Raw genomic sequence first — 115,343 nt, 5'->3', positions numbered from 1 at the left:
CTCTCTTTTCATATTAAACGGGAGGATAGCGTGGCACTCATCGGTCCTAACGGTATCGGGAAATCAACTCTTTTAAAAACCTTAACGGATACGTTAAAACCAGTAAAAGGCGATATCAGCTTTGGTTCTCATGTGACGATTGGCTACTATGATCAGGAACAAGCCAAGCTGACATCCTCCAAGAAAGTGTTAAATGAACTTTGGGATGATTATCCCCATATGACTGAAAAAGACATTCGGACTTGTTTAGGAAACTTCCTTTTTTCAGGTGATGACGTCTTAAAGCCTGTACATGCTTTAAGTGGTGGAGAAAAAGCACGACTTGCACTGGCAAAGCTGATGCTCCAAAAAGCCAATTTCCTCATTCTCGATGAGCCGACGAACCATCTTGATTTGGACAGTAAGGAAATATTAGAGAATGCACTAATAGATTATCCAGGCACCATCTTGTTTGTTTCACATGACCGTTACTTTATCAATCGCCTGGCAACAAAAGTTCTCGAGTTGTCACCAAATGAAACAAAAGAATACCTCGGTGACTACGACTATTATCTTGAAAAGAAAAACGAACAATTAGAGCTTGAAGCACTCCAAACTCAGGAGTCGCATAAAAAACAAGCAGAAAAACCAGTAGAAACAGCAAAACTTTCCTATGCAGAAGAGAAAGAACTTAAAAAGAAAGAAAGACAAAAGCAGCGCCGAATTGAAGAAATTGAAGAGCGTATCGCTGTCATAGAAGACAAGCTCGGTGAAAACGAAGAGCTTCTATGTGATCCTGCTATTTTCCAAGATCACGAGAAAGTACAAGCCATTCAAACAGAAAATGATGCGCTCAATCAAGAGATGGAATCACTTTTTGCGGAATGGGAAGATCTATCAGATGCATAAAGAGTGCCCTAACGGGTGCTCTTTTTTTAAGGTGTGAATCTTTATCCACAATGATACCCACAATAACATCTTGATTATTCTTAAATATTTTAAAGTTATCCACTTTATCCACAGTATTTTAATCACATATCCACATAAAAGATCACATTTATACACATTCTCTTCATTTTAAAACGAATTTTCTAACAATTGTGGATATATAACGTTTACATGTGAATAAATCGCTTTCATTTCAATAGAAAAAACCCCTGTGTGTCCACAGGAGTTCCAAATTGTTGACAAAGGGATAAAATGAATTTTATTTTAGCCCTTTGTCTTCTTTTCAGCTCAGCGTGATAGAAAACCTTTACAGTCTAGGAAGGACGAGTACTGGCGCGGAGCGAATTTGATATTCGTGAGCACCAGCACGCAGGACTGACACCGAATGCGAGGGTTTGTCTACACGCTGAAACTCCTGTATATCCACAGGAGTTCTTATTCATAGGAAACAAGCGGCAGTCCAGGTTGACCGTTCATTGCCATGTCGCCTCTTATTCCCTTTTCAAATGCAATGGTTCCCGCAGCAGCAATCATGGCTGCATTGTCTGTACAAAGAGACAATGGCGGAATCATGACATTCACTTCAGGTAGCTTCGCAAATGCTGAAGTAAGAGCTTCTCTAAGACCTTTATTGGCAGCAACCCCGCCAGCTAGAACGACTTGTTTCACACCATACGCTTCAGCCGATTTTAATGTCTTTCCGACTAGCACCTCAATCACGCTTTCTTGGAAACTTGCAGCCAAATCCTCAGGCGCAATGGTTTCGCCCTTTTGAGACGCATTGTGTAATGTGTTGATGACCGCTGATTTTAAACCGCTGAAGCTAAATTGATAGGATCCTTCTTCAAGCCATGCTCGAGGAAGCTTAATCGTTGGCTCCCCTTCATGTGCCAATCGATCAATGTGAGGTCCCCCTGGATATGGCAGACCCATTGTCCGAGCTACTTTGTCATACGCTTCTCCAGCCGCATCATCCAACGTTTCGCCAATGACCTCAAAAGACCCATGCTCTTTCATCAAAACAAGCTCAGTATGCCCACCAGAGACGACTAGAGCTAAACAAGGAAACACCAGTTCACCAACGAGCTGGTTCGCATAAATGTGTCCAGCAATATGATGAACACCTACAAGCGGAATTTGATGTGCGAAACTCAGTGCTTTGGCTGCATTGACACCTATCAAAAGTGCACCAACTAAGCCTGGACCTTCTGTCACAGCAATGGCATCTAAATCCTGAAAGGTCATATTGGCCTGCGTCATAACTTCTTCTAATACGATCGTCATTTGTTCCACATGATGCCTTGAAGCGATTTCTGGTACCACGCCGCCAAATCGTTTATGGCTTTCTATTTGTGAGGCGACAACATTCGCTACGATCTCTTTCCCATTTTTCACAATGGACGCAGCTGTTTCGTCACAGCTTGTTTCTATACCTAATATGAATCGATCTTTTTTTTCACTCATTTATCTTCACCCACATGACTAATGCATCTTCCCCGTTATCCGTATAATAATTCTTTCGAATAGAAGCTGGTTTAAAACCTAGCTTTTCATAAAGGGATTGTGCTGGCGTATTTGATACCCGCACTTCTAGTGAAAGATGATCTGTCTTTTTTTCTTTGCAAAATTCCATGACATACCGAAGCAGCGCTTCCCCGTATCCTTTTCCCCGGTGCTCAGGGAGAATCGCAATATTCGTAATTTGTGCATCATCCATGACAATCCAAACGCCGCAATATCCAACAGGCTGACCATCTTCTTCAATGAGGAAATAATGGCTGTATTGGTTATGGAGAATTTCATAGACAAACGACTCTTTTTTCCAAGGCGCTGTAAATGAATGCACTTCAATCGTATATACCTCTGGGATGTCCTCTACTGTCATTCTTCGCATCTCTACTGTGTTGAGATTATTTTTGTCCTTCAAGCCATTTCACTTCCGCTTCTGCCAAACGAATATAATTAGGAACAAGCTGATGGACATCTTCAGCAGGGCGGTCTGCCCCCAAAAATGCGAGCACTGAAGGTCTTGGGTTGTGAAATGCCTCGTCTGCTAAAACGGCGGTTTCTCCAAGTATGGAGAGTATATTCTCTTGATGAAGATGCACATCATGTCCAAGAAATAAAACAGGGTTCCCTTCCTTTTTCAGCTCTTGAAGCCAATCAGTGAGCAGGATATTTTGATCTGGTTTCACTTCTTTTATCTTTCCACCTTCAAATGTATATAACCCTGTATAAACTTGTCCTCTTCTTGCATCAAATATAGGAGAAATCATTCCATCAAAATATCGAGCATTTGCCGCCAGCGTTTCTAAACTTGAAACAGCAGCTATCGGAATAGACAGCGTCCAAGCAAGTGTTTTTGCAATGGTCACACCGATTCTAACGCCAGTGTAAGAACCGGGCCCTTTGGCTACAACAATTTTGCTTAATTCGCTCGGTCCTACGCCGCATTCTTTCATCAGTGCTTCAACTGTCGGCATTGCACGTACTGAATGATTCTTCTTTAAGTACGTAATACTTTCCCCAACCACAGTGTCATCACGAACAAGAGCTATTCCGAGTGTATGGTTTGACGTATCAATTGCCAGTATGGTCAATGTCTTTCATCTCCTTACAAAGGGCCTCATAACGCTCCCCTTTTGCATAAAACGTGAGATGACGTTCTTCTTCACGTTCTGTTCTCAGCATTTCAATTTTTAAATACGATGAAGGCAATTGAGGTTCAATGAGATGTGCCCATTCAACCAAACACACACCTTCCCCCTCAAAATATTCGCCCAGTCCAATATCTTCTTCCGCATCTTCCATACGATACACATCCATATGATAAAGTGGCAGTCTGCCATCCGTATATTCTTTAATAATTGTAAAAGTAGGGCTGTTGACGATACGGGTAATACCTAAGCCTTCTGCAAAACCTTTTGAAAAAGTCGTTTTACCTGCACCTAAGTCTCCTTCTAATGTTAAGACATCGCCAGGCATCACAAGTGTAGCCAAGGCAGCAGCAATTCGTTTCGTCTCATCCGCACCTTTTGTTGTCCACGTTAACTTCATGGTGGAGTCACCTCATTTCTTAAAATGATTATATCCTTTTTTCATTAAAATTGTTTGTTGATCATGGTCTTTTAAAATAACGCTGGACGCTCGATCATCTTTGACTTGTCCAATACGCGTGACCTGAATGTGTTCTTTTTTACATTGCGTCTCAAATCGCTTCCAATCCGTTTCAGGGATCGTACCAGTTAAGACAAAATCCTCTCCACCGAACAAGACCCATTCAAGCCACTCTTTATGTAACAACGGTAGATGTGGATGTTTTGGGAGCTGATCAGCTTCAATTTCAATCGTCACACGACTGGCTTCCGCTATTTCGTTTAACTCACTCGCTAATCCGTCACTCACATCATTCAAGGTCACCCGGGGGAAGCTTGAACAAATAAGGCCAGCAGCAATATGCGGCTGCGGCATTTTGTGTCGCTCTAGAAAAAAAGCAGTGTCAATCGAATGTGCAGCATTTACTTCATTCATTAAAAGGGATAGCCCAGCAGCTGATGAACCTAGTTCACCTGTGACAAAGACAACGTCTCCTGTCTGAGCACTATGACGGTAACAGGCTGTTCCCTTTGGAATCTCACCAATGACCGTTACTGTGATGACAAAGTCACTGCGGGTGGCTACTGTATCTCCACCGATTAAATCCATATGATATGTGTCAGCCAATGCTTTCATTCCCTCGTAAAATGATGCGACAATTGCTTCATCCCCATGAGGCGGGATCGCGATTGATACAAGATAATACTTAGGGGTTCCTCCCATGGCTGCGATATCACTGATATTCACTGCCAGCGCTTTAAATCCAACCTCAAAGGGTGTGGAAAAATCAAATCGAAAATGAACATGCTCTACCATTGTATCAACACAAACGACCTCTTCACAATGTGAATGAGGTTGATAAACACTAGCATCATCACCGATGCCCATGACCAAAGAACGCTGATGCGTTTCTTTTGGTGTAATTCGGCGAATAAGATCAAATTCATCCATAAAAGACAGCCCCTTCATACAATCAACTGATTTAGCAAACATGATGTCAGACACAGTTAGTATTAGTGTAGCGAATATGAGCCTCGGTTCCAACTAAAAACGATATAAAGAAAGCCTGGTATAAAAAAACCAGGCGTTGTTTGTTGAAGTCATGATCTTTTCTTATCACATTTAGTGTAGCCAAACACAAGGAGTTTCATTGCATCTAGGATACTTATTGAAAGAAAAAGACATAAAAAAAAACGAAACTATACGTTTTCGTTTACAAGTCATAAAAATGGCGGTCCGGACGGGACTCGAACCCGCGACCTCCTGCGTGACAGGCAGGCATTCTAACCAACTGAACTACCGGACCATTTTGGCTGTACTCAATGAGCACTCCCTATTTAATAGGTAAAATAATTTGGTTGCGGGGGCAGGATTTGAACCTGCGACCTTCGGGTTATGAGCCCGACGAGCTACCGAACTGCTCCACCCCGCGACGATATAAAATGACAAGCTTGGCGGCGTCCTACTCTCACAGGGGGAAACCCCCAACTACCATCGGCGCTGAAGAGCTTAACTTCCGTGTTCGGTATGGGAACGGGTGTGACCTCTTCGCTATCGCCACCAAACCTGATGGAGAGAATGTTCTCTCAAAACTAGATAACAATGTTCATTTTTCACATTAGAATATAGGTTAAGTCCTCGATCTATTAGTATCTGTCAGCTCCACGTGTCACCACGCTTCCACCTCAGACCTATCAACCTGATCATCTTTCAGGGATCTTACTTCCTTGCGGAATGGGAAATCTCATCTTGAGGGGGGCTTCATGCTTAGATGCTTTCAGCACTTATCCCGTCCGCACATAGCTACCCAGCGATGCCCTTGGCAGAACAACTGGTACACCAGCGGTGCGTCCATCCCGGTCCTCTCGTACTAAGGACAGCTCCTCTCAAATTTCCTGCGCCCGCGACGGATAGGGACCGAACTGTCTCACGACGTTCTGAACCCAGCTCGCGTACCGCTTTAATGGGCGAACAGCCCAACCCTTGGGACCGACTACAGCCCCAGGATGCGATGAGCCGACATCGAGGTGCCAAACCTCCCCGTCGATGTGGACTCTTGGGGGAGATAAGCCTGTTATCCCCGGGGTAGCTTTTATCCGTTGAGCGATGGCCCTTCCATGCGGAACCACCGGATCACTAAGCCCGACTTTCGTCCCTGCTCGACTTGTAGGTCTCGCAGTCAAGCTCCCTTGTGCCTTTACACTCTGCGAATGATTTCCAACCATTCTGAGGGAACCTTTGGGCGCCTCCGTTACATTTTAGGAGGCGACCGCCCCAGTCAAACTGCCCACCTGACACTGTCTCCCTGCCCGATAAGGGCAGCGGGTTAGAAGGTCAATACAGCCAGGGTAGTATCCCACCGATGCCTCCACCGAAGCTAGCGCTCCGGTTTCCAAGGCTCCTACCTATCCTGTACAAGCTGTACCAACATTCAATATCAGGCTGCAGTAAAGCTCCACGGGGTCTTTCCGTCCTGTCGCGGGTAACCTGCATCTTCACAGGTACTATAATTTCACCGAGTCTCTCGTTGAGACAGTGCCCAGATCGTTGCGCCTTTCGTGCGGGTCGGAACTTACCCGACAAGGAATTTCGCTACCTTAGGACCGTTATAGTTACGGCCGCCGTTTACTGGGGCTTCAATTCGCACCTTCGCTTACGCTAAGCGCTCCTCTTAACCTTCCAGCACCGGGCAGGCGTCAGCCCCTATACTTCGCCTTACGGCTTCGCAGAGACCTGTGTTTTTGCTAAACAGTCGCCTGGGCCTATTCACTGCGGCTTCTCGGGGCTTTAACACCCTAAGAAGCACCCCTTCTCCCGAAGTTACGGGGTCATTTTGCCGAGTTCCTTAACGAGAGTTCTCTCGATCACCTTAGGATTCTCTCCTCGCCTACCTGTGTCGGTTTGCGGTACGGGCACCTCTCACCTCGCTAGAGGCTTTTCTTGGCAGTGTGGAATCAGGAACTTCGCTACTAAATTTCGCTCGCCATCACAGCTCAGCCTTCACGGGAAACGGATTTGCCTATTTCCCAGCCTAACTGCTTGGACGCGGATATCCAATACCGCGCTTACCCTATCCTCCTGCGTCCCCCCATTGCTCAAATGGTGAGGAGGTGGTACAGGAATATCAACCTGTTGTCCATCGCCTACGCCTTTCGGCCTCGGCTTAGGTCCCGACTAACCCTGAGCGGACGAGCCTTCCTCAGGAAACCTTAGGCATTCGGTGGACGGGATTCTCACCCGTCTTTCGCTACTCATACCGGCATTCTCACTTCTAAGCGCTCCACCAGTCCTTCCGGTCTGACTTCACTGCACTTAGAACGCTCTCCTACCACTGTTCGTAAGAACAGTCCGCAGCTTCGGTGATACGTTTAGCCCCGGTACATTTTCGGCGCAGAGTCACTCGACCAGTGAGCTATTACGCACTCTTTAAATGGTGGCTGCTTCTAAGCCAACATCCTGGTTGTCTAAGCAACTCCACATCCTTTTCCACTTAACGTATACTTTGGGACCTTAGCTGGCGGTCTGGGCTGTTTCCCTTTCGACTACGGATCTTATCACTCGCAGTCTGACTCCCAAGGATAAGTCATCGGCATTCGGAGTTTGACTGAATTCGGTAACCCGGTAGGGGCCCCTAGTCCAATCAGTGCTCTACCTCCGAGACTCTTACCTTGAGGCTAGCCCTAAAGCTATTTCGGAGAGAACCAGCTATCTCCAGGTTCGATTGGCATTTCACCCCTACCCACACCTCATCCCCGCACTTTTCAACGTGCGTGGGTTCGGGCCTCCATTCAGTGTTACCTGAACTTCACCCTGGACATGGGTAGATCACCTGGTTTCGGGTCTACGACCACGTACTCATGCGCCCTATTCAGACTCGCTTTCGCTGCGGCTCCGCATCTTCTGCTTAACCTTGCACGGGATCGTAACTCGCCGGTTCATTCTACAAAAGGCACGCCATCACCCGTTAACGGGCTCTGACTACTTGTAGGCACACGGTTTCAGGATCTATTTCACTCCCCTTCCGGGGTGCTTTTCACCTTTCCCTCACGGTACTGGTTCACTATCGGTCACTAGGGAGTATTTAGCCTTGGGAGATGGTCCTCCCGGATTCCGACGGAATTTCACGTGTTCCGCCGTACTCAGGATCCACTCTGGAGAGAACAACATTTCAGTTACAGGGCTGTTACCTTCTTTGGCGGGCCTTTCCAGACCTCTTCGCTTATATCGTTCCTTTGTAACTCCGTATAGAGTGTCCTACAACCCCAAGAGGCAAGCCTCTTGGTTTGGGCTGTTCCCGTTTCGCTCGCCGCTACTCAGGGAATCGCATTTGCTTTCTCTTCCTCCGGGTACTTAGATGTTTCAGTTCCCCGGGTATGCCTTCTCATACTCTATGTATTCAAGTATGGATACTACTCCATTACGAGCAGTGGGTTTCCCCATTCGGAAATCTCCGGATCAAAGCTTGCTTACAGCTCCCCGAAGCATATCGGTGTTCGTCCCGTCCTTCATCGGCTCCTAGTGCCAAGGCATCCACCGTGCGCCCTTTCTAACTTAACCATTTCTTACTTTAGAAAGAATCACTATGTGTGATGAACTTTGCATTGCATTCAATGTGAATGTATTACTTATTGTTATCTAGTTTTCAAAGAACAATCCTGTCTCGCTAGAGACATGTTTGAAGGAATGATCCTTCAAAACTAAACAAGACGAAAACGCACGCTGCTCCATATATCCTTAGAAAGGAGGTGATCCAGCCGCACCTTCCGATACGGCTACCTTGTTACGACTTCACCCCAATCATCTGCCCCACCTTCGGCGGCTGGCTCCATAAAGGTTACCTCACCGACTTCGGGTGTTGCAAACTCTCGTGGTGTGACGGGCGGTGTGTACAAGGCCCGGGAACGTATTCACCGCGGCATGCTGATCCGCGATTACTAGCGATTCCAGCTTCACGCAGTCGAGTTGCAGACTGCGATCCGAACTGAGAACAGATTTGTGGGATTGGCTAAACCTTGCGGTCTCGCAGCCCTTTGTTCTGTCCATTGTAGCACGTGTGTAGCCCAGGTCATAAGGGGCATGATGATTTGACGTCATCCCCACCTTCCTCCGGTTTGTCACCGGCAGTCACCTTAGAGTGCCCAACTGAATGCTGGCAACTAAGATCAAGGGTTGCGCTCGTTGCGGGACTTAACCCAACATCTCACGACACGAGCTGACGACAACCATGCACCACCTGTCACTCTGTCCCCGAAGGGAAAGCCCTATCTCTAGGGTTGTCAGAGGATGTCAAGACCTGGTAAGGTTCTTCGCGTTGCTTCGAATTAAACCACATGCTCCACCGCTTGTGCGGGCCCCCGTCAATTCCTTTGAGTTTCAGTCTTGCGACCGTACTCCCCAGGCGGAGTGCTTAATGCGTTAGCTGCAGCACTAAGGGGCGGAAACCCCCTAACACTTAGCACTCATCGTTTACGGCGTGGACTACCAGGGTATCTAATCCTGTTCGCTCCCCACGCTTTCGCTCCTCAGCGTCAGTTACAGACCAGAGAGTCGCCTTCGCCACTGGTGTTCCTCCACATCTCTACGCATTTCACCGCTACACGTGGAATTCCACTCTCCTCTTCTGCACTCAAGTTTCCCAGTTTCCAATGACCCTCCCCGGTTGAGCCGGGGGCTTTCACATCAGACTTAAGAAACCGCCTGCGAGCCCTTTACGCCCAATAATTCCGGACAACGCTTGCCACCTACGTATTACCGCGGCTGCTGGCACGTAGTTAGCCGTGGCTTTCTGGTTAGGTACCGTCAAGGTGCAAGCAGTTACTCTTGCACTTGTTCTTCCCTAACAACAGAGCTTTACGATCCGAAAACCTTCATCACTCACGCGGCGTTGCTCCGTCAGACTTTCGTCCATTGCGGAAGATTCCCTACTGCTGCCTCCCGTAGGAGTCTGGGCCGTGTCTCAGTCCCAGTGTGGCCGATCACCCTCTCAGGTCGGCTACGCATCGTCGCCTTGGTGAGCCGTTACCTCACCAACTAGCTAATGCGCCGCGGGTCCATCTGTAAGTGACAGCCGAAACCGTCTTTCATCCTTGAACCATGCGGTTCAAGGAACTATCCGGTATTAGCTCCGGTTTCCCGGAGTTATCCCAGTCTTACAGGCAGGTTACCCACGTGTTACTCACCCGTCCGCCGCTAACATCCGGGAGCAAGCTCCCTTCTGTCCGCTCGACTTGCATGTATTAGGCACGCCGCCAGCGTTCGTCCTGAGCCAGGATCAAACTCTCCGAAAAAGTACAAAACCGAAGTTTTGTTTTTCGTCAGCGTTTGACTGACTACCTATGAAGTATCATAGGATTTTTTTATAAAAACTCGAATTAACAGGTACGTTTTGTCTTGTTTAGTTTTCAAAGATCATTTTTTTCAAAATGGAGCGGGTGATGAGAATCGAACTCACGACATCAGCTTGGAAGGCTGAGGTTTTACCACTAAACTACACCCGCGTGGTTAAATGTTATTGGCGCGCCCGAGAGGAGTCGAACCCCTAACCTTTTGATCCGTAGTCAAACGCTCTATCCAATTGAGCTACGGGCGCTTAATCAGGCGACTTAATTATCTTAACATATCGTTTTTATTAAGTCAACATCTTTTTGAAGTTTGTTTGTCGTATCTGTCTGAGCATCAGCGTTTCAGATGCGTCATCAGCGACGAATAAAAATATACCATGGATCATACAAAAGGGTCAATACATTTTTCTAAAAAAGTTTCATGTTTTTTAAGAAGTGCTCTTTTGTTAGATAAATAGAGTTTCAATCGCCCTAATTTCATTTCTTTCTTCATAATTCTAATGATTCTTAAATAAAATCTTTCTAAATCCAAAGGAGGACAAAACATGGTCACCTAGAATTTTTATTTATTGGAAAATTCTTAATTTTTTCCATGCATTTAAAGGAGGTAGGAGATGATGAAAAAGTTTGTCGCTTTTCAAATCATGATCGCTTTGGTGATAGGAGCTCTTATCGGCCACTTCTTCCCTGATTTCGGAATGGCACTGCGGCCCATTGGGGATGGCTTTATCCGATTGATTAAAATGATTGTAGTCCCTATTGTTTTCTCTACGATTGTCATCGGCGCAGCTGGCAGCGGTGGAATGAAGAAAATGGGCAGTCTCGGATTAAAGACAATCATTTGGTTTGAGGTCATTACGACCATCGTTCTTGGAATCGGACTTTTATTGGCCAACGTGTTAAAGCCAGGCGTTGGACTCGATTTCTCTCAATTAGCTAAGAAAGATATTGGGGAACTCGATGGTTATACTCAAAAGGTCGTCGATTTTAAACAGATGGTTTTAGACATCATTCCAACCAATATCATCGATGTCATGGCTCAGAATGATTTACTAGCAGTGATTTTCTTCGCTATTTTATTCGGTGTAGCCGCAAGCGGCATTGGGAAGGCTTCCGCTCCTGTCCTTACCTTCTTTGAATCAGTAGCACAAATTATGTTTAAGCTCACACAAATGGTCATGGTGACAGCTCCTATTGGAGTTTTAGCATTAATGGCAGCTTCTGTCGGACAATACGGCATTGTTTTACTAATCCCTATGATGAAACTTGTTGGCACTGTCTTCTTAGGATTGTTTATTATTCTATTTGTTTTGTTCCCTCTTGTCGCACTGATCTTCCGTTTTAACTACTTCGAAGTGTTGAAAATGATTTGGGATTTGTTTTTGGTTGCCTTTTCTACTACAAGTACAGAAACTGTTCTTCCACAGCTCATGTCACGGATGGAGAAATACGGCTGTCCAAAAAGAATCGTTTCCTTCGTCATCCCGTCAGGTCTTTCTCTTAATTGCGATGGTTCAAGTTTATATTTATCGGTTTCCTGTGTGTTTCTTGCACAAGCGTTTGGTGTCGATATGAGTTTATCACAGCAGCTCCTCATGATGCTTGTCCTTGTTTTAACAAGCAAAGGCATTGCAGCTGTCCCGTCTGGGTCACTTGTCGTTCTTTTGGCAACAGCTCATGCAGTAGGTCTGCCAGCAGAAGGTGTCGCTATTATCGCCGGGGTTGACCGGATTATGGATATGGCTCGAACAGGCGTGAATGTTCCTGGACATGCGGTTGCCTGTATTGTCGTTTCTAAATGGGAAAAAGTATTCCGAGAGTCTGCATGGGAAGTTCCAAAAGCAGGTGAAGAAACAAAAGGAATGTAATGTTATTTATGAAGGAAAGGGGTCGCTCTTTCCTTTTTTCATGGCAAAAATGTCTGCTTCAGCACGGCTTTACCTTCTTGTTGCAACTGCACCTCCGCATATGCTCCGTTAATGAGGGTCATTTGAGGCGGTACGTGTCCACAATCAATATCGTAAACAATCGGTATTTGTAATTCCTTATGCAATTCTTCATATAGATCCGTATATTCATATCCTTCCACAGGAGTGTCCACTGCACTCCTGCCAAACATGATGCCAGAGCACTGATCAAACCAGCCTGCTAGTTTTAATTGAACAAGAGACCTCTTCATGCTCGCAGCATTTAATTCACAGTTTTCAAAATACCATAGAATGGGTTCACCTTTCAGGTATGTTTCTTGAAAAGCTTTGACATCTCCAAAAGGCGTGCCAGCTAAGTGCCGGATCACATCAATACAGCCACCCATCAGTCTTCCCTTCATCGTCGTCTCTAAGTGATCAACAGTACGCCATGCGGTTGGTTCGGTTAAATGAAAGACATGTATACTTGGATGGTCATACTGCCATTCCTTTTGATACATATCAGAAGAAAATTGAGTAACGTCCTTTTTCTCTGGAGTGGAAAGTATTTGTTCCCACATAGCCGTCACCTGATCAAGCTCTTCCCCCTGAAGATCCACAAGGTTCGGTCCATGCGCTGTCGCAATGCCTGTGTTTAATGTCAAAGCTAATAGAAGGAGACTTGTATCTGAGTAACCAAGAATCCACTTTTTTTGCATCACTGAGAAATCAAGATGCTCTAACACTTCAATAAGCAGCTGTCCGCCCCATGGCGGGATGATGTGGTCAATCTCATGACAAGTCATCATCCACTGTAACTCATTTGCTCGCTTGATTGCAGGGGCTGATTTCGCTTTTTCCTGCTGCCATACTGTCTCTCCACATATGACTTCATAGCCTCTTTTTTTCATCCGATCGCAAGACAGTTGAAACATCTCATGCAAAGAGGGTTGTACACCTGAGGACGGTGCTGTCACCCCAATCGTTTGTCCTTTTTGCAAAAATGGATACTGGATCATCCTGCTCACCTCCACCTTCTATGAATCTCTCATCTATTCATTGTAAAGAAAATTCCCCTTCTTCAAGGGGAATCTCATCTTACTCTCTCTGACGCAGGACAGTATATACACCTGCGAAAATACACAAAATCCCAACAAACGAACGTAAGCCCATCTCTTCACCTAGAAGCAGCCATCCAAGGACCGTACCAACGATTGGTTGAAAGAAGAAAAACAGACCACCGCTTGAAGCGTCCATCAGTTGAAGCCCTCTATTCCACAAAAAGAAAGCAAGGGCCGTTGAGATGATACCTAGATACAGAATGCCGCCCCATATTTCCGGTCTTGCCATTTGCTGCACATCAAGATGAGGCAAACGAAACAAGACAGGTGGTGTTAATACGATAAAGGCCACAATGATCGCATATGTTGTCGTCACTACTTGAGGATACTTTCCTGGTACTCGTTTCAAAAGAACAGACATCAGCGCCCATGTTAATGCAGCGATCATCAGCGAAAGACCGCCAACAAACTCATCCGTTTGAACAGCGACAGGCCCAATCATCGTCAGTACACCTACTGTAGCAAGCAGAATGGAGACACACTTTCTCACTGTGAATGATTCTTTTAATAGAAAGAAAGCGAAAAGCACCATAAAAGCAGGTGTGGCCGATGTGATGACGGCACCCATTTGTGCAGACGTATACATTGTGCCAATTTCTTGGGTCACGATCGATAGAAAGTTGCCAATCAATCCAATCGACACAATCAGCGGGATATCCTTTTTGTCTAACCGAAAAGAGTAGCCCAAACGCCAAATCGTGAACACAAGAACGACTCCAGCTACTGCATATCTCATCCAGACGAGCTCAAGTGGCGGGACAACCGTAACTGTTACTTTGACCACTACATACATACCGCCCCAAATACTAGCAGCTAACGCTAAGTAGAGGGCTCCTATATATTTTCCATTCATTTTTTCCCCTCCGTTACTGGATATATTCACTGCGATATCCACAAACGGAGATCACTCTCCGTTATGGACGGAGGTGATTTGGTACATCATGTTCAAATAAAGGCTTCCATTGCATATCAGTCACCCCAATTGTGTTTATTTTCTGATTACTTTATAACAAAATCTGGTTCACTTCAATCCTTTTTATCGCCATGTTTCTTCATATAATAGAAGTTCAATAGGATTGACATGATGAATTCGTTTTCTTATAGTAAGTAAAACAATTGATGTTTACACAGAAAAGGAGTAGAGGTATTTGGATGTTGAAGCTAGGAAACACATTCCCACTGCCGGAAACGAACCGTTTCTTGAGGGAATAAAAGATTGTGTGCCAACCTTGCTTGGTTATATGAGCATTGGGTTTGCCTTTGGAATTGTTGGCATTAGTTCGCAGTTAAGTATATGGGAGATCGCGCTGTTATCTATCTTTATTTATGCTGGCGCTTCACAGTTTATCATCTGTGCATTACTTGTGACAGGAAGCCCTCTTTCCGCTATTATTTTCACCACGTTCATTGTCAATTTACGGCATTTGTTACTCAGCCTTACGCTTGCCCCCCATTTTACACGCTACTCTGTAAAGCAGAACATCGGATTTGGTCTTCTGCTTACTGATGAATCCTTTGGCGTAGCGATGAATAAATTAGCACAGCAAGGAAAATTGAATAACAGATGGATGCATGGACTGAACATTACAGCTTATTTATGCTGGATTGCTGCGTGTACACTTGGCGGAATATTCGGACACTGGATTTCAAATCCAGAGGCGCTTGGTCTTGATTTTGCCCTATCCGCGATGTTTGCTGCGCTGCTCATTCTTTCTTTACAGACGGTGCCAAAAAATAAGCTCACCCATCGCTTATCACTTGTTTTATATATGTTTGTTGCGATGTTTGTGCTGCTTCATTTTGTTCCTTCACACGTGGCTGTTTTGTTGGCAACTGTGCTTGTTGCCACTATTGGGGTGGTGACAGATAAATGATTAGCAGTTTTATGTTATGGCTCATTCTTGGCTGTATGATTGTGACCATCATCCCAAGAGTCGTTCCATTTTTATTTGTAAGGAGTATACAGATGCCAGAAGTGGTGCTCAAATGGTTATCGTTTATCCCCATTTGTATATTTACTGCTTTGATTGCAGAGCATCTATTCATACATACTACAGCAGGCGTCACCATTCACTGGATGTACCTTGCTGTCTTGGTTCCAACTGTGTTAATCGCTGTTTGGACAAAAAGCTTGTCCCTCACCGTTCTAGTAGGCGTCATGCTGATGGGCACAGCTAGATGGTTTTTCTAATAGAAAAAGCTTAACCGGATGCGGTTAAGCTTTTTTCATTTTACGATACCGTATACAAAGCCGTCATAGCCTTTTTCGCCAACAGTTTGAATAGCGGTTGCCTCAATTCTCGACTCTTGTTTGAGTAAATCGAAGAATTCACGAGTTCCCTTCACTCGCTCATCTTGATCAGAGGCATGAAGAACTGCTCCATTTCTGACCACATTGTCTGCAATAATGACTGTTCCCTTTTTTGAGAAGTGTAACGCCCACTTCAGATATTGCGGGTTGTTTGGTTTGTCTGCATCAATGAAAATCAAATCGAACGGGAGCGTATCCTGCTCTTTTAACTGAGATAAAGTATCTAACGCTTTTCCTTGTAAAATGGTGACACGTTCTGCTAGGCCTGCTCTGTCTATGTTTTGCTGTGCTGTTTCTGCATGATGACTGACAGCCTCTAATGTCATGAGTTCTCCATCCGCTTCAAGTGCACGGGCAAGCCAAATGGTACTATAACCGCCAAGTGTACCGATTTCTAAAATGCGCTTTGCACCCTTGGTTTTTGCTAACAAATAAAGCAGTTTTCCTTGGGCCGGCGACACATCTATTTCTGGTAATCCGGCTTGCTTATTCTTGATAAGAGTTTGCTCCAATACGTCATCTTTAGCCATCAATTTGTCTTTGATATACTCGTCAACTTTCCCCCATACTTGCTCCAAGTCATCCATCTCCCTTGTTCATGTCTTCTATTTAAAGTCTACATGACGGAAGCGAGAATTTATAATCAATTCTTTTCACACACCTATTCATTTTATTGATGAAAGGAATGGGATGATGGATACATGGGGCAAGTACCTGTAAGTATGTGCAAACTAGTGATTCAGCTTATTTTTCACGTCACCTTTTTTATCTTGAAGCTTTCCTTTTACTTGATCTTTCTTTCCTTCTGCTTTCAGGTTTTCATGATCTGTCGCTTCGCCAAGTTTTTCTTTCATTTGACCTTTGACTTGATTTGTTTTTCCTTTCGCTTTATCCATATGTCCATTTTGTTCACTCATTTGTTCCACCTCCACGTTTGATACTGTTTATTTAGCCTTTTTGCACATGACAAAACATCTGAGTGTGCTGTGTGGACGTTTCAGTGATTAGACGAAAGGGTGGTCGTCAGATCGATGTATTCGTGAATACATGTTTACTGTTCGTATTTGAACTACCACGAATATTAATAAGTTGCTATGGAAATCTTATTAATAGAAATATAAGAAAGGATGAAAAGAATAATGACTGATACAAATGACAATGAGCAGAATATCATTTGGAAAGAATATGAAAATGAAAACGGAGGAATATATCGAGTTGGCTATGTGGAAGATGAGCCTTTAGATGATGAAACGCAAAATCGGGTTTCAAATAAGAAACCTTTTAGTATTTCTGTAAATTGGCCTGTAAAAAACTCAGCGGTTCAAAAAACTAGTAATGAAGTAAAGCAAACAGCAGCCATTACAGAATATGCTTTATATGATCGAAATCCATATCATAGCCCTCGTAAAATATTCAAATACCGCCTGATCATCACTAATACTGAGCATTATGATTACTATTTTAAAGACGAATCGGGCGATAACTATGAATTGAACACTTTTTGGAATTGCACACATTACCTCGATTACAATTCAGAGGCACCAAATATAATCCGGATTGAAGGTACATGAGATTTGATTTCGGACAACAATCTAAAAGGATTGTTTATCTAGAAATCTAAAAATGTGAAACTTTTTATTATTTACATTGAGATTGTAGAGAAACTCATGTTTTTCTACAATCTTTTTTATTATTAAATCATCTGAGAAGGGTAAGATCTACGCCATGACACCAAAAAGAACCAAACATCTGAGTGTGCTGTGTGCGCGTTTCAGGTATGATAGACATAATGGAATGAAAGGTTGGTGGTCTGTTCAATGATCATTTCTGAAAGTATGTTCACTGTACGTGGTGTGACTTATCGTATTCGATCTGCTGCATTAGCAGATGCCAAACAGTTATCAGCTCTCAGACTGAAAATCGATGGTGAAACCGAATATTTAGATCGCGAACCGGGTGAAGCTTTTATTGATGAGAAAGGGTTCGAGGCGTTGATTCAAGAGGATTCCAAGGAATGCCGTCATCTCTTTTTAGTTGCAGATATTGAAGGAGACATTGTCGGTTTTTCAAGATGCGAAGGGCATTCTCTTAAGCGCTCTGCTCACAAAGTAACGTTTGGCGTCGCCGTACAGAAGGCCGCTTGGGGCTATCACATCGGGAAAGAACTTTTAGCTGCATCGATTGACTGGGCAGATCAGCAAGGCATTCAAAAGATGTCACTTCAAGTAATGGAAACCAATCAAAAAGCCATTCGTTTATATGAACACTATGGCTTTGAGATTGAAGGCTTGTTAAAAAAAGATAAACGGCTGGCGGACGGCATGTATTATGATACGGTTGTGCTGGGCAGGCAGCGGCCAGTCTCCTGACCGCTTACATGACATAACTCCAGATCATCGAAATCGCACTATACATAAGCAGCAGCCCCATGACGAACTGGAACGGCCGCTGATAAAGAGTCAAAAAACGCTTGAATACAGAGCCAAATAAACTCCAGCTAAATGTGCCTAAAAAACCAATGATGGCGAGAATCAACGTCAACAACATGTATTGCATATTGGACTGTCCATACGGCAGAACAAAAGTGGAAATGACGGTTAACCCATACAAGATGGCTTTCGGATTAATAAATTGCAGCAGCATCCCCGGGATAAAATGATTATAGCGGTCTAGTGTTTCGTCATCTCCGCCTTTACTTCTCATGATTTTGACAGCTAAATAGATCATGTAACCGGCTCCAATGAAAGCCATGACCCAGCCGATTTTCGGCATGACTTGATAAAGAATCATATTGAAAAAACCGCTCAAACATAAAATGACCAAAAATCCGATCCCAACCCCTAAACAAAATCGAAATGTTTGCTTGACCCCATATTTATTCGTAAAGACCATCGCCATGATATTATTCGGCCCAGGGGTGAAGCTGGTAACAAAAGCATAAATCAACATGGAAACAATCAAATCGTTACCTCCTTTTCATACGTTATTTAGACTTAAAAGTCTTTATTGCGTATATATTACGTTTTATTGTACTATTCAGTCGTTATAAAGTAAATGAAGAAAGGAGTTTTTTTGATGGAGGATGTACAATCGATTATTGCTAGAAATGTCAAACTGCTAAGAGAGCAAAAGAAATTAAGCCTAGAAAAGATGGCTGAGGTAACAAGTGTGAGTAAAACGATGATTGGGCAAATCGAAAGAGGAGAATCCACACCGACCATCACCACTCTGTGGAAAATCGCCAATGGGTTGAAGGTGTCTTTTAGTGAACTCATATACGCACCGCAGCCTGAGATTAAGTTTGTGCGAAAAGAAGACGGACAAGTTTTAACCGAGGACGAGGGAAGGTATCGGGTATATACGACGTTCCCATTTGATGACCTGAGAAAATTTGAAGTCTATCAGGTAGAAATTGATCCTCATGGGTCGTTAAGTGCGGAAGAACATATCGGCGGTACAGAGGAATTGATTACCGTGTTTGAGGGAGCACTTGATTTATCGATCGGTGATGAGCAATACACATTACAAGCTGGCGACTCGATTCGGTTTAAAGCTGACCGTGCCCATGAGTATAAACAATCAGGAGAACAGATGGTCCGGCTGCAAATGATTCTTTATTATCCCCATTAAAAAAAGCTGACAGGCTTGTCCACCTGTCAGCTTTACATTTTATTTAATTAAATCCTGGATCGCGTACAACCGTTCCAGTAAAGGTAACTCTATATTTTCCTAAACCTAACTCTTCAATTGACGATTGATAGAGAATACCGACCCATCCATCCTTTGCATATGTAATACTTGATGGGATGTTTGACGTCGTATATGTTCTCGTTTCCGAGACGGTTCGACTTGCTTGTACCGTAACTTCACTGTTTACTTTCCCCTTCGCTTCTACCGGGACAGCGGTGACACCCGCACCCGTTAAAACAATTGCTCCAACCAAAACAGAAGTTATGACCTTTTTCATACAAAAATCCCTCCCTTTTTTTGTTGAACATATTAACCATACCATAATTTAGAACTTTCGTAAGTTATTTTTTCATTTTTTTGAAAATTATGATATGATTGTCTTATACTGGATAGAGGGTGTTACATACTTCTATGCTTTTATCCTCATCTCGTTTCTAGTGAAACAATTGATAACGGAGGTGATTTCATGAAAAAATGGCTTATCTGTTTTCAACTTGTTTTCCTCTTCACCTTGACGGCCACACCATTTGCTTCTGCTGCTTCATGCCCTACAGTGAAACCATGTGTTATTGATCCTTAAGCATAAGAAAAAGTCGATCAAGCCTATTCCCTTGATCGACTTTTTTGTTATGCTTGTTCGGCTTCCCAGCGGGCAACCTCTTCTCTTACTTTAGGAGCCACTTCTTTTCCAAATAACTCAATAGCTTTCAGCACTTGATCATGCGGCATCGAACCGACCGGTACGTGCAGCATGAAGCGCGTAATGCCTACATTTTTTCGCAGATGAATCACTTTCTCTGCCACGGCATCTGGATCTCCTACATACAATGCACCTTCTAATGTTCTTGCTGCATCGAATGTAGAACGGGTATAAGGTCCCCAGCCTCGTTCTCTTGCTAATGTATTCATGACATGCTGTGTAGAAGGGAAGAATTGATCTGCTGCCAATTCTGTTTCCTCCGCAACAAATCCATGTGAATGGGATGCCACCGTTAATTTCTCAGGATCATGTCCAGCGTGAATCGCAGCTTGCTTGTAGAGCTGCACTAGCGGTGCGAACTGTCTAGGGCTGCCGCCAATAATGGCAAGGACAAGTGGTAATCCTAATAATCCAGCACGTACGACAGATTCTCTGTTTCCTCCACTGCCAATCCAGATGGGAAGCGGATCTTGAACAGGTCTTGGGTATACGCCGACATCCTGAATGGCTGGACGGTGCTTACCGCTCCACGTCACACGCTCTGACTGCTGTAATTTCAACAGTAAATCTAGTTTTTCTTCAAATAATTCTTCATAATCATCTAAGTCATAGCCAAAAAGCGGGAACGATTCAATAAATGATCCGCGGCCAGCCATGATCTCTGCACGCCCATTAGAAAGGCCATCTAATGTCGCAAAATCTTGAAACACACGAACAGGATCTGCCGATGAAAGAACAGTTACGGCACTTGTCAGACGAATATTCTTTGTTTGCGTTGCCGCAGCTGCTAATACGACTGCTGGATTTGATGCGGCGAAATCTTCACGATGATGCTCTCCTACACCAAAAACGTCGAGACCCACTTGATCTGCTAAAATAATTTCTTCTACTACTTCACGAATACGCTGTGCGTGGCTGACTGTTTTTCCTGTTTGAAAATCAGGTGTTGTTTCTACAAATGTACTAATTCCTAGTTCCATGAATGGAACCCCCTATCTTATAAATATGTCACAAATTCAGAGACCGGCTTGCGGTAGCCTCTCGCTTGTCTGCTCTCTACTTTTTCTTTTCCGAGTGTAATCATTAATACAGGAACCAAATCTGATTCGATATTTAACACCTTTTTCATTGCTTCGGGGTCAAAGCCGATCATCGGGCAAGTATCCCATCCCTTGTTTTTGGCGGCAAGCATAAATAGCATGGCAGATAATGAAGCATTGCGAATCGCCTCTTCTTTCTGAAAGTCTGATCCTCTCTGCTCATAAAAACTCATCGTCTCTCTGACCATTTCCTCATATTGTTGCGCATTTAAGATGCCGAGCATTTTTAGGCCTTCATAAATGTTTCCTGCTTGCTCATAAGCTTTCGGATCGCCGAGCACAATGATCGCTGCTGAAGCGGAATGCACCTTATATTGTCCAAATGCAGCATCTCTTACTTGCTCTTTAAGCGCTTCTGATTGAACGACGACATATTGCGTATGCTGTAAATTAAAGGCTGAAGGTGCCAGCTTCACTTCTTCAAAGATACTATTAAGCTCTTCTCTCGAAATCGAGATATTTGGCAAAAAATTTGATGCTGATCGTCTTTCACGTACCAATGTATCAAAGCTGTGTGTCATCTTGTTTCCCCTTTTCGTGAAGTTGTTTTGCACCTAAACCGATTTTTTTCAACCATTCAATGAGCTGCTCTTTTTCCTCTGTTTCGATAAAGGACAGATTTTGTGAAATGACATCTGTATGTTTTGGAAAAATATCGTCAAATAGCTGCTTCCCTTTATCTGTCAGTAATACATGGAATACACGTTTATCAGAAGGTGCACATTGTCTTTTGACTAATTCTTGTTTTTCTAATTTGTTGACCACATAGGTGATGCTCCCACTTGGAATGGATAGAATCTCACTAATTTTTTGAACGGGATGCGGTCCCTTACTATACAGTAATTCAAGAATTTGAAAGTTTTCAAATCCGATATCATAACGTTCTATGTCTTTTTGGATATTTGCAAAAAGGGCATGATAGGCTTTCATCCACACTCGGAAAAGCCTTAAGTCTAATTCCTGATCTTGCTGCACCATGGCAACTACTCCTTTTTCAATAAATCCTAACACTAGGATAAATTTATCCTAACACTAGGATATTTTCTTGTCAACGTGTTTGTTTGATTAAAAAAAGACCCCTTTGATTTAGTGGTCTTCTTTTAACACAAAATGCATTTCAGCAATTTGTTTGTATTGATTCACTTGTTGTAATGAAAATCTAGATTCCTGTTCAGTTGGAGGAAAAAGAGGGATTCCTTTTCCAATCATGACAGGTGCGATTTGGAGATACAGCTCATCGACTAATCTTTCTTTTAATAATGCTTGAAGCAGTTCCCCGCCTCCTAAAATCCAAATATGCTGGCCTTTTTCATTTTTTAAATTTTTGATAAAAGAGAGAACATCTTCACGAACGATGTGGGTTCCTGTATGACTGTCTTGTAAAGTGCGAGAAACGATATAACATGTCTTGTCTTCATAAGGAAACCCATCAGGTGAGAGCTTTAGAACCTGTTCGTATGTGTTCCGTCCCATGATCAGCGTATCGACTGAAACATAAAATTCCTCATATCTCGTATCCTCTTCGCCCTCTGTTCCTATGAGCCAATCTAAACGGTGATCATCCCTTGCTAAATATCCATCAATGCTCATTGCCCCATAAAATAGTAATTTCCTTTTCAATCTCACCACTCCCCGCCTCAAATAAGAACGTACATTCCCATTTTAACAGAAAGAATAGAAAAAGGATATATGATCAATTCATTTCTTACGATTCCTGTTCTACCTTCATAAGAAGCTTGTACAAGACGTGTGCAAGCTGCCCTGCTTCGACTGTCATCCCTTCATGAATCCATTCCTCCAGTACACCAACAACACCAGACACAACAAATGAAGCCTCAATCTGTTCACGTTCCGTAATCTGACGCTGATCAAGTTGCCACTCTTTCATGATTTTTTCTTTAAAAAACGCTTTAAATTGATTCGTCGTTGGGCTATTCGGTTTGACAAATAACGTCATCATGAATTGTTTTTCTTTTAAATACTCAGTTGTTTTGTTTAAAAAGGACAGCATATCAAGCGGGTCCTGGCTTGGAAACGATTCATCGTACAGTCCGCCAAGCTGATTAAATAGTTCCTTCTCAAGCTGTTCATGCAAATCAAATACATCTTGGTAGTGCAAATAAAAGGTCCCTCTTCCTAAATCCGCTCTTCTAGATAGCTCTGATACTGTAATTTGCTGAACATCTTTTTCCTTTAAAAGCTCAAGAAAGCTTTCCCGTATCGCCTTTTTGGTTTTGATTGTTCGTCTATCCTTCATCAAACACCCTCCATTTTTGAACAATCTGGCTATACCTGTCTATTTATGAACAAGAGATCATTCATTGCCGATGTTCGGTTTATTTTCCTCTTATTATAATAAACACATGTTCAATAATCTATATCTGTTCAAAAAAAGGAGGACCATCATATGCTTCAATTCAGACTTGCTAGAGAGGATGAACTGCCTCAAGTGGCAGCGTTGTTAGATGATTCATTTCAGAACTATTCATTTTTTGATTTATTATGCGAAAAGGTGACCAAGCGTTCTGCTTTCGCCCGTCAGTTGCATTTGATCAATACAAAGGTATATTTTCAGCATCAAATCTGTTTGGTCGGGGTTCAGAACGAGAAAATTGTGTCTGCCGCCCTGTTAAAACATCCCCGTCTTCCTGAACCAGGACTCATGGATTATGTGTTATCTGGTGGGTTAAAGCTACTCTTTACTGGCGGCATATCGGCGATTCAGCATGTGTTCCGTATGTTAAAGGAGGCAAAAAAAGCGTGTTCCTCCTTAAAGAAACCTTACTGGTATTTAGAAGCTCTTGTCGTTGCAAAAGACCAACAAGGAAAAAAACTTGGAAGCCGTATGCTAAAGCAATGTCTTTTCCCCTTTATCGCCCGGCAAGGCGGCGGACTGTTCACACTGATTACACACAACGAGGCCAATCGTCATTTCTATCGAAAAAATGGGTGGACGGAGTTTGATGAGAGAGTACTGCACGGAGAAAACATGTCCCTAGAAAGCTGGAGTTATAAAACCGTGATCAAATAAGGTATCTTCTTCAAGGGATGATATAATAGAAACAGTTCAAACAATGATCATACTTGGAGGAGAGACTGATGATACGACGACTTGATCATATCGTGTTGACTGTACAACATATGGAGGAAACCATTCGCTTTTATACAAACGTATTAGGAATGAAGGAAGAAACTTTTGGAGAAGGCCGTAAAGCCCTTCGTTTTGGCTTACAAAAGATCAACCTTCATGAAGCGGGTCATGAATTTGAACCAAAAGCTGCTCATCCCCAGCCTGGATCTGCTGACCTGTGTTTTATCACCGATTTAGATATAGACAGTTTATTGCTTCATCTTCGAAAGCAGGTTGTTCCAATTGAAGAAGGTCCGGTCAGACGTTCTGGTGCATTAGGTCCGATTGAATCCATTTATATCCGTGATCCTGATATGAACTTAATTGAAATCTCCCGATATATAGAGGAGGCTGATCCATCATGACTCGATTATTCTTGAGACCGATTGAAGAAAAAGATTATCCTGGTATTCATAGAGGATGCCAGCATGCAGAAACACTTTATATGACTGGCACACGCAAAACGTTCACACTAGAAGAAATTCGTTCAGCCTATACCCGTTTTCTGCAGGATGACAGTAGACGAGACTTTGCTATTTGTCTGCTAGACACGAAAGAAATGATCGGGGATGCGGCGATTGTGGATATTGATCCGATAAACCATACGGCAAGTTTCCGCATTGCGCTACATGGTCCAGAGCATTTTCACAAAGGGTATGGCACTGAGGCTGTTCGGATGGTTCAAACATTTGCCTTTGAGACGTTAGAACTCAATCGGCTTGAGCTTGAAGTTTTTTCCCATAACCCACGAGCCTTTCGAAGCTATGAGAAAGCCGGATTTCAATATGAAGGAAAAAGACGTCAAGCGCTCTATTTCAACGGTGCTTATTCGGATGTCATCATGATGGGCATCCTTCGTGAGGAATACGCTAGAATCAAATCATAAAGATGTCCCAGCCTACAAAGGGTCATCTTTTTTTAACAAATGAAGCCCTGTAACGATGATCAAACAAATGATAGAAGAGAGAACGATAGAGACGCTTGATATGCTGAGCGCCATCCCTTCCCATCTGCCAATGAAGAAACTGCCGATCAATAACAGCAATCCAAACAAAGTGATACATACCGGAACAATCAGCCCGGCATGGCGATGCCTGCGTCTTTTTCCTGCCCACCACGAGAGACAGAGCACAATGACAGTAAAAATAGCGGTTTGTAGCCAGAACATATCGCATCAACTCCTTTTCTTTTTTATCTTATGACAACGGAGGTTTTTCCAATGAATATTAGACCGATTCAAAAGCAGGACAATCCTTTTATCGCGGCCATTATCCGCCAGTCATTAGAATCAGCGAATCTTGCGATTGAAGGTACAGCCTACACAGACCCACACCTTGATCAGCTTTTCGAATACTATCAATCATTGACTCATGCAGCCTATTGGATTGCCGAAGAACATGTTGAAATTGTTGGTGGCGTTGGCATTGCCCCTTTCACAGATGGCATTTGTGAGCTGCAAAAGCTTTATTTAAGTCCAAAAGCACAAGGCAAAGGTGCGGGCAAGAAACTGATGGATATGGCCCTCCAATATGCCGCTACATACTACGATGCTTGTTATTTAGAAACCCGCAGTGAATTAACAGCCGCTACTGGTCTTTATCAACGGTATGACTTTTCTCTTCTTCCTGCACCGATTGAAGGCTCAGAGCATTCTGCCATGGATGCTTGGTATCTCAAAACCTTTTCAGCGTGAGGCATAAAATAAGCGATACGTCTTTGTCCACTGAAAACCTAGCTTCTCTGCCAATTTGGCCGAGGTTGCGTGATGGACATCGCAATCCCAATGCGGTGTCCTCCCTTTTTCAACACAGATGCTGATCATTTGCTGAGCTGCTAACAAAGCCAACCCTCTTCCACGGCAGGCTTCATCTGTCCAAATATCGATTTCCACACGTTTTTCACTTGAAAAAATAGAGATACATTCACTGACCACGTCTTCACCATTTAAGATGGCAACTCCGACGCCATTAGATAAAAAGTGATCTACTCCTCCCCAATATGCTTCATAATAGCTGGATGGGAATACTTTGCTAGCGGCAATGACTTGTTCATTCGTGCGTTTGATCATTTCGTCTTGATCAGGCACAATCAGATCAGGAGAGGTCAAGTCATAAGAATACGCATGTCTTTGCATTTCATTCAGTTGGGAACCGAAGCATTTTTTCATTATCTCATCTGATGCTGGATTTGCTGAAAACAAAGTGAACCGTCTGTTATCTCTTTTCTGCTTTTTATAAACATCTACAATGAACGTTGAACATAATGAGAGTGCTGCTTCTGTCCTGCCTGCGACATAATAAATGCCGGTTGTCGTCCCTGCAAAATAGACACACGGGTGCTCTCGGTGATCCACATATAAATCTCCTTGTATCACGCCATCGAGTATCGCATCTACGAACACTGGATAGGCAGGATCAATCCGCAGAATTTCCTCTTTCACCGCTCCTGTCCTTTGTTGATCTACCAGATACAACATCATTCCTCCATTCACGAACGAGTATCTTTTCATTATAAAGGAAAGCCGTAGACACGCGGTGAATCTTTGCAACAAAAAGAATTCTTCTGCATCAAAGCAACATTCAATCGCATTCGCTTTCATCTATTGCTATGCTCATTGTGAGAGGAGGTTTATGGATGAAATTTCGTTTGATCTGGAATCAAGAAAAGGATGTGACGGAAGTAGACGTCATCAGCCATCCACATAATCAAGAACGTTTACAAAAGATTGCATCAATGCTGGAGACAAGTACATCTCTAACGGTCAAAGATCCAAAAAATGATCGGCAGTCTCTTTTACCATTAGAACAAATTGAAGCGATCTCTGCGCTTGGACATCTGTCAAAGGTGATCACGACTCAGGGTACGACGTATTTTCTCAGTAAACGGCTGAAGGATCTGAAGTCGTTAGAGCGTGAACATTTCTATCGTATCAACAATGCAGTCATTCTCAATTTAGCGCAAGTCGACAGCTTTGTCGCTGGTACGTACGCTCGCTTAGAGGTCGAAACCATCTCGAAAAACAGCTACACCGTCAGTCGTCATTACGCCAAATATATAAAGGAGCGATTCAAATGATCAAGGAACTAAAACATCAATTTATGCAAACAGCTTTTGTCTCTATCGTATGGCTGACACTCATCCTGTCAATCACTCAATGGTCATCCTCTATCCCTTTTCATTACGTGTGGCACATCATTGCCATCGGTACTCTGGCAGGCATCGTCTTTGGGGTCATGTATCCTTTACTATGGAACTACTTTACCTTTCCAGCACCCATCAACATTCTGATCTCCACTGTCGTCAATTTAGGATTTCAAGTAGGAGCCGTCGCTTTATATTCGACTGCACTGCTCGAATGGATCATGCCTTATTTTATCGGTATTGCCTTTCTCACATTAGTAGGCCATATCATCGCCTTTCTATTTTACAAAAAGCAACAAAATCAAAAACTGGCGCAGGCACTGAATCACCTGAAGCCACAGCCTTAAAAAAAGAGACCTTATTTGAAAGGTCTCTTTTCTATTATTCTGCTGATGCCTCTTCTGTCGCCTTCCCCTTCCAAATAAGGGTTAAGCCTAACCCAAGAAATAAGACAACACCTGCAAACAGGAATGGGAAATGAATATTTTGATCGAATAATATGCCGCCAAGTGCCGGGCCAAAAATCGTACCAAGGCTTGTGTAGGTAGAGTTCATCCCTGCGACAAATCCTTGCTGATTGCCAGCGATTTTTGATAAGAAGGTCGTGAGCGCAGGGCGCAATAAATCGAACGCAAGGAAAATCACACACGTCACGATCAGCACAACCATAAAGCCTGACACGACTGTGGAAACAAAAGCGAGAACTGCTCCAACAATCAAGCATAGTTGAATAACTCGTTTCTCCCCAAGCGCATTCACCATTTTACCAAACACGAGGACTTGGATGATGACGGCTACAATTGAACTGACGGTAATGATAATCGCAATATCCTTTGGACCAAATCCAAACTTGTGATTTGTAAACAAGCTAAAGACCGTTTCATATGCAGATAGTCCAAACGCCAGCACAAACACAATGATGAAGGCAATGAGATAGCTTGGATGGATTGATTTTTTTAAGTCTTTAAAGAAGGTCGAATCCTTCACTTGATCCATTTGTTTCTCTCGCTCTTCTTTTGTTAATGGTTCCTTCAGCATAAACATAGACGAAATCACGGCAATAAATGCAATCCCTGCTGCAAAGAAAAACGGCAGGCGAACGCCATATTCTGCAATAAATCCGCCAATTCCCGGGCCGATGATAAATCCGGTACTAATAGCAGCGGATACATACCCCATTGCCTTTGATCTTTCTTGAACGGTTGTGATATCAGCGACATAGGCAGTGACAGCCGGCATGATAAATGCTGCACTAATACCGCCAAGAACCCTTGCAAAATACAGAACATATACGTGTGTTCCTAAGCCAAAAACGAGTTCTGATAACGCAAATAGAAAAAGGCCTGACACAATCATGATCTTTCTTCCGTATCGGTCTACCCATCTTCCCGCAATAGGTGATGCGATAAGCTGTGCAACGGCAAACGCCGCCACAAGATATCCCATCGTACTGCCCGTTAAATGCATGACATTCATAAAGAGCGGCATGACAGGTATAATCAGACCGATACCTAAAAACGCAATAAATATATTACTTAATAAAATAACAAGTACGGCTTTTTGCTCACGAATCGGTTTTTGCATGATGTTTGTTTCCCCTTTACTGACTCACTTGTTACTCATGATGGTTGATTCCGTGAATAAACAATGAGATCGCCTCTTTTTGTAATTCCTTTTTCTGCTGCATCGTGTCATTTTTATATAACACGTCTAATCCATAGAATACGGAAAGTAATATTTTCACTTTTGATTCAACATGCTGAATCGACCAGCTACCATCTTCGTTTCCTTCAAGCAGGATGTCTCTCATCACATCATCAAAGTCTACATCAATCTTGTTCAGCCGCTCCATGACTTCATCTGATGTAAATGCACTGGCGCAAAATTCTTCACTCGCTCTCATTAGAGGATAGTTAATCCCCATTTGACTAAGCAGCTCTGCAAATCCTGCGAGCTTATCAATGGCCCGGTGCAGCATTTGTTTCTGTTCATGCCACGTCTCCATCATGAATCGATGATCCTCTTCCATAATATGAAGGAACAAAAACTCTTTTCCTTTAAAATGATGATAAAGGTTGCCTTTACTAATCTCAGCCGCCTCTAAAATATCTCGCACGGATGTTTCGGAATATCCTTTTTTCGCAAATAAATCACGTGAAGCGGTGACAATTTTCTGCTTCGTCTTTTCACTTTTTCCAGCCCCGCTTTGTGTACTTGTCATCTATGAACAATCCCTTCTACCTTGCTTTTCTTCACACGGACAAATAAAACCGACCAGTTGGTTTATTTTTTTATTATAAATGGAGATCGCCCATAATACAATGAAAAAGTCCTCGACTTCCAAAGGAGTGAATCTAAGTGAAAACAAACAAAACGATCATTTTTGCCATCACCAAAAAGGACGTATACTTGTTTTTCTTTTATGACCTGTTCATTGCCATCTTGGTCTATTACCTATTTAAAATCAAACCAACTATGTTTTATGAATGCTTAGGGATGACAGGAAGTATTCTTTATCCATTGTTGATGAGAAAGTGGAGGTAGAAGTCATTTTCTCCTCAAGTCTATCTCTCTTTTATTTAATTTTCCTTAACATTTAACTTCACTTAAATATTAAGATCACATATAATATAGGAGAAAAGAGGTGATGTCATTGGATGAGGATATCATTCATTACAGCAAAAAAATCATTGAGTACTCAAATGCACTAGGTTCTATCTATGTAGAAGAGTATCAACGATTCTTAAAAAATGAGTATGCAGATTTAACAAGCAAACAAGAACTGACACTTGAATTGCTGCGGTCGAAGACGAGAACAATCAATGAACTAGCTGATTATTTCTCCATTTCATCTAGTGCCGCTAGCCAGCTCATATCAAAGCTTGAACAGCTTGGATATGTGAAAAGAGAGATTAATCCACATAACCGTAGAGAAATCATTGTTGATTTTGCTCAAAAGGGCCATGACTATCATAAAGATATTGAAAAAATTCAGCTGCATCTTATTCAAAAATACTATGCCAAGCTTTCAAAAGAAGATCTAAAAACATTATTATCGCTTTACGAAAAAATCTATCAAATTGCGAAAGAAACGCCTTAACCCGGCGTTTCATGCATGAATATGTAAGCTAGATAAACGATGAAGGGGATGATCATATGGACAGGATTCATTTGCAAGATGGACGTCATATTGGTTTGTCTCAATACGGTGATCTTGAAGGATTCCCAGTATTCTTTTTTCATGGGACACCTGGATCGAGAGTGATGTTTTTAGATGATGATCCAATCTCAAAAGAGCTTGGCATTCGTCTTATTTCTTTAGACAGACCTGGTTTTGGTTTATCTGATCCGCAACCGAACCGCACTATTTTAGACTGGGCAAAAGACGTACAGGAAGTGGCAGATCATCTTGACATCTCCCATTTTTCAGTGATTGGTGTCTCTGGAGGCGGGGCATTCGCTGCTGGTTGTGCCTATCAATTGCCAGACCGCATTCTTTCGGCTGCTCTCGTCTCAAGTACCACCCCATTTCAGGATGGTAAACCGCCTAAAAGTATGCTAAAAGAGAACAAGATTGCCTTTTTCCTCAGTAAAAGAATGCCTTGGCTCTTAAAGGCAAGTTATCGCGCTCAAAAAAAACTAATTGAAAAAAAACCAGAGAAATTCAAGAAACTAACGAAAAAAGGGAACAAGCATTTACATCCATCGGATCGGCAATTTCTTCAAACCGATGAGCAACTGGAGCTGATGATGCGGCATTTATACGAAGCCACTCGTCAATCGGTTGATGAATGTATTCATGAACCAGATTTACTCTCACGGTCATGGGCATTCGATATGAAAGATATAAAAATCCCTGTGGATGTCTGGCATGGAAAAGAGGATCAGATGGCCCCTTTTGCAGAGATAGAAAGCATTGCTCCCAGCATTCCAAACGCCAAAATGCACTATATCGAGCAAGCAGGACATTTTCTGACTGATATAGATGATGTTTGGAGAGACATTTTACTCTCTTTAAAAAAACGGGCTGAACATCAGGTACACATATAAAAAAGACCCAATGATACGTCGGGTCTTTTTCTTTTTAATACTGCTCGTAATAGGATTGAATTTTATCTGGATCTTTTGTTTTCGTCAGAGCCAGCATGAGTAGAATGCGTGCTTTTTGTGGATTTAATGAATCCGATGAGACAAAATGATGTTCATCATCCATTTTTTCATGTGTGACAATGCCATTTCCTGCACGGCTTGACCTCACAATCACCACGTCTTTTTTCACAGCATCTGTTGCCCCATTGATCGCTTCTGTTGACATCGTTCCATTTCCTGCGGCGGCAACGACAATGCCCTTCGCTCCTGCTTTAACGGCAGCATCATACACATACTTTTGATCATTTTGATAGCCGTATAAGATATCCACTTGCGGCAGCTCTTTTAGCTTTGAAATATCGAATTCACTGTCAGCTGTATGTTTTCTTGTCGGTTCGTTATAAAAAGAGACAACTTCACCAGCCACTTCTCCAATGTACCCTTGCTCAAGAGACTTGAACGAATCGGTTGTGGTGGTATTTGTCTTCGTAATAAAACGAGCAGAGGCAATTCGGTCATTTAATGTCACCATTACACCTTTGCCTTTGGCTTCTTTTGTCGAAGCAATTTTCACTGCATGATACAAGTTAAGCGGGCCATCCGCACTAATGGCAGATGCTGGCCTCATGGAACCCACGACCACCACAGGCTTATCACTTTTTACAACCAAATGTAAAAAATAGGCCGTTTCTTCTAACGTATCTGTACCATGTGTCACCACAATGCCATCCACTTGATCATCATTTAAAAGCTGATTGACTCGTTTCGCTAATTTTAAAAGAAGAGCGTTATCCACATTTTCACTGCCGACGTTCGCTACTTGCTCACCCGTGACATTTGCAATATCCTTCAGCTGTGGTACGGAAGCAATGACTTTATCGATTCCAAGTGCACCAGATTTATATCCAGTCGTATCCGTATTACTGTCTGAACTACCGGCAATCGTTCCGCCTGTTGCCAGCACCTTAATATTGGATAAAGACTTGTTCCCTGTCTCAACAGCCGTGTTTTTTTCTTTTGTTTCACTTGTAGTGCTTTCTTGATTACTTTGATTATTCTCTTGAGTGCTATCGTTCGCACAAGCTGCGGTCACCAATAGTGAAACAGTAAGAAGGGCAGCACCAAACCATTTTGTTGCGTTCATAAGATCATCTCTTTTCTTAAATGTGATGAATAATTATCTGTCTATAGGGTTTACTTTATACCATTCCTTCATTCATCAGCATGAGGTGAAAGTCACAGAACCAAATAAAGGAAAAAGGACACTATTATCAAAATTTATTTATATCTTAATACCTAAATTGACTTCAGAAATTGTTCTCAACCCATTTATGATAAAATATAGGAAATCTTACAAAAAAGGAGTACATACAGTGCTTTCCGTTCAACCATTTTACAAAATCCTACTCACACTATTCTTCAGTTCCATTTTACTCAGCTTGTTCGTATGTTTATATCCACCGATTCAGGGCGAGCCTGCGTTTATGATGCTTTACACTCCCATCTTTTTTGTTTATTATTTCATCTTTGCGGTACCTTTACAGTTGTTGTTTTCTTTACAGCCCAAGGCTTTTCATCCTCTTTATTTAGCGGCTTACTTACTGATAGCAATGATTGTCATGCTTTTTGTTATGGATGGAATTGAGAGCTCCACATCCCTTCCGATCATAATTGTCAGCAGTCTCATCTACTGGACCTGCGATTCTTTCATTCATCAAAGAATGCATAAAAAAAACACCTAATGTGTAGGTGTTTTTATCTATTCTAGTATGTGTTGACAGTGACCCACATTATCCAAGACATCTTTCGGCGCGGTGACCTACTGATGTGATCATGGGTTTTGAATGATGAATAAGAGTCGCTAAGAGAATCTATCCTCAGTGATTGGAACTTTTTATTTCATGCTTGTGCCAGCGTGTGAAAAAATGGGGTCCTTCAATTCAAAATCAAATGTCTTCCCATCAACGATACCAACTGTTTTTGAACTGTCGTAAAGCTCAAGCAAGAACGCTGCCATTTCTTTTGATGTGTGATATTTCTTGATAGTGCCTTCATATTCGAATTGATCGACATCTAATGAACGCTTTGCAAATTCCGATTCTGTCGCAGCAGGCGCTAATACTTTTGCCTGTAATTTGGCTCCTTTTTCTTTCAATTCTAGGGCCAGCCCTTCAGTAAAGGCGCTCACATAAAATTTCGTGGCTGAATAAGTGACGGCATTGGCGACGACGGTATAACCCGCTCTTGAAGAGATATTGATTAGCTGCGTCCCCTCTTTTTGCTCATAATCACGGACAAACAGAGTGGATAAAATTGTTAACGCTTCAATATTGAGATGAAGCATGTCCCCGATTTTTTTCACATCCTGCTCTCCTATTGAACCAAAATGGCCAAACCCGGCATTATTAATGAACGTATCCAGCTCGTCACCAGCTAATGACTCATAGAAAGAATACACTTGCTCTCTGTCTGTTAAATCAACAGATTGGACTTTCACTTGAATATCGGGATATGTTTCTAGAATCTTTTCTTTCAGTTCTTGGAGTTTATCAAGCCGGCGTGCAGCTAAGATCAAATTTTTTCCTCTTGCTGCAAATGCCAAAGCCGTTTCATATCCAATACCTGAACTTGCCCCTGTAATGACTGTATAGCCCATTGTATATCCCCCTATTCGTATCTTCTAGCTGTTTAAAGTATAGCGAGAGCATGTGACCTTAGTCAATTTTGAAGAGATTCAAAGAGTCATGAACAACTGAACGTTCAGCATTTAATCGGTTTCTTTTGAATCATGTTGGAGGGTAGCCTGCTGAGCTTTTTTTGTTAATTTGTGAAAAACCAGTTGATAGGAATGTTCAATTAGCTCTTCGACAAATGAAGATGGAATATCTGCATCAAGATAAATAGAATTCCAATGCGTCTTATTCATGTAATAGCCGGGAATAATTCCTTCATGCATTTCTCTTAATTCTTCAGCACGTTGCGGATCACATTTTAAAGTGATGACTGGCTTGCGATCGACGTCTCCCCCCATCATGGCGAACATCTTTCCACCTATATGATAACGATCTGCCTGCCACTCAGGTTGATAGTCGTGGGTTGCTCCTTGTAAAGAAAGACAAAATGCCTGTAGTGTCTCTTTTTTCATTCTATTAGCTCCTTTTTAGATGTCTTCTATCTTTCTATTATATCGACAGCTGCGATTGTTGTATCTATACTTCTTTTCAAGACGTCAGCAAGAACACAAAAAAAGCACAGAAATAAAGGTCTGTGCTTTTTACTGATATCCGAATATTTCTTATTCAAACGCCTTCTTAAGCTGATCGCTCATCAAATGCCAAGCCTCTTCAGCTATCTTTAAATCTCCGGCATGAGTGAACGCATGAGGAACTCCTTTAAATTGTTTATATGTGACATCTACCCCTGCTTCTTTTAACCTGTCCGCATAATGCTCAGCTTCTTCAGCTAGTGAATCCTTCTCAGCTGTGATAACAAGAGCTGGGGGCATTTGTGCTAAGACTTCTCTCTCCGCAAAGACTGGAGAAACGAGCGGATTGTGCGGATCTTGACCTTGCAGGTAGAAGGCATTAAACAGTCTCGCCATTTCAACTGGAATTGCTTCTTCAAACGCTGGCTTTTGTGCTGGATCAGTAGCTAAATCAAGCGGCGGATAATCAAGCACTTGATAGACAATCGGAAGTTTGTTCCCTTTTTGGATATCAAGCAGACAAACCGCTGTTGCCAAATTCCCACCTGCACTATGTCCGCCAATGGCTAATCGATTTGGGTCTATTTGTAGTTCATCAGGATGTTCATATAACCATTTCATCACATCGTAGCATTCATGAAGAGCGGATGGGAAAGGGTGTTCCGGTGCCAGCTGATACTCCACATTGACGACGATACACTCCGCACGATCTGCTATGACCGGACACCAGTGATTATCCATTTCAGCACTTCCAAGTATAAAACCGCCCCCATGCAAATTCACGAAAACAGGTAGGGGTTGTTTCAATGTTTTCACAGGTTTAAATACCCACACCTTTGTTTCACCAGCACCTGTTGGGATATCATATTCCATTTTGTTCACTTCAGGAGGGTGGACTGGCTTTAGTTCTGATTGACCAGCTAATGAATCTTCAGGTGGTTGACGTAATGACTCAGCCATTTTGATTTGTTCGTCTAAGTTCATGATCTCAGCTCCTATCTTATTCTTTTATCTCTATCCATTCGTTACGAATTTCGCCTTTTCCTTCAATGTCGTCAGAGAGTCGTTGCTTTTTATCTATCTCCCCATTTTCAGCCCCTTTGAAACAAGCATGAACCCTATGTATAAATAAAAAAAGCACTGCGGCGCTAAGTCCTCAGTGCTTTTCATATATTATGATACTTGTTGTTCTACTTTCACTCGTTTAATAAAGAAAGCAATTACCAAGCCAATCACTGTCATGATGACAGCAAAGATAAAGGCATGCTGGACGCCATTTGTAAAGGCGAGCAGCTGATTGACTGGATTTGCGGGATCAGCCACATTTTGCATAAAACTGCGAGCTCCTGATGAAAGGATCGAGATACCAACCGCAGTCCCAATCGCTCCTGACACTTGCTGCAATGTATTCATAATCGCTGTACCGTGCGGATATAGCTCTGGCGGCAGCTGATTCAAACCGTTTGTTTGGGCAGGCATCATGATCATCGCAATCCCAACCATTAACGTAATATGAAGCGTCACGATATAACCGATTGACGTATTCATACTTAAGTTCGTGAAGCCAAACATGGTCGCTGCAACGATGACAAGACCTGGGATGACAAGCCATTTCGGCCCAAATTTATCAAAAAGCCCACCCATGATTGGCGATAGCAGTCCATTGATAATTCCACCTGGCAATAGCATTAAACCAGCTGTAAATGTAGACAGTGCCAAGGACGTTTGCAGATATAATGGCAAAATCATCATAGCAGACAGCATCACCATCATACACACTAAAATCAGGAGTAACCCGATCACAAACATTGGATATTTAAATGGGCTTAAATTCAACATCGGTTCTTTCATGTTTAACTGTCTTAGGGAGAACACAAGAATGCCAATGACACCTACAACAATCGCCACAATCACATGCATACTGCTCCAGCCGCCGCCTTCACCGGCACTGCTAAAGCCATACACAATTCCACCGAAACCGATGGTTGATAGCACAATCGATAAAATGTCGATTTTCGGTCTTGTGGGTTCCGTAATATTTTGCATAAAAATATACCCAAATACGAGTGCAGCAACTAATAACGGAAGCGAAATCCAAAAAATCCAATGCCATGTTAACGATTTAAGAATGAGACCAGAGACCGTTGGACCAACTGCTGGGGCAAACATAATGACAAGACCGATAATCCCCATTGATCTACCTCTTTTATGAGGCGGAATGATGACCAAAATCGTATTAAACATCAATGGAAGAAGCAAGGCTGTTCCTACTGCCTGCACCACACGTGCCACCATTAAAATACTGAAGACTGGTGCAACGGCCGCAATAAATGTACCGATGATCGAAAAGACCAGTGAGGTTATGAAAAGCTGTCTTGTTGTAAACCATTGAAGAATGAGGCCTGAAATTGGAACAAGAATACCTAGTGTTAATAAATAGCCGGTTGTGAGCCACTGAGCAGTCGTTGCTTCAATACCAAAGTCTAATGTTAAACTTCTCAGCGCCATGTTTAATGCCGTTTCACTGAACAGTCCAATAAATCCAGCTGTGATAAATGAAATAATAATGGGCAGCGTTCGAATGTCGGAAGCTGCTGTTTGTTGTTTGTTCATATTAAGTTGGCTCCTTTTCTTTTTCAATATTGAGCAATCTTAGGAAGTCAGGCTAGTCAGAAATGAGCCACTTCATTGTCGTTGAAAAACAGATAAAATTTGTTTTTCCGCAGCGAATTGTGCAATTTTTTCGATTGAGTAGCCGGATTCATGAATATAAAACATGAGTTCAGGCGTCATTGGAGAGGACATACATAATGTCGTCAACTCAATGTCTTGTATGTTCGCTTCTCCTTTTTCTTTCGCTTCCTCGAGCAAATCACGAATGATTTGTTTGAGTGATTGACTGTAATGAGAATCATACACCTTACTTGTCTGCTCTAAATTTCCAGAGATCGTCAGCATCCGAATCCAGTCTAAGTGATGACCAACGATGAGATGGATCTCCTCGAGAACATATTGCAAACGATCTTGAACTGGCTGATCACTTATTTTATTTAAGTAAAGATGCAAAGCAGGGATCAGCTGTTCAAATCTCTCACCAAGAATAGAGAGACACAAATCACTTTTATTTGCATAGCGGCGATAAAGGGTCCCTTGACCAACACCAGCTGTTTTTGCGATTTTATGCATGCTGACATTCTCTACACCAAACTCTTGAAACAAAGAGAAAGCGACCTCTTCAATTTCCTTTCCAATATCCTTTTCCATGCTACCTCACCTTCTTTAGCTTCATCCACATCACATCTATTTGTATGTTTTGAATCAAGGCTCTTTAGGTTTCATTTAGGACAATTGTCCCGGTATTATCTTACGGACAACTGTCCGCTTTGTCAATCATTCTTTTCTGGCGATTTTTATTATCATTTGACTAATCCACCTGTTGTAACTATAATGGTTACAAAAAGTGATAGAGGTGATTGGATTGAATACATTCCTATTCGTTCATGGTGCATTCCAAGGAAGCTGGTGCTGGGACCAAATAAAACCTTCTCTTCAACAGAAAGGTCATACAGTGATAGCAATTGATTTACCTGGCAGTGGCGAAGACGCCACGCCTCCACAGGACGTATCATTAGAGAGCTATGTAAACAAAGTCGTCACAACGATTGAAAAAATAGACGAACCCGTTATTTTAGTTGGACACAGTATGAGCGGGATGGTGATCTCACAAGTAGCTGAGAACATTCCAGACAAGATCAAAAAACTAGTATATGTCTGTGCATTTGTTCCTGAAAACGGACAAGCTATTAGTGATATCGCATCAGGCGGTCCTAAAGCAACGTTTGACGAAAAGAATCAGACCATCACATTAATGGAAGAATTCATTGCGGAGGATATGCTCAACGAAAGTTCGGAGGAAGATCTGCAATTGTTTAAAAAGAAAATACGTCCACAGCCTGTTCAGCCTTTTGAAGATCAAGTTTCATTAACCAATGAAAGATTTGGAAGAGTGCCCAGTGTCTATATTGAAACAACATATGATCGCTCCATTCCGATTGACTTGCAAAGACAAATGTATGCCACTAAACCTTTTGAGCGCATCTATACCCTTGATGCCGATCATTTCCCTTTCTATTCTAGAAAAAAAGAGCTTGTGGACTGTTTATTAGATATCGCAGTTACAGAAAGATAGTAAACAGCATAAGATAAATATTTTGGGATGAAAAAGAGAAAACATATGTAAAGGATGAAAAACCCAATCAACACTACTGGCGTTTTTGATCCTTTTCTATTGATACCTCAATTCCCATGAAATAAGAGAAGATTCTATCAAACTCAACTGCTTAATATCAGAAATTAGACCGATTTTCCATTTTACAAGAATCATGTATGATCAATTAAGAAAGCGCTTCCAAAAAGGAGAGGAGAATGCTTATATGTCTTATCGTGTAAAACGGATGCTGATGCTGCTTGTCGCTGGGTTATGCTTGAGCTTGTCCACATTTACAGCTGGTGCCTCGGCACAAACCGGTGGATCATTCTATGAACCCTTTAACAATTACAATACCGGGTTATGGCAAAAAGCTGATGGGTACTCGAATGGAAATATGTTTAACTGTACGTGGCGCGCAAACAATGTCTCCATGACGTCGTTAGGGGAAATGCGATTATCGCTCACTAGTCCTTCGTATAATAAGTTTGACTGTGGGGAAAACCGCTCCGTTCAAACATATGGCTATGGACTTTATGAAGTCAGCATGAAACCAGCCAAAAATATTGGGATCGTATCTTCGTTCTTTACTTATACTGGACCGACGGATGGTACACCTTGGGATGAGATTGACATTGAGTTTCTCGGAAAAGATACCACGAAGGTACAATTTAACTATTATACCAATGGTGTCGGAAATCATGAAAAAATCGCCAACCTTGGTTTTGATGCAGCAAACTCTTATCACACATATGCGTTCGACTGGCAGCCTAACTCGATTAAATGGTATGTGGACGGTCAATTAAAACATACGGCTACTACTCAAATCCCTCAAACACCAGGAAAGATTATGATGAACTTATGGAATGGTGCAGGTGTCGATGAATGGCTCGGCTCCTACAACGGTGTTACTCCACTTTACGCTCATTACAATTGGGTACGTTACACAAAAAGATAACCACATCACAAAACCTGTGACAAGTCACAGGTTTTTCTTCATTTAAATAGAGCTCGTTTTTAATTGATGAACTAGTTTTTGTTCGTAACTGTGGATAATATCTTCATAACTTTCAATCTTGTAATCTAACCGTTTAATCGTTTCTTCGATTTCCTTTTGTTTGTCTACGAGTCTTTCTCTCTCATTGACCAAAATACGCTTCCTTGAGGACAATGTACGATCCTCTCCCTCGATAAATAAAGCCGTATATTCTCTAAGAGCATCAATTGACAGACCCGCATTTCTCATACATTTAATAAATTCTATCCATTGAATATCTTCTTCTGTATAATCACGAACACCATTTTCATCACGCCTGATCGGTCTAATTAAACCTATATTCTCATAATACCTGAGCGTAGCAGTAGATAAATCGAGCTGCTTGGCTGCTTGTGCTATTTTCATTGTTTTCACCCTTCTCTTCTTTCTCTTACTTGACGATCTCCCTTTTCCCATCATCTCCATTTTAATCGAGAAGACAAGATACTTTTGGCTCAAATCTTGATTCAAGGCTGATACTAAAGCCTGAATTCAGGCGATCAGAAGGTTCTATGTTGACTTAAAGTTCACTTTAAGACGTACAGTATAGAGGAAGGACCGAATCTTACTTTTGAAAGGATGATCAAGAATGTGTCAGACGCACCAGTCAAACGTTTTAAGTGTTTCCCATGCAAAAGCAAACTTTGAACGGACAACCATTGAACGAAGAGCACTTCGTCCACATGATATTTTAATTGATATTCAGTTTAGCGGGATCTGTCATTCAGATATCCACAGTGCCTTTGATGAATGGGGCGGCGGTATTTTCCCAATGGTTCCGGGTCATGAGATTACTGGAGTTGTTTCAGCTGTAGGGGATGCTGTCACGAAATTCAACATTGGTGATCGTGTAGGCGTCGGTTGTTTTGTCGATTCTTGCGGTACATGTGAATATTGCCAAAATGGAGATGAGCAATATTGCAAGAAAGGAGTCGTTCAAACTTATAATAACCTCGATTATGATGGAGAACCAACTTACGGCGGCTACAGTCAGAAAATTGTTGTGACAGAACGATTTGTTGTCAATATTCCTGACCAGCTCTCCCTCGATGTCGCCAGCCCTCTTCTCTGTGCCGGCATCACAACGTATTCTCCGTTAAAACACTGGAAGGCTGGGCCTGGCAAAAAAGTGGCGATTGTCGGAATGGGCGGTCTAGGTCATGTCGCCATTCAATTTGCACGCGCACTTGGCGCTGAAGTGACTGTATTAAGCCGCTCTTTGAATAAAAAAGAAGAGGCACTGTCATTTGGTGCAAAAGACTATTTTGCTACAAGTGACCCTGATACGTTTAAGACACTAGCCGGTCAATATGATCTCATTCTCAATACCGTCTCTGCCAATATCAACGTGGATGCCTATTTGTCCTTACTTCGTGTTGACGGAACATTAGTGAACGTCGGTGCACCACCAAAGCCAGACAACTTCCATGTGTTTTCATTAATTACGGGGCGTCGCAGCATCGCCGGCTCACTCGTTGGTGGCATCCAAGAAACACAAGAAATGCTCGATTTCGCAGCTGCTCACAATATCGCACCACAAATTGAAGTGATCAACGCAAACCAAGTCGATGAAGCATATGAACGTGTGCTAAATAGTGATGTGCGTTATCGATTTGTGATTGATATTTCAACATTATGATCGGATTCTATTTGGAAAGACCAGCTCAATGTCTGGTCTTTTTTTAATGATGGATATTCTGTTTTTCTTGTAGCAAGGATTCTTGAGGATATGATCAAAAACCACCCGAAATTTTCATGAAAAAATCTCACTTTTTTAGAACCAAATTTATTGACAGAAAATAAATAAACATGTTATTATTAAAAATTTGATCATTTTACCTCTAAATGTGGTACCCTTAAAGTAGATACATGATATGGAGGCGGATGATATGTTTCAAATTGGTGATAATATTGTTTATCCAATGCACGGAGCAGGTATAATTGAAGCCATAGAAGAAAAAGAATTCTCTGATGAAAAACAATCGTATTATGTCATTAAGATGGCCGTTAGCCATATGAAAGTGATGATTCCTACAAGGAAGATGTCAAGGTCAAAGATAAGACCTGTTACAGATATACTTGCCTTAAAGAACATCATACACACTTTCCAAAATGGAACATCAGATAAGTTATTGCCATGGAAAGAGAGATATAAAATCAACACAGACAAAATAAAAACGGGCCACATACTAGAAGGCGCTGAAGTGGTACGTGATCTCATGCGGATGAAGAAAGAAAAAAAACTGAATGCAAGCGAAAAGAAAATGCTTGACGATGCTCATGGTTATTTACTTAGTGAGCTAGAAGTCATCAAAGGAATCACTGAAAAACAAATCAAGAGTTTCTGCTAATATTGTCTACCTGCTTCCCCATTTTTTGAATACATTTTCTCTACGAACAAATCCCCCTATCTTCGACCAGTAAAGAAAAAGAAATTATTTAGGGAAATTCCGCATTTTGTAAATCTAATATGATATACTGTTACTAACCTTTGAAGCATGAAATTTTTACGAATACCTTGCACCATCTCCCTACTTGTACGCTAAGTAGGGTTTTTTCATGCAAAAAAACAGGCCCTCTGTAGAGAACCTGTTTTAAAAAATGAAGATTAAGCAGTTTTTTGAACGTTAGCAGCTTGAGCTCCACGAGAACCTTGCTCTACGTCAAAAGTTACTTTTTGACCTTCGTCTAAAGATTTGAATCCGTCACCTTGGATAGCTGAGAAATGTACGAATACATCGTCGCCTTCTTCACGTTCGATAAATCCAAAACCTTTTTCTGCGTTAAACCATTTTACTGTACCTTGTTCCATGATTGTTGCCTCCTCGTGCGTTTACCACACAATGTATTATACTATCCTTGCCCAAAGTACCCTCAAGACGAAAAGTCAATCTTCATACTATCCTTTACGCCGAACAAAAATAATTACTTTTTATTATAGCATGAATCGGAAATAATTGCAATTTGTTGATTTATAACCGTACCTGATGTTGTTACAAACATATTAATCCTTTTAAAAAAGGGCATTTTCGATTATAACGAATGAGAAATTCAATCATTAAGGGCTTAAACAAGCTCTATATATACTGGGTTATTCACTTCACCTTAGCTTTTTGTTTTATTCAGTTTATAATAAACCCTTTACAATTTCTTTCGATTTTAAAAACGAACAATCACTTTCCCTTTCGGCCGTCCATTTGCGACTAGTTTTAGCGCTTCATTTACGCTTTCTATGGTGAATATGGTTGGATGAATTGCTGGTACAATATTGTTATCTTCAATAATTTTTGTCACCTCTTTCAGTTGTTCACCGTCAGAACGAACGAAGATAAAGCGATATTCCACGTTTTGTTTTTTAGCTTTGCGTTCATACTTTGCACCAGCAAGGGCAAATAACATTTGTTTCCACCGCGGGAAATTTCGATCTTTCCCGAAATGTTTATTCGGACCTGTCCGAAGAGAGCAATCTTCCACCCGGTTTGATGATACTCAATTCACGATCAAATTCTTTAGGTCCCAATGTATCAATCACGTAATCGACATTCGACAACAATTCAACATAGTCTTCAGTTCTATAATCCAAATATTGAGATGCACCCATTTCCAAGATGCGTTCGCGCGCCTCTGCACTGCCGCTAACAATGACGTGTAAGCCCATTGCCTTTGCGATTGGTACAGCCATTTGCCCAAAACTCCCTGATCCGCCTGGAATGAAAACAGTTTCTCCCGATTGTACCTCAAGCTCTTCATGTAAGCCTTGATACGCTGTGAGTCCAGCAAGTGGTGCTGTAGCAGCTTCCACATAGGTTAAATTTTTTGGCATGAGGGCAATAGAACCAGCATCAATTGCGGCATATTCTGCAAAGGCGCCAATCTTTTCTATAGGGAGACGTGTATAGATGGCATCTCCTACGTGAAATTCTGTCACAGCTTTCCCGACTTTTTCGATCACTCCTGCCAATTCATTACCTAGCGTTAATGGGAATTCACCATCTTGAATGAGTTTGACACTTCCTCTCATTGTTAATATTTCAAGTGGATTGACCGCCGCAGCTTTGACATTTACTAAGACTTCATTGTCAGCGATCTCTGGAATTGAAATGTCATTGATTTGTGCATAGAGATTTTTTGAGTACTTAGTGATCTGAGCTGCTTTCATGAGTGTTTTCATTTTTCATTAACACCCTTTCATAGAGTTACTTTTATCATTTAAAATGTTTAATCGTTTAGGTGGAGGGAAACTTTTATTAAAATCAATCCACCACCTAAACCTTAAATACTTACAAAATTACCTTTTTCATTTGACAATCCCTTTTTAAGAACGATCATTCTTAAATATTTATCATTCTAATCGGTTACTCCGTTTTTCACGTGTATTGTTAAGATACTAAACGCCTAGTATTGGATAGATTTGATCTCTTAAATTGAAATTGTAGCTTTCATCTACAATACCTACGACTTTATCGTTGTCATAAAGTTCCATCATAAAACCAGCCATTTGCTTAGCTGTGTGATACATTGGCATAAAGTTTTTGTAATCAAATTCTTCTACATCCTGTGCAGTTTTCTCAAATTCTGTTTCAGTCACTGCTGGTGCTAAAACTTTTGCCTTCATTTTTGCACTTTTAAGCTCTAGTTCTTTTGCAAGCCCTTCTGTAAATGCACTTACAAAATATTTAGATGCAGAATAGGTAATACCACCAATATAAGTTGCATATCCAAGTGCAGAAGATACGTTAATTAATTGAGTTCCCTCTACATGAGAATAATCACGTACAAAAAGTGTAGAAAGGATTGTCAAGGACTCGATATTAAGACGTAACATGGACTCTACTTTTTTTAAACTCTGATCCGAAACAGAAGAAGATTCACCAAGACCAGCATTGTTAATCCACGTCTCAACTTGATATTCCTTTAAATTCTCATAAAGTTTATATGAGTTGGCTGTGTCAGATAAATCACTTGTACGAATGATCACATCTACATCTGAATGACTGTCTTGAATTTTTGATTTAAGCTCTTCCAATTTATCTAATCTTCTAGCCACAATAATTAGATTTTTGCCACGAGCAGCAAATGCTAATGCTGTTTCATATCCAATACCTGAGCTTGCTCCTGTAATAACTGTATACTTCATATCATTCTCTCCTCAAAATCATATTTTTAATTCATTAATCGATATGACACAACACGTATTTCTAGGTTTCTGTCTTTATAAAAGTCTCTGCAATTCTCCCAACATCCATTTAATCCATTTCTGGGTTTTGGCTAGAATGGCAGATCATAAAACACCCCCACTCCAAGTCACCCTCAATTAGGTCAATGCCCTGTTCTTTGCTGTGTGGATCTGACCATACGGGTCACCATTTTGCGTGGCATCAACCTCGGAAGAAATGCCATGAATCGGTTGCGAGCACCTGGTATTATGAAGGTCTTGCCGCGTAAGAAGCCTCGGTACCCTTCCTCAGCCACCTGCCCGGCCTCCATGATAGTACCACTCTGGAACAACTTCGATTCACTAATACCCGAACGATCAACGAAGCCGGTTGACGTAAGTCCCGGACATAGAGCCGTCACAGTCACTCCTGTGCCGCTCAACTCGTTCTCCAAAGCCTCGGTGAACGACAGCACGTACGCCTTCGTTGCGTAGTAAACCGACATCATAGGTCCCGGAAAAAAAGCCACCAACGAAGCCACATTCATCACGCCTCCTTGGCCCCGTTTAACCATATCCGGCAAGAACAGTTTCGTCATCACAGTCAAAGCCTTGATATTGACGTCAATCATATTCGTCTCTTGTTCTAAATGCGTCTCCAGGAATGTTCCGTACAAACCGAAGCCGGCATTATTGACAAGATAGTCGACGACGATCCCCTTCTCCTTGAGCTCAGCAAAAATCTCCGCCGGCACGCCGGGTGACGCCACATCCTTGGCGATGACCGTCGCTTGACTGCCATACCTTTTACGATATTCTTTTGCAAGTTCAAAAAGCTTACCCTCACTACGCGCCACCAGTACTAAATTATATCCTCCCTTAGCAAAACGATCTGCCAACTCTTTTCCAATCCCACCAGATACTCCAGTGATAAGAACAGTTTTTTTCATTTTATAGCAAACCTCCATTTTCAGTTTAATTTTTACCATAGTCTGCTATCGCTAAAGCTAATTAAAATTCTCTATATTTTTTAACGCACATGTATCTTTTAAAAGAACCTAAGAAAAAAGGATGTGACCATCCCTTCCCTAGATAGGATGGTCATATTAAATCAATTATTTTAAGAAAGGATAATCTGTATAACCTTCTTTTCCTCCTGCATAGAGCGTGTTTTTATCAGGTTCGTTTAGAGGATCACCTGATTTAATCCGCTCTACAAAGTCGGGATTAGCTAGTACCCAAGTGCCTACTGTGACAACATCTGCAATACTATTATCTACATCAGACGACAGTTGATCTAGAGGACGACCTGGACGGTTAACAAGAAGTGATTGATCCCATAGTTGACGTACATCTTTGAGAAATTGCTCGTTTCCAAAGTGCATTAAATGCAGATATGCTAGGTTAAGCTTATTTAATTCACTTATTAAATAGCGATACATCTCAAGACTATTTTCCCCCTCATCAATTCCTTGCAGTGTTCCTTGAGGAGAAAAACGAATTCCTGTTCTTTCTGCTCCTATTTCATCAATAACTGCTTTAGCTACTTCAATTGCGAAACGAGAACGCCCCTCAATCGTACCACCATATGCATCTTGACGATGATTGGAGTTTTCACTAAGGAATTGTTGGATCAAATATCCATTCGCTCCGTGAATTTCAACTCCGTCTGCACCTGCTACAATTGCTGAACGTGCTGCTACACGAAACTCTTTGATAATATCTTTTATCTCAAGCTCACTTAGTTCTCTTGGTGTTGGAATTTCTTTCATTCCATCTGCCATGAAAATTTCTACACCAGGCGCAATAGCTGACGGTGCAACTGCTTGGCGGTGATGAGGTGTGTTATCTGGATGTGATACACGTCCTACATGCATAAGCTGAATAAAAATATGACCGCCTTCACTATGAACTTTAGAAATTACTTTTTTCCACCCTTTAATATGATCTTCTGTATAAATACCAGGTGTATTAGTGTACCCTTGTCCATCATCTGAAGGTTGGGTTCCTTCGCTTATAATTAAACCGACTGAAGCACGCTGACCATAGTACTCTGCTGCTAATTCGCTCGGCGTACCATCTGGTAAAGCTCTATTTCTAGTCATCGGAGCCATACCGATACGATTTTTCAAATCAATGTTTCCGATACGATTTTTTTCAAATAATCTGCTCATATGAATACCCCTTTTTAATATGAATTAGAATCAAGAAATACATTTACGTGTTTTCCAAATAGTTCTGGAAATTGAAACAGATGCCCGTGACCAGAATCAGGATATATAATCAGCTGTGCTTTGGGCAATTTCTCTGCTAAAATATAACTATTTTTAGTCGGTACCATCACATCATTAACACCATTAGTCACAAGTACAGGGTGTTTGATGTTTTGTAACCATTCATAATCATGATTAGATTTTTGTTTAGCCCATTTTGCAACGGCTTGTAATTGTGCCTCTTTTACTTGTTCTGAACTGTTTACTTTTTTCTGATTAAAAATTCTTTGTAGTGAAGCCATTCCTGCAGATTTACTTGTTTCAGTTTGTTCGTAGAAAAAGAACATAAAATCATTCATTCCATCTTCTTCCGTTCCTCCATGCCGATTCATTCTTTCAAAAATCTCTGGATTTGGATTAACACCAGATTCAGGCGAAGTACCTGCCATAATAATTTTTCTTACTAAACCTCCTTCTTGTAAAGCTAGCTCTTGTGCAACCATGCCGCCAATGGAAAAACCAAGAATATCAACTTGTTCCAATCCAAGGGTTTTTATAAATGTTGCTGTATCTTTTGCCATATCAGCAATTGTAGCAGGCGTTAGTCCACTGGTCTCACCAACTCCTTTATTGTCAAATAAGATTACGGGACGTTTATTTGCAATAGGTTCAAGCATGGCTGGATCCCAGTTTTCCATCGTTCCTCTAAAGTGAACAAGAAATACTAGTGGTATACCATCTTGTATACCAAATTTTCTAAATGCGTAACGAGTTCCATCTGCTTCAACAAATTCTGATTCTGCCGGAATTCTAAATTTTGTCATCATTATGTTCCTCCTTAGAAATTAAAGACACGGTTTGTTTCATGATAATTTTAGAACGATCATTCTAAAATGGACAAAAAAAGAAAGCTAGTCCAACACTGAAAGTGCTAGAGTAATGATGCTTTCCAATTCTTTTTTACTGTAATTAGTTTTTATAAGTACTCTTATACCTACCAAGTTGTTGTGTAGAAAACGAGATGTGTTCTGAGAATCGATTTCTTTTGATATCTCTCCACTATTTTGGCCTCGTGTTATAAGGTTATTAAACATATCTTCAGTACGGTTAAACATTTTTGTAACGATGCGCCCAATTTCATTGTCCAACAAAGATAATTCAGTGGCTGCATTTACTGATAGACAACCTTTCGGGTATTGTTCAACGGCATTCAGTACAAAAATAAAAACATCACGTATCGCCTGTTTAAAAGATGAAGTGTTGCTAATGATACCTTCCATTTCATTGACGATGAGCTCTTCATAATGATTAAGGGAAGCTAAAAACAATGAACGCTTGTCACCAAATGTGTCATATATACTCCTGCGGTGTATCCCCATATGATCCACCAAATCTTGCATGGATGTTTTTTCATAGCCCTGTTCCCAGAAAAGCTTCATGGCTTTTCTTAATACTTCTTTTTCGTCGAACTCTTTACTTCTAGCCATTTTAATTCTCCTTAAAAAAATCAATGAAACCATACTAACAAAAACAAACGTCATAATCCATTATAGAATGAACATTCTAAAATAAACACATGAATATCAAACTCTGTTTAAATCATACCCTTTTTAGAACGATAAGTAAAGAATTATTCACACCCAATAATCACTAAAATTTATGCTCCCATTTTTTCGAACGGGATCGAAATTCATCATTCAGAAATGTTATTACCCTTATTATCAAATGCAAGAGAAGATTTTGGACTGGCAACTGTATTTTTAACTGGTTGTTGTTGAAGCAAGTATTTATGACAAAAAGCAATTTGAACCAATGCTATCATAGTACCATTTGGTGAGAAAGTCTTATCTCATGACCTTATGTTCTACATAAAAAAATAATACCAAAGGTGGTTAAACCCTTGGTATTATTGGGATGCGGCCGAGAGGACTTGAACCTCCACGGGTTATTCACCCACTAGGCCCTCAACCTAGCGCGTCTGCCATTCCGCCACGACCGCGTGTATGATGTGCTCATATATTCATAAGTGCACTGTTTGAAAAAACAATGCGGGTGAAGGGACTTGAACCCCCACGTCATAAAGACACTAGATCCTAAGTCTAGCGCGTCTGCCAATTCCGCCACACCCGCGTGACAATGGTGAGCCATGAAGGACTCGAACCTTCGACCCTCTGATTAAAAGTCAGATGCTCTACCAACTGAGCTAATGGCTCATCTGCTATGCAGAAAAACATATATAAAAAAATGGCTGGGCTAGCTGGATTCGAACCAACGCATGACGGAGTCAAAGTCCGTTGCCTTACCGCTTGGCTATAGCCCAACGAATCAACATAAAAAGAAAACATGACCCGTACGGGATTCGAACCCGTGTTACCGCCGTGAAAGGGCGGTGTCTTAACCGCTTGACCAACGGGCCATATCATAATGGCGGAGAAGGAGGGATTTGAACCCTCGCGCCGCTTGCGCGACCTACACCCTTAGCAGGGGCGCCTCTTCAGCCACTTGAGTACTTCTCCATTATGGCTCCGCAGGTAGGACTCGAACCTACGACCGATCGGTTAACAGCCGATAGCTCTACCACTGAGCTACTGCGGAATAATAAGACATGTTTCATTATATCTATGCCAGAAAAATGTGTCAAGAATTTTTAAACGTTTCATTCCTGCTCCATTTGCGACGGCTTTTATAATTTAACATATACTAATATAACAGTCAAGCCTTTTCCCCTTCCTTTTTTAACTTCCCGTGACAAATCCCGCAGACATATCGCGTGGTGTCAAACCGGCGCTTCCTCGTATAATGTCTTCCGCAACCTGTGCACACATAATAATGAAGCGTCACCGCTCTTTTTTTCTTTTGAACGGTCTTCAGCGGGGTACAAAAGCGCGGGGCTCCTACTTGCTGCAAGAGTTCACGAAAATCCCTGTCCCGATGCTGATAGCCCTTTCCTTCAAGGTGCAGGTGATAATGACATAGTTCATGCTTAATGATACCGATCAATTCGTCTCTGCCATGCTCCTCAAGATATCGGCGATTTAGCTCAATATGGTGTGTTGTAAGTAAATATCTCCCGCCTGTCGTTTTTAAACGGGGATTAAAAACAGCCTGATGGCGAAACGCCTTACCAAAGAACTGCTCTGAAATGTCTTCTGTTAACTGCTGTAACTCTCTCTCGTTCAATCAAGATCGTTCCTTTCTATAAAAACCTCGAACGGGACAATTTCCCCTTTGCATACATTGAAGGTACACCCACTGTTTTGATCAAAGGAGGAATGGGCGATGCCCAACTGGCTGAAAAATCAGATGCAGAAAGCATTTTATGAGAAAAATCATTATCAAATCAAATTGCTCAATCAATGCTGGTACTTCTATAGAAAAAAACATTCAGTCACATCAAGGCACACCCCGTCCTAAGGTGCGCCTCGTTTTTTATTTAATCTGGTTTTAGCATCGAAAGAGCCACTCTGCCTTTTGCCTGGTCAACGGAGTCTACCCAAACGGTCACAATATCACCGACTGATACGACGTCAAGTGGATGCTTCACAAAGCGATTGCTTAGCTTGGAAATGTGGACAAGACCATCCTGTTTTACGCCAATATCAACGAATGCGCCGAAGTCTACGACGTTTCTCACCGTTCCTTGTAGCTCCATCCCTTGCTTCAAGTCCTCCAATTTCAACACATCCGTTTTCAAAAGAGGTTTCGGTACTTCATCGCGCGGATCACGCTCAGGTCTTGTGAGCTGATCGATGATATCCTGGAGTGTAATTGGACCAATGTCAAGCTGCTGTGCGGCTTCGTCTAACTTGACCTCTGCGATTTTCTCTTTTAACTGCTCTGTACCAAGATCGTCTGGCGTCATCTTAATCATGCGTAAGAACTGTTTTGTTTCTTTATAGCTTTCAGGGTGAATACCCGTGCGATCAAGTGGATCTTGTCCATCTGTGATGCGCAGGAAGCCGATACACTGCTCATAAGTCTTTGCACCAAGCCTTGGGATATCCTTCAGCTCTTTTCTGCTTGTGAATCTCCCAATCTCTTCGCGGCGCTTGACGATGTTCCCTGCGACGGCTTTTGAAAGACCTGACACATATTGCAGCAGTGCCTGTGAAGCGGTATTAACGTTCACACCGACTTGGTTGACGACCGTCTCCACCACGAAGGTTAACGAGCTGTTTAATTGCTTTTGGCTCACGTCATGTTGGTATTGGCCTACTCCGACAGACTTCGGATCTATTTTCACGAGCTCTGCTAATGGGTCCTGCAACCTTCTGGCGATGGAAATGGCGCTTCGTTCTTCGACTTGCAAGTCTGGAAACTCTTCTCTTGCCAGTGCAGATGCAGAGTATACACTTGCCCCTGCTTCATTCACGATCAAATATGAAACTGGCTGGTCCAGCTCTTGGATCAAGTCTGCGATGAATTGTTCGGTCTCTCTTGAGGCTGTTCCGTTTCCGATCGCAATGACTTCAATGTTGGATGATTGAATGATTTCTTTCACTTTTTGTTTGGCTTCCGCTTTTTTCTGCACAGGCGGGTGCGGATAAATGACGCCAATATGATGGACTTTTCCTGTATCATCCACGACGGCTAATTTACAGCCTGTACGAAACGCAGGGTCCACCCCAAGTACACGTTTTCCTTTCATCGGCGGTTGAAGAAGGAGCTTTCTTAAGTTTTCAGCGAAAATATGAATGGCTTGTTCCTCTGCTTTTTCTGTCAGCTCTTTTCGTATTTCCCGTTCAATTGAAGGCTGAATCAAGCGCTTGTATGCATCATCAATGGCCGCTTCAATGTAAGGCCTCGCCGTCGTTTGCTTGCCTTTTAAGACTTGTTTATCGAGGTAGAAACGAATATTTTCAGCAGGTGGTTCGATGGCTGCTTTCAAAATCCCTTCTTTCTCGCCTCGGTTGACCGCGAGTACACGATGAGGCACAATTTTTTTAATCGGCTCTTGATAGTCGTAATACATTTCATAGACGTTTTTCTCGTCGTTTTCAACGTCTTTTCCTGATGTGACAAGACTTCCCTTTTGGTACGTCTCACTGCGAATCCATTTCCGCATATCAGGATCATCCGCAAGCTGTTCAGCAATGATGTGCTGGGCGCCCTCCAGTGCTTCTTCTGCGGTTGTGACTTCTTTTTCTTCATTGATAAAAGCCGATGCTTTCTTTTCGATCTCATCGTTTGGCAGCTTCAGTAAATACTCCGCCAGCGGCTCAAGTCCTTTTGCTTTGGCTACATTTGCCTTTGTTTTTCGCTTTTGTTTAAATGGTCGATATAAATCTTCGACCTCTTGCAGCTTATGCGCCTGTTCGATCTTCTGTTTTAATTCATCTGTTAATTTGTCTTGTTCAGCGATTAAGCGAATCACTTCTTCTTTTCGATTCGTCACATTTTGGATATATGTATAGCGTTCAGAAATGGTTTGAATTTGCACCTCGTCTAGTGAGCCTGTCTGCTCTTTCCGGTAACGTGCAATAAACGGGACGGTGTTGCCATCCTCTAATAGCTGGATCACACTTCCAATTTGTTTTGTTGAAAGCTTTAATTCTGTCGCAATTTGTTTCAATAAAAAGTCAGATGTCTTCATACTTTGCATCCTCTCACTGTGTCTTCTCTTTTAGTGTATCAAAAAAACTGGCAAAACAGAAAAAAGGTCAGCTATTTCATGTAAGCTGACCAAGTACATAGGTGAGATCGTCTTTCTTGTCTTGTGTGTATGTTTCAAGTTGTTTGGCGATATCTGCAACTGAATGGCTATGCTTTAAACACATTCGCATGTTTGGCACATTCAGTCCGTCTGAATACATAATGAATGTCGATCCTTTTTCGTAGGAATAGGTGTATGTTTTGTATTTTCTAGGTTTACCTGATAGATATCCTGATGTCGGAAGTGGATAAATATAGTCGCCAGAAGGTGCATTCAAGATAAATCGGATATTGCCAACCGAACAATAGGTAAACTGCTGCTGAGAAAAATTCACCTTTAATATGGCTACAGTGGCCCCGCGTTTATTTTTCATGGCCTGATTGCATCTATCGATGAGGGTTGTTACATCCTCATGTCCATATTCTTCGACAATTTCGCTGACTAAAGAAGATGATTCATTGGCGAACTGGCCGCTGCCTAATCCGTCTGCGACAGCACAAATTAGTTCTTCATCATCTGCTTTAATAAAAAAACTGTCCCCGCAGCATGATTTTCCCTCTTTGTTCGATTGATAGATAATGGCGTTTACATGCTCATGCTGTTCGATCTGCTTCATTACCCTAGCTCCATAGACGCATCTTCTGACAATGCATCTCGTAGCTTTTTAACTGCCTTCCGCTGCAGCCTTGATACATGCATTTGAGATATGCCGAGTAAATCGCCTGTTTCTTTCTGGCTTTTATTTTGCAAATACGTGAGATTGATAATTTCTTTTTCTCTATCTGTCAGAACGTGAAGCACACTTTCAAGCATCATTTTTTGGTCTACACGTTCGTACCCTTCTTCTTGTGAGCCGACGACGTCTAAAATCGTCACAGTGCTTCCTTCAGAATCTGCCTCTACCCCTTGGTCAACAGACAGCGCTTGATAGCTTTTGCCCATCTCCATTGTTTCAAGAACTTCTTCTTCTGTTACATCTAGATATTCTGCGATTTCTTGTACTTTAGGTGACTTTTGCGTTTCCGTTGTCAGGTGATCAACTGCCATCTTGATTCTTGGTCCAAGCTCTTTAATTCGTCTTGGTACATGGACACTCCATGTTTTATCACGTAAAAAGCGTTTGATTTCCCCGATAATGGTTGGAATGGCAAATGCCTCAAATGATTTACCGACAAGTGGATCATAACGCTTAATTGCGCCGAGTAGACCAATCATTCCAACTTGTCTTAAATCCTCATGAAAGCTTTTTCCTTTGGAGTATTTCTTCGCGAGCATATCCACAAGGTTTGTATAACACTCAACTAGTGTCAGCTGCGCCTGCTCGTCTTGGTTGGATTGATAGCTTTGAATGAGGCGATCCACTTCATCTTTAGTTAGTTTCATAGTTTTGGATGGTTGTGTCATGGTCAACTCGCTCCCTGTTTAAAAACTTTGTCATTGCCACGGTAACTCCGGAGTTTGCTTGCACCTCGACTTCATCCATCAATGTTTGCATTAAGTATAAACCAAGACCTCCTTCTGCCAATTGATCCACCGTATGAGCAGATGTGTACGGCCCTAGGTCTTCCTGCTTTTGCTTAAAGTCAAAGCTACCGCCTTTATCAGCGACAATGATTTCTAGACGATCTTCATAGACAAGAAAGCGAACCGCTACCTCTCCATCTTCGCCATCTGCACCTTTATAGGCATGCTGAACTGCATTAGTACATGCCTCACTGACGGCAATTTTCAAGTCCTCAATCTCTTCGTAGGCATAGCCCATTCGGCTTGCAACGCCTGAAAGAGTCAGACGAATGATGCCTACGTATTCTGGTTTCGCCGGTATTTTCATCTCGATTAGATCTACTGATTCGTTCATTGTACCCCACCCTCTGACTTTGCAGAAATGTCAATGATGTCCTTTAGTCCAGTGATTTCAAACAATCTGACAAGCCGATCCGACAAGTTCTCAAGCTTTAATGATCCTCCTGCTTTTTGAGCCGCTTTGAACAGCCCAACAAACACACCTAAACCTGTACTATCCATGTAAGTAACATCTTTCAGACAAATGTCAAGATGCTCTCCTTTCTCTGCTTTGGGCATAAGGGTTTCTCTCAGCTCAGGAGCAGAGTACACATCGATTTCTCCGCTGACACTAATTTTCGTCTTATGATCTATTTGATGCTCTTTTACAGACATATTCATTATGCATTCACCTCGAAATTCTTGTTTCCTAAAGTTTTATATACCCGCATATTCACTTTCTAAACCTTTCTTTTAAGGACAAGTAAAGTAAAGTCATCGTGAAGCTGAAAATCTTGTAATTTGAGTAAGCTTGCATAGATAGCGTCGACCATTTCCTGTGCTGAATAGGAAAGATGCTCTGCTATGAGCGCTTTGATATCTTCGCGCTCTAAGAAGCCGTCCTCTGACTTGGATTCGGTGACCCCATCTGAAAATAAGATCACCATATCTCCTACGTCCAAATGCTGCTCATACTCCCTGTAATCAAAGTCTGGTGCGATTCCAAGGACAAGACCTTTTGCATCTAAATCGTAAAATTGATTCTCTTTTTTGCAATAGAAAAAGCCCGGCTCATGTCCAGCCGATGCGTACTTAAATTCATGTGTTTCTTTATTATAGCTGCCATAAAACATGGTGATAAACATGCTTGGGTCTACGTTTTGCTCGACCACACGATTAAGGGTTTTGAGCACTTTCGTTGGACCGCTGCCTGACTCTGGCAAGGAATCCATCGCATACTTAATCATCGACATACAGAGCGCAGCTGGAATGCCTTTCCCAATGACGTCTGCAATCGCGATATTGATTGTATCGTGATCTGTTACGAAATGGTAATAATCCCCACTCATCTGTTTTGCCGGCACACTGATGGCTCCGATATCAAATGTGTCTCCTTCTGGAATTTTCGTTTCCAGAAGGGTTTGCTGAACATTTGCAGCAATTTCAATTTCCGACTTAATTTCTTGCTGGATGCCTCTTAGTGTTAAATGCTCCTGGTAGGCAAGTCCGTATCCAATCATGACTTCAATTAAAAAGTCTAGTGAATGAAAGACATCTTCCGGCAAATCAGGGTAAAGCTCCTGAATCACTTTTCGGTGAACACTCACTATTTCTTCAGGAGGTATTTGATGCTCAATGGTTTTACGGCTAAATTTTTGAGCTTGATAAAGCGATGTTTCAGTTAAATCACTGATATAACGACTGAGCAGCTGATGATACCGCTGCTCCATTACCTCCTTAAAATCCATGGTTTCCCTCCTAGCGAAGCCACTTGACAGCTTGTATCTCAGTTCCTTGTTCTGGTGCGGAATCTAATTTAAATTCATCCATCAGTCTTCTGACGCCCGGCAAGCCTGCTCCGAGTCCGCCTGATGTAGAAAATCCGTCTTCCATTACTTTACGTATATCCATAATGCCAGGACCCTCATCGGCTGCGATGACTTTGAGTCCACGCTTTCCGCGCTCCATTACTTCTTCTATACAAATCTGACCTTTACCAGCGTATAAATAGATGTTACGAGCTAATTCTGAAATGGCCGTCGTAATTCTTGCTTGGTCAACTGTTCCAAAACCAAGTTCTTTTGCAACATTGCGCCCCAATTGTCTTGCTGCGACTATGTCCCATTCCGTCAATATTTTTACACAGGATTGGTCTTTCATATCTATTCCCCCAATTCCCGCTTCAGTGTCTCAAGCCCTTGTTCAAGATCTAGTGCTGTCTGAATTTCTTCCAGTGAAATGCCAAGTTCAATAAGCGTCACAGCGACTGCCGGTTGTATTCCTGTTAATACAACTTTTGCCCCCATGAGCTTGGACATGGTGATCACATCACCTAATACCTTGGCGATAAATGAATCAATCATATCGACGGATGTTAAGTCAATGACCACACCGTTTGCTCCTGTTTCATGAATTTTATTCAGCAAGTCTTCTTGAAAGTGAAGAGCTGTTTGATCATCAAGCTCCCACTGTATTGAAATCAGAAGACAATTATATAATTTTAAGATTGGAATCTTCGGGTGATTTCTCAATTGGTTATCCCTCCAATGAAACAATTTTTCGATTTGTCATTTCCAAAGCAGTTTGAATTCCTTTTTGAAGGGTATTCTTTGTTGTAACCTGAGATAAATCAATTCCAAGGTTAACGATCGTTTGGGCTATTTCTGGGCGAATACCGACAAGTAAACACTTCGCTCCTACTAATCTCACAGCCTCTGACGCTTGAATGATATGGTGGGCCACCATTGTGTCCACGACAGGTACACCCGTGATATCAATCAAGACGACCTGTGAGCGATGTTTGACGACACCATTAAGCAGGTTCTCCATAATTTTTTTCGCACGATCTGTATCAATTGTTCCAACAAGCGGCATGACGGTGATGTGCTCAAATACAGGGATTAGCGGGGCAGAAAGTTCCTGCAGCGCAATTTTTTGAAGGCTGACGGTTTTTTCCCATGAGATGGAATACTGGTTTAAGATCTCATTATGGATGGGTGTGATGAATCGATCGATTTGCCAGATGAGGTCATGACTTTCTTGTGTTGTATCTTTGTCATCGTTCATTTTTTCATATAAATGTGTACGGATTTCTGTTAGACCGTTTGCCAGTAACTTAAGTGATATACCCATTTGAACAATTTTTAAAGCAAAATTTTGCACTTTTTCTTCAAAATCCTCATGATCCCCCTCTGAAAGAGATGTAATGATGAGTTGAACATATTCCGAACAGATGGTTTCATACATTTTGTCGTTCAGCATCATGTCCGTTTCTTTTTCTCCGAGTCGTTTTAAAATGTCCGTCCACTCTTTTTCTAATTCCTTTTGGTGCTTTCTTGCAAAAGCTAACACGATATGATTCGACATGTTTTACCCCCTACTTACATTTAAAGCTCTTCTCTAGTCTTTCTTCATTATAACGTTAAAAAAAATTGAACACAAAAAAAGTTGCTCCCAGTAGAGCAACCAAGTATCACCATATTAAAAATCAATAAGAGCCAAACTAACTTGTAAGGCTTCATCAACCTTCTCCATCATCTCATCATCAAGATGTGTGATTTTATCTGTCAATCTTTGTTTATCGATTGTACGAATCTGTTCCAAAAGAATGACAGAATCTCGTTCAAAGCCGTAGCGCTTTGCATTAATTTCGACGTGAGTCGGTAATTTCGCTTTTTGTATTTGGGCTGTTATGGCTGCAACGATAGCAGTCGGGCTGAAGCGATTTCCAATGTCATTTTGAATCACCAATACCGGGCGAACCCCGCCCTGCTCGGAGCCAACAACAGGAGATAAATCAGCAAAGTAAACATCACCGCGTTTAACAATCAAATGTTTAACCCCCGCTGACTAATCGCTCAACTGTATTCTCAGCCTCAAATTCTGCGTATTGTGCCTCTGAAGAGATATTCAGATTAATTTTCGCCATCTCCATGTAGCCGCGTCTCATCGATTCACGATTTTGTCGAATATTACGTTCACGAATATACGTTTTTGTCGCTCGGTAGATCAATTCATTTCTTGTTACCTTATCCTGCTCTGCTACTCGTTCGATCTCAGACATTAAAGCCTCCGGCAGTCGAATCTTCATTTCATTTGTTGCGCTGGATTCAGACAAAAAACATACACCTCCACAAAACTTACGGATACCGTTTCGATCCATTCCAAGACTAATCATACCATTATTCAATGCACAAGCAAAGCTGTTTTTTCATGATTTCTTATTAGAACATGAAGCGGCTCGCCACCCGTAAATCAAGATGATAATGGAGTTCCTCTTTCCCATTATACGCTTTTTTCCGAAAATCATACGGTATTTCCAAAATCTCTAAAAAAGGGAGAATGTTTATGATGCCTTTGTAGAATAAAAGAGAACGATGTCAGTTTGAACATCGTTCCCGTGGATGCTGTTTATAAAAAGCTTGGCCCGCCTTGAAGCAGCGGATTACGTACATGAACCCTTTTGCCGTCCTCTATATAGACTCTTGGGACGCGGTAGCCAACAGAACATGTGACTTCGTAGTTAATGGTTTCAAGCCGCTTGGCTATTTCATCGACAGATATCCTGTCTTCGCCTTGTGTGCCGATGAGCACGACTGGCTCCCCTGCCGGAATGTCCTTTTTCAAATCAACCATGAATTGATCCATGCACACCCTTCCAGCAATTTTTCGGCGTTTTCCGCCAACGAGCACTTCTGTTCCGGCAAGCTTCCTGATCCAGCCGTCTGCATACCCGATTGGAATCGTACCAATCCATGTATCTTGATTCGCTGTATAAGTTGCACCATAGCTCACGCTCTCACCCTTTTGAATGGGCTTTACATGTGCAAGTTTTGTATGAAGAGATAATGCTTCTTCCAGTTCAAACGGCAATTCATCTTTGATTTCTTCCGACGGCGACAGCCCGTACATACTGATGCCAAAACGAACCATATTAAATAAAGTGTCTTTAAACCTTAGACCTGCTGCACTGTTGGCGCAATGAATGAGCAGTTTGTCCGTATGAAGCGGTTGAAGCAATGTTTTAAACGTATCAACCTGCATACCGAAGTAGTTTTCATCTTTTTCATCCGCTGTGGCAAAGTGAGTAAATACTCCTTCCAGCTGTAAAAAAGAATGAGCGTGGACAAGCTCTTTTACTTCGCTCACCTGCTCGATTGTTTTCACACCTAACCGATTCATGCCGCTGTCGATTTTCAAGTGGAAACGAATGGGTTGTCCCATCTGCCCTTTCATCACTTTGACGACTTCTCTCAGCCACTGGATAGAGTAAGCAGTCATGATAACGTTGTATCTAACGGCGACTTTGACATACTCTGACGGTACTGCGCCGAGCACAAGAATAGGTGCTTTTACACCTTTATTTCTTAAAGAAATGGCTTCATCTAAAAAAGCGACGGCTAATAGGTCTGCTCCTGCTTCGAGGGCAGCTTTTGCCACTTCTATATCTCCATGTCCATATGCATTGGCTTTCACAACAGCCATTAGTTGGACGCTTTGACCAATATGGTCTTTCATATGTGAAACATTATGCTTGATTGCTGTTAAATCAATTTCTGCCCATGTGTCTCTATAAAAGGCATTTGTGTCCATTCATCACACTTCCCTATTGAATGATTCAATACTTCATTATGATACTAAAAATCCAGAATAATGTGAAACAACTCAAAGAAAATCAGCCCCTGCACAGGGCTGATTTGTTGTTATGTTAAGAATCTCGCCTATTTCGCTGACTGTCCTTCTACACTTTTGGCGACCATTAAGAGTTCTTCTTTCGATAAATCACTTGAAGAAATTAAATAGTCAACTCCATCAGATGTCCAAGAAAGAGATTTGTCTGTCAGAACACCCACTGTCATGCCAAGATCGACTGGCTCGCCATTCATCGTCACAGGCGTAGACGCTTCTGCTACCCGCGCTTTTTCCTGAATGAGCGTGAAGGATTTCTTTCCGCCATACGTCATCACATACCGCTTTCCAGCATCTGTTGTCATTTCTTTCTCTTCCATTTTCTTCACGCCCTCTGGCATATCCACAGGCGTTTTCACAGCAAAGCTGTCAGATGGATCTGCACTTGTGGCAACATCCATTTGAGAAAGTGTCATATTTTTCTTCTCATCAAAGGCATCTTTGTCAAAGGATTTGTTGAATTCAAAGTGAGAGAATTCTACTTTCACCATTGGCTTTTTATCGCTGTCCAGTACTTTCACACTAGCAGGCGCCATTGTTTTTTTATGAAAAGTAATCTCTTGGGTCGGCAGCATTTGATTGTGCTGATAGTTGGTTTTTGTTTCAAAAACGTACTTCGACTCTTTTGCTTTGAACTGAGCTGCACTGTCATTTTTAATGTCTTTCACAAGCGATTCAAATAAATACACCTGACTGCTGTTGTTCGGCCAATCGCTATGGAAGCGGAAGCTTTTGTTTAATGAAGGTGTCAGCACAAATACACCATTGCCATTTCTTAAAATGACTTGACTCTGATCCTTCTTCGGATTTTCTAAGTAGACACGGTAAAGCTCCGGCTTCTTGTACCAAATTTCCACATGGTATTCCTGCGGATCATTTCCTGTCTCAATGGTCATTTTTGCTTTGGCTTTGTATGATGTCATTTCCTCTGCCTTTTTGTTTAAATCTCCAACGATATCCTGTTGAGATTTTTGACCGCATGCGGAGAGAATCAGTACAAAAAGGATCCCCGTTACAAGCAAAACAAAGCTTTTTCTCACCCTTTTCAACCCCTTCGTTAATTGTGTTAAAAGGAAGAAACCGCTTGTTTGACTTTAACAGTACGCCTCAAGAGTGAACTGCGTACCGCGAACCATCAAAGCCTGTTAGCAACTCGCCCTTCCTTATCGCACTACCCAATATATGAAGGGGGGACAAACAATATGCAGACTAGCTTGACAACCTTTCAATTAAAACTTGTGCTGCAGCATATTCTTTTGTGTGTGTAATGGATACATGAACGTAGTCTTCTTTTGTTTTCTCACTTTTGATGAGAGGTTTTCCGTTCGCATCTTTTTGTATCTCGATGTCGTGAAAGCTTACATATTGACCAATTCCCGTACCGTATGCTTTTGCGAATGCTTCCTTCGCCGCAAAACGTCCTGCCAGAAACTCCAGCTGTCTCTTTTTACTTAGTGTACGAAAGTCTTCTTGTTCACGTAAAGTCAAAATTCTTTCTGGTAAACGGGGCTGCCTGCTAAGCACTCGTGACAGCCGGCCGATCTCTACAATATCCATACCGATTCCTTTAATCATGAGGTACCTCCTATGATACTCGTACTAATTTGGTTGCTCTCTTCATAAACGTGTTACTATAAACTTACCATTATCTAGTCAAAAGGGGTTTGTTATGTTTATTCGAACGGAGAGCTTTCAACAATTTATTAGATCGTATCCAATCGTAACAGCGATCCTTGCTTTGCAAATCGGCCTATGGCTTTTATTTGCAATCCCTATTCCAATGATCCAGCTTGGGCAGGACCATCTCGTTGGTTTTAATTATGGTGTTGCAGCAGGAGAATGGTGGCGGCTTTTAACGCCTATTTTTCTTCATGGAAGTCTGACACATATTCTGTTCAATTCCATGTCGCTCTTCCTATTCGCTCCAGCACTTGAGTATTTGCTTGGAAAGGTTCGATTTCTTGTGATTTATCTGGGTGCTGGATTCATTGGCAATCTCGGAACCTATTGGGTGGAGCCTTTAGAGTACGTACATGTCGGGGCTTCTGGTGCGATATTTGGTTTATTTGGCGTCTATCTTTATCTTGTCCTATTTAAACCGCATATGATGGACCGTGGTAATTCTCAGGTCATCTTAACGATTCTCGGCGTTTCTGTCATTATGACGTTCGTCAACTCGAACATCAACATCATGGCCCACTTATTTGGATTGATAGGCGGCATGATCCTAGCACCGATCACCCTATTCTTCCATTCAAAAAAACGACGCTATTAAGCTCATAAAAAATGTCGATCACTCTGTTTAACGGGAGCTGATCGACATTTTTTGTTTAAGTTGATTGATTCGTTTCATAGGAATACCAATCGCATACACGTTCAGCATCTTCCTCTTCAAGGTGATGCACACCAAAGGAATCAAGCAAGGCAGAGGACTTCACAAAGGTGTGAATACTTGCCACCCGCCCTTTCTTTTGAAAATAGGATTGGGTCATCGTATAGTTTTGCATTCGTTTTCTTAAAACAATTCCGGTGGTCTTGCCGATACCTCTTGTCGTTAACTGAATCAGCTGATCTTTGATCACATATCCTGATTGTTTATAGGCTAAATACCCAAAGAACAAGGCAAATGGTAATGGAATCAGCGCCAAATATCCCCATGGTGGAAAACGTACAGAAAGGATTATACCTACAAGTAATGGAACAAATCCGTAAGATATCAGATAACGTTTTAGTGAACGCTTCGGCACTTTTTTCAATTCACTTTCTGGTGCCAGCTGATATTGATCTGTAAATTGCGTTAACAATTCATTGATTTTTTTCTTCCGTATGAGTGGAAATAAGACAGAAGAGGTCTCTTTTTCTGTAATGGAACCTCCTGCGCTGACAAGCATGACCGTCGCAAAACCAAATGGTTCACGCAAAATATTTTCTTTGATTTTCACTGCTTGAATTCTCGCAAGCGGAATGGTCATTTGATGCCTTTCGATGAGTCCTCTTGTGATGATGATGTCTTTCCCTTTTCGTTTTGCGTTAAAATTCGCATATTGAAGGGCTGTTACCCCAACACTAAGAATCCACGCAATCAATACGGCAATAAATATGAGAATCGCATAAATCTCAACACTCGCATGACTTAAAAAAGAAAACCGTTTGAGGAATCCGTCCAAAGGCAGAATTTCATCTATTTGTGTGTAAATGGCGAGACACCCAGAAATAATGACGCCGATTCCGCTTGAAGTGGTCGCAGCCAAAAGCAGCTCTGGTATACCCATTCGGTAGGAAACACTGATTTCTTTTTCTACAGGCTGTTGCGCTGTCAGAGGATCAGTTAGATCTAAATTTTCATCATTCATTTCTTCTTGTTGCAAGCTTTTCTTCCGGTTGAAAATCGATTGCTTTAGTTGCTCAGCTTCTGCTTTTGTAATGGCCGTCAGGCTCACTTCAGGTCCATCCGTCCCGCCTGCCGTTTCGATTTGCACCCGAACCAAACCAAAAATCCGCTGGAAGATGCCTTCACTTGTATTCACCGTTTGAATTCGTTCTAATGAGATATACTTTTTCTTTTTGGTGATGACACCTGATTCCACTCGAAATTCATCGTCTTCCATTCGGTAGGTGAATCGTCTCCATGCTAAAACGGTTGAAACAGCTTTCCATAAAAGAAGCACACCAAGAATGATGAACGCATAAAAACGAATACTTGAATTCGAGTTCACAAAAATAAGCACGAAAAAAGGGATAATAAAGTTTTTGATCATGGATACGGCATCTGATATAAAATCAATGAACATCGAAATTGGATGTACACGTTTTGGTTCAGACATCATCTTCCGTCACCCTTGCTAATCGAGATATGTAATCGCGAAGCTCATCTGCCTCTTCTAATTCCAGTGCCGGAATATCATGCACTGTCGCAGCAGTAGAAATTTGAACAGATGCCAACCGGTAGCGCCTTAAAAGCGGCCCTTGAGATGTATCCACATGCTGAACACGTACCATTGGCACAATGACACGTGTGACACGAATCAATCCGTGCTGTATTTCAATTTCGTTCTCAAATACTTCGTAGCGCCAGATGTGATGGCGGATTTTCGGGATGAGCCAGATTCCGAAGATGACCTGTAAAATCCACAATCCGATGAGGATGGCTCCAATCCAATATGGCCATTGAAAATAATAACTAGCTACAAATACCCCAATGATGATGAATAAGAAAATCAATGAGATAATTCCATTTTGAAGACGCCATACTTTTAATCCATTTAAGCTGATTTGACGTTGCGGCTGTTTTCTCACATTCTTCCCCCATTCTCTTACTTTTCTATCAATATATTACGAAAGAAAGCCTAAAAAGTTTCATAAAGCCTGTTAAAAAAAGCGAACCCTGCAAAGGATTCGCTCTTGTATGTTAGCTGTTATAAGATTTCTTTTGACGACGATCGTTAGAAGAACGATTGCGGTCATTTGAAGAACGCTTTTTATCACCGTAAGATGAACGGCTTTTTCCGCGATAGCCGCCACCACCGCCGCCGTCTCTGCGTTTAGAAGAGCTGCGGTTGTTACGATTGCGTTTTGAAATCATTGGTGCTTCATCTGTCAAACGAACAGGCGTTGCATCCGGCTCTTTTGTCATCATTTTGATAGCAGCCGCAACCACTGTGACAGAGTCATGATCTTCTAATAATTCAGCAGCTGCTGTCATGTAGAAGTTCAAGTTGTTCTCACTAATGATTGTGCGTAGACGGTCAACTGTGACTTGTTGTTGTCCTTCAATTGCCTCGTCTAGAGTTGGTTCTTTCATACGATCCATTTTACGCTTAGTCGTTTGCTCAATCGCACGAAGCATATCTTTTTCACGTGGTGTGATGAATGTCATCGCCATACCTGTACGTCCAGCACGGCCTGTACGTCCAATACGGTGTACATAGCTTTCTGGATCTTGTGGTACGTCGAAGTTATACACATGTGTAACACCTGAGATATCAAGTCCACGTGCTGCAACGTCTGTTGCGACAAGCACATCGATTGAACCTTCTTTAAATTTACGAAGCGCAACCATACGTTTCGCCTGAGTCAAGTCACCATGAATTCCTTCAGCTGTATAACCTCTAAGGTTTAATGCTTCAGTCAATTCGTCAACGCGGCGCTTTGTACGGCCGAAAACAATTGAAAGCTCTGGTGATTGAATGTCAAGAAGACGAGTCAATGTATCAAACTTCTTACGCTCGTGAATATCCAAGTAGAACTGCTGGATGTTAGATACAGTCATTTCTTTCGCTTTTACTTTTACATGTTCTGGGTTTGTCATGAAACGCTCTGCAATACGCTTAATTGGTGCAGGCATTGTCGCAGAGAATAAAAGTGTTTGGTGTTCACTTGGTACATTTGAAAGGATCGCTTCAATGTCTTCGATGAAACCCATGTTAAGCATTTCGTCTGCTTCATCAAGCACGACTGTTTCAACATTTTGAAGACGCATTGTGCGACGATTAATGTGATCAAGTAAACGTCCTGGAGTTCCTACAATGATATGAGGATTTTTCTTGAGCGAACGGATTTGACGGCCGATATCTTGTCCACCGTAAATTGGAAGTACACGTGCACGCTTGTCTTGGCCGATTTTGTATAGCTCTTCAGATACTTGAATCGCTAATTCTCTTGTTGGTGCAATGATGATCGCTTGGATGTTAGGAGACGCTGGATCGATTTTTTCTACAAGAGGAATACCAAATGCTGCAGTTTTTCCTGTTCCTGTTTGTGCTTGTCCGATGACATCTTTATTCTGAAGACCGAGAGGAATCGTTTCTGCTTGAATCGGTGTTGCTTCTTCAAATCCCATGCGGTTAATAGCTTTCATGAGACTTTCGCTTAATTGAAAATCTTGAAACGTTATAGTCAATTTATTCAAACTCCTTCTAATTGCTGTTTCAGTAATCTCGTGAATGATCATTAAAAACTGCCCTTTGTATGAAAGGACAGGTCCATTATATACAAAGCCCGAATTACCCTACATTATATCTTACCATTACACTATTTGTTTTTCAACAAGACAGAAATGGATATATCTACTGCTCGACAATGACAGATTCACCTTCACTTTGATCTCCGTCCATCCATTTCCACTTTTCAAACAGTTGAATTTTTCCGTTATCCAGCTGCTTAGGGGTGGAATGACATGAACCGCTTCTCATGCTGCCATCCTTACTTACATGATGATATCTAAAATGAAGTGCTCCGTCTTTATTCACAGTTCCTACAAGCACGCCAGATTGAATACTGCCGCCTTGATATGTGCCCGTTAAAATATTCCCGTCCTGACGATATTGAAATATGGTTCCTTCCGATACTTCCCCATTGCTCGAATTAGACTGCGGGATAAAGGTTTTTCCGTCATATTGAAACAACCGAATCGACCACCTTTTCTTACCTATTGTAACATAGGCCTGTCACTCATTCGACAAAAATGATGCAAATTTTAACAAGTGGGATTCAATTTATATTAGTTTAGCCACATTTTAGCTTTTCTATAGATTAAATTGTTTTTTTTAGAAATTGTTCGACTTTCTCAAACAATTGCTGTGCACAAGGCTCATGACATACGTGATGTTTACAATCCGGTAAATAGAACATTTCTTTCTGACGGGACGGGATTTTATGATAAATGAATTCTGCACTAGAAGCGGGTACGATCCCATCACTTTCACCTTGAACGATCAAGACTGGTAGATGTAGCTTTTCAAGAGAGCCTTTCGTTTGCTTCACCAATTTCATAAATTCTACAGCAGCTGATAGCGGTGTACTCGTCAGCTTATGACGATATCGATCATACAATGGGTTCGTATCAATCAAACCAGACAAGGATTCCTTCACCAGCTGCCTTGTGTCTTGAATCATTTGTTTTGGGTTTACATATTTAGCAGCAGCACTTAACAGAACAAGACGGGCCACTGGATACTTCGCTGCTAAATATGAGGCAATCATCCCGCCCATAGAAAAGCCGACCAAATAAATGGTGTCACATGTTCGGTAAAGGGATAAGAGTTCTAATTCAGCGGTGGCAATCCACTCCTGATAGAGAATGCCTTTGAGCTGAAGTTTCTCCCCATGCCCCGGAAGCGTGACAGATTGTACCGTCCAATCTGTCGTCTGCTTTAAATATTCCGCAAGCGGCTCTACTTCATACGGGGCACCAGTAAAACCGTGTATACATAGACAGCCAATCACCCTGTCACCTTCTTTGCCGATCTGATTTATAGTGCAGTAATAACGTCTTCCAATCTCATGCCACGGGAAGCTTTGACCAGAACGACATCGTCAGGTCCTGCCACATCCGCTAGTTTTTTCTTCAGTTCTTCTTTGTCCATATAAGAAGACACGCGGTCGTCTCCAAATGCTTTCTTTGCTCCTTCAGCAATGAATGCGCCAAGACGGCCAAACGTTAAAACATGATCAATAAACTCAGGCTTGATGTACTCCCCTACTTCAAAATGATAGGTCTCTTCTTCACTGCCCATCTCCAGCATATCTCCGAGAACGAGTATGCGGTTAGCAAAGCCATCCATATCTCCTACAAGATCAATCGCTGCTTTCATCGACGTAGGACTCGCATTATACGCATCGTTGATAACCGTGATGCCCTTATCTGTTTTAAACAGTTCTAAACGCATGCCTGTCAATTTCGTTTGCATTAGCCCTTGGGCAATTTGCCTTTCATTCAGACCGAAATGCTGGCCGATTGCAATAGCTGCAAGAGCATTCTTTACATTGTGTTTCCCTAATACAGGAATGAGAAACCCTTGAGCATATCCCTCCACTTGAAATTCAGTGCCTTCAGCGAGTTGGTGGATGTGAATCACCTTGATATCACAGTCCTCTGATTCCCCAAATGTTTTTACGCTACGTGCAAGGGCATTTGCTCTTTGGCGGAGTAAAGGCTCGTCTCCTAAATAATAAAAAGTCCCATCCTCTTTTAACCCTTTTGTGATCTCACATTTTGCATCTGCAATGGCTTCTCTTGATCCTAGATCCTGCATATGAGATTCTCCAATATTGGTGATGACAGCTGCATCAGGTTCAGCGAGATTAGATAAAAATTCGATTTCTCCTTTTGCACTCATGCCCATCTCTAATACAGCAATCTCTGTTCCTTCTGGCATTGCAAGGATGGTCAGTGGAAGTCCAATATGATTATTAAAGTTGCCATCTGTTTTATGGACTCTGTATGTCGTTTGTAGGACAGAATGGATCATGTCTTTCGTCGTTGTTTTGCCATTACTTCCAGTAATACCGACAACTCGAGGGTTTTCCTCTTTTAAGTATGATTTCGCAAGCTGTTGGAGTGCTGTCAGAGTATCCTCTACAAGAATGACAGGTACACCGGATGGTGGGTTCGCTTCTGTTTCATTCCAAAGAACCGCTGCCGCTCCAAGCTCCACTGCTTTTGAAGCAAAAGTGTGACCGTTAAAATGTTCCCCGATAAGCGGGATAAATAGTGCGCCTTTTGATACTTTTCGTGTATCTGTTGTCACTCCGTGTATCTGTTCTTCGCCAAAAGCTTCATTCGATAATGTGCCACCAGCCATTTGGGCGACTTGTTTCACTGTACGTTTGATCATGTTTTTTCGCCTCTCTTTCTCATTTCACGTTTGAAGGAAAAGAGACACTACCTGTAGGATAGTGTCTGCTTGCTTCTTACATTAAAAAGTGGTTTTAATGGTTTGTTTTTCTTGATGGCGTTCAATTGCAAGTGACACCAGCTTCTCAATCAGCTCAGGATACTCTACACCAGTATGTTTCCAAAGTAGCGGGAACATACTAAAAGGTGTGAACCCTGGCATTGTATTCACTTCATTGATCAGCACTTCGCCTTCTTCTGTTAGGAAGAAATCTGCACGTACGAGGCCAGATCCATCAATGGCTTTAAATGCCTTGATCGCCATATCGTGAATCGTCTTGTACTCTTCCTCTGACACACTCGCAGGAATGATCAAATCTGTATCGCCATCTTCATATTTTGCTTTATAGTCATAAAAATCTGTTTTAGGTGCAATCTCACCAACGACTGAGCATTTCGGCTCGTCATTTCCTAATACACCAATTTCGATTTCTCGTCCTACAACGCCTTCTTCCACAACAACACGACGATCATATTGGAAAGCCAATTCAAATGCTGTTTGAAGCTCTTCTTTGCTGCGGCATTTACTAATTCCGACACTTGATCCCATGTTGGCAGGTTTCACAAAACAAGGATACCCGAGTACTGCTTCTACCTGTTCTAGGCTGTCTGATATGGCTTTCTCATAATCCTTTTTATTGAAGGAAAGATGCTTTGCCTGCGCAAGCCCAGCTTGAGCAAACACATCTTTCATCATGACTTTATCCATACCCGCAGCAGACGCGAGAACGCCGTTACCGACATATGGGATATTCAATAGTTCAAGTAACCCCTGCATGGTCCCATCTTCACCATTTGGCCCATGCAGCAATGGAAAGACAACATCAATCTTTTCATCAGCTGATGCAGGCTGTGGAAACATGCTTTCATTTAAAGAAGTTGGTAAAAACGTCTTTGCATTTTGTTCAAATTGAAGCATTTTGACGTTTGATACTGGTTCAGTGAGTTTTTCTCCTCTTAGCCATTCGCCCTCTTCTGTAATATAAATTGGATGTATATCGAACTTCTCAGTGTTAAGTGCTTTTGTAACTGCAAGGGCTGTTTGCAGTGATACATTATGTTCGGCTGACTTTCCGCCGTAAACCAATCCTAAACTTATTTTCAATGGATACTCCCCCCACTAAAATTCATCTTTACTATCTTATCACTTTCAAGCAAAAATGCTCTAATTAATTTTTGTTGTTACGGAATTGAAATGATTTGTAAAGGTTGTAAGCGCCCCCCGAGCATTTGTATGTCATTCGCCTTTATTTTATATTAAAATGACATTGAAAAGGAGTTGTGACAAATTGAAAAAAATTACAAGCACTGAACAATTCAACGAAATCATTCAATCAGACAAAGAGGTCATCGTTAAATTCTTTGCGACATGGTGCCCTGATTGCACTAGAATGGACATGTTCATTCCAGACATTTTAGAGGCTTATGCTCAGAATGAATGGTTTGAAATAAACAAAGACGACTTTCCTGAGTTAGCGGAAACGTATCAGGTCATGGGAATTCCTAGCCTGTTAATTTTCAAAAATGGCGAAAAAACAGGTCATTTACACAGTGCCAACGCTAAATCACCTGAAGAAGTAACGGAGTTTCTTCAAGAACACGTTTCATAACTCATTTGAATGGAGACATCAGCCAACTCATGCTGGTGTCTTTTTTTATATCCTTTTAAATCAAATCTCTTCATAAGACGAGATGTACGGCTAAAACGTTTCAACATAGGCAGGAATGTTTGATCTGATTTCATGACAAGGTTTGACAGCGGATTATTTCCTGGGAAAGAATTCATCGTCGATATGGATGGGAATATGTCGGTTACGTGAATTTTCTGAATTGAATCTTTACTTATGACATTCTGCTTTGTATAATGGAGTTGCTAATTGAAAATGATTATCAATTTCATCTATGTGAAATCCTATAGAGCCCATTCTACCAAAGGAGCGTTGAGTTACATGTCTAAGAAGAAAATCAAAACGTATCAGCAATTGATTGAAGAAAACAAGGAAGCGATCATGCAAGACCCTAAAATGATGGAAAGTATATACGAAACCATCGATAAAAAGCACCAAAAGCAGCTTGCCGCTGCTGGACGTGAATCATAAACACAAGAAGAGCAGTCAAACAGATGGCTGCTTTTTTATTTGCCTAAAGAAAAGAAAAAAGCCGATAAAATCTATTCTTCGATTTTATCGGCTTTTGTTTTAATGTGATTTCGCTACACGGTCTTGCTTCATTCCTAAATAGATGAGCATATATGTTAGATAACCCATTGTCATCGTTAAACCACCGAAGAAGAATTGTGAAAACACGGGTTCTTCAAATGTCGTAACGGCAGCAAGAACGATCCAGCTCGCATATAAATAGACCATGAACCATTTCATGTTTCTTTTAAGTGTATACAGAAAGAAAAGACCCGCTAATGAAAAGATCCCTAGCGCTAGTCTGAAATAAACAAGATGATCAAACTGGAAGGCAAAAGACACAAACGAAAACGACAACAGCAACAAAATAGGTAAAGCCGTAATAAAATTTTTCACGATAGTGCCACCTCCATGACTCTGTCTTATTATAAGACAAAATCAGCCGGTTATCGTGAAATACAGACTCGTTTTCACAAAGATGTCACGAATTTTTCTTGTTATTTGACACAATTTTTACACATTTACATCACGCTTCCAAAAAAGGAGCCAAGCAGCACCAACAAAGAAAACGAAATGCGCCCCTACAATGAATAGTGAAAACAGAGGGCTCATGCCCTGAAAGAGCGGCGGACCTTGAAAACTGTATTGTGTAAAGTCCGTATTAGCGAAAAGTAGAATCTTCCCCCACTGATTTTCTAACAGAGACATGATCGACACTAATGATTTCGCCGCGTATAAGACGAAAAATGAAGTCACAAGTGCAATCAGACTGTTTCTAAACAAACTTGAGCACAGAAAAGCAAAGCTTGCCATCATGACCACTTCCACCCACTGTGATCCAATCACAGCAAATGTGTGCAGAAATAACCGCCCAGTGCTTTCATCAAAATCAGTACTAAAGAAAATAAGGCCAAAAAGAAAAGCGAACACATAATAAAAAACAAACAGGTAAAGGACCATCAGCACAAGAGTGATGTATTTTGACAAGAAAATATGAAGCCTTGTCTTCGGCCGGATCAACAAGAACTTGATGGTTCTTTTTTGAAACTCTGTTGAGATCAATGTGGCGCCAATCACGACAGCGAACACTTGTAAAATAAATACAACATTCGTGGAATAAGCAAAATAGTTCGCGACTGTATCTTGCCCGCCAAGCCCGGAAATGACTCGTTTCAATGCTAGAGCCATCGTCAATTGAAAGACAACAATCAGTCCAAGTGCAATGAATGTGATCTTTTGTCTCGTGATTTTTTTATGTTCATTCTTGATGAGTTGAAGCATCTGCCGTCCCGCCTTCCGTCCATTTCATAAAGGCCTCTTCAATTGATTGTTTTTGAGGCGTCATTTCAAGTACATCAAATTCTGCTAAGACAAGCTGTTTATTCAGCTCTGGCACACGGTCTTTATTCAGTTGAACCAGCACATGCTGATCCCTTTGTTCATATGTATATCCTTGCGTATCTAGCCATGAAACTGCCTTTTCTACTGGCTGAATATTCATCAGCACCTGCTCTTTCCCTTCCATGTCGCGAAGGTTTGTATTGGCTTTGATCTGTCCTTTTTGAATGATGATCATGCGGTCACAAAGCTCTTCTACTTCATGCAATAGATGTGTAGCAAATAACACAGAGACACCTTCTTCTTGTACAAGTAGTTGCAAGTGCTCTCGAAACTCCTTCATTCCTGCGGGATCAAGCCCATTTGTTGGTTCATCTAAAATGAGCAGATTGGGCTTATGCAAAATGGCTTGTGCAATCCCGAGCCTTTGTTTCATCCCTAGTGAATACGTTTTGACCTTCTGATGAATGGCGTGCTCCAGACGAACTCTTTTTACCACTTCAAAAATGCGCTCTTCTGAAATTCCATCATGCATAGATGCATACAACTCAAGGTTTTCAAAACCTGTTAAATATGAATAAAATTCCGGATTTTCTATGATCGCTCCAACAGATGACATCGCCTTTAGATGATCATCATCTTGAGAATATCCATTAATGATAATCCGGCCGTTGTTTTTTTTCATCAAGCCAACGATCAATCGAATCAAGGTCGTTTTTCCAGACCCATTTGGTCCAAGTAAACCGACAATTTCCCCTTGCCTAATATCCATCGAAATATGTTGCAAAATTTGATGCCGACCAATTTGTTTATCAACGTTCTCTATGTGTAAAACAGCAGACTGCAAAGTGGTTCCTCCTTCTATGTAAAACCTATGGCGGCAGTTACGGCCGCTCATCCTGTAAAAAGTATATCACGCTAGACAAGCCGTTCCACGAAAAAAAGGGCTGATCCAGTCAGCCCTTCTTGTTGTTACAGTGATAAGTTAGGTGTTGGTGCTTCCTTCTCATGTTTCTTCTCGGTTTCAGAAACAATTACCGCACATGCTGCGTCACCTGTAATATTGACCACGGTTCTTGCCATGTCTAATAAGCGGTCTATGCCAAGGATCAGCGCAATGCCCTCAACAGGAAGATTCACGGAATTTAAAACCATGGCTAGCATGATGAGCCCTACCCCTGGGACACCTGCTGTGCCAATACTTGCTAGTACTGCCGTTAAGACAACTGTCAGCATTTGAACAAGGGTTAATTCAACTCCATACACTTGTGCGATAAAAATAGTCGCAACCCCTTGCATGATCGCTGTACCATCCATATTAATGGTCGCACCTAGCGGCTGCACAAAGCTTGAAATAGGTTCTGGCACCTTCAAGCGCTTTTGAGCTGTTTCCATTGATACTGGCAGCACTGCGTTACTGCTTGATGTACTAAATGCCACAACCATCGCTGGAGAAAATCCTTTGAAGAATGCCATTGGATTTCGTTTAGCTAATAGGGCAACGGTTGACCCATAGGTCAGGAAGAAATGCAAGATCAGCGCAATTAAGACGACTGAGAAGTAAAGTCCCATCGCTTTCATGGCATCGAGCCCCTGACTGCCAATCGCCGTTGCGATCAAACCGAATGTCCCGTACGGTGCGAATTTCATCACAACACCGACAAGATACATCATTAATTCATTTCCTTGTTCAAACAGCTTCAGCAAGCCTTCTGTTTTTTTACCGAGCAAGGCAATGCCGAGACCTAAAAATACACAAAAGACGATAATTTGAAGCATATTTCCTTCAACTAGAGATTGGACTGGATTGGTTGGAATAATGTTGAGTAGTGTGTCTGCCATTGATGGGGCTTCCTCAGCGGAATATTCTGCCGCTTTCGTATCAAAATTACCGAATGCGCCTGGCTTAATTAGTAAGGCCAATGAAATGCCAATAATGATGGCAAAAGTCGTAGTGAGTAGAAAGTAAGTAATGGTTTTCACGCCGATTCTGCCAAGTTTTTTCGGATCGCCAAGGCCTGCTACACCAAGTGTGATCGAAAAGAAGACAATCGGCACAACTAACATTTTAATCAGGTTTAAGAAGATTTGACCTAGAGGTGTAAATAGATAAGGGTCTAACACTTTGAATACATTTGGAGCAAAAATGTTGAGCAGTAGTCCTGTGATTGCACCTACAATTAAAGCAATAATAATTTTCGTCGCAAGCTTCAATAAAATCTCCCCTTCCTCGTCAAAAAGGCCCACGAGAGAGTCTTCTCGTGGGCCTGCGTGTCCATACGTGTACCACTGTCTACTCTCTTCACGCTGATGAGGTTAGCTGACGGGTTAGGACGAAGAGATGTCCTTTTTTCTTAAAATAAGAAAAATTCACCCCAAAAACTTGGGTCCCCCATTCCTTTAGAAGGATTAAGCGTGTGGTAATATGATATTTTCATACTATTTATACCTTATTTTTAGAAAATTGTAAACAGGTTCATATGAACTTTTTAATTACTTTCTTCCTTATTCGTGACCTCCAAGATATCTAAGATAAACACAAAGATTGGGATGCCGATAATCAGTCCCCAAATGCCAATATAGTGTTCAGAGAAGATCAGGACAATAAACGTGAAGAAAATAGGGAGCTCTGTTTTAGCTGACATGAGCTTCGGATTTAAGAAGTAGGCTTCAATGGCATGGATGATCACAATCACCAGCACAATATATAGGACGTACATTCCGCCTCCAAGTGTATACGCAATGATGCTGAGTGGAACGAGGGAGATGACCACACCCGCTACCGGAATTAAACCTAACAAGAAGACCATGACCGCTAATCCAAATAATTGCGGGAAGCCCATAATGCCAAGCGCAATTGTCGTTAACACACAGTTAACTGTTGCAATGATGAACTGTGCTTCAAGTACCTTACCAAATGTTCTGGAAAACTTACGTCCAAAGAAGGCAATTTCATGATAGAACACGGAGATTTTACTCGTTTTGAACTTATTCATGAATTGAATGAGGCGTTCCTTTTCGAACAGGAAGAACATGCTTAATATTAAGGACATAATGACCTGGATACTGAACGTGCTGAAATCTGTTAAGTATGTATAGAGGAAATTAAACCCTTTCTCGAAGAAAGAAGATATTTTGAAATCTCCGAACACATTGGTGACGACGTCAAAGAAGGGTAAATCTTGTGGATGATCTGCAATCTTTTTCCCTAAATGAAATAACTGTTCCACCTGTTTAGCAATGATGGGCACAAACACAAAGCCGCCAAACGTCAATCCACCAGCCAGAAGGATGTACAAAATGGTGATGACTGATTTCTGTCCTATTTTCAGGAAGCGATTTAAAAAGCCTCTTATGACCTCTTCTAACCGATTCATTAAAAAGGTGAAAATGAAGGTCAAAAGGATTAAATTCATCATTCCTCTTAATAGATATAATGCTGTGGCTAATACTACAAATACTGAAAACCTCTTGACACCAGGTTTTTCGAACAATTTAAAAAATGCCGCCATACGTTACACACCTGCCAGGACTAAAGTCTATTTTTCGTTGGATCTCATATTCATTATATCGGATCTTTCTGTAAATTATATAACAAAAGGTCAATGAGGTCTTACGATTCGTCCTAAATTTATCAAGCTTTTATGTTTTTTCTTTTTTACACAAGAAAAAACCGAACCCCATGTAGAACATAAGGTTTCGGTTTTTGGATGTTTTTATACTAAACAGCCTGCTTGATATTTCGCATTTCCTGTAGCGCTGTTTTACTCTTCGCTTCGTCAAATTCCCCTTCACTTTTCGCTACAACAATTGTAGCAATTCCATTTCCAATCAGGTTCGTAATTGCTCTTCCTTCACTCATGAAACGGTCGACCCCTAATAGCAGTGCAAGACCTTCTAGCGGGATAACCTGAAGTGCAGCAAGTGTAGAAGCCAGCACGATAAATCCGCTTCCTGTGACTCCAGCTGCTCCTTTTGATGTGAGCATCAGAACAAGGATAATCGTGATCTGCTGTCCGATGGATAGGTCCACCCCAAACACTTGCGCTAAGAAGACCACTGCCATGGACAAGTAGATTGAGGTTCCATCTAAGTTAAAGGAATAGCCTGTCGGGATGACAAGTCCAACGACTGACTTAGAGCACCCGTAGCGTTCCATTTTATCCATCATTCTTGGCAAGACAGATTCTGAAGAACTTGTGCCAAGAACAATTAAAATTTCATCTTTGATAAAACGGAGATAACCGAACAGGCTGAAGCCATACATTTTACAAATGATGTTCAGCACGACGAAAATAAACAGGAACATCGTCATATAAACGGAAAGCATCAGACTAGCCAGTGGTTTAATTGAAGCTAAACCGAAGTGTCCGATGGTATAAGCCATTGCTCCAAATGCCCCTAATGGCGCGGCACGCATGATGTAACCAATGATTTTAAAGAAGACAAGCGACAGCTTATCAAGCCATTCGATGATGCCTTTCCCCTTCTCGCCAAGTGCAGCGAGCGCAACACCGAATAAAATAGAGAAGAATAAGACCTGTAAAATATCTCCCTTTGCAAAGGCATCTACCATGTTAGATGGCACAATGTGTGTGACAAACTCCATCCAGTCGATACCCTGTCCCCCATTTTGGGTATATTGCGAGACATCCCCTTTTTCAAGCTTACTATAGTCAAGACCCGCTCCTGGCTTCATGATATTGACCACAAACAGTCCGATGACAAGCGCAAGCGTCGTCACAACTTCAAAATAGATAAAAGCTTTTCCCCCAACTTTTCCAACCTTTTTCATATCCCCCATCTTGGCAATTCCAAGAACAATGGTTAAGAAAATAATGGGTGCAATGACCATTTTCACTGCATTAATAAATGTGTCACCAAGCGGCTTCATTTCTTTCCCGACGTTTGGCCAAACCATCCCAACAATGATCCCGATAATGACAGCTGCAATGACCTGAAATGTCAGGTTCTTCAATAGCCTCTTCATAAAAAAATCAACTCCCTCACCCTTTGATGTAAACGCTTAACTGCTATCTGTAGATAAATGATAGCGATTTCACCAAAGGCTGTGAAGCTTATGGACATATCGTACATTTTGGTCTTTTTGGTCTCTTAGTCAGAATGTACGATATATTTGTTCACAGGGCGTCCGACCCCGCCATATTGCATATCTAATTTCAGCTCGCCTTCTTTCACAAGGAAGTCTAAATAACGGCGTGCCGTGACACGTGCAATCCCAAGTGCATTGGCGACTTCCTCTGCAGACTGCGCTCCTTCTTGCAGACGCATATAGGCTTTAATTTCATTCATCGTATGCACATTCAGCCCCTTAGGAAGCCATGTCTCTTCCTGCTTAACAGCAGGCTTTCGTATGATATCATCGAGCATCTCTTGAGAAAATTCTGCTGCGGTACGAATTTTTGATTTGAACGCTTTATAGCTTTCAAGAGATTCTTTCATCCGTTCAAACTTAAATGGCTTAATGATATAATCTCGGGCACCATTTTGAAGCATGGTGCCGATCGTCTCTTTATCCTTTGCTGCCGAAATCACAATCACATCCACCTGCATCTTTTGCTTTCTGATGTCTTGCAGTGTTTTGACGCCATCTTTTTTAGGCATATACACATCGAGCACCACAAGATCTGGGCGAATGTCTTTGATCAGCTGGATGCCCTGCTCGCCATTTCCTGCTACAGCCGCAACTTGAAAGCCAGGGACACTCTTAATGAACTCTTTATTGACTTCTTGCACCATCGGATCATCTTCAATTAATAGCACCTTAATCTGAGTCATCTGTCTCTCTCCTCTATTGTCATTGGGAATTCGATTGAGAAGGTGGTACCAATGCCGATGCTTGATGTGACTTCTACATTTCCCATTCCTTTGTCGATAATCGTTTTTACAATATACAGCCCGTAGCCTGTTCCGCCTTCTTTACCGTGAGTAAAGCCTTTGTCAAAAATATGAGGAATCATGTCCTCTTCTATTCCAGATCCATAATCTTCAATTAAGATCGCGAGGACATCCTCTGTTTGATCAATACTAATAGAAATGAGTTTTGTGTCTCTTTCTACAGTATCATACGCGGCAAAGGCGTTCTCGATCAGGTTGCCAAGTAGCTTCGTCATATCATGCTGATCCAGCCGCTCTGGGAAATCGCGCAGACTGCTATTTTCATCTACTTCAACCTTTATGCCTAGCTCCTTGCCCCTTCTTATCTTGCTCATCAATAAACCTGCCACTGCGTCATGCTGTATCACACGGTGGAGAAAGTCCGTCACATGCTCCTGCTCTTCGGTCGTTTGAAACGCTAAATCGAGTGCTTGATCGGCTTTCCCCAGCTGAATTAATCCCGCAATTGTATGAAGCTTATTCATATGTTCATGATTTTGCACCCGCAGGCCATCAACGAAGTTCTTCACCCCGGTTAATTCCTCCGCCAATTTGGCCGCCTCTGTCCGGTCCTGAAAAATCGCAACCGCTCCGATGATTTTCTTTTTCATCACAATTGGGATTCGGCTGCTCATGATCCGCTTTCCGCTCATATGAATTTCTTCATTGTAGACGGGTTCTGCACGGTCAATGATTTCTGGAAGCCTTGTATCTGACAGCACATCCCAAATATTTCGGCCCACGACATCACCTGTCACGCTGAAAATTTGCTTTGCTTTTTCATTAAAAATGGTGATCATGTGCTGATTATCAATGGCAATGACCCCTTCATTAATTGAATGAAAAGTAGCGGTGCGCTCCTCTAGCATTCTGACAATCTCATGCGGCTCCAGCTTAAACATTTGCTGTTTAATATGACGGGCGAGCAAAAATGAACCGACAAGCCCGAAGCTGAGCGTAAGCAGAAGGATCATGAGGATATCCTGCTTCATTTCTCCTAATATATCTGCCATACTCGGCAATGTTCTTCCGACTAGTACAACCCCTGTTTGGTTAAATTTTTCATCCTTTACTGGATAAAAAGCTCTAATGGCTGTGCCAAGCTCTCCCTGTGCTTCTGAGAAATAGATATGCTCTGCAAAGGCAGGTTCTTCATCTGTCCCCTCAGAGCGCTGGCCAATCCTTGTTTTCACTGGATGTGTCAATCGCACGTGATCCATATCCATGACAACAATGTAGTCAGCATCTTGGATAATCCGAATCTCTTCAATGGCATGCTGCAACCGCGCACGCTCCTTTGTCTGATCATCCAACGCCTGCTTTACCTCATTCATCTCAGCTACTGTTCTTGCCGTGTTCATGAGCCTTTTTCGAAGTTCTCGTTCCTCTGTTTGCTGAATTCCCCCGACCAGAACAATTCCTCCGATTAAAAGGGCAAAAATGACAACGAAATATGTGAGGATGGTGAGCTTCCATCTAATAGATAATTGTTGTAATTTCAGTCGATTTCTCATCATTTTTTCACCTGTATCTTTACGAATTCTTCCTCTGTCAAGTATCCTTGACATAAGGGGGATCTGACGCATGAAGAATTTACTCGCCTATACGCTATTGCTCATCATCGGTTTTGTAACCGCTTTATACTTTGGCTTTTATCATATGATGCCTAAATCAGCGACGACCTTCGACGATGAACAGACAGGGCTGAAGGATCAGCTTGTGTTCAAATTCAGCCATGTTGTCGCAGATAATACCCCAAAAGGGCTGGCTGCAAAGAAATTTGCTGAGCTTGTTCACGAAAAATCCGACGGCAGGATCAGCATTCAAATCTTTTCAAACGGGAGTCTTTATTCTGATATCGAAGAAATTAATGCACTAAAAGAGAATCAAGTTCAATTTATTGCTCCGTCTACGTCAAAGCTCGGCATGCTGTCCTCTGAATGGCTGGCACTTGATCTGCCCTTTGCCTTTTCTAACTACGATGCTGTCCAAGAAGGGTTACATGGTGCGATTGGACAGAGACTATTCGGCACACTGCAAAAAGACGGACTAAAGGGAATGGCCTACTGGACAAATGGCTTTAAGCAAATCACTTCGAATAAAGGCCCAATCAAGCAACCTAGTGATTTAAAAAAACAATCTCTTCGTATTATGCAAAGTGACATGATTGAAAAGCAATTCAAGCTTCTTGGCGCAAAACCCTATCAGGAATCGTTTAATTCAACGTTTCAGCTGCTAGAAACAAAAAAAGTAGACGGTGAAGAAAATACAATTTCAAATATTTATTCAAAAAAATTCTATCATATACAAGACTATATGACGATCAGTAATCACGGGTATTTAGGGTATGTCGTCTTAACGGATCAATCCTTTTTTGATCGTCAGACACCTGAGACGAAACGAATTTTACTCGAAGCGATGGAAGAAACAACGGCATGGAACGAAAAACATGCCGAACAGATGAACAAGGATCAGCTGGAGGATATTAAACGCGAATCTCCAATTGCGATACACGAATTAACACCAGCAGAGCGGCAAAAATGGATGAAGGCGCTCGATCCTTTATATGATGAAGCAGAAAGGATCATAGGTTCCACCTTGATCAAACAAATCCGCGAGCTCCGGGCACGCTATGAATATTCTCCGATTCAAGCGTTTGAAGAAGATGCTGAGACCAAATAAAAAATCCCTTTAGAAAGGGATTTTTTTATGCGCCGGAGTCACGCTGTTCTTGCTGAGCGAGCTCCTCTAATCTTGATAATATTCTGCGCTTTCGATATTGCATGATGCCTGTTTCGGCAATTCCTTTTAACTGTGAGCGGTTGGACGCTGCACCAAACAAAATCCCCGCAATTGGGACAAGTTGAAACAGCTTCTTCCAGCCAAACGAATCACGGTAGTTATATACGACCTCACGCCATCCTTGAATTTGAGAGATCATGTTTTCGTGCTTCCCTTCTGATGCATGATAGCTCTTCAGCTCTTTTAATATTGATTGTTTCCCAACAACGTCAGCAGAATTCAGCTGTAAACATTTAATGATAAAGACTCGTTCTTCTTTATTTTTCGGATCATAGCCATAGGTGACGGCGATATCCTGTAATGTTTTTAAAGAGAGACCCAGAACAGCCGGAATATCTGCCGCTAATGTAAACATACCTCCGACACCTGTTGTCGCACCTTGCACAGTGGCGAGGTTTGTTCGGTTTTTCCCCATCTGATCACTAATGGCATCCATGACCTCGATCGGAGCCGCCTCAATATCTTCAATACGCTGAATCGATTCATCGGCACATTTCTTTTGAAATTGATGAATAATGCCTTTCTCTGACGTCAAATAGACACCGCCTGATTGAATGTAGTGCCCCATCTCATCTAATAACACACCGATTTTCTTTTGAATAAAGGCAGGGGTCAGCTTGTCCAGCATTTGAAATGGAAGCCGGCTAAGTTTCTCCCAAAACCATACCTTCTGCTGGTCTTTCTCCCATTTTTCAATCTCTTTTAATTGTGCTTTTAGCCACTCTCTTTCCTCCATGCCATTTGCCTCCTTAGATGCCGTTCAAGTATATGTCTGTTATTATACACAATCCTTGTCCATCATACGTATCGAACATTGAAGCGGTTCCGAAAGGTTTTAATCTCTTTTAAAACGGTTATTGCTTAGTAAACAATAAACAAACAAAAGAGGAGTGATCAACATGTTAGGATTTCTGATTTCATTAGTTGTGGCGATTGTCATTGGTCTCATTGGGAGTGCACTCGCTGGAGGCAGTGTGCCAGGAGGCTGGATCGGTTCAATGATTGCCGGGCTTGCAGGAGCTTGGATTGGTCATGGATTACTTGGAACGTGGGGTCCTAGTCTGGCAGGATTTGCGATCATTCCAGCGATCTTAGGAGCAGCCATTTTTGTCATTATTTTAAGCCTGATCTTCCGCAGCGTTGGATCAAGGGTTTCTTAAAAAACGATACAAAAGAAGAGGAAGTAGAGGATGCACCGCCTAAGATCAGAGGCGGTGTTTTTTATGTGTTGATTGACAAGGTATCTATTTTTTTCACTTACATATGATAAACAAACCTATTAGTTCAGATAGTTGACTTTTCATGTAGATGGGCATATGATGATTAAAAATTGCATCGAGGAAACTTTTTGTGCCAAAGCAAAACTTTGTAGAATCTAGGTGATGACATATGACAAACAAATACATCGAGGCACAGGCCCACATGTCAGTGGCAGCGGAGCGTGCACTTGAAGGAAAGGTGAAGGGTTTTAGAAGGCTCCTTCCTTTTCTCGGACCTGCTTTTATCGCAGCCATTGCCTATATTGATCCAGGAAACTTTGCGACCAACATTGCGGCTGGCTCGAAATATGGCTACCTTCTGTTATGGGTCATTCTCATATCCAATCTCATGGCCTTACTCATCCAGTCTTTGTCTGCAAAGCTTGGAATCGCAACAGGGAAAAATTTACCTGAAATTGCACGAGAAGAGTTTCCAAAACCAGTCTCGATTGGTTTATGGATTCAGGGCGAACTCGTCATTATCGCCACAGATTTAGCCGAATTTATCGGGGCTGCCCTTGGTTTATACTTACTCTTTCGTATCCCGCTGCTTGAAGCATCGATTATTGCAGCGATCGGTTCTTTTGCCATTTTAGAGCTCCAAAGACGAGGTTATCGAGCGTTAGAAGCAGGAATTACCGGCATGCTGTTTGTTGTCGTGATTGCTTTCGCTGTACAAACCTTTGTGGCTAAACCTGATCTTGCAAGTGTCGCCGGTGGACTGTTCATTCCAAGATTTGAAGGGACAGACAGCGTACTGCTTGCCGCTGGTATTTTAGGCGCTACGGTGATGCCGCATGCGATCTATCTCCATTCAGCCTTAACGCAAAGAAGAGTCGTCGGCAGAACGGAAAAAGAGAAAAAGCTGATTTTTCGTTTTGAGTTTTTAGACATCCTCATTGCGATGGTAGTTGCTGGCGCCATCAATGCCAGCATGTTGATTGTAGCAGCTGCTTTATTTTTTAAAAATGGTCTTTTTGTTGAGGATTTAGATGTAGCATTTCAGCATTTTGGAACTCTCGCAGGTCCTGTATCAGCCATCTTATTTGGTGTAGGTTTGCTTGTAGCCGGACTTTCCAGCTCTTCTGTCGGTACACTGTCAGGCGATATTATTATGCAGGGTTTTATTCAGTACCGAATTCCGCTATATGTCCGCCGGCTGATTACCATCATTCCACCTATTGCGATCATTGCATCTGGGGTCAATCCGACTTCTGCGCTTGTGATGAGTCAAGTGGTCTTATCATTTGGCATTGCGTTTGCTTTAATTCCGCTCATTTTGTTTACAAGTAAAAAACGAATTATGGGCGATTTGACGAATGCTCGCTGGGTGACAGGAATATCTTGGGTGATAGCAGCTCTTGTTGTCGCACTTAATCTGTTTTTAATTGTGGATACGTTTATGTAAAAGACAGTAATCATGCTGTCTTTTACATCGGGTTGTGGTAGAATTTCCCTTGAGAGGATGTGATCACATGTTTTTTTATCAGGATCAAGATCTATCCATGCGGCTGCTTGAACCAAGAGACGCGAGAAGTCTGTACCTGCTCATCCAACGCTCAAGAGAGCACTTACGTGAATGGATGCTATGGGTCGATTCGACGCAGACAGAAGAAGACAGCATGGCGTTTATTCAAGGTGCCATGCAGCAAGCTTTGCAAAACAATGGTTTTCAGGCTGGAATCTGGTCACATGGAGAACTCGTTGGTATCATTGGCACCCACCAAATTCATTGGATTAACCGGACGGTTTCCATTGGCTATTGGCTCGGGGAAGGCTATCAAGGAAAAGGCATCATGACAAAAGCATGTAAAGCAGTCATTCACTATTTATTTGAAGAGTGCGGTCTGCACCGCATTGAAATCAGGGCCGCTGTCGATAATCAAAAAAGCAGACGCATTGCAGAGCGTTTATCTTTTTCACTTGAAGGCATTTTAAGACAATGTGAATGGCTGGGCGACCACTTTGCCGATCACTGTGTGTATGCACTTTTACAGCCTGAGTATGTGAAACAAAAAACGAATTCGATCAATCAGCCCACTTAATTGTGTCGATTGCATGAACTATTTTACAAAGTGAAGCTTTGTAGTATCCGTTGTGATTGGCATCTGATAAAATAGAAGGAAAAAATCGAGGTATGATGTATGTCTCTTATTATTTTATTTTACTTATGGATTGTCCCTTTATTATTTGGCATTTTCTTCTCATTCCTAACAAAGAAAGCCACATACAAACGCCGCTTTGTCCCATCATATAGCATGGCAGGACTCAGCATCGTATTTCTCATTCTGGCACTCGTCTTTTCAGCCAGTCATTTTCTATTCATTTGCGGTATGTTCCTATTCGCCACAACACTTGTCGGCACAGGCATTCCGTTATTTTTAGCCTTTACCAAAACACCTTCATAAAAAAGAAACCACCTTTCCATTAGGAAAAGGTGGTTTCTTTTTTATTGATGAGGCATTCGGTATGTAATAGATGCACCTTGATTTTCTTCAACCGTCTTCACAATGTCTTGCAGAATCTCTGCTGCTCGATCGCTTGAGTCATACTTGCCGAGAGTTTTTGTCCAAGAATCATTTCCCATGATCCCTTCAATTTTTTTACCCTGTACTGTGACTTCATTGACGTGGACCAGACTTTGCTGGTTTTGTGTGAAAATCCATAGCATGGCTGATTCTCCTTTTTTGTGGTGATTGGATTAGATTAACATATTATTATTAGTTAAATAGATCATAAAATTTAATCTTCAATATAGCTTTCTGCTAGATCAATATCTTGTTTCATCTCTAATTCAGGATATTTTTTATCCAACCTACGCAAACATTTAATTAATTCCTTACTTTGTAAAACTTCTGATATGTCTTCAAACACTTCACTTATCCAATATAAATCTTCTTTACTGCAACGATCTAAATATTCCAACGTTCTCTCTTCGTTTTCTCCGAGAATTTCTATTATTTCATCCCAACTCTTCTGTATACCGTAATCATCATTTAAATCTAATTTTTTTCTTTTATCTAATACTCTATTTAATGTATTTTCAATGTCCATCTTGATCCTCCACATTAAGGTTGTTTTGTAGCATCCGGAAAAATAGTTCCTACTTCTCCATTGGTTTTAATAACTCCAACTCTTACTCCTTTATATTCACCAAAGATAGCCACTCCATTTTCCACTTTAGAAAAATCAGGTGACTCAACAATTTTGGCACCCGCTGCCGCAATATCAGATTCTGTCCAGTTTTCTGGGAACCAAGATTGGTTAGAACCTGTTCGTTTTGCTTTCACCTTATGACCAGGCACATTCCCTATCCTAACACCGTTCTCATATACTTTATTTATATTATATTCTATATTATTTTCTTGTAAGAATTTTATATTGTGTTGTCCGTGTCCTCCACCCTTCATTTTTGAAATATCCCCTGTTTTAGGGTTTGTTGTGAAATCTCCTTTATTAGAATGTTTAATGCTATTTTCAGGTATTTTACTTAAACCACTTGTTTTTTTAATCCCCATCTTCCCATGAAACCCTTTCGCCCCAAACGGTAAAAGCATCCCTAGCGCCGCATTCATACTCGCTTCCTGCTGTTCTTTCGAGACTTTATTTCCAAACATATCTCGACCCGTAATCGCTTCGCTGAAGCCGTTTGTTGCGGTGAGTCCATATAAGCCTTTTTGAGATGTTTTCAGGGCGTCAAAAGACTTCTGTGATGTCTTGTAAATGTCGACTGCTCTAACTGCGGCAGACGTGGCTTGAGTCGTTTTATAGACGGCTTTTCCGCCTTTGAAAATACGTCCTGCCCAGCCGACAATCGGGATGTAGCCTGCTGCTGCCATGCCACCTGCGGCGACTCGCTGTCCTGCGGTGAGTTCTTCACCTGTGATCGGATCAACGCCCGTTGCGGCGCGTTTTGCATCGTTCACTCCTGTCAGTTCATTGACGATATTTCCTCCGTAATCAAGAGCTTTTTCATACCACGGACGGTTGGCGAGTGCTTCTTGTTCCTTTGCGATCTTGCGGGCTTCTTCTTGATCTTTTTTGATTTTTAGATATTCAGAAGTTTGCTTCTCAATATCGCTTTTTGCCTTGTAGATTTCGCTATTTTGATACGCTTTCTTGTCAAAATTCATAGGCGAAATGGATTTTCCGTCATTTGTCGCATTCATCATTTCTGCGTACAATGCCATTGTAGCCTTCTCCTCAGTCTCTGACAAAGCATATTCATCTTTTAGATTTTGATCAAGTTCTATTAAATCTTTAACCGTTTTCTTGCGTTCATCTTCCGCATCTGCAATCTTTTCGTCAAAGGTTTTACTATCAAATACCTCCAGAGAAATGAGGTCATCAATATCTTGAAAAATCGTTTTGAGTGCTTTTTTTTGATCCTTTACAATGCTTTTGGCGTTTTTGATGCCCATATGTACAGCGTTGTCTAAAAAGTGTTCTTCTACAAAGGTATCGCCGCCAAAGTTTGTATCATCAAGCGTTCCAGAAACACCTTCATGAAAGGCTTTTTGCTTATCAATAAAGCTGATGAACATGTCCACATTTCCGGCGAGTTCTTTGTAGAAGCTTTTAATATTATCGGCACCTTTTCCAGTAAAGTCATCACCTAGATTCGTCACGCCCTGTAGCGCTTTTTTTAAATCAACCATTTCTTCACGGAGTGCCTGATAGTCTTTCGCCCTTGTATCCATGGCACTGGTTAGTGCTTTTGCATCAAGTATCTTACCCAGAAAAATCCACTCCCTCCATTATTGATCATAAAGTCTATTTTACCTTTCTCATCGAATTGGAAAAATAGGCTTTAAGTTACAAAAATCCAGTCTGGATATTTTTATACAAAAGAAAACAAGTGACAATTGAAATGTTTTTCCTTGTTCAACAAAAAAGTCAGTCCCCCTAATTGGAGGACCGACTACCTGCTGTTTAGAAAAAGCGTTTGAGGCTTTTCTTGAGTGGAGGGATATCCAGCTCACCTTTTTCAAAGAATTTTTTCAATAAATATTTACTAAAGCCTGCTGCTTGTGTGTATGTGATTTTCCCAGGTAACGGTGGTTCATCGGTCACCGCAACATCAATGATCACAGGTTTCTCAGCTTGAAGTGCTTGATCAAAGGCTGGTGCTAGTTCTTCATGTGATGACACCGAGATTCCTTTACCACCGCATGCTTCTGCAAATTTTGCAAAATCAATATCTTCCAGCTCTATACCATAGTTGATGTTGCCTTTTACCTGTTGTTCATATTCAATCATACCAAGGTTGTTGTTGTTTAAGATCACAACGACAATTGGCAGTTTATATTTTACCGCCGTCACAAAATCTTGCATCACCATTGTGAAGCCTCCGTCACCACAGACAGCAATGGCTTGGCGGTTTGGTTCGTTTAATTTAGCTGATATTGCGCCAGGTAAACCACAGCCCATTGTGGCAAGCCAGCTGGAAATAATGAAATCCTGCTGCTTCATTTGGAAATGACGTGCCATCCATACCGTCACATTACCGACATCAACTGAAAGAATGGCATCATCATCGACCGCTTCTTCTAATCTAGCGATGACTTGTTGCGGTTTAAGCGGTGATGTGGCAATAGATTTTTCCTTATCCATTTCTTCTCGCCACTTCATCATATGCTCTGTACAAGCTTCAAGGAAACCGCGCTGCTCTTTATATTCAATATAAGAGGTTAGTTCATGAAGACCATTTTTACTGTCACTTACAATCCCCACTTCTACTGGATATCTTTTACCGATCTGATCCGATTTGATATCCAATTGAATGGCAGGTGTGTCTTCCGGTAAGTAATCCCTATATGGGAAGGAGGTTCCAAGCATGATTAATAAATCGCACTCTTCCATCGCTTCATATGCAGGCTTCGTCCCGATCTGACCTAGGTTCCCTAAAAAGTATGGATGCCTGTCTGGAACAACACCTTTTGCAGGAAGTGTAATGACGATCGGTGCAGCTGCCTTTTCTGCAAACGAAAGAAGCTCTTCTTTTGCATTTCTTAATCCTTTTCCTGCTAAGATGACTGGCTTCTTCGCATTGTTAATGAGTTGAGCAGCCTTTAGCAGTTGATCTTTCTTGGGGCGCACGTCTCCCTCTACGTAAAGAGGAGATGTATAAACGGGACTCCGCTTAATTTTCTGAGAAAATAAATCATCTGAGACAGTGAGAACCGCCACCCCTTTATGGGTATAAGCAGCTTTGATGGCTTGATTCAATAAGTCAGGCAGAGCTTCTGCTGTTTGTACTTGCTGATTAAAGACAGCAACATCGTCAAACATCCGCTCTAATTTGATTTCTTGAAATGCATCTCTGCCTACTTCAGTTGAGGCAACCTGCCCTGCTATCGCTAATACAGGTGCACCATCCGCTTTTGCATCGTATAGTCCATTTAATAAGTGGACAGCACCTGGCCCAGCAATTGATAAACAAACACCAAGTTTGCCTGTTAGTTTCGCATCAGCTGCTGCTGAAAGTGCTGCCACTTCTTCATGTCTTGTTTGTATAAATTGAATTTTGCTTGATTCATGCCTTAGTTCTTCGATTAATTCGTTAATACTGTCGCCGGGCATTCCATAAATATGTTTCACGCCCCACTCTTCCAGTAGCGCTGTTACTTCTTTTCCTGCGGTTCTTTGCGGCATGTGAGAAAACTCCTTTTTTCTTACTCCATACCACCGCACCCTTTTGATCAAACGTTTCAACTTGCTCTTGCTACTTTTTAAAGTGATATGGAAGAGTGGCGACAATAATATCCCGTTTCCATAATAAACGGAATCTTAATAAGAAAGCAGATTGATTATGCAAAATGGTGTGCCATCTTTTTTTCGGAATAAATTGAGGGACGAGCACCATCACTCTATATTGATGTGCATTTGCTTTCGCTTCAATCGTTTCAAGAAATTTATCAAGCGGGTGAATGAGACTTCGATAAGACGAATGTAAAATCACAAGACGCACATCACTATTCAGCTTTTCCCAATCAGCTTCAATTTTCTTGTCTTTCTCTTTATCAAACGATACATGAACCGCTATGACCTGGTCTGATAAGGATTTTGCATATTGCACAGATTGTTCGACGACACGTGTGACACCTGCTATTGGGACGATGACCACATTTCCTTTGATTTCGACAGGCTCGGTTTCATTCAATAAACGTAATTGTTCTCCAACAGACAGATAATGTTTCTTAATAGAATGAAAAATAAATAGAACAATTGGCATGAAAACAAATACTGGCCATACAAGGTGAAACTTGGTCAAAATGAGAATCATGAAAACCGTAAATGAAATAAGTGCTCCCACGATATTGATAGGCATTTTCACTTTCCATCCCTGTGGTTTTTCACGAATCCACTTTACACACATACCTGTCTGAGACAAGGTAAATGGAATAAACACACCGACAGCATAAAGTGGAATGAGGTGTTCTGTTTTCCCATCAAATAGCCAAATGAGCAGCATAGAAGCTACACCTAAAAAGATAATGCCATTGGAATAACCGAGTCGATCTCCTCTCACTGTAAACATGCGCGGCATATATTTATCTTTTGCTAAGTTGACAGCCAATAATGGAAAAGCTGAAAAGCCTGTGTTTGCCGCTAATATTAAAATTAAAGCTGTGACAGCCTGAATGACATAGTAGAAAAATGTCCGTCCAAATGTGTCTGATGCAATTTGTGACACAACCGTTTCTTCTGGCTTTGGCGAGATGCCAAAACCAAACGCAAGCAATGTCACTCCTACAAATAGAACGGCCAGTAATCCCCCCATCATCAATAAAGTTCTCGCTGCATTTTGTGCAGCTGGTTTTTTAAAGGATGGAATTGTATTAGAAATCGCTTCAACACCAGTTAAAGCAGAACAGCCAGACGAAAATGCCTTTAATAAAAGAAATAACGTGATGCCTGATACATGTGTGCCAAATGCTGTATGTTCAGGTGCTGGCGGCACTTGCCCTGTTAATAGTTTAAACCCGCCCACTCCAATTAAAATGAGCAATGAAAAGACAAATAGGTACACAGGATAAGCCAAAATAGATGCCGACTCTGTCAGTCCACGAAGGTTTAACACCATAATCACTAGAACTAATACGATTGAGATCATGACATGATATGGATATAGAGCTGGAAAAGCCGATGTGATCGCATCGGTCCCAGCAGAAATGCTCACTGCTACGGTTAAAATGTAATCGACGAGTAATGATCCACCAGCAACCAGCCCTGGTTTTTCACCTAAGTTTCTGCTGGAGACGACATACGCCCCGCCGCCTTCTGGATAAGCATAAATAATCTGGCGGTAAGATAGAATTAACGCCATTAAAAGGATTAATACACAACCTGCAATCGGGAGTGAGTACCAAAACGCTGCCGCACTGACAACTGATAGAACAATCAAGATTTGTTCTGTACCGTATGCGACTGACGACAATGCGTCTGATGACAATAATGCCAAAGCTTTGATTTTTGATAGTTTTTGTTCTCCTGCTGCCTGTGATTTTAATGGTTTACCAATTAAAATACGCTTCATCAAACTGTACATGTGTTGCCCGCTCCTTTAGTGTCAAACGATTTGAGTTACAAAATTTTGGATCGCCAAAAAGACACAGAGGCAATAGAATGCCCCTGTGCCTATTGTTTAGATCACAGGTTGGTCTTTGCTCTCTTTAACGCTTACGAGGTTAGCTGACGGATTCGGGCGCATGAGATTTTGCCCTACCTTAAAAGGATTCACCCCACGTGGTGTTTTATACCACCACAATTGGTTCCCCCGCTCATCGAAATGATTCAGCGATTGGTCTTTTATAAAAGAGATCATACTCCCGTTTGACACCAAAGTAAAGAGATTTTTTCAAGGTCTTTTGATCGTTTAGAACTCAGTCTTTTTACGGTTTTTTCGTACGAAATAGACAATCATCACAAGCACAAAAAGGATGAGTGCAGCGATACACGCAAAGTAAATCCAAGCCTCGCTGCTGCTTTGTTTTTCACTTGTTTTCAGACTGTTCGATGTGCTGCTGACGGATTGATGATTAGAAAACACACCTTTGTTTTTACTCTCTATTGCAACTGTTGCTTTTTCTGTATTTGTTTGAAGAAATTGCATTACTTCATTTGACACGTTAGCTTCAGCTGCAGTCATTCCTGAGAAGACTGTCATTGTCTGTTCTTTATTCCAAACAGATGGCTGCGTCCATACAATTCGAGCCGTTGTTTCGTTGATCATGCCGAAAGAAGATACATCATACTGATCCTTTTTCACCGGAACAACGAGATCGGCTGCGTTTTCTTTCAGAAGAGAGAATGTTTGAATGCCTCCGATGAAAATGAGAGGGTGATTTTTCAATTGTTCATTTGTGACTTGAGAAGCTTTCATTAAATGATATTGAGCTACTTCTGGCTGACTAAAAGATTCCGTCAACATGGTCATTTGATTGATTGTTTCACGTTTGATTTGATCTGGTATGATGATCAATGTATTTTTCGAAGTGAACGGGAGCGGCCATGCGGCTAAATCTGGCTTTTCACTCATTGTTCCTTCTGGTATTTGAAGAGAGCTATTTTTGTCAATGAATATCCAGCCTTCTTCATCCGTATGTCTGCAGGATTCCATGTTTTTAAAACCACTTGTGACAAATTGCAAATCAATATATTCATTTTTTTGAAGTATCTTTGCATCTACTGGAATCGAGACATGATAGAATCCATTCGCATCTTTGTTGCCTAGTTTTGTTAATGGTACGTCGTGCGGTTCGTCATTGATCATAACAGTTAACCGTTCTGTTTTGCTTGCTGCTGTATCAGATTTTTTGAATGAAAGATTGAGCTTTGCACCTGATTTTTGGTTAGCTAGTAGCGCTTTCGGATAATAGTAGTGGTCGGATGCCGTCTTGTTGGTCCCAACCGTGACATCATCTCCGCCAAAATCTTCCAAACGAATCTTGTGAGATGGTTTAGACGTTTGAGCTGCAGTCTTTTGAATCAGTAAGTCCGTTCCAGTCAGTTGACCCGTTAATTCTGACTGAGTCAGAACGTTGATTTTTTCAGCAATTGTCACAGGTTTTTCCGCTGTCACAAATAAAATGGGCTGTTCTGTTTTCTTTGCTGTCAAAGTTCTCATCGCTAACGTAAGATGACTGCTTTTCGTTTTAATTCCTGCAGCTTGTTCAATCGTTTTCATCCGTCCATCCCAGCTTCCTTTAGCTCCCACAGCAATCGTTGGGTGCGTCACTTGCTTGATGTCCTTTTCTTGGATAAGTTTGATCTCTTTTTGGCGATCTTTGTTTTTCAACGTACGGTATACTTTGATGGCTGCTTCTAATTCAGCTCCATCCGGTGAATTAGGAATGACAATGTCTGTCTGTTCTTTCTGATCACCCGTTTGAATAAAAGGTGATGGAAAGTTGTCTAATGCGAGGTCTTTCTTTTGAATTCCTTTGAATACAAGTTCACTTTCAGGATACACTTTTAGCCAATTAGCAGGTGTCTCTTGGTTGATACACACGCCTTCTTTTAAGACACCATAAAATGTGACCTGAATGCGGTGAGTACCTTTTTTCAATTGTGCTTTGTTCAACTTGATTTGAATCGACTTCTTCTGGTTTTTCCCTGATACAGGGATGGTCTTTTCGATCTCTCCATCAATCATAACAGTGAATGAAGAAGGTGAAATCAATAATGGTGAAGCCTCTATATTTAACGTCAATGTGCTTGACTCTGTTTTTTCCTGATCCACTTGATAGGTAAATTCAGTGCGGTCTTCTTGTCCATATAAGGTCACTACGTCTTCTGATAGATGCTGCGTTTTTGTTTTGCTTTCTTTTGAAGAATGAACCCAATCATCTTTGACTTGAACTCGGTTGGATTGCGCCATTGCTTGACCTGCCATGAAAAAAGGCTGGATCGCTAAGGATAATCCTAATATATAAATCAACCATTTTAACGATTTCAATATGTCACCCGCTTTTCTTTTGTTGTTGATTGTAACGCTCGGTTTTGTACCATTTCACTTCTTGTTTCAATAATCGGCTTTTCGCCTCTACACATAAGGAGTACACAACAAGCGCAATCCATACTTGGGAATAGGTAAAGTACATGAGAATCACAATGAGAATGTTTTGTTTGGTCAGCTCTGTTTTCTCTATGCTTAACGTAATCATCACTTCTGTTAAAAAGAGGAAGAAGGCTAACCCCCATAGGATGAGTGCCACAGCTCCCACAGATAAGTGAAGATCAACGAATAAGTTTACGATAAAAATGCCGTTGGAGAGCAGTACACCAAAGAAAAATAAGAAATACGTAAAGAAAAAATAAAATAAATCGAAAATCATTCGTTTTCGTTTTAATTTCATAAACTGTCTTAAAAATTTGAGCACAACATATTGGTTGCCTCTAGCCCAGCGTGTTCGTTGCCGCCACCAGACTTTCCATGTTTCAGGCTCTTGTTCCCATGTAATCGCAGCAGGAAAGAACCGAATCACATAGCCCAGGTTATACACACGAATCGTTAATTCAGTGTCTTCAGCTAGTGCATGGACATCCCAGCCGCCAAGCTCTTCTAAAATGTGCCGACGGATCGCAAAGTTGGTGCCTGGTATTGTCGCAATGCCAAACCATTTCCATCTCCCGCCTTGCGCCATCCACTGGAAGCAGATCGTTTCTATGTTAATGAATTTTGTCAGGAGATTTTTGGCTGCATTGATGACCCTGAATTTCCCGACAACAGCACCTGCTTTAGGATCATTCAATAATCCAAGAACCAAATGGTAGACGGCTTTCTTTTCAGGCATATTATCTGCATCGTATACACAAATAACGTCTCCTGTCGAAGCCTTCAAGCCTTCATTCAGTGCAGTAGATTTCCCCTTCCCTGCAAATGGCGGCTTTGTTTCAATCAGATGGACATGATCGTATTGCTCACTAAATGATTGCACAATCTCCCCTGTACAATCAGAGGAATTGTCATTAATCACAATGATTTCAAGAAGGTGTTTGGGATAGGATAACTGGACCATGGCTTTTAGCGTCTGCCGAATGACCACTTCTTCATTATGTGCTGGAATGAGAATGCTGACGGTCGGCAGATCTTTCCCTTGTTTCGTCCATTTAGGCAGCACTTTTTCGTAAGTTAAATAGTGCTGAAAGCCTCCCTGCATCAGAAACATATGATATAGGAGCATGATCCAAATCAGTATTAATGATAGGTAAAATAAGATATCAGCCACCTGATTTTCTCTCCTTAAAGATCCGTTTTTTCATCGTCAGCCTTAAATACAATGTGTAAAAAGCAAATGCCACAATAAAGAGCAGCACCACCATTGTGAGCATTCGAAGCATATTTTCCATCCCGCTTCGTTTGTTTGTTTTTGGTTCAGCTATATTGGATTGCTCTATTTGAATATGTCCATTTCCTGTTGTTTTGATCTGGACATGCGGGGTTTCAACAGTCTGTTTTGTTTTCTTTAAATCTAGCCATTCACTAGAAGGGATCGCATCCATTTGTGTAATTAACTCTTGCAGCCCATCTATCCCCGCTTCCACATCATAGGACAGCCCAATGGCGGCGGATTGGATATGCTGCATGGATTGAATTGTCTGCTCAGCCAGTATGTTTGCACCTTCTTGGTCAGACGCTGTATCTATAGACTGTTCAGGATATAAAGTCATGCCATGAAGCATGGCGGGTGTCGACAAAAACGGTGATGCACTTTTTGTTTTCCATGTACGGTCTGAGAGCTGCACCTGTCCAAATAGACTGGACACATGGCGGGAAATCACTTCATAGCCTTGCAGGGATATGGCGTCATTCGGCACTTCAAATGCAAGTGGATATAACCCCTGCTGCGTGAGCAGTTCAATGCCTTTTGTCAGCTTTTCTTCTGTATAGATGGCTTCTTGATGTTGATTGGATGTGATATACGCATTAAAATCTTTTTCATTCGGAAAAAAGCTTTTGTTCAGCTGCTGATCAGCTTTCTCTGGTTCATTTGACGTAACGGGCTGATCGTACTTTACATCCCAAAATTCAAAGCCTTTACCCGACTCCTCCGTTCGATACGTACGGCTAAACCCATGAAGAACGACACTAGCTCCATTGCTTTGCAATTGTTTTAACACGTGGACAAGTTTAGGTCGGTCACTCAGCGTCACTTCATCCCCTGTTGCTGGATCAATCCATATAGGGGTCACCGCCAGCAGAAAAGGGATATGGCGAGCTGTTACGTATCGCCCAAGTTCAAGTAACTTCTTCTCATCCGTGACGGGGTTAATCTTCCCAAGCTGTAAGTACTTTGTCTTCGTCTGACTAGAAGCCGGCAGGAGACTTTCAAGCACCTCTGCAAGTAGCTTGTCGTGCTGAAACATATTTAGCATTCCGACATATGCCGCACCTTCTTTTGTTTGAATCACAAATGGCTGTTCAGCTTGATTTTTCTTCAATAAGAATGTACGTTGCAGATCTGTCCCTTGAACCGTCTGAGCTGTGATTCCTCTCTCTAGCTGACGGTATTCTTGATCATCAGTATCTTTGATTTGACTGATGTGATCTTGTTTGTGAAAAGTAAGCTTGGAGAATGGGCGAAGCTGTTCCGCATTGTGTCCTATTGCAATTAAGCGTTTTGATTCGTTTATGAGACGTACGGTTTGTGCTTTCAACGTTTTCTTTTCTTCACCTATATAGATAACTTGCTGAAAGTTATTGAGGTTCTTTTCAGTGATTTGTTCATCAGATAAAATGGTTGTTCGTGTGGAAAAATGCCCCACAAGTACATCAAGCATATGAACAGTTGGCGTTGCCTCACCCGATTGTGTGGAATAGACGATGAGGGTCCTGGACTCTTTCTCAAGTGCACCGGCTGATGAATTGTCTTTGATCGAAAGCATAGAGAAAAGAACGATTAACAAACAACATTTCGTCAAAACATTAAAGTTCATTCATCATCATCTCGTTTTCTAGTTCTTCTAAAAATTGCTCTGGTGTCCGATAGTCCGAGCTGCTTGTTAAATGACAGACATGAAAGGTTAAGGTCACTTCACGACCATTTAGCAGGACATGCGTTTGCAGTTTATCCTTTAGCTTTTCAAGAACGATCGAGACGTTTTCTGCAGGTGTGTGAGTGAGCAGCAGCCCGATTCGTTCTTCGGATAATCGAAATTTCTTATCCGTTTCTCTCACACTTTCGCGTATCTTCATACTGAGTTGCTGGAAAAGATGCTGCATTTCTTTTTCTCCATATAATGTTTTGAATTCAGCTGAGTAGTGCATATGAAGAAGGATAAAGACGAATGGCTGTTTGTATCGTTCTGCTCGTTTCATTTCCTCAGACAACTCGAGTCTCATCCGCTCTGCATTGTCAAATCCTGTGGTTGAGTCAATCGCTACAAATTGTTTGATGGCCCTCTTTTGTTGGTCAATGGTGTGACGCATCGTTTTTATTCGCTCATGTACGTTTCCAGCAGAAATAGCAAAAAAGAGAAGCGCCACGCCCCATATCACGACATCTTGCAAGGTTTGATGAGAAAAGAGGGAATTTGTGTGACCAAGCTCTGTAAAGAACATCCCGCTTCCTATAAAGAACAAAATCAACAAAGTAAAAACCAATGCTGGCAAAATACCAAATAAAATGCCGCATCCTATCACGACAAATGTGAGTGTGATGATCATGACACTCTCCGCATCACGTCCATTCAAGTAGCCCATAAATAAAATGAGTCCCGCAAACGTGAGGAGCAGCGTATAATACGTGCGATAGGTGTTACTGAATAACCTTTTCATTTAGAAGCTCCCTTTCTGCAATTAGAGGCAATAAATTATCAAATGAGTGTGTATCTTTTTCGTTCATATAGCCTCCGTAATAAGGCTTGAGAGGATCTTGGATTTGCAGCTCTTTCATTCGGTGATAGACGTCTTTTGCAAAATCATCTTCTCCTTGTTTGAGTGCATATAAGATCACCAGTGCATAGACTGAAGGCGATTCATACGTCACTGCTGGCTGCAATGTGCTCAGCTTATATCGTCCGTACAGTTTTCCTTCCTTTTGGAAGTTGGTTTTCAGCCATTTCATGATGACTGATGTATCAACCTGTGCACGTTCAGCATAAAGAGCCGTATAAAGCTGGTCGATCAAGTTGATTTCCTGATCAAATGAGTAGACTTTCTTCGCTATGTCATAGGATTTTGGAAAAAACCCTTTTTGTCTCGGTGCATTTTTTAGAATGGCCAATTGGTTGTTCATCATTTGTTCTGTGAATAGGTGGAGGGATACTAGTTCTTTGATTGCTTTTGGGTCAAGATATGAAAGTGTGATTGTATGTGAAGTTTGCTTTGTCGATGCATCATAATAGTCGGTCAACATACCCTTGAACATGTTTTTGTCTTTTAACGCTTTTGCGATTTTTTTGGCTGTGGTTTGATACACTGACTTCTGCCACAATTGATCTGCTTTTTGAAGCGCTGTTACTACACGTAAGTCATCAACTAAAGCATTGACTTTGCTTTTTTGATGAGATTCGATTTGCCAGCTAAGAAGATCATGTTCCAGTAAGAATTGAGTGCGCAGGACGTCTACCTGTTGATCAAAAGATGTTTGATCTTTTTTTCTAACAAGATAATCCATCCAAAGTCCGAGCGATTCTGATAAGTAAATAGGCTGTTCCGCAAGCGAGGTCTGAATCATGCCTTGGTTTGTCATTAAGTGGTGAGTCATAAAGTACTCTCCTGACAATACTGGCTTTGCAGGTTCTGGTTGAGCTGAATGTTGCTGCTGTTTCCAGGTACATCCGCCTAGTAGAATGACAATGAGTATAGCGATAGCTGTACGATGTATGGGTTTATCCATTCGTGTCCCCTTTCAATCCCTGTTCTCTCTAAGCATCTAACGATTTATTATAGAGCGTTTCTGTTTAAATGAAAATAAATATTTTATACCAAATTACGAGTCTTTTCGCTTACATATTCCCATTTACAGAAAAACAACATGTCAAAATACTCGAACAAACAAAAAACCCATGCGAATTTACATGGGTTTTTACACAACTATTGATCTAATTTTAGTTTCTTCAATTGTTCTGCAAGTGCGTTATTGATTGGTTCTTCCACTTTCTTTTGTTTCTTCATATATTTAGACACATCGTGCTTACTGGCTCGTTTTTGATTGGATTGTGATTTACGTTTTTCGAAGACAGACAGTTTCTCTCTATGACCACAAACACAGGCAAATATTTTGCCATCGCCTTCCCCGCGCAGCTCAAGCTTTTTATGACAGTTCGGGCAGCGTGCATTTGTTTTCTTTGCCACATTTTTTCGATGTCCGCATTCTCTATCCTGACAAACAAGCATGGTGCCGTTTTTCCCGTTCACTTTTAACATGAGTTTTCCGCAGTCAGGACAATGTGTGCCTGTCATGTTGTCATGCTTAAAGGTTTGGTTCGTTTGTTTGATTTCAGATACGGCTTGTTTTGCATATGACTTCATTTCACTCATGAATTGAGAAGCTTTCAATTGGCCTTTCGCAATTTTAGAAAGCTTTTGTTCCCATTCCGCTGTTAACGCAGGTGACTTTAAATCTTCAGGTACTAAAGAAAGCAGCTGCTTCCCTTTCGATGTGATGAAGATGTCTTTGCCTTTTTTCTCAATTAAGAAGCTGTTAAACAGTTTCTCAATGATATCAGCTCGAGTTGCCACTGTCCCCAATCCACCCGTTTCGCCAAGGGTTTTCACTAAGTCCTTTTCCTTGTTCTGCATAAATGCAGACGGGTTCTCCATGGCAGATAAAAGGGTCGCTTCGTTAAAACGAGCAGGAGGTTTCGTTTCGCCTTTTGTCTCTTTTAATTGGCGTACGTCAAGTGACTGCCCCTCTGTTAATGCCGGCAAGTGCTGATCTGCTTCGGCTGATTCCTCGTCTTCATAGGAATCATCGTACACGGTTTTCCAACCGGCTGATTGCACAATTTTTCCTTTCGCTGTGAATGTCTCACTGCCGATCTTGGCGATCACTGTTGTTTCCTCATATTCAAAAGGGGTCATCAGTACAGCGAGGAATCGTTTGGCAATGAGGTCATATAATTTACGCTCTTTATCACTTAATGCACCCGGATACAGCTCTTCCTCGGTTGGAATGATCGCATGGTGATCTGACACTTTGGCATCGTTGACGAAGCCTTTATGTGCTTTAATGCCTGATTGTAGAATGCGATTCACATGCTGCGCGTAAGGTCTAACGTTCATTCCTTTGAGTCGATCTTTTAATGTGGGAACGATATCTGCCGAAATAAAACGTGAATCTGTACGCGGGTACGTCACAAGCTTATGCTGTTCATACAGACGCTGAAGTGTAGACAGTGTTTCTTTTGCTGAAAAACCGTAGCGTTTATGGGCATCACGCTGCAATTCTGTCAGGTCATATAATCCTGGAGCAAAGGATTTTTTCGCTGTTTTTTTCAGTGCATCAATCACTGCAGGTTTTCCTTTACAGGCTGCCAAGCGCTCCTTCACTACATCCTCTTGGAATGTACGGTTTTGTTTTGTCTTTGCATCCTGCCAAGTCAGCGTCAGTCCGTCTACTTGTGCAGTCAGCCCAAAGAACGGCTTCGGCTGGAATTGCTGAATGTCTTCCTCTCGCTTGGCGATCATAGCAATCGTTGGCGTTTGCACACGTCCACAGGATAACTGCGCATTGAACTTCGTTGTCAGCGCTCTTGTTGCGTTGATCCCTACAATCCAGTCGGCCTCTGCACGCGCAACCGCCGAGCGATACAGGTTATCATACTCTCTGCCGTCTTTTAATCGTTTGAACCCTTCTTGAATGGCTTTGTCTGTAACAGACGAAATCCATAGACGTTTTAGAGGCTTTTTCACATGGGCTTTTTCAAGAATCCACCTTGCCACAAGCTCCCCTTCGCGTCCTGCATCTGTTGCGATGACAATGTCTTTTACATCTTTTCTCGCAAGCTGCGCTTTAACCGCTTGAAACTGTTTCCCTGTCTTTTTCATCACGACAAGCTTGAGTGGTTCTGGAATAATTGGTAAATCCTCTAGACGCCATGATTGAAATTCTTTCCCGTAGCCTTCTGGATCAGCCAGTGTCACCAAGTGGCCAAGCGCCCACGTGACGATGTATTGATCTCCTTCTAAGAAACCATTTCCTTTTTTATGACACTTCAGCACACGTGCAAGGTCACGTCCTACCGAAGGTTTCTCTGCTAATACAACTGTTTTTGACACTAGATTTCACATCTCTTTCTTCTATCCATCCTTTTATTATAGCAGACGTGGAGATGCGGTTCTAATGACGGATTATTTCTTCAATCGTTTAATGATTTCGTTTGTGACCTCTTGTGTTTGATAAGCTCCGCCGATATCTGCCGTTAAAAAGCCGTCTGCTGTGACAGATTCAATCGTATCGAGAAGGTGTGTGCCTAATTCTTCCTCTCCGAAATGATCAAGCATGAGTTTAGCGGTCCAGATTTGTCCGATAGGGTTTGCGATCCCTTTTCCAGCGATATCTGGTGCTGATCCATGTACTGGCTCAAACATGGATGGATATTTACCATTTACATTGATATTGGCTGCTGGTGCGACGCCAATACTACCCATTATGGCGGCACCAAGATCCGTCAAAATGTCACCAAATAAATTGCTGGCTACGATGACATCGAATTTCTCTGGTCTTGTGACAAAGAAGGCTGAGAGCGCATCAATGTGCTGAGAATCTGCCGCCACCTTAGGGTAGTCCTTTTTGACGTCTTGAAACACTTCATCCCAAAATGGCATGGTATGCACGATGCCGTTTGACTTTGTTGCACTTGTTACATGCTTTCGTCTCTTTTCTGCTAATTGAAAAGCAAAACGCATCGCACGTTCTGTCCCTTTTCTAGAGAAGACGGCATTTTGAATCGCAAGCTGATCCTCCCCTTGATAAATCCGGCCCCCAATTTCACTATATTCGCCTTCTCCATTTTCTCTTACAACTAGAAGATCGAAATCTTTTGGCTGAGCAAGCGGAGAACGGATGCCCTTTAGCTGTTTTGCCGGTCTTACGTTAATCACCTGTTCAAATTCCCGTCTAATTTTAATGAGCAGTCCCCAAAGCGAGATATGATCAGGCACTAAGTTGGCATCACCGACAGCCCCTAAGAAAATACTGTCAAAGGCTTTCAGTTGTTCCAATCCATCCTTTGGCATCATCTCGCCATGCTCTAAATAGTATTCGCAGCTCCACGGGAAATCCTGAAAAGAAAAAGTCAGACCGCCATGCACCTCTGATACCGCTTTCAAAACACGTACTGCTTCTGGTACAACTTCTTTTCCTACCCCATCACCAGGTATCGTCGCAATCGAAAAGTGTTTCATTTGTATTCTCCCCCTTATGAATGGTCGACCGTCGACCGATTAAGTTGAGTTTACTAAAGAGTTCATGTTCTTTCAATAAACAAAAAGACGCTTTTTGATCAAAGCGCCTTTTTGTTCTGCAACTGTAATGGGACTGACTGTTTTTTTCTACCTGCTCCTTTTTTATCTGAAAGAAGCAATCCTCCCAAAGTCAGAGCTGTTCCGAGCAGTGACATGAAGGTCAATCTCTCATGGAGAACGATCATTGAAATGACCATCGTGATGATTGGAACGCCATAAATGTAGATACTCGATTTCACCACACCGATCGTCTTCACGGAAAAGCTCCATGTCAGAAAACAAATAGCAGATGCAAAGACGCCTAAAAACAGCAAGTGGAAGGCAAACGATGGATTCGTCAACCGCTCCCAGTCTAAACGAATCTTAAAATGCCAGATCAGTGGAATCATCCATAACAGCCCGTAAAAGAAGACACGTCTTGTCACCTGAATAATATGGTAGCCATATTGATTGATCATTTTCGATAAAATGGAATAAAATGCCCAGACAATGGTAGCCATAAATGCTAAAGCATCGCCGAGTGGATTCAATTGGAATGTCGTCATCCCGTTCAAGCTAATCAGCACAATTCCCGTCATCGCAATGAAAAAGCCGATAAAAAACCGGCTATGTAGCGGCTCATCTTTTAATAAAAAATAAGACAATAGAAAAGAGAAAAATGGGACAACGGAGCTGATAACACCTGCATTCGAAGCGAACGTATAGGTAAGTGCAACATTTTCTAAAAAATAGTATAAGACCACACCGCATAACCCTGCGAGCGCAAACATCCCTTCATGCTTTCTATGCTGCACCTTCATGGTGACTGGATAAATGATCATCAGGGCAAGGTACCCAAGGAAAAAACGAAAAAATAAAATCTCTGTTGGAGAAAAAGCCGTTAATAATATTTTGGTTGATATAAAGGTAGATCCCCATAAAAAAATGGTGAGCATGGCTGCTAGATGACCAAGAAGCTGTTTATTTTTCATTTTGCTGTTACCTGCTTTGCAAAAATTTGCTGATACTGCCCTGGCGTAAGCCCAATAAATTCCGAAAAGAAATGAGTCAAATGACTTTGATCAGAAAATCCAGCGGCAGCAGCTACATCTATTGGCTTCATTCCTTGGGCGAGAAGTTCCTTCGCATAGTTCACCCTGATTGTCTGTAAATAACGATACGGCGTAATTCCTCTGAACTTTGTAAAAGCACGCAGCAATGAATATTTGTTCATGGACACAAGCTCACCTAAGTCATCTAACGATATATTTTCCGTGAGATGTGTTTCAATATATTGCTGTACGTCTTGGACTTTTTGTTCATTGGCATTGGCTGCTGATGCTTTTTCCTCTGGTGTATCAGAATAGGTTTCGATCAACTGCTTCATCAAAAAGTAAAAGGCTTCCTGTTTATTCAAAGCAGGAGCTTCTTCTGTGATCATTTGATGAAGATCATATAATTGCTTTGCTAGTTCACTTTGTGAAACCACAGGGGCTTTAAAATGCGGCTTGTGCTGAAAGACCTTCTCCAGCACCTCTGGTTCAATATTTAAGCTGCGATAATCTAGCGGCATGTGATCAAATTGTTCACATGCGTGGTTATCGTACGGATTGAAAAGAAGGATATCTCCTTTTTCAATGATGTATTCTTGATTTTGGCAGAACATACGTCTTTGACCGCCTTCAATAAATCCAATCACATAGTATGGATGAAAATGTTTTGGGAACTTTTTGATGATGGCATGAAAGCGATACGCCTCTATTTGCAAGTCCTGGTCAAAATGGACTGTTCGTTCCTCTAGTATTCTCATGTCGATCCCCTCTTTTCACTGAGCTGATCATTAGTGTAGCACACCCTTTTTCTCTTGGATTGTACGATATTGACTTTTCGATGCAGGCTTGCCTAGAGGGAAGAACTTGGATAACATGAGACAAAAGATGATGTACAAAAGAGGGAATGATGGGATGAATTCATTCGAGATGGAAAGACCAGCACCGTATCACATGCAATTTTATGAACAGCTGAAGCAAATGATTTTTGATGGCCAGTTTCAGCCAGGAGAGCGCATCAATGAAACACAGCTTGCCAAACAATTTGGGGTAAGCCGTTCACCAGTGAGAGAAGCCATGCGGCTTTTAGAAAAGGACGAACTTTTAATCGCTGATCCTAAATCAGGCTATTCCGTCTATACGTTAACAGAGCGGGATGTCGAGGAACTCTATCAAGTTCGAATGGCTTTAGAAACGCTTGCCGTTAAGCTTGCCTGCAAAGAAGCCACAGATAGAGAGATAGATGACATTGAACAGGTGCTCACGAAGGCAGACGAAGCAATCAAACAGCAGCTGCCATCTCAGGATATCGTTCAGTTACACGAAGCGTTTCATCAAACAATCATACAAGCCAGTCACAATCACCGTTTATCTAAACAATTAAATCACGTGAATGCGCTCATTCATTATTGCCGCATCTTTCATTTTAGCGGCGGGCCTCGGGCCGAGACGATTCAAAAAGAGCATACGGCCATTTTCACTCAAATAAAAGAACGCCGGGCTGCAGCAGCCGTTCAGGCGATGACAGACCACCTCATACATGATGTGGCGCATTTAAAGCAAGTACTCTCTGAAACAACCGAAAAGTAACGCGTGTCATTTCCCATTTTTTAAGCATTCGATGAACATATTTTGAATTTTTCGTAGATTATCGCATGTTCAGGCGATCTTTCGTTTATATTAGAAGATGAGAAACTAGCTTTTATACAGGAGGATTTGTATATGCATACAAGTATCAGCCGTCTGAGACAGGCGGGTTTTATTGAGGGTATGTCTCTTTTAACCCTTCTTTTAATTGCCATGCCTCTAAAATATTTTGCGGATATTCCGATGGCGGTCACCATTGTGGGCTCTCTTCATGGCGCATTGTTTGTGATCTATATGCTCATTTTGGCATATGTGACCTTTAAAGTTCGCTGGCATTTGAAATGGTCCATCGCCGGATTCTTTGCGGCATTCATTCCTTTCGGCAACTTCGCCTATGACAAGGTGCTTCGCCAGTATGATACAAAAGCTTAATCAAAAGGGCTAAAACGAATGTCGTTTTAGCCCTTTGTCTTTACGTTGAAGCGTTCTGATAATGGAACGCTTTTTTATATCGATGCATATTTCACAATGGCTGCTTGACGTGTCATGTCGTTAAACGCTATCCATAATTCATCATCAGGCAATACGCTAGTAATTGGATCGATTGGCTGCTTGATCTCATACTGCACACCATTTCTTTCGACTTGAATGATCGCTAACGGAAGATTGCCGATGACCCCGACAAACGACACTTCGGTCACTTTTGCACTTCCTTGTTTCTCTTGCATGAGTCCCATTTCTCTATTCAACTCTTCTTTTTTTGTCTGCATCGTGATTTGTGTCCCTGGCGCAACCTGCATATGATCAGGGATGAATTGGCTGACCGTTTTTGTGATGGATTGATCTCCGCTAGAAACCGTCACATCCAGCATAATAGGCTTCTGATCATGAATTGTGACTGGATATTGCTTCACCCGTTGGATCGTTCCTGTCAATGTCACGTCTTTCCCCGAACGATTCCGCACTTCATGCCCATAGGCTGCCATTTTCAGCTGACCACTGATGTCGACGAGATCGGCTTTTTCTCCTGTTCTAAATTCAAAACCAGCGGCTTGAATCATCGGAATGGTATACCTTTTCTGATCTGCTTCAAATGTAAGTGATAAGACGGTGCCTCGTCCTACGGTTCCATATGATTCTATGTTTCTTAAAATAGCGCCTTTGATGAACTTTGGCTCGCTTGGCTGCGAGAAGTCACCCTCTTTTAAGAGCATCGCCTTTTTCTTTTTCGGATTGTAAAGAATAGCGATACGCTGACCCGGCTGCGGTATCTGAGTATAGGATACAACCGTTTTAACCGCCTTTTCGATATTTTTCCCATCATATTGAAATTGAAGTTGCATGTTGACCAGCGGCTGTTCGTTGATGTAGGTACCCGTTTCTTTGACTGATACAATATTGGCTTCTAATGTGACACTGTCTTTTATCTTGTTCTTTCTCACAAGCCTCAAAATCGGTGGCAGGAAGATCGCTAGCACAAATAACAACAGTGGGATAAAGAGCCATATCGCCCAGTTGAGAATAAGTGGTCCGCCCTTCATGACATATTGCATAAAGGTGTCAACAGACGTTTGGTGGGCTGGACTGGCATTTTCGATTGAGATAACCTTTTGCAAAGGAAATTCCTTTAGCTGTTTGCTTTTCGCCTCAAATGCCCCCGTTAATTGGTTGCCAAGTGAATAATAGAGCCAATCGCTCTTCACATTTTTATGAAAAGAGAGATCTTCTTTTTGTAAAGATTCATATGACAACGACTGAGACAGCTTGCTGGCAGACGTCGCCTTATTCGTGCGATGATTATAAATATAACCAGTTAGCTTGCCTTGTGCTTCGTCCTTTGCTGTAGAGCCTAAAAGAAGAACTTCTTCTTCATTCAGCTGGTAGATAAAGGTTTGGTACATCGGTTTTGGTGTTGGGACGACTTCCCCAAGCCTTCCCTCTGCATCCACTTTCCTTGGTCTTTTTGGATAGTTGGATTCGACAGCGACAGCAACGTTTTGTGATGATCCGATCGTTTTTTTCAGTTGCTGCACGACTTTATCTTCAATGAGGCTAAACGGTTCTGCACTTTTGGAGACATAGACCCCAAGCTGATGCTTCTCGTTTGAGATTCCGCTGACATACGCCTTCTGGTCATTTTTCAAAGTCAATTCAAACATAGGGAATGGGGTCTGCCCTCTAAAAGAATTCATGACGACATCGATGGAAACAGGTCTTGCTGGCAGCTTCAGCTCGCTGAGATTGTGGACATGAAACTGACCATTCTTTAGCTCACCGAGGACCGCAGCAGCGCCTTCCATTTCTCCTGTAAACACGAGACGTCCATTCCATTGATATGTATTCGTTTTTAAAAATGAGGGAATCTGTAAGTTTTGCTTGACGAGTTCTTTCTTTGCTCCGCTTGGAGACAGTTTTTCGATCAACAGCTGATCGTCTTTATTTTTTAAAGCAAGTAAGAGATGGTTCCCTTGAATAGATGGCAGCATTTCATTAAACGTATCGCTTTCCGTTATCCATTCACTGATTCTTTTTCCTGATTGAGGATCATACATTGCAAAATGGAGCTGCTGGTTTTTTGATACAGCACTCACCACTCGTTTCCCTTCATCGAATGTAAATATTTGTTTGACGTCATATTGCGTCGCTTTCCCTGCGGATAAATCATCTTGGTAATGGTTCCACACCAAAATACTAAGAATGATTGCTGGAATAAAGAAGACAATATACCTGAGGAAAATCACTGGTATTCTTTTCACTTGATCGCTTCCTTTCATGGAGTTCCTTTTTCTTATACGTCAGTGCAGCGAGAATGTTTCATGCTAGAAGAATACCATTCCAACTTTCTAAATCCATATTTTACATATTTGATTGTTTACGATAAAATCCAATCAGATTCAAAAAAAGGATGTTATCTCAATGGATAAGCTATCATCGATCATTCTAGCGGCTTGGCTGCGTGTTCCCCGTTGGTTCAAGCAAGGGGTGCTCGTATCTATTACCATTTTCTTTTTTTATATGTGCTTTGTAAAGGGGCTGACTAGCTGGTACACCTTGCCGCCTGTCACTTTGCTCGCATGCGCCATTTGTTCCTTTTTCATCTGGATGGTGTGGCTAAACAGTCAAAAAAACAAGTGAAAAGGAGAATTTCATGAAAGAATCCATCTTTTATTTTGCTATCTCTTTTGTTCTTCAATGGGTTTGGTTTGGGGTTGTGCATCCAGATAGAGGCGTGACACTGCTGGACATGTTGATCTTCTCTATTTTGTTTACGGTGATGTTCTTTTTTATTGGCCGGATTTGGAGGTATCAGAAGAAAGGGCGAAGGGAGTGATGATGAAGCATTTCCTCTTTCTGTCGATGAGTGTTCGTTGTTCTATTGTTGACGGCGAATCTTTTTGAAGGGGATGTCATGCGGATGGTATCCGCTTTTAACCTAAAAAGGCTGCCAAATAGATGGCAGCCCGTTTCTTACTCTTTTCATGCAAATAAATAATCAATGTTTAATCTCCGTCACGGAGTGTATGAATTAAGATTCGATCATATCAGTGTGTCATATGTGTTCCGAGTGAACCTACGTTTGAAAGTAAACGCCATGGAAGTTCTGGATAACAAGACAACGAAAGCCCTACCTCTCATTCGTCCTTACGGCTCCGAAGCCGTGCCAGTGTGAATTGTAAATCAAAACGTCTTTTTTCCATTCTTCCGCTTTTATAGGGGGCGGTTGCAGAAGGAAAAGAATAAGTTTGTTCGCTTTGACAGCGTCTCGTTCTTATCAAGTAGAAGCTCTATTGCTTCTCATTATGTCATAGAAAAAAGAAAGTTTACTTTCTTTATTTATTTGCTATTTCAACACTTAATATAAAACTATAACACGTTCCCCCAACTTACGCAAGTGTTAAAGTGATAATTCTGCTGGTGTCCGGTTTCCTTCGTTCATATAACGAATGGAGGTTGGGTCAATCTTAAGGATCACTAGGTTTGGATCATCTTTTCCTTTAAACCATTTCTCCATCTCATCAGACCAAAGGCGGTCGATCAATTCTGGATCATCCGTTAATGTGGCTTTACCTGCGATTTCTGCATATGTGTCCCCAAATCCTTCACCTGAATAACCAATGAGAATATGAACATTCGGATTTTTTTCAATCTCATCCGCTTTATGTGTTTCTTTGCTTGTTGGTGTATATAATGTCAGCCCTTCATGAAAAAAAGTCATATAGCGGGTATGCGGCTTATCTTGTTCAACAGTCGCCAATGTTCCAACTCTTTGTTCGTCTAATAAATTCATTACCTTTTGCTTTAACTCTTCTTGTGACATGTATCTTCACTCCTTCAAAATGTCATCCGTACTCTTAGGTTTCCACGACAATCCATTCATTAAACAAAGAAATGTGTTTTTCATAAAAAGACATCTTCTAGCTGATGCTATAAAAAACGGATACATTGAAAGGGGAAATTGAATATGCATCATGAAACGATGTTCCATTTGAGTTCACTTGTTATTGCAGCGGTTGTTGTGGGCATTATTATATGGTCTGTCTCATCTGTACAGAAGAATCGGAAGAAATACTAAACACACCGCCCAATCAAAGCTGGGCGGCGTGTTTATTGATCATGTATTCATAAAGGAACCGCCGTTGACGTGAAGTGTCTGTCCCGTCATATAAGACGATTCGTCCGAAGCAAGCAGTACATAGCAGCCTACATGCTCCACAGGCTGTCCTGGTCTTCCCATTGGGGTCTCGACCCCGAAGTTTTCGACACTGTCTTCATCAAATGTAGATGGAATGAGCGGCGTCCAAATTGGACCGGGTGCTACACCGTTGACCCGAATTCCATCTTTCACAAGCGACTGTGCCATAGAACGAGTAAAGCCGTTGATGGCCCCTTTTGTCGCCGTATAATCAATGAGCACTTTATTGCCTCGATACGGGTTAATAGATGTTGTATTAATAATGGAACTTCCCGGTTTTAAGTAATCGAGTGCCTTCTTCGTAAAATAAAAATAAGAATAGAAATTGGTTCTAAAGGTTTGGTGAAGCTGTTCACTAGAAATATCTTGAATACGTTCTTTCGGATGCTGTTCGGCCGCATTATTGACTAAGATGTCCAGCTTCCCAAAGGCTTCAACTGTCTTTTCTACCGCTTTCTCACAAAAGGCTTCGTCCCCGACATCCCCTGCCATTGTTAAACATTTAACGCCTTCCTGTTCTACACGTTTTTGCGTATCCTCTGCATCCTCATGTTCATTTAAGTATACGATCGCGACATGAGCTCCTTCTTTGGCATACGCGACAGAAACGGCACGTCCAATTCCGCTGTCTCCCCCTGTAATCAGCGCTACTTTTCCTTTTAGCTTACCAGACCCTTTATACGATTCATCCTCATAGATCGGCGCAGGATTCATTTCTCTTTCACTGCCTGGCTGCTGATCCTGCGTTTGGCGCGGAATGCCATTTGTTAAGTATTCACGTAAATCCATGTGTAAGCTCCTCCTTGATTTGTTGATGTATCCTTTCATTACCACTTCATTTTTTTACTCAAACATCCCTATGCGTCATCAATGCGTTTTGAAAACTGACAGGTTTCAGGATGGGAAAAATCGGTTACATAAACATGAAAAAGGAGCGTTCTCACATGCTATCAACCATTTCTAAAACCTTTAGCAGACCAAAAGGCTGGCTCGGAAGCATCGCAGGTTTTATTATGGCAAATGAAAATAAGGCACTGAATCAATGGGCGATCCAGCATTTAGATTTATCAGATGGTGAAAACATTTTGGAAATAGGCTACGGCCCCGGCTATAGCATCAAACATATGCTCAAGCATTATGACGATCTTCACATTGATGGACTAGATGCTTCTTCAACTATGAAGGAACAGGCGCATTCGCGTATAAAGAAACGATCCAAAGAGAAGCAGGTCCGGCTGTATGTCGGGAAAATTGAAAAAACACGCCTGCCGGCGGATCAGTATGACAAAGTACTTTCTGTTAACAATTATACGATTTGGGATGACCCAAAGGCTGGCGCACTCAACCTTTATCACACCTTGAAACCTGGCGGAAAACTCGTCATTGTGATGCAACCAAGAGAAAAAGGAGCGGACGCCAATCGAACAAAAGAAATGGGCGAAAGCATCCTCAATGACTTAGAATTTGCTGGATTTGATCAGTTTTCTGTTGAATATGAGGAGATTCGTCCCACCCTCGCTGTCTGTGTCACAGTAAAAAAGCCGAGAAGCGAATAAGCTCTCGGCTTTTTCTTACCATTTTGCCTCTTTGACAAATTGATAAAAAAGTTGATGTAATTTCTGTTCAATCTCTTCCTTTGTTCCTTGTCCATAAAGCGCCATGCTTTCTTCACTTTCAATGATGGATGAACTGATCAGGCTAAACATTTCAGACCCTTCTTTGCCAAGCTCTAGCGGCGCCAGCATGAGGAGCATTCTGGACATGAGCTGCTGCCCGCCATCCATGCTTTTGATCTCGTATGCCTCATCAAGATCATAGATATGAAAGACCGGTTTCTTAATGAGATCATGCTTTAAGTGAAAAAGAGCAAACTCGGTTCCTGGAATGCCTAAACCACCTTGCTGCTCACGCTCAAGTAAACCGGCTGTCACTTCGTCTGCACGTTCTAAATAGCCTTGACTTTCAACCTGACGCATCAGCTCTCTCATTGTTGACTCATGCTGCTCCGTCGTCTTCTTTTTTTCGATTGTAAAATGGGACAAGATGCTGCGAATCACTGACATATAATTCGTGATTTGCTCTGCCATCCCTATCATATCAACCGTTTCCTCCACCGATTCTTTTGCAGATTCCTGCGCTCTTTTTTTCTCAATCAGATAAGGAATTTTTCGTTTAATATGAGACTTGACCCGCACTGCGTCATCCTCGTTTAAGAGCGGGCTGACCATAATGTAATCAATATGCTCATAGGGGATCGGCACGGTTGATACAATCATGTCATAGCTGGCAGCGTCGATTTCCTTTAGCTCCATTAAGGAAGATAGATCGAATTTGGCGATTTCAGGCAATTCTTTTTTCAATCGTGATGCGAGCATTTTTGACGAACCGATACCGCTTGAGCAAACGACCAATGCATGAATCTTGGTTTCTTCTTTTTTAATTTCAAGCACCGAACCAAAATGAAGCACGATAAAGGCAATTTCATCCTCTGGAAATTCGATCTCAGGAAAGAAGCGCTCCACACCTTCTTCAATCGCCATGAACAGCAAGAAGTAGTCTTTTTTTATTTGTTGTGTGAGCGGATTATAAATCCGCATCTTTTCTTTTAATCGGTTCATAGCTGGTTCAAGATGAGACACGAGTCCCTCATACAATGAATCGTTTTCATTTAAATGATAGCCTGTTTTATGAGAAATAAAGTCAATGAGTTTCTTCGTTCTCAGCGCGATATCTAACTCAATCTCATCAATGCGGTATTCTGCCGTAAAGCTTCGATTTGCACTGCGCAAATGGATGGTCATGTATCCAACTTCAGCTTCAGGAATCTCTACATTAAACATGCGTTCTAATGCTCGTGCGATTCTGAGTGAAGATTCAAATTCCTTCGTCCGCTTTAATTCAAGCAATTCTTCCTCTTCCATCCGAATGGTTTCACCGATTTGAATGCGTTCAATGGCATAGGTTAAGTGAACGACAAGTGCAATATAGGCACTATCTGACAACGAGAGAGAGAGTCTGTTTTTCAAATGAAAAAGCAGCCTTTCTACCTTGAGCAGCTGTCCTCGACTGACTACCCCAAACACCTTTTCAGTCGCTTTCGTTCGATGTTTAATATTCATCTCAATCGTTTCGAGAAATAATTGAATGTCGAGACGGTCAACGATCAGGTTGCCGACAATTTTTCGTTTGGCTTCCTCCGGTCCTTTTAATTCAATGCCGTACCCACGCTTGCGGATAAGCAGTAAACCGTAAGGAGCGATCCAGTCCGTCAGTTCATCTAAGTCGTAGCTGATGGTCGCATTTGTGACCTGCAAGTCGGCTGCAAGTGTATATAATTTCACCGGTTCTTTTGCTTCGAGCAGGGCACACAGGATTAAGAGCTTCCGTTCATCAGAACTATATTCAATTTGATCTTCATTTGAAATATGAGACAGAAGCCGCTGTTTGTCTTCCTGTTCACCGACCGCCTTCAAGCCCTTCCCCGGCTGTTTATCAAGTGATAGGTTGTAATTCTTTAAAATAGGTTTAATGGATTTAAGTTCTCTATGAATGGTTCTTGTACTTACTTGAACAGAATCGGCGATCTCACGAATGGTGACATAACGATTTTGCTGAATCATATATTTGATCACTTTCTGTTCTCGTGCCGTTATGTACATGAAATGCCTCCTTCTGCTTAAATAGGTCTATTGTCACACTTTAATATAAAACGCTTTCACTGATCGATGCAACCTGAAGTTGATCTAAATTTGGCACACAGGCTGTGACAAAATGAAAGACTCAAACGTTTCTCCAAAATGAAGGTCCATAATCCTTTTGATGAAATTGAATCGTTTGTTCATGAAATGGCAGTGCGCCCCCGACCTTTAATGAATAGGTAGGATTATAGACGGGAGAGCCAAAGCAATACTCCATCGTCCCTTCCTCCGGCCGAAACATGACGGTTCGCATCGTCCCAAACAGCTCTTCATAATTGTGCACAGTCAGACCAGCAGGGTATTCTGCCTGAAATAGTTCCGTAAGAGACTCGCTTGACGGCTGTTCTTCTAAAGCTTGAATTAACATGTCGTACCTGACAACAGAATGATGTTTCGTCAACCCTTTTGCCGTGTGATCAGCAAGCGGATGGTTCGTAGCCGCAATAAATCCACGCTCCGGCCTTCTCACCTTTTTTTGCCCATCAATCATTTCAATCACAGCCGCCTCTCCCTTCCGGTCAGCAAGCATTAGGTGAACATTTGACGCGACGGGCATTTCCTGTACAAAACGGACGGCATCCTCCACCGTTTTACAGGACTCTAGCACAGCACGAATGACATGATATACTTGCAAGCCAGCAACAGCCGGCGGCTTTAAGCCTGGTTCGTTGCCAATAGGCGGACCGCATGCAGAAAATGTCACCGATAGACCATGCTCATTCATCCCATCCGATCTGCCAAATAAGATTAATGATGAGCCTGTATGGACTGATGAGCCCTTTACATGTGTAGATACAAGACGCATATCATCAAACAGCGGAGAAAAATCATAGTTGCGCAGCATCACCGTCTGTTGATTGGCAGCCTCATTCCCCTGCATCACACAATGGGAACAGCCCGGCTGAAGATGCGAAGAATAGAAAAAGGTCAAATCGCTTTCATCTATTTGCATTTCATCACAAAATCCCGAGAGCTCTTCTTCTAACTGAGGAAGAAACGGTCGAATCAGCTGCTTTGTTTCCTTCACAGCCTCTTTTGATAACGGTTCTGATTGAATGTATTGTTTTTTAAGCAAAGGGTGCTCCTTCAGCCAGACAGCCTGCTGCTTTCCTACCTCATAAGCTGTTCCTTTCAATTCATGAAAATACGCGCTCATCTCCTGCATGCATCCACCTCTTTTGTCTTTGTTTCTTTTATCATATCGAAACAGCCCTTCATTTAAAAGAATGAAAAAACTGCAATCCCGAGGGATCACAGTTGCTTAGCGGATTGTTGAAACAGCGCTTCTGCCATTGCTTCATATCCTTTGTGGTTTGGATGAAATTGATCAATCGATAAGTATGCGCTTTGATGTCCTTCAAATACACCGTAAATATCCACCACTTCTACATGTGGATTCGCAGCAAGCTGGCGAAGGTGATGGTTGTATTGCTTCAGCCATCTCTCTGCGATCGGAATCTCAGGAAAAGGATTATATAAATTCAATAAATATACGCAGTATGGATGATGCTGCCCTCTTTTTATCAGAGCGATTTCTTGAACCATTTTGCTAAAATTCGCCTGACAATGCATAGACGCTTGCAGCAGTGTCTTTTCATCTTCACCTTTTTCATACTGCAGAACAGCTTGAACAAGATCATTCCCGCAGCCTGTGATGGTGATGATGTCAGCATGAGCAATCGCCCGTCTTACATCAGACCGCTGAAAAAGCTGCAAGATCTCTTCCGTTGTTAACCCTGATTTCGCAAATACGGACAGTTTCACCGGTATATGCAGCTTCTTTTCAAGCTTCGCCGCATATCGCTCTGTAAAACCACCGCCAAATAAACGTGCCCCCACCCCAACCGTTAAGGAATCTCCAATCGCAACATAGGATCGTCCCACTCTTATCCCTCACTCTCTCCTGCCTTTTCTTATATATACGAAAAAGAAGAGCAAATGCTTGTAGCAGATGGCTTAAAGGCATCCACCTTTTTTTCAAAAACGCAGGATGGGCGCATTTACAAACACTTTACTTGCGATATCGATCCATTTTTTGTTCAATGGGAGTAGGGCTTTTTTGCTTAAATCGCAGCTTTGAAGCGTTTCAGAAAAATTTACAAACTTTTTATCTTGATTTCAAGACTTTATACCTTGACTTCAAACTATATAGTGATTACAATGAAAATATCAGTTTTTATGTAACTGTGCTTGTTACATCTTTTTCATAGCATTCCAATATGATTAAAGATGCCACATATTCAGTGTATCTTTGGGATACGCTAAAAAAATCATTGAAACAGGAAGGATTGAATAAACATGGCAAAAGTTTTATACATCACTGCACATCCGCATGATGAAACAGTTTCTTACAGTATGGCTACTGCTAAAGCATTTATCGAATCTTATAAGGAAGCAAATCCAAGTGACGAGGTTGTACATATCGATTTGTACAAAGAAAACATTCCTCACATTGATGCAGATGTATTCGCTGGATGGGGCAAGCTTCAATCTGGTGCTGGCTTCGATACACTTTCAGCTGAAGAGCAAGCGAAAGTTGCTCGCCTAAACGAATTAAGCGATCAATTCGTTTCTGCTGACAAATACGTATTTGTTTCA

At 41.8% G+C, this 115,343-nt stretch carries 120 protein-coding genes, 11 tRNA genes, 3 rRNA genes, 1 pseudogene and 2 riboswitches (2 of these 137 cut by a window edge); of the genes and pseudogenes, 36 read left to right on the top strand and 99 right to left on the bottom strand.

Translation table 11 applies throughout. The features are described from left to right. On the top strand, positions 1-888 hold the end of the coding sequence (locus NST15_RS02980; RefSeq protein ID WP_108611739.1) for an ABC-F family ATP-binding cassette domain-containing protein. The gene continues 1,035 nt to the left of window position 1, outside the view; only the last 888 of its 1,923 coding nucleotides appear in the window; the start codon falls outside the window, past its left edge; it ends in the stop codon at positions 886-888. Positions 889-1,362: 474 nt separating this feature from the next. Here the strand turns inward: NST15_RS02980 and tsaD are convergent, their stop codons facing one another. The 12 genes from tsaD to NST15_RS02920 form a co-directional block, all read right to left on the bottom strand. Beyond that, positions 1,363-2,391: a tRNA (adenosine(37)-N6)-threonylcarbamoyltransferase complex transferase subunit TsaD gene (gene tsaD, locus NST15_RS02975; protein ID WP_336750498.1), complete on the bottom strand. Its 1,029-nt coding sequence runs from the start codon at positions 2,389-2,391 to the stop codon at positions 1,363-1,365. After that, positions 2,384-2,812 (bottom strand): ribosomal protein S18-alanine N-acetyltransferase, encoded by a 429-nt coding sequence (gene rimI, locus NST15_RS02970; RefSeq protein WP_008344382.1) that lies wholly within the window; start codon positions 2,810-2,812, stop codon positions 2,384-2,386. Before rimI ends, tsaD begins: the two co-directional genes overlap by 8 nt. A 25-nt stretch (positions 2,813-2,837) precedes the next feature. Further along, on the bottom strand, positions 2,838-3,527 hold the full coding sequence (tsaB, locus tag NST15_RS02965; protein WP_336750499.1) for a tRNA (adenosine(37)-N6)-threonylcarbamoyltransferase complex dimerization subunit type 1 TsaB: 690 nt from the start codon (positions 3,525-3,527) through the stop codon (positions 2,838-2,840). After that, entirely contained in the window at positions 3,508-3,984 is a 477-nt protein-coding gene (gene tsaE, locus NST15_RS02960) for a tRNA (adenosine(37)-N6)-threonylcarbamoyltransferase complex ATPase subunit type 1 TsaE (protein WP_007496038.1), read from the bottom strand. Before tsaE ends, tsaB begins: the two co-directional genes overlap by 20 nt. Positions 3,985-3,996: 12 nt before the next feature. Next, complete coding sequence (gene thiL / locus NST15_RS02955) at positions 3,997-4,974, bottom strand: thiamine-phosphate kinase (protein ID WP_048002239.1); 978 nt, start codon at positions 4,972-4,974, stop codon at positions 3,997-3,999. 278 nt (positions 4,975-5,252) lie between these two features. Then, positions 5,253-5,329, bottom strand: a tRNA-Asp gene (locus NST15_RS02950). A gap of 49 nt (positions 5,330-5,378) precedes the next feature. Then, positions 5,379-5,455 (bottom strand) — tRNA-Met (locus NST15_RS02945). Between the two features lie 17 nt (positions 5,456-5,472). Continuing rightward, positions 5,473-5,588 (bottom strand): 5S ribosomal RNA (gene rrf / locus NST15_RS02940). Between the two features lie 61 nt (positions 5,589-5,649). Next, positions 5,650-8,580 (bottom strand): 23S ribosomal RNA (locus NST15_RS02935). 181 nt (positions 8,581-8,761) lie between these two features. Then, positions 8,762-10,310: ribosomal RNA gene (locus NST15_RS02930) — 16S ribosomal RNA — on the bottom strand. The 16S, 23S and 5S rRNA genes sit together here with 4 tRNA genes alongside, the layout of an rRNA operon. A 136-nt stretch (positions 10,311-10,446) precedes the next feature. Beyond that, positions 10,447-10,520, bottom strand: a tRNA-Gly gene (locus tag NST15_RS02925). Positions 10,521-10,535: 15 nt separating this feature from the next. Continuing rightward, positions 10,536-10,612: transfer RNA gene (locus NST15_RS02920), tRNA-Arg, on the bottom strand. Positions 10,613-10,981: 369 nt separating this feature from the next. On the opposite strand from NST15_RS02920, the gene gltP reads away from it, so the two are divergent. Next, complete coding sequence (gene gltP / locus NST15_RS02915) at positions 10,982-12,232, top strand: glutamate-aspartate/proton symporter GltP (RefSeq protein WP_024719154.1); 1,251 nt, start codon at positions 10,982-10,984, stop codon at positions 12,230-12,232. Positions 12,233-12,270: 38 nt separating this feature from the next. On the opposite strand, the gene NST15_RS02910 is transcribed toward gltP, so the two are convergent. Together NST15_RS02910 and NST15_RS02905 are read right to left on the bottom strand one after the other, a co-directional pair. Further along, positions 12,271-13,290 (bottom strand): S66 peptidase family protein, encoded by a 1,020-nt coding sequence (locus NST15_RS02910; protein ID WP_342498837.1) that lies wholly within the window; start codon positions 13,288-13,290, stop codon positions 12,271-12,273. Positions 13,291-13,369: 79 nt separating this feature from the next. Continuing rightward, positions 13,370-14,245, bottom strand: coding sequence for a DMT family transporter (locus NST15_RS02905; RefSeq protein WP_342498836.1), 876 nt, complete (start codon positions 14,243-14,245; stop codon positions 13,370-13,372). A gap of 295 nt (positions 14,246-14,540) precedes the next feature. Between NST15_RS02905 and NST15_RS02900 the strand changes: the two genes are divergently transcribed. Together NST15_RS02900 and NST15_RS02895 are read left to right on the top strand one after the other, a co-directional pair. After that, entirely contained in the window at positions 14,541-15,266 is a 726-nt protein-coding gene (locus NST15_RS02900; RefSeq protein ID WP_007496390.1) for an AzlC family ABC transporter permease, read from the top strand. Continuing rightward, positions 15,263-15,583 carry an AzlD domain-containing protein gene (locus NST15_RS02895; protein WP_008346681.1) on the top strand — a complete coding sequence of 107 codons (321 nt, stop codon included), beginning with the start codon at positions 15,263-15,265 and terminating at the stop codon, positions 15,581-15,583. The genes NST15_RS02900 and NST15_RS02895 overlap by 4 nt, the downstream gene beginning before the upstream one ends. A 35-nt stretch (positions 15,584-15,618) precedes the next feature. On the opposite strand, the gene NST15_RS02890 is transcribed toward NST15_RS02895, so the two are convergent. Together NST15_RS02890 and NST15_RS02885 are read right to left on the bottom strand one after the other, a co-directional pair. Then, positions 15,619-16,281, bottom strand: coding sequence for an O-methyltransferase (locus tag NST15_RS02890; protein ID WP_008346684.1), 663 nt, complete (start codon positions 16,279-16,281; stop codon positions 15,619-15,621). Positions 16,282-16,434: 153 nt separating this feature from the next. Beyond that, positions 16,435-16,620 (bottom strand): CsbD family protein, encoded by a 186-nt coding sequence (locus NST15_RS02885; RefSeq protein WP_058214390.1) that lies wholly within the window; start codon positions 16,618-16,620, stop codon positions 16,435-16,437. 222 nt (positions 16,621-16,842) lie between these two features. Here NST15_RS02885 and NST15_RS02880 point away from each other — a divergent pair, with 222 nt between their 5' ends. After that, on the top strand, positions 16,843-17,274 hold the full coding sequence (locus tag NST15_RS02880) for a hypothetical protein (protein ID WP_017366694.1): 432 nt from the start codon (positions 16,843-16,845) through the stop codon (positions 17,272-17,274). Positions 17,275-17,520: 246 nt separating this feature from the next. After that, positions 17,521-18,072 carry a GNAT family N-acetyltransferase gene (locus tag NST15_RS02875; RefSeq protein ID WP_342498835.1) on the top strand — a complete coding sequence of 184 codons (552 nt, stop codon included), beginning with the start codon at positions 17,521-17,523 and terminating at the stop codon, positions 18,070-18,072. A gap of 4 nt (positions 18,073-18,076) precedes the next feature. Here NST15_RS02875 and NST15_RS02870 read toward each other — a convergent pair whose 3' ends face one another. Next, entirely contained in the window at positions 18,077-18,664 is a 588-nt protein-coding gene (locus NST15_RS02870) for a LysE family transporter (RefSeq protein ID WP_007496397.1), read from the bottom strand. A gap of 114 nt (positions 18,665-18,778) precedes the next feature. Here NST15_RS02870 and NST15_RS02865 point away from each other — a divergent pair, with 114 nt between their 5' ends. After that, positions 18,779-19,333 (top strand): XRE family transcriptional regulator, encoded by a 555-nt coding sequence (locus tag NST15_RS02865; RefSeq protein WP_019743585.1) that lies wholly within the window; start codon positions 18,779-18,781, stop codon positions 19,331-19,333. A 43-nt stretch (positions 19,334-19,376) separates the two neighbouring features. On the opposite strand, the gene NST15_RS02860 is transcribed toward NST15_RS02865, so the two are convergent. The 6 genes from NST15_RS02860 to NST15_RS02835 form a co-directional block, all read right to left on the bottom strand. Next, positions 19,377-19,670, bottom strand: coding sequence for a hypothetical protein (locus tag NST15_RS02860; protein ID WP_008346693.1), 294 nt, complete (start codon positions 19,668-19,670; stop codon positions 19,377-19,379). Positions 19,671-20,020: 350 nt separating this feature from the next. Next, positions 20,021-21,073 (bottom strand): LLM class flavin-dependent oxidoreductase, encoded by a 1,053-nt coding sequence (locus NST15_RS02855; protein ID WP_017358431.1) that lies wholly within the window; start codon positions 21,071-21,073, stop codon positions 20,021-20,023. Positions 21,074-21,090: 17 nt separating this feature from the next. Continuing rightward, complete coding sequence (locus NST15_RS02850) at positions 21,091-21,714, bottom strand: nitroreductase family protein (RefSeq protein ID WP_017358432.1); 624 nt, start codon at positions 21,712-21,714, stop codon at positions 21,091-21,093. After that, entirely contained in the window at positions 21,698-22,171 is a 474-nt protein-coding gene (locus tag NST15_RS02845; protein WP_007496406.1) for a MarR family transcriptional regulator, read from the bottom strand. The genes NST15_RS02850 and NST15_RS02845 overlap by 17 nt, the downstream gene beginning before the upstream one ends. Positions 22,172-22,279: 108 nt before the next feature. Beyond that, entirely contained in the window at positions 22,280-22,819 is a 540-nt protein-coding gene (locus tag NST15_RS02840; protein ID WP_082181633.1) for a dihydrofolate reductase family protein, read from the bottom strand. 79 nt (positions 22,820-22,898) lie between these two features. Next, positions 22,899-23,450: a TetR/AcrR family transcriptional regulator gene (locus NST15_RS02835; protein WP_039962522.1), complete on the bottom strand. Its 552-nt coding sequence runs from the start codon at positions 23,448-23,450 to the stop codon at positions 22,899-22,901. 150 nt (positions 23,451-23,600) lie between these two features. Here NST15_RS02835 and NST15_RS02830 point away from each other — a divergent pair, with 150 nt between their 5' ends. The 3 genes from NST15_RS02830 to NST15_RS02820 all read left to right on the top strand — a co-directional run bounded on the left by NST15_RS02830 (position 23,601) and on the right by NST15_RS02820 (position 25,209). Continuing rightward, positions 23,601-24,224 (top strand): GNAT family N-acetyltransferase, encoded by a 624-nt coding sequence (locus NST15_RS02830; RefSeq protein ID WP_342498834.1) that lies wholly within the window; start codon positions 23,601-23,603, stop codon positions 24,222-24,224. A gap of 68 nt (positions 24,225-24,292) precedes the next feature. Then, positions 24,293-24,688, top strand: coding sequence for a VOC family protein (locus tag NST15_RS02825; protein WP_008346708.1), 396 nt, complete (start codon positions 24,293-24,295; stop codon positions 24,686-24,688). Continuing rightward, on the top strand, positions 24,685-25,209 hold the full coding sequence (locus NST15_RS02820; protein ID WP_007496416.1) for a GNAT family protein: 525 nt from the start codon (positions 24,685-24,687) through the stop codon (positions 25,207-25,209). Before NST15_RS02825 ends, NST15_RS02820 begins: the two co-directional genes overlap by 4 nt. Before the next feature lie 12 nt (positions 25,210-25,221). On the opposite strand, the gene NST15_RS02815 is transcribed toward NST15_RS02820, so the two are convergent. Continuing rightward, positions 25,222-25,491 (bottom strand): YesK-like family protein, encoded by a 270-nt coding sequence (locus NST15_RS02815; RefSeq protein WP_039962528.1) that lies wholly within the window; start codon positions 25,489-25,491, stop codon positions 25,222-25,224. Between the two features lie 51 nt (positions 25,492-25,542). Here NST15_RS02815 and NST15_RS02810 point away from each other — a divergent pair, with 51 nt between their 5' ends. Continuing rightward, positions 25,543-26,016 carry a GNAT family N-acetyltransferase gene (locus tag NST15_RS02810; protein WP_342498833.1) on the top strand — a complete coding sequence of 158 codons (474 nt, stop codon included), beginning with the start codon at positions 25,543-25,545 and terminating at the stop codon, positions 26,014-26,016. Here the strand turns inward: NST15_RS02810 and NST15_RS02805 are convergent. Further along, on the bottom strand, positions 26,008-26,796 hold the full coding sequence (locus NST15_RS02805) for a GNAT family N-acetyltransferase (RefSeq protein ID WP_342498832.1): 789 nt from the start codon (positions 26,794-26,796) through the stop codon (positions 26,008-26,010). The two genes, NST15_RS02810 and NST15_RS02805, sit on opposite strands and share 9 nt — an antisense overlap. A gap of 161 nt (positions 26,797-26,957) precedes the next feature. Between NST15_RS02805 and NST15_RS02800 the strand changes: the two genes are divergently transcribed. Together NST15_RS02800 and NST15_RS02795 are read left to right on the top strand one after the other, a co-directional pair. Next, positions 26,958-27,398 (top strand): LytTR family DNA-binding domain-containing protein, encoded by a 441-nt coding sequence (locus NST15_RS02800; RefSeq protein WP_255233616.1) that lies wholly within the window; start codon positions 26,958-26,960, stop codon positions 27,396-27,398. Beyond that, on the top strand, positions 27,395-27,811 hold the full coding sequence (locus tag NST15_RS02795; RefSeq protein WP_017366684.1) for a hypothetical protein: 417 nt from the start codon (positions 27,395-27,397) through the stop codon (positions 27,809-27,811). Before NST15_RS02800 ends, NST15_RS02795 begins: the two co-directional genes overlap by 4 nt. Positions 27,812-27,845: 34 nt before the next feature. On the opposite strand, the gene NST15_RS02790 is transcribed toward NST15_RS02795, so the two are convergent. Together NST15_RS02790 and NST15_RS02785 are read right to left on the bottom strand one after the other, a co-directional pair. Further along, positions 27,846-29,048, bottom strand: a complete 1,203-nt coding sequence (locus NST15_RS02790; protein WP_019743353.1) for an MFS transporter — start codon at positions 29,046-29,048, stop codon at positions 27,846-27,848. A gap of 31 nt (positions 29,049-29,079) precedes the next feature. Then, a complete protein-coding gene (locus NST15_RS02785) occupies positions 29,080-29,685 on the bottom strand; it encodes a TetR/AcrR family transcriptional regulator (RefSeq protein WP_058214397.1) in 606 nt (201 codons plus the stop codon). 137 nt (positions 29,686-29,822) lie between these two features. On the opposite strand from NST15_RS02785, the gene NST15_RS02780 reads away from it, so the two are divergent. The 3 genes from NST15_RS02780 (at position 29,823) to NST15_RS02770 (ending at position 31,514) form a co-directional block, all read left to right on the top strand. Then, positions 29,823-30,008, top strand: a complete 186-nt coding sequence (locus NST15_RS02780; protein WP_065459917.1) for a hypothetical protein — start codon at positions 29,823-29,825, stop codon at positions 30,006-30,008. A gap of 103 nt (positions 30,009-30,111) precedes the next feature. Beyond that, positions 30,112-30,564, top strand: coding sequence for a MarR family transcriptional regulator (locus tag NST15_RS02775; protein ID WP_019743356.1), 453 nt, complete (start codon positions 30,112-30,114; stop codon positions 30,562-30,564). A gap of 56 nt (positions 30,565-30,620) precedes the next feature. Continuing rightward, positions 30,621-31,514, top strand: a complete 894-nt coding sequence (locus NST15_RS02770; protein ID WP_065459916.1) for an alpha/beta hydrolase — start codon at positions 30,621-30,623, stop codon at positions 31,512-31,514. 34 nt (positions 31,515-31,548) lie between these two features. Here NST15_RS02770 and NST15_RS02765 read toward each other — a convergent pair whose 3' ends face one another. Then, positions 31,549-32,697, bottom strand: coding sequence for a type II asparaginase (locus NST15_RS02765; protein ID WP_342498831.1), 1,149 nt, complete (start codon positions 32,695-32,697; stop codon positions 31,549-31,551). A 25-nt stretch (positions 32,698-32,722) separates the two neighbouring features. On the opposite strand from NST15_RS02765, the gene NST15_RS02760 reads away from it, so the two are divergent. Then, positions 32,723-33,295, top strand: coding sequence for a UPF0715 family protein (locus NST15_RS02760; RefSeq protein ID WP_175580543.1), 573 nt, complete (start codon positions 32,723-32,725; stop codon positions 33,293-33,295). 152 nt (positions 33,296-33,447) lie between these two features. Here the strand turns inward: NST15_RS02760 and NST15_RS02755 are convergent, their stop codons facing one another. The 5 genes from NST15_RS02755 to NST15_RS02735 all read right to left on the bottom strand — a co-directional run bounded on the left by NST15_RS02755 (position 33,448) and on the right by NST15_RS02735 (position 38,022). Then, positions 33,448-34,209 (bottom strand): SDR family NAD(P)-dependent oxidoreductase, encoded by a 762-nt coding sequence (locus NST15_RS02755; RefSeq protein ID WP_035704259.1) that lies wholly within the window; start codon positions 34,207-34,209, stop codon positions 33,448-33,450. 111 nt (positions 34,210-34,320) lie between these two features. Beyond that, the gene (locus NST15_RS02750) at positions 34,321-34,698 is read right to left on the bottom strand and encodes an MmcQ/YjbR family DNA-binding protein (protein ID WP_035704258.1); all 378 of its coding nucleotides are present in this window, start codon (positions 34,696-34,698) and stop codon (positions 34,321-34,323) included. Between the two features lie 150 nt (positions 34,699-34,848). Next, complete coding sequence (locus tag NST15_RS02745) at positions 34,849-35,742, bottom strand: alpha/beta hydrolase (RefSeq protein ID WP_072368487.1); 894 nt, start codon at positions 35,740-35,742, stop codon at positions 34,849-34,851. Positions 35,743-35,931: 189 nt separating this feature from the next. Then, complete coding sequence (locus tag NST15_RS02740) at positions 35,932-37,371, bottom strand: DHA2 family efflux MFS transporter permease subunit (RefSeq protein ID WP_019743363.1); 1,440 nt, start codon at positions 37,369-37,371, stop codon at positions 35,932-35,934. Positions 37,372-37,443: 72 nt separating this feature from the next. After that, complete coding sequence (locus NST15_RS02735; RefSeq protein ID WP_156061563.1) at positions 37,444-38,022, bottom strand: TetR/AcrR family transcriptional regulator; 579 nt, start codon at positions 38,020-38,022, stop codon at positions 37,444-37,446. 214 nt (positions 38,023-38,236) lie between these two features. Between NST15_RS02735 and NST15_RS02730 the strand changes: the two genes are divergently transcribed. Beyond that, complete coding sequence (locus tag NST15_RS02730; protein ID WP_342498830.1) at positions 38,237-38,947, top strand: alpha/beta fold hydrolase; 711 nt, start codon at positions 38,237-38,239, stop codon at positions 38,945-38,947. 244 nt (positions 38,948-39,191) lie between these two features. Then, positions 39,192-39,923, top strand: a complete 732-nt coding sequence (locus NST15_RS02725; protein ID WP_342498829.1) for a glycoside hydrolase family 16 protein — start codon at positions 39,192-39,194, stop codon at positions 39,921-39,923. Positions 39,924-39,965: 42 nt separating this feature from the next. Here NST15_RS02725 and NST15_RS02720 read toward each other — a convergent pair whose 3' ends face one another. Continuing rightward, positions 39,966-40,367, bottom strand: coding sequence for a MerR family transcriptional regulator (locus tag NST15_RS02720; RefSeq protein WP_017366673.1), 402 nt, complete (start codon positions 40,365-40,367; stop codon positions 39,966-39,968). A 223-nt stretch (positions 40,368-40,590) separates the two neighbouring features. Here NST15_RS02720 and NST15_RS02715 point away from each other — a divergent pair, with 223 nt between their 5' ends. Then, positions 40,591-41,640 (top strand): NAD(P)-dependent alcohol dehydrogenase, encoded by a 1,050-nt coding sequence (locus NST15_RS02715; RefSeq protein ID WP_050826995.1) that lies wholly within the window; start codon positions 40,591-40,593, stop codon positions 41,638-41,640. 250 nt (positions 41,641-41,890) lie between these two features. Beyond that, complete coding sequence (locus NST15_RS02710; protein WP_050826994.1) at positions 41,891-42,352, top strand: CarD family transcriptional regulator; 462 nt, start codon at positions 41,891-41,893, stop codon at positions 42,350-42,352. A gap of 257 nt (positions 42,353-42,609) precedes the next feature. Here the strand turns inward: NST15_RS02710 and NST15_RS02705 are convergent, their stop codons facing one another. The 15 genes and pseudogenes from NST15_RS02705 to NST15_RS02635 all read right to left on the bottom strand — a co-directional run bounded on the left by NST15_RS02705 (position 42,610) and on the right by NST15_RS02635 (position 50,549). Next, complete coding sequence (locus NST15_RS02705) at positions 42,610-42,813, bottom strand: cold-shock protein (RefSeq protein ID WP_003214229.1); 204 nt, start codon at positions 42,811-42,813, stop codon at positions 42,610-42,612. Positions 42,814-43,160: 347 nt separating this feature from the next. After that, positions 43,161-44,172: pseudogene (locus NST15_RS02700) on the bottom strand (NADP-dependent oxidoreductase). 216 nt (positions 44,173-44,388) lie between these two features. Further along, positions 44,389-45,138, bottom strand: coding sequence for an SDR family NAD(P)-dependent oxidoreductase (locus tag NST15_RS02695; RefSeq protein ID WP_218676838.1), 750 nt, complete (start codon positions 45,136-45,138; stop codon positions 44,389-44,391). Positions 45,139-45,320: 182 nt separating this feature from the next. Further along, entirely contained in the window at positions 45,321-46,106 is a 786-nt protein-coding gene (locus tag NST15_RS02690; RefSeq protein ID WP_342498828.1) for an SDR family oxidoreductase, read from the bottom strand. Between the two features lie 165 nt (positions 46,107-46,271). After that, a complete protein-coding gene (locus NST15_RS02685) occupies positions 46,272-47,330 on the bottom strand; it encodes an alkene reductase (protein WP_342498827.1) in 1,059 nt (352 codons plus the stop codon). A gap of 14 nt (positions 47,331-47,344) precedes the next feature. Then, positions 47,345-48,193 (bottom strand): alpha/beta hydrolase, encoded by an 849-nt coding sequence (locus NST15_RS02680; protein WP_342498826.1) that lies wholly within the window; start codon positions 48,191-48,193, stop codon positions 47,345-47,347. Between the two features lie 87 nt (positions 48,194-48,280). Beyond that, on the bottom strand, positions 48,281-48,856 hold the full coding sequence (locus tag NST15_RS02675) for a TetR/AcrR family transcriptional regulator (RefSeq protein WP_342498825.1): 576 nt from the start codon (positions 48,854-48,856) through the stop codon (positions 48,281-48,283). A gap of 428 nt (positions 48,857-49,284) precedes the next feature. Further along, a tRNA-Leu gene (locus NST15_RS02670) sits at positions 49,285-49,368 on the bottom strand. A 48-nt stretch (positions 49,369-49,416) separates the two neighbouring features. Then, positions 49,417-49,499: transfer RNA gene (locus tag NST15_RS02665), tRNA-Leu, on the bottom strand. 7 nt (positions 49,500-49,506) lie between these two features. Continuing rightward, a tRNA-Lys gene (locus NST15_RS02660) sits at positions 49,507-49,582 on the bottom strand. Positions 49,583-49,614: 32 nt separating this feature from the next. Further along, positions 49,615-49,689, bottom strand: a tRNA-Gln gene (locus tag NST15_RS02655). A gap of 24 nt (positions 49,690-49,713) precedes the next feature. Beyond that, positions 49,714-49,785: transfer RNA gene (locus NST15_RS02650), tRNA-Glu, on the bottom strand. 9 nt (positions 49,786-49,794) lie between these two features. After that, positions 49,795-49,885: transfer RNA gene (locus NST15_RS02645), tRNA-Ser, on the bottom strand. Between the two features lie 4 nt (positions 49,886-49,889). Then, positions 49,890-49,964, bottom strand: a tRNA-Asn gene (locus NST15_RS02640). Between the two features lie 117 nt (positions 49,965-50,081). Then, a complete protein-coding gene (locus tag NST15_RS02635; protein ID WP_342498824.1) occupies positions 50,082-50,549 on the bottom strand; it encodes a SprT family protein in 468 nt (155 codons plus the stop codon). Positions 50,550-50,648: 99 nt separating this feature from the next. Between NST15_RS02635 and cmpA the strand changes: the two genes are divergently transcribed. After that, on the top strand, positions 50,649-50,783 hold the full coding sequence (gene cmpA / locus NST15_RS02630) for a cortex morphogenetic protein CmpA (protein WP_008346893.1): 135 nt from the start codon (positions 50,649-50,651) through the stop codon (positions 50,781-50,783). A gap of 19 nt (positions 50,784-50,802) precedes the next feature. Here the strand turns inward: cmpA and NST15_RS02625 are convergent, their stop codons facing one another. The 14 genes from NST15_RS02625 to acpS all read right to left on the bottom strand — a co-directional run bounded on the left by NST15_RS02625 (position 50,803) and on the right by acpS (position 61,788). Continuing rightward, positions 50,803-52,962 (bottom strand): Tex family protein, encoded by a 2,160-nt coding sequence (locus NST15_RS02625; RefSeq protein ID WP_324657753.1) that lies wholly within the window; start codon positions 52,960-52,962, stop codon positions 50,803-50,805. A 76-nt stretch (positions 52,963-53,038) separates the two neighbouring features. Beyond that, positions 53,039-53,638, bottom strand: coding sequence for a PP2C family serine/threonine-protein phosphatase (locus tag NST15_RS02620; protein WP_008346897.1), 600 nt, complete (start codon positions 53,636-53,638; stop codon positions 53,039-53,041). Further along, on the bottom strand, positions 53,638-54,426 hold the full coding sequence (gene sigB / locus NST15_RS02615) for an RNA polymerase sigma factor SigB (RefSeq protein ID WP_342498823.1): 789 nt from the start codon (positions 54,424-54,426) through the stop codon (positions 53,638-53,640). The genes NST15_RS02620 and sigB overlap by 1 nt, the downstream gene beginning before the upstream one ends. Beyond that, positions 54,392-54,880: an anti-sigma B factor RsbW gene (gene rsbW / locus NST15_RS02610; protein WP_007496471.1), complete on the bottom strand. Its 489-nt coding sequence runs from the start codon at positions 54,878-54,880 to the stop codon at positions 54,392-54,394. Before rsbW ends, sigB begins: the two co-directional genes overlap by 35 nt. Next, entirely contained in the window at positions 54,877-55,206 is a 330-nt protein-coding gene (locus tag NST15_RS02605) for an anti-sigma factor antagonist (protein ID WP_008346902.1), read from the bottom strand. The genes rsbW and NST15_RS02605 overlap by 4 nt, the downstream gene beginning before the upstream one ends. 59 nt (positions 55,207-55,265) lie before the next feature. Next, complete coding sequence (locus tag NST15_RS02600) at positions 55,266-56,273, bottom strand: PP2C family protein-serine/threonine phosphatase (RefSeq protein WP_008346904.1); 1,008 nt, start codon at positions 56,271-56,273, stop codon at positions 55,266-55,268. Between the two features lie 10 nt (positions 56,274-56,283). Next, on the bottom strand, positions 56,284-56,685 hold the full coding sequence (locus NST15_RS02595) for an anti-sigma regulatory factor (protein WP_003214085.1): 402 nt from the start codon (positions 56,683-56,685) through the stop codon (positions 56,284-56,286). A 2-nt stretch (positions 56,686-56,687) separates the two neighbouring features. Next, positions 56,688-57,056, bottom strand: a complete 369-nt coding sequence (gene rsbS, locus NST15_RS02590; RefSeq protein WP_003214235.1) for an RsbT antagonist protein RsbS — start codon at positions 57,054-57,056, stop codon at positions 56,688-56,690. A gap of 4 nt (positions 57,057-57,060) precedes the next feature. Further along, positions 57,061-57,891, bottom strand: a complete 831-nt coding sequence (locus NST15_RS02585; protein ID WP_007496484.1) for an RsbT co-antagonist protein RsbRA — start codon at positions 57,889-57,891, stop codon at positions 57,061-57,063. 114 nt (positions 57,892-58,005) lie between these two features. Next, positions 58,006-58,356, bottom strand: a complete 351-nt coding sequence (ndoA, locus tag NST15_RS02580; protein WP_003214169.1) for a type II toxin-antitoxin system endoribonuclease NdoA — start codon at positions 58,354-58,356, stop codon at positions 58,006-58,008. Between the two features lie 4 nt (positions 58,357-58,360). Further along, the gene (locus NST15_RS02575) at positions 58,361-58,642 is read right to left on the bottom strand and encodes a hypothetical protein (RefSeq protein ID WP_003214273.1); all 282 of its coding nucleotides are present in this window, start codon (positions 58,640-58,642) and stop codon (positions 58,361-58,363) included. A 293-nt stretch (positions 58,643-58,935) separates the two neighbouring features. Further along, complete coding sequence (alr, locus tag NST15_RS02570; protein ID WP_342498822.1) at positions 58,936-60,117, bottom strand: alanine racemase; 1,182 nt, start codon at positions 60,115-60,117, stop codon at positions 58,936-58,938. Positions 60,118-60,245: 128 nt separating this feature from the next. Further along, positions 60,246-61,262, bottom strand: coding sequence for an outer membrane lipoprotein-sorting protein (locus tag NST15_RS02565; protein ID WP_007496489.1), 1,017 nt, complete (start codon positions 61,260-61,262; stop codon positions 60,246-60,248). Positions 61,263-61,422: 160 nt separating this feature from the next. After that, on the bottom strand, positions 61,423-61,788 hold the full coding sequence (gene acpS, locus NST15_RS02560) for a holo-ACP synthase (RefSeq protein ID WP_048001253.1): 366 nt from the start codon (positions 61,786-61,788) through the stop codon (positions 61,423-61,425). 94 nt (positions 61,789-61,882) lie between these two features. On the opposite strand from acpS, the gene NST15_RS02555 reads away from it, so the two are divergent. Next, positions 61,883-62,488 (top strand): rhomboid family intramembrane serine protease, encoded by a 606-nt coding sequence (locus tag NST15_RS02555; RefSeq protein ID WP_007496491.1) that lies wholly within the window; start codon positions 61,883-61,885, stop codon positions 62,486-62,488. A gap of 55 nt (positions 62,489-62,543) precedes the next feature. Here NST15_RS02555 and NST15_RS02550 read toward each other — a convergent pair whose 3' ends face one another. The 7 genes from NST15_RS02550 to NST15_RS02520 form a co-directional block, all read right to left on the bottom strand. After that, positions 62,544-64,040: a PH domain-containing protein gene (locus tag NST15_RS02550; RefSeq protein WP_342498821.1), complete on the bottom strand. Its 1,497-nt coding sequence runs from the start codon at positions 64,038-64,040 to the stop codon at positions 62,544-62,546. Beyond that, entirely contained in the window at positions 64,030-64,509 is a 480-nt protein-coding gene (locus tag NST15_RS02545; protein WP_008346922.1) for a PH domain-containing protein, read from the bottom strand. The genes NST15_RS02550 and NST15_RS02545 overlap by 11 nt, the downstream gene beginning before the upstream one ends. A gap of 112 nt (positions 64,510-64,621) precedes the next feature. After that, entirely contained in the window at positions 64,622-66,112 is a 1,491-nt protein-coding gene (locus NST15_RS02540; protein ID WP_057078436.1) for a DEAD/DEAH box helicase, read from the bottom strand. A 166-nt stretch (positions 66,113-66,278) separates the two neighbouring features. Continuing rightward, positions 66,279-66,617, bottom strand: a complete 339-nt coding sequence (locus NST15_RS02535) for a hypothetical protein (RefSeq protein ID WP_017358401.1) — start codon at positions 66,615-66,617, stop codon at positions 66,279-66,281. A 127-nt stretch (positions 66,618-66,744) separates the two neighbouring features. Next, a complete protein-coding gene (locus NST15_RS02530) occupies positions 66,745-67,437 on the bottom strand; it encodes an alpha/beta fold hydrolase (RefSeq protein ID WP_206115994.1) in 693 nt (230 codons plus the stop codon). A 26-nt stretch (positions 67,438-67,463) separates the two neighbouring features. Then, positions 67,464-68,828, bottom strand: coding sequence for a UDP-N-acetylmuramoyl-tripeptide--D-alanyl-D-alanine ligase (gene murF / locus NST15_RS02525; RefSeq protein ID WP_048001255.1), 1,365 nt, complete (start codon positions 68,826-68,828; stop codon positions 67,464-67,466). 81 nt (positions 68,829-68,909) lie between these two features. Next, positions 68,910-69,992, bottom strand: a complete 1,083-nt coding sequence (locus NST15_RS02520; RefSeq protein WP_142154081.1) for a D-alanine--D-alanine ligase — start codon at positions 69,990-69,992, stop codon at positions 68,910-68,912. A 184-nt stretch (positions 69,993-70,176) separates the two neighbouring features. Here NST15_RS02520 and NST15_RS02515 point away from each other — a divergent pair, with 184 nt between their 5' ends. Both NST15_RS02515 and fbpB read left to right on the top strand, forming a co-directional pair. Next, on the top strand, positions 70,177-70,497 hold the full coding sequence (locus NST15_RS02515; RefSeq protein WP_008346934.1) for a thioredoxin family protein: 321 nt from the start codon (positions 70,177-70,179) through the stop codon (positions 70,495-70,497). Between the two features lie 339 nt (positions 70,498-70,836). Next, complete coding sequence (gene fbpB, locus NST15_RS02510) at positions 70,837-70,986, top strand: Fur-regulated basic protein FbpB (RefSeq protein ID WP_065461547.1); 150 nt, start codon at positions 70,837-70,839, stop codon at positions 70,984-70,986. 99 nt (positions 70,987-71,085) lie between these two features. On the opposite strand, the gene NST15_RS02505 is transcribed toward fbpB, so the two are convergent. The 8 genes from NST15_RS02505 to NST15_RS02470 all read right to left on the bottom strand — a co-directional run bounded on the left by NST15_RS02505 (position 71,086) and on the right by NST15_RS02470 (position 79,763). After that, positions 71,086-71,421 carry a hypothetical protein gene (locus NST15_RS02505; RefSeq protein WP_017366657.1) on the bottom strand — a complete coding sequence of 112 codons (336 nt, stop codon included), beginning with the start codon at positions 71,419-71,421 and terminating at the stop codon, positions 71,086-71,088. 117 nt (positions 71,422-71,538) lie between these two features. Further along, on the bottom strand, positions 71,539-72,306 hold the full coding sequence (locus NST15_RS02500; protein WP_342498820.1) for an ABC transporter permease: 768 nt from the start codon (positions 72,304-72,306) through the stop codon (positions 71,539-71,541). Continuing rightward, positions 72,284-73,210 (bottom strand): ABC transporter ATP-binding protein, encoded by a 927-nt coding sequence (locus tag NST15_RS02495; protein ID WP_342498819.1) that lies wholly within the window; start codon positions 73,208-73,210, stop codon positions 72,284-72,286. Before NST15_RS02495 ends, NST15_RS02500 begins: the two co-directional genes overlap by 23 nt. Before the next feature lie 125 nt (positions 73,211-73,335). After that, positions 73,336-74,577, bottom strand: a complete 1,242-nt coding sequence (locus tag NST15_RS02490) for a dicarboxylate/amino acid:cation symporter (RefSeq protein ID WP_025206789.1) — start codon at positions 74,575-74,577, stop codon at positions 73,336-73,338. 77 nt (positions 74,578-74,654) lie between these two features. Beyond that, a riboswitch (cyclic di-AMP (ydaO/yuaA leader) is annotated at positions 74,655-74,789 on the bottom strand. A 63-nt stretch (positions 74,790-74,852) separates the two neighbouring features. Next, entirely contained in the window at positions 74,853-75,875 is a 1,023-nt protein-coding gene (locus NST15_RS02485; protein WP_007496515.1) for an AI-2E family transporter, read from the bottom strand. Positions 75,876-76,084: 209 nt separating this feature from the next. Then, entirely contained in the window at positions 76,085-77,353 is a 1,269-nt protein-coding gene (dctP, locus tag NST15_RS02480) for a C4-dicarboxylate transporter DctP (RefSeq protein ID WP_007496516.1), read from the bottom strand. 125 nt (positions 77,354-77,478) lie between these two features. Further along, positions 77,479-78,162 (bottom strand): response regulator, encoded by a 684-nt coding sequence (locus NST15_RS02475; protein ID WP_039166112.1) that lies wholly within the window; start codon positions 78,160-78,162, stop codon positions 77,479-77,481. Next, the gene (locus tag NST15_RS02470; RefSeq protein WP_162837050.1) at positions 78,159-79,763 is read right to left on the bottom strand and encodes a sensor histidine kinase; all 1,605 of its coding nucleotides are present in this window, start codon (positions 79,761-79,763) and stop codon (positions 78,159-78,161) included. The genes NST15_RS02475 and NST15_RS02470 overlap by 4 nt, the downstream gene beginning before the upstream one ends. 82 nt (positions 79,764-79,845) lie before the next feature. Here NST15_RS02470 and NST15_RS02465 point away from each other — a divergent pair, with 82 nt between their 5' ends. Beyond that, entirely contained in the window at positions 79,846-80,943 is a 1,098-nt protein-coding gene (locus NST15_RS02465) for a DctP family TRAP transporter solute-binding subunit (protein ID WP_213406447.1), read from the top strand. 25 nt (positions 80,944-80,968) lie between these two features. Here NST15_RS02465 and NST15_RS02460 read toward each other — a convergent pair whose 3' ends face one another. After that, positions 80,969-81,799 carry an EcsC family protein gene (locus NST15_RS02460; protein ID WP_047946991.1) on the bottom strand — a complete coding sequence of 277 codons (831 nt, stop codon included), beginning with the start codon at positions 81,797-81,799 and terminating at the stop codon, positions 80,969-80,971. 163 nt (positions 81,800-81,962) lie between these two features. Between NST15_RS02460 and NST15_RS02455 the strand changes: the two genes are divergently transcribed. The 4 genes from NST15_RS02455 (at position 81,963) to NST15_RS02440 (ending at position 84,730) form a co-directional block, all read left to right on the top strand. Next, entirely contained in the window at positions 81,963-82,223 is a 261-nt protein-coding gene (locus NST15_RS02455) for a GlsB/YeaQ/YmgE family stress response membrane protein (RefSeq protein ID WP_003214275.1), read from the top strand. Between the two features lie 229 nt (positions 82,224-82,452). Beyond that, positions 82,453-83,730: an Nramp family divalent metal transporter gene (locus NST15_RS02450; RefSeq protein WP_008346963.1), complete on the top strand. Its 1,278-nt coding sequence runs from the start codon at positions 82,453-82,455 to the stop codon at positions 83,728-83,730. A 67-nt stretch (positions 83,731-83,797) separates the two neighbouring features. Next, the gene (locus NST15_RS02445) at positions 83,798-84,367 is read left to right on the top strand and encodes a GNAT family protein (RefSeq protein WP_017358408.1); all 570 of its coding nucleotides are present in this window, start codon (positions 83,798-83,800) and stop codon (positions 84,365-84,367) included. 99 nt (positions 84,368-84,466) lie between these two features. After that, complete coding sequence (locus NST15_RS02440) at positions 84,467-84,730, top strand: hypothetical protein (protein WP_008346966.1); 264 nt, start codon at positions 84,467-84,469, stop codon at positions 84,728-84,730. 41 nt (positions 84,731-84,771) lie between these two features. Here the strand turns inward: NST15_RS02440 and NST15_RS02435 are convergent, their stop codons facing one another. The 14 genes from NST15_RS02435 to NST15_RS02370 all read right to left on the bottom strand — a co-directional run bounded on the left by NST15_RS02435 (position 84,772) and on the right by NST15_RS02370 (position 103,528). Next, on the bottom strand, positions 84,772-84,993 hold the full coding sequence (locus tag NST15_RS02435) for a hypothetical protein (protein ID WP_017358410.1): 222 nt from the start codon (positions 84,991-84,993) through the stop codon (positions 84,772-84,774). 71 nt (positions 84,994-85,064) lie between these two features. Then, positions 85,065-85,376, bottom strand: coding sequence for a hypothetical protein (locus NST15_RS02430; RefSeq protein WP_017358411.1), 312 nt, complete (start codon positions 85,374-85,376; stop codon positions 85,065-85,067). A gap of 14 nt (positions 85,377-85,390) precedes the next feature. Further along, entirely contained in the window at positions 85,391-87,061 is a 1,671-nt protein-coding gene (locus NST15_RS02425) for a T7SS effector LXG polymorphic toxin (RefSeq protein ID WP_342499048.1), read from the bottom strand. Positions 87,062-87,254: 193 nt separating this feature from the next. Beyond that, positions 87,255-88,976 (bottom strand): pyruvate oxidase, encoded by a 1,722-nt coding sequence (locus NST15_RS02420; RefSeq protein ID WP_342498818.1) that lies wholly within the window; start codon positions 88,974-88,976, stop codon positions 87,255-87,257. A 70-nt stretch (positions 88,977-89,046) separates the two neighbouring features. Next, entirely contained in the window at positions 89,047-90,873 is a 1,827-nt protein-coding gene (locus NST15_RS02415; protein ID WP_019743134.1) for an APC family permease, read from the bottom strand. A 113-nt stretch (positions 90,874-90,986) separates the two neighbouring features. Continuing rightward, positions 90,987-91,134, bottom strand: a riboswitch (cyclic di-AMP (ydaO/yuaA leader). A gap of 66 nt (positions 91,135-91,200) precedes the next feature. Further along, positions 91,201-93,282, bottom strand: a complete 2,082-nt coding sequence (locus NST15_RS02410; protein ID WP_065459888.1) for a cellulose biosynthesis cyclic di-GMP-binding regulatory protein BcsB — start codon at positions 93,280-93,282, stop codon at positions 91,201-91,203. A gap of 4 nt (positions 93,283-93,286) precedes the next feature. Then, positions 93,287-94,555, bottom strand: coding sequence for a glycosyltransferase family 2 protein (locus tag NST15_RS02405; RefSeq protein ID WP_065459886.1), 1,269 nt, complete (start codon positions 94,553-94,555; stop codon positions 93,287-93,289). Beyond that, complete coding sequence (locus tag NST15_RS02400) at positions 94,548-96,263, bottom strand: DUF2334 domain-containing protein (RefSeq protein WP_342498817.1); 1,716 nt, start codon at positions 96,261-96,263, stop codon at positions 94,548-94,550. Before NST15_RS02400 ends, NST15_RS02405 begins: the two co-directional genes overlap by 8 nt. After that, positions 96,253-97,104 carry a GGDEF domain-containing protein gene (locus tag NST15_RS02395; protein ID WP_046527399.1) on the bottom strand — a complete coding sequence of 284 codons (852 nt, stop codon included), beginning with the start codon at positions 97,102-97,104 and terminating at the stop codon, positions 96,253-96,255. The genes NST15_RS02400 and NST15_RS02395 overlap by 11 nt, the downstream gene beginning before the upstream one ends. After that, positions 97,085-98,167: a glycosyl hydrolase family 8 gene (locus NST15_RS02390; protein WP_017366642.1), complete on the bottom strand. Its 1,083-nt coding sequence runs from the start codon at positions 98,165-98,167 to the stop codon at positions 97,085-97,087. The genes NST15_RS02395 and NST15_RS02390 overlap by 20 nt, the downstream gene beginning before the upstream one ends. Positions 98,168-98,364: 197 nt before the next feature. Next, the gene (locus NST15_RS02385) at positions 98,365-100,551 is read right to left on the bottom strand and encodes a DNA topoisomerase III (RefSeq protein ID WP_017366641.1); all 2,187 of its coding nucleotides are present in this window, start codon (positions 100,549-100,551) and stop codon (positions 98,365-98,367) included. 72 nt (positions 100,552-100,623) lie between these two features. Continuing rightward, positions 100,624-101,679, bottom strand: a complete 1,056-nt coding sequence (locus NST15_RS02380; RefSeq protein WP_342498816.1) for a tartrate dehydrogenase — start codon at positions 101,677-101,679, stop codon at positions 100,624-100,626. 98 nt (positions 101,680-101,777) lie between these two features. Then, complete coding sequence (locus tag NST15_RS02375; protein WP_008347149.1) at positions 101,778-102,710, bottom strand: DMT family transporter; 933 nt, start codon at positions 102,708-102,710, stop codon at positions 101,778-101,780. After that, on the bottom strand, positions 102,707-103,528 hold the full coding sequence (locus NST15_RS02370; protein ID WP_046342692.1) for an AraC family transcriptional regulator: 822 nt from the start codon (positions 103,526-103,528) through the stop codon (positions 102,707-102,709). Before NST15_RS02370 ends, NST15_RS02375 begins: the two co-directional genes overlap by 4 nt. A 154-nt stretch (positions 103,529-103,682) precedes the next feature. On the opposite strand from NST15_RS02370, the gene NST15_RS02365 reads away from it, so the two are divergent. Next, complete coding sequence (locus NST15_RS02365; RefSeq protein ID WP_342498815.1) at positions 103,683-104,357, top strand: GntR family transcriptional regulator; 675 nt, start codon at positions 103,683-103,685, stop codon at positions 104,355-104,357. 132 nt (positions 104,358-104,489) lie between these two features. Further along, on the top strand, positions 104,490-104,786 hold the full coding sequence (locus tag NST15_RS02360; protein WP_008347156.1) for a DUF3817 domain-containing protein: 297 nt from the start codon (positions 104,490-104,492) through the stop codon (positions 104,784-104,786). Between the two features lie 74 nt (positions 104,787-104,860). On the opposite strand, the gene NST15_RS02355 is transcribed toward NST15_RS02360, so the two are convergent. Then, the gene (locus NST15_RS02355) at positions 104,861-107,110 is read right to left on the bottom strand and encodes a hypothetical protein (RefSeq protein WP_342498814.1); all 2,250 of its coding nucleotides are present in this window, start codon (positions 107,108-107,110) and stop codon (positions 104,861-104,863) included. A 160-nt stretch (positions 107,111-107,270) separates the two neighbouring features. On the opposite strand from NST15_RS02355, the gene NST15_RS02350 reads away from it, so the two are divergent. Next, complete coding sequence (locus NST15_RS02350) at positions 107,271-107,489, top strand: hypothetical protein (protein WP_024720228.1); 219 nt, start codon at positions 107,271-107,273, stop codon at positions 107,487-107,489. Between the two features lie 13 nt (positions 107,490-107,502). Continuing rightward, positions 107,503-107,685, top strand: coding sequence for a hypothetical protein (locus tag NST15_RS02345; RefSeq protein WP_041091160.1), 183 nt, complete (start codon positions 107,503-107,505; stop codon positions 107,683-107,685). Positions 107,686-108,249: 564 nt separating this feature from the next. Here the strand turns inward: NST15_RS02345 and NST15_RS02340 are convergent. Next, positions 108,250-108,672, bottom strand: coding sequence for a pyridoxamine 5'-phosphate oxidase family protein (locus tag NST15_RS02340; protein WP_342498813.1), 423 nt, complete (start codon positions 108,670-108,672; stop codon positions 108,250-108,252). A 294-nt stretch (positions 108,673-108,966) separates the two neighbouring features. Then, the gene (locus tag NST15_RS02335) at positions 108,967-109,836 is read right to left on the bottom strand and encodes an SDR family oxidoreductase (protein ID WP_342498812.1); all 870 of its coding nucleotides are present in this window, start codon (positions 109,834-109,836) and stop codon (positions 108,967-108,969) included. A gap of 155 nt (positions 109,837-109,991) precedes the next feature. On the opposite strand from NST15_RS02335, the gene NST15_RS02330 reads away from it, so the two are divergent. Then, positions 109,992-110,603: a class I SAM-dependent methyltransferase gene (locus NST15_RS02330; RefSeq protein WP_342498811.1), complete on the top strand. Its 612-nt coding sequence runs from the start codon at positions 109,992-109,994 to the stop codon at positions 110,601-110,603. 15 nt (positions 110,604-110,618) lie between these two features. Here the strand turns inward: NST15_RS02330 and NST15_RS02325 are convergent, their stop codons facing one another. The 3 genes from NST15_RS02325 to NST15_RS02315 all read right to left on the bottom strand — a co-directional run bounded on the left by NST15_RS02325 (position 110,619) and on the right by NST15_RS02315 (position 114,629). Beyond that, the gene (locus NST15_RS02325; protein WP_008347174.1) at positions 110,619-112,706 is read right to left on the bottom strand and encodes a BglG family transcription antiterminator; all 2,088 of its coding nucleotides are present in this window, start codon (positions 112,704-112,706) and stop codon (positions 110,619-110,621) included. A gap of 121 nt (positions 112,707-112,827) precedes the next feature. Then, positions 112,828-113,910 carry a C45 family peptidase gene (locus NST15_RS02320; RefSeq protein WP_046342685.1) on the bottom strand — a complete coding sequence of 361 codons (1,083 nt, stop codon included), beginning with the start codon at positions 113,908-113,910 and terminating at the stop codon, positions 112,828-112,830. Positions 113,911-113,996: 86 nt separating this feature from the next. Then, the gene (locus NST15_RS02315; RefSeq protein WP_017358492.1) at positions 113,997-114,629 is read right to left on the bottom strand and encodes a GDSL-type esterase/lipase family protein; all 633 of its coding nucleotides are present in this window, start codon (positions 114,627-114,629) and stop codon (positions 113,997-113,999) included. Positions 114,630-115,043: 414 nt separating this feature from the next. Between NST15_RS02315 and NST15_RS02310 the strand changes: the two genes are divergently transcribed. After that, positions 115,044-115,343, top strand: partial view of an FMN-dependent NADH-azoreductase gene (locus NST15_RS02310; RefSeq protein ID WP_024720223.1) — the beginning only. 336 nt of this gene lie beyond the right edge of the window; only the first 300 of its 636 coding nucleotides appear in the window; the start codon lies at positions 115,044-115,046; its stop codon lies beyond the right edge, outside the window.

It is taken from the genome of Bacillus sp. FSL R5-0820 (assembly GCF_038593385.1).
GTDB classification, from domain to species: domain Bacteria; phylum Bacillota; class Bacilli; order Bacillales; family Bacillaceae; genus Bacillus; species Bacillus altitudinis.
The sequence above is the reverse complement of the archived record's forward strand: the minus strand, read 5'-3'. Positions and strand labels throughout refer to the sequence as shown.

Coding starts and splice junctions, on each gene's coding strand:
- tsaD (WP_336750498.1), bottom strand. CDS start 2,391: ATGAGTGAAAAAAAAGATCGATTCATATTAGGTATAGAAACAAGCTGT.
- rimI (WP_008344382.1), bottom strand. CDS start 2,812: ATGACAGTAGAGGACATCCCAGAGGTATATACGATTGAAGTGCATTCA.
- tsaE (WP_007496038.1), bottom strand. CDS start 3,984: ATGAAGTTAACGTGGACAACAAAAGGTGCGGATGAGACGAAACGAATT.
- thiL (WP_048002239.1), bottom strand. CDS start 4,974: ATGGATGAATTTGATCTTATTCGCCGAATTACACCAAAAGAAACGCAT.
- gltP (WP_024719154.1), top strand. CDS start 10,982: ATGAAAAAGTTTGTCGCTTTTCAAATCATGATCGCTTTGGTGATAGGA.
- NST15_RS02910 (WP_342498837.1), bottom strand. CDS start 13,290: ATGATCCAGTATCCATTTTTGCAAAAAGGACAAACGATTGGGGTGACA.
- NST15_RS02905 (WP_342498836.1), bottom strand. CDS start 14,245: ATGAATGGAAAATATATAGGAGCCCTCTACTTAGCGTTAGCTGCTAGT.
- NST15_RS02895 (WP_008346681.1), top strand. CDS start 15,263: ATGATTAGCAGTTTTATGTTATGGCTCATTCTTGGCTGTATGATTGTG.
- NST15_RS02885 (WP_058214390.1), bottom strand. CDS start 16,620: ATGAGTGAACAAAATGGACATATGGATAAAGCGAAAGGAAAAACAAAT.
- NST15_RS02880 (WP_017366694.1), top strand. CDS start 16,843: ATGACTGATACAAATGACAATGAGCAGAATATCATTTGGAAAGAATAT.
- NST15_RS02875 (WP_342498835.1), top strand. CDS start 17,521: ATGATCATTTCTGAAAGTATGTTCACTGTACGTGGTGTGACTTATCGT.
- NST15_RS02865 (WP_019743585.1), top strand. CDS start 18,779: ATGGAGGATGTACAATCGATTATTGCTAGAAATGTCAAACTGCTAAGA.
- NST15_RS02860 (WP_008346693.1), bottom strand. CDS start 19,670: ATGAAAAAGGTCATAACTTCTGTTTTGGTTGGAGCAATTGTTTTAACG.
- NST15_RS02855 (WP_017358431.1), bottom strand. CDS start 21,073: ATGGAACTAGGAATTAGTACATTTGTAGAAACAACACCTGATTTTCAA.
- NST15_RS02850 (WP_017358432.1), bottom strand. CDS start 21,714: ATGACACACAGCTTTGATACATTGGTACGTGAAAGACGATCAGCATCA.
- NST15_RS02845 (WP_007496406.1), bottom strand. CDS start 22,171: ATGGTGCAGCAAGATCAGGAATTAGACTTAAGGCTTTTCCGAGTGTGG.
- NST15_RS02835 (WP_039962522.1), bottom strand. CDS start 23,450: ATGAAGGATAGACGAACAATCAAAACCAAAAAGGCGATACGGGAAAGC.
- NST15_RS02830 (WP_342498834.1), top strand. CDS start 23,601: ATGCTTCAATTCAGACTTGCTAGAGAGGATGAACTGCCTCAAGTGGCA.
- NST15_RS02825 (WP_008346708.1), top strand. CDS start 24,293: ATGATACGACGACTTGATCATATCGTGTTGACTGTACAACATATGGAG.
- NST15_RS02820 (WP_007496416.1), top strand. CDS start 24,685: ATGACTCGATTATTCTTGAGACCGATTGAAGAAAAAGATTATCCTGGT.
- NST15_RS02815 (WP_039962528.1), bottom strand. CDS start 25,491: ATGTTCTGGCTACAAACCGCTATTTTTACTGTCATTGTGCTCTGTCTC.
- NST15_RS02810 (WP_342498833.1), top strand. CDS start 25,543: ATGAATATTAGACCGATTCAAAAGCAGGACAATCCTTTTATCGCGGCC.
- NST15_RS02800 (WP_255233616.1), top strand. CDS start 26,958: ATGAAATTTCGTTTGATCTGGAATCAAGAAAAGGATGTGACGGAAGTA.
- NST15_RS02795 (WP_017366684.1), top strand. CDS start 27,395: ATGATCAAGGAACTAAAACATCAATTTATGCAAACAGCTTTTGTCTCT.
- NST15_RS02790 (WP_019743353.1), bottom strand. CDS start 29,048: ATGCAAAAACCGATTCGTGAGCAAAAAGCCGTACTTGTTATTTTATTA.
- NST15_RS02785 (WP_058214397.1), bottom strand. CDS start 29,685: ATGACAAGTACACAAAGCGGGGCTGGAAAAAGTGAAAAGACGAAGCAG.
- NST15_RS02775 (WP_019743356.1), top strand. CDS start 30,112: ATGTCATTGGATGAGGATATCATTCATTACAGCAAAAAAATCATTGAG.
- NST15_RS02770 (WP_065459916.1), top strand. CDS start 30,621: ATGGACAGGATTCATTTGCAAGATGGACGTCATATTGGTTTGTCTCAA.
- NST15_RS02765 (WP_342498831.1), bottom strand. CDS start 32,697: ATGAACGCAACAAAATGGTTTGGTGCTGCCCTTCTTACTGTTTCACTA.
- NST15_RS02760 (WP_175580543.1), top strand. CDS start 32,723: ATGAATAATTATCTGTCTATAGGGTTTACTTTATACCATTCCTTCATT.
- NST15_RS02755 (WP_035704259.1), bottom strand. CDS start 34,209: ATGGGCTATACAGTCATTACAGGGGCAAGTTCAGGTATTGGATATGAA.
- NST15_RS02750 (WP_035704258.1), bottom strand. CDS start 34,698: ATGAAAAAAGAGACACTACAGGCATTTTGTCTTTCTTTACAAGGAGCA.
- NST15_RS02745 (WP_072368487.1), bottom strand. CDS start 35,742: ATGAACTTAGACGAACAAATCAAAATGGCTGAGTCATTACGTCAACCA.
- NST15_RS02740 (WP_019743363.1), bottom strand. CDS start 37,371: ATGAACAAACAACAAACAGCAGCTTCCGACATTCGAACGCTGCCCATT.
- NST15_RS02735 (WP_156061563.1), bottom strand. CDS start 38,022: ATGGAAAAGGATATTGGAAAGGAAATTGAAGAGGTCGCTTTCTCTTTG.
- NST15_RS02725 (WP_342498829.1), top strand. CDS start 39,192: ATGTCTTATCGTGTAAAACGGATGCTGATGCTGCTTGTCGCTGGGTTA.
- NST15_RS02720 (WP_017366673.1), bottom strand. CDS start 40,367: ATGAAAATAGCACAAGCAGCCAAGCAGCTCGATTTATCTACTGCTACG.
- NST15_RS02715 (WP_050826995.1), top strand. CDS start 40,591: ATGTGTCAGACGCACCAGTCAAACGTTTTAAGTGTTTCCCATGCAAAA.
- NST15_RS02710 (WP_050826994.1), top strand. CDS start 41,891: ATGTTTCAAATTGGTGATAATATTGTTTATCCAATGCACGGAGCAGGT.
- NST15_RS02705 (WP_003214229.1), bottom strand. CDS start 42,813: ATGGAACAAGGTACAGTAAAATGGTTTAACGCAGAAAAAGGTTTTGGA.
- NST15_RS02695 (WP_218676838.1), bottom strand. CDS start 45,138: ATGAAGTATACAGTTATTACAGGAGCAAGCTCAGGTATTGGATATGAA.
- NST15_RS02690 (WP_342498828.1), bottom strand. CDS start 46,106: ATGAAAAAAACTGTTCTTATCACTGGAGTATCTGGTGGGATTGGAAAA.
- NST15_RS02685 (WP_342498827.1), bottom strand. CDS start 47,330: ATGAGCAGATTATTTGAAAAAAATCGTATCGGAAACATTGATTTGAAA.
- NST15_RS02680 (WP_342498826.1), bottom strand. CDS start 48,193: ATGACAAAATTTAGAATTCCGGCAGAATCAGAATTTGTTGAAGCAGAT.
- NST15_RS02675 (WP_342498825.1), bottom strand. CDS start 48,856: ATGGCTAGAAGTAAAGAGTTCGACGAAAAAGAAGTATTAAGAAAAGCC.
- cmpA (WP_008346893.1), top strand. CDS start 50,649: ATGCCCAACTGGCTGAAAAATCAGATGCAGAAAGCATTTTATGAGAAA.
- NST15_RS02625 (WP_324657753.1), bottom strand. CDS start 52,962: ATGAAGACATCTGACTTTTTATTGAAACAAATTGCGACAGAATTAAAG.
- NST15_RS02620 (WP_008346897.1), bottom strand. CDS start 53,638: ATGAAGCAGATCGAACAGCATGAGCATGTAAACGCCATTATCTATCAA.
- sigB (WP_342498823.1), bottom strand. CDS start 54,426: ATGACACAACCATCCAAAACTATGAAACTAACTAAAGATGAAGTGGAT.
- rsbW (WP_007496471.1), bottom strand. CDS start 54,880: ATGAACGAATCAGTAGATCTAATCGAGATGAAAATACCGGCGAAACCA.
- NST15_RS02605 (WP_008346902.1), bottom strand. CDS start 55,206: ATGAATATGTCTGTAAAAGAGCATCAAATAGATCATAAGACGAAAATT.
- NST15_RS02600 (WP_008346904.1), bottom strand. CDS start 56,273: ATGGATTTTAAGGAGGTAATGGAGCAGCGGTATCATCAGCTGCTCAGT.
- NST15_RS02595 (WP_003214085.1), bottom strand. CDS start 56,685: ATGAAAGACCAATCCTGTGTAAAAATATTGACGGAATGGGACATAGTC.
- NST15_RS02585 (WP_007496484.1), bottom strand. CDS start 57,891: ATGTCGAATCATATCGTGTTAGCTTTTGCAAGAAAGCACCAAAAGGAA.
- alr (WP_342498822.1), bottom strand. CDS start 60,117: ATGGACACAAATGCCTTTTATAGAGACACATGGGCAGAAATTGATTTA.
- acpS (WP_048001253.1), bottom strand. CDS start 61,788: ATGATTAAAGGAATCGGTATGGATATTGTAGAGATCGGCCGGCTGTCA.
- NST15_RS02555 (WP_007496491.1), top strand. CDS start 61,883: ATGTTTATTCGAACGGAGAGCTTTCAACAATTTATTAGATCGTATCCA.
- NST15_RS02550 (WP_342498821.1), bottom strand. CDS start 64,040: ATGATGTCTGAACCAAAACGTGTACATCCAATTTCGATGTTCATTGAT.
- murF (WP_048001255.1), bottom strand. CDS start 68,828: ATGATCAAACGTACAGTGAAACAAGTCGCCCAAATGGCTGGTGGCACA.
- fbpB (WP_065461547.1), top strand. CDS start 70,837: ATGTCTAAGAAGAAAATCAAAACGTATCAGCAATTGATTGAAGAAAAC.
- NST15_RS02500 (WP_342498820.1), bottom strand. CDS start 72,306: ATGCTTCAACTCATCAAGAATGAACATAAAAAAATCACGAGACAAAAG.
- NST15_RS02485 (WP_007496515.1), bottom strand. CDS start 75,875: ATGGCGGCATTTTTTAAATTGTTCGAAAAACCTGGTGTCAAGAGGTTT.
- dctP (WP_007496516.1), bottom strand. CDS start 77,353: ATGAAGAGGCTATTGAAGAACCTGACATTTCAGGTCATTGCAGCTGTC.
- NST15_RS02475 (WP_039166112.1), bottom strand. CDS start 78,162: ATGACTCAGATTAAGGTGCTATTAATTGAAGATGATCCGATGGTGCAA.
- NST15_RS02465 (WP_213406447.1), top strand. CDS start 79,846: ATGAAGAATTTACTCGCCTATACGCTATTGCTCATCATCGGTTTTGTA.
- NST15_RS02460 (WP_047946991.1), bottom strand. CDS start 81,799: ATGGAGGAAAGAGAGTGGCTAAAAGCACAATTAAAAGAGATTGAAAAA.
- NST15_RS02455 (WP_003214275.1), top strand. CDS start 81,963: ATGTTAGGATTTCTGATTTCATTAGTTGTGGCGATTGTCATTGGTCTC.
- NST15_RS02450 (WP_008346963.1), top strand. CDS start 82,453: ATGACAAACAAATACATCGAGGCACAGGCCCACATGTCAGTGGCAGCG.
- NST15_RS02445 (WP_017358408.1), top strand. CDS start 83,798: ATGTTTTTTTATCAGGATCAAGATCTATCCATGCGGCTGCTTGAACCA.
- NST15_RS02440 (WP_008346966.1), top strand. CDS start 84,467: ATGTCTCTTATTATTTTATTTTACTTATGGATTGTCCCTTTATTATTT.
- NST15_RS02435 (WP_017358410.1), bottom strand. CDS start 84,993: ATGCTATGGATTTTCACACAAAACCAGCAAAGTCTGGTCCACGTCAAT.
- NST15_RS02430 (WP_017358411.1), bottom strand. CDS start 85,376: ATGGACATTGAAAATACATTAAATAGAGTATTAGATAAAAGAAAAAAA.
- NST15_RS02420 (WP_342498818.1), bottom strand. CDS start 88,976: ATGCCGCAAAGAACCGCAGGAAAAGAAGTAACAGCGCTACTGGAAGAG.
- NST15_RS02415 (WP_019743134.1), bottom strand. CDS start 90,873: ATGTACAGTTTGATGAAGCGTATTTTAATTGGTAAACCATTAAAATCA.
- NST15_RS02400 (WP_342498817.1), bottom strand. CDS start 96,263: ATGAACTTTAATGTTTTGACGAAATGTTGTTTGTTAATCGTTCTTTTC.
- NST15_RS02395 (WP_046527399.1), bottom strand. CDS start 97,104: ATGAAAAGGTTATTCAGTAACACCTATCGCACGTATTATACGCTGCTC.
- NST15_RS02390 (WP_017366642.1), bottom strand. CDS start 98,167: ATGGATAAACCCATACATCGTACAGCTATCGCTATACTCATTGTCATT.
- NST15_RS02380 (WP_342498816.1), bottom strand. CDS start 101,679: ATGAAACACTTTTCGATTGCGACGATACCTGGTGATGGGGTAGGAAAA.
- NST15_RS02375 (WP_008347149.1), bottom strand. CDS start 102,710: ATGAAAAATAAACAGCTTCTTGGTCATCTAGCAGCCATGCTCACCATT.
- NST15_RS02370 (WP_046342692.1), bottom strand. CDS start 103,528: ATGAGAATACTAGAGGAACGAACAGTCCATTTTGACCAGGACTTGCAA.
- NST15_RS02365 (WP_342498815.1), top strand. CDS start 103,683: ATGAATTCATTCGAGATGGAAAGACCAGCACCGTATCACATGCAATTT.
- NST15_RS02360 (WP_008347156.1), top strand. CDS start 104,490: ATGCATACAAGTATCAGCCGTCTGAGACAGGCGGGTTTTATTGAGGGT.
- NST15_RS02350 (WP_024720228.1), top strand. CDS start 107,271: ATGGATAAGCTATCATCGATCATTCTAGCGGCTTGGCTGCGTGTTCCC.
- NST15_RS02345 (WP_041091160.1), top strand. CDS start 107,503: ATGAAAGAATCCATCTTTTATTTTGCTATCTCTTTTGTTCTTCAATGG.
- NST15_RS02340 (WP_342498813.1), bottom strand. CDS start 108,672: ATGTCACAAGAAGAGTTAAAGCAAAAGGTAATGAATTTATTAGACGAA.
- NST15_RS02335 (WP_342498812.1), bottom strand. CDS start 109,836: ATGGATTTACGTGAATACTTAACAAATGGCATTCCGCGCCAAACGCAG.
- NST15_RS02330 (WP_342498811.1), top strand. CDS start 109,992: ATGCTATCAACCATTTCTAAAACCTTTAGCAGACCAAAAGGCTGGCTC.
- NST15_RS02325 (WP_008347174.1), bottom strand. CDS start 112,706: ATGTACATAACGGCACGAGAACAGAAAGTGATCAAATATATGATTCAG.
- NST15_RS02320 (WP_046342685.1), bottom strand. CDS start 113,910: ATGCAGGAGATGAGCGCGTATTTTCATGAATTGAAAGGAACAGCTTAT.